102 protein-coding genes, 10 tRNA genes and 3 pseudogenes (2 of these 115 only partly in view) are annotated in these 112,545 nt (G+C 59.1%); 85 read left to right on the forward strand and 30 right to left on the reverse strand.

The window, feature by feature from the left end; genetic code table 11:
- The 10 genes from AB4O01_RS00610 to AB4O01_RS00655 form a co-directional block, all read left to right on the forward strand.
- Positions 1-609 carry the 3' portion of a response regulator transcription factor gene (locus AB4O01_RS00610; protein WP_093431991.1) on the forward strand. 18 nt of this gene lie to the left of the window's left edge, so 609 of the gene's 627 nt are visible here — the last part of the coding sequence; its start codon lies off the left edge, out of view; the stop codon is at positions 607-609.
- Positions 610-4,245 carry a transporter substrate-binding domain-containing protein gene (locus tag AB4O01_RS00615; RefSeq protein WP_460090323.1) on the forward strand — a complete coding sequence of 1,212 codons (3,636 nt, stop codon included), beginning with the start codon at positions 610-612 and terminating at the stop codon, positions 4,243-4,245.
- A gap of 130 nt (positions 4,246-4,375) precedes the next feature.
- Positions 4,376-4,789 carry a DUF4398 domain-containing protein gene (locus AB4O01_RS00620; RefSeq protein ID WP_245398035.1) on the forward strand — a complete coding sequence of 138 codons (414 nt, stop codon included), beginning with the start codon at positions 4,376-4,378 and terminating at the stop codon, positions 4,787-4,789.
- A gap of 10 nt (positions 4,790-4,799) precedes the next feature.
- The gene (locus AB4O01_RS00625; protein WP_460090324.1) at positions 4,800-5,573 is read left to right on the forward strand and encodes an OmpA family protein; all 774 of its coding nucleotides are present in this window, start codon (positions 4,800-4,802) and stop codon (positions 5,571-5,573) included.
- Positions 5,574-5,803: 230 nt separating this feature from the next.
- Positions 5,804-7,978 (forward strand): autotransporter outer membrane beta-barrel domain-containing protein, encoded by a 2,175-nt coding sequence (locus AB4O01_RS00630; protein ID WP_186624673.1) that lies wholly within the window; start codon positions 5,804-5,806, stop codon positions 7,976-7,978.
- 167 nt (positions 7,979-8,145) lie between these two features.
- Positions 8,146-8,556, forward strand: coding sequence for a hypothetical protein (locus AB4O01_RS00635; protein WP_095047679.1), 411 nt, complete (start codon positions 8,146-8,148; stop codon positions 8,554-8,556).
- Complete coding sequence (locus tag AB4O01_RS00640) at positions 8,534-9,838, forward strand: EAL domain-containing response regulator (protein ID WP_460090325.1); 1,305 nt, start codon at positions 8,534-8,536, stop codon at positions 9,836-9,838. The genes AB4O01_RS00635 and AB4O01_RS00640 overlap by 23 nt, the downstream gene beginning before the upstream one ends.
- 89 nt (positions 9,839-9,927) lie before the next feature.
- Positions 9,928-10,371, forward strand: a complete 444-nt coding sequence (locus tag AB4O01_RS00645) for a chemotaxis protein CheY (RefSeq protein ID WP_093432006.1) — start codon at positions 9,928-9,930, stop codon at positions 10,369-10,371.
- Positions 10,372-10,506: 135 nt separating this feature from the next.
- Positions 10,507-11,133: a response regulator gene (locus AB4O01_RS00650; protein ID WP_460090326.1), complete on the forward strand. Its 627-nt coding sequence runs from the start codon at positions 10,507-10,509 to the stop codon at positions 11,131-11,133.
- A gap of 10 nt (positions 11,134-11,143) precedes the next feature.
- The gene (locus AB4O01_RS00655) at positions 11,144-14,362 is read left to right on the forward strand and encodes a transporter substrate-binding domain-containing protein (RefSeq protein WP_460090327.1); all 3,219 of its coding nucleotides are present in this window, start codon (positions 11,144-11,146) and stop codon (positions 14,360-14,362) included.
- Positions 14,363-14,373: 11 nt separating this feature from the next.
- On the opposite strand, the gene dkgB is transcribed toward AB4O01_RS00655, so the two are convergent.
- Together dkgB and AB4O01_RS00665 are read right to left on the reverse strand one after the other, a co-directional pair.
- Positions 14,374-15,177, reverse strand: a complete 804-nt coding sequence (gene dkgB, locus AB4O01_RS00660; RefSeq protein ID WP_460090328.1) for a 2,5-didehydrogluconate reductase DkgB — start codon at positions 15,175-15,177, stop codon at positions 14,374-14,376.
- Positions 15,178-15,405: 228 nt separating this feature from the next.
- Positions 15,406-16,314 carry a LysR substrate-binding domain-containing protein gene (locus tag AB4O01_RS00665; protein WP_116255277.1) on the reverse strand — a complete coding sequence of 303 codons (909 nt, stop codon included), beginning with the start codon at positions 16,312-16,314 and terminating at the stop codon, positions 15,406-15,408.
- 105 nt (positions 16,315-16,419) lie between these two features.
- Between AB4O01_RS00665 and AB4O01_RS00670 the strand changes: the two genes are divergently transcribed.
- From AB4O01_RS00670 to AB4O01_RS00680, 3 genes and pseudogenes are all read left to right on the forward strand, one after another.
- Entirely contained in the window at positions 16,420-17,286 is an 867-nt protein-coding gene (locus AB4O01_RS00670; RefSeq protein ID WP_460090330.1) for a pirin family protein, read from the forward strand.
- Positions 17,287-17,380: 94 nt separating this feature from the next.
- Positions 17,381-17,752, forward strand: a pseudogene (locus AB4O01_RS00675) (isochorismatase family protein); the annotation flags it as partial.
- A 221-nt stretch (positions 17,753-17,973) separates the two neighbouring features.
- Positions 17,974-19,416 (forward strand): mechanosensitive ion channel family protein, encoded by a 1,443-nt coding sequence (locus tag AB4O01_RS00680; protein WP_093432023.1) that lies wholly within the window; start codon positions 17,974-17,976, stop codon positions 19,414-19,416.
- 4 nt (positions 19,417-19,420) lie between these two features.
- On the opposite strand, the gene AB4O01_RS00685 is transcribed toward AB4O01_RS00680, so the two are convergent.
- Complete coding sequence (locus tag AB4O01_RS00685; protein WP_460090332.1) at positions 19,421-19,996, reverse strand: GNAT family N-acetyltransferase; 576 nt, start codon at positions 19,994-19,996, stop codon at positions 19,421-19,423.
- Between the two features lie 129 nt (positions 19,997-20,125).
- On the opposite strand from AB4O01_RS00685, the gene xth reads away from it, so the two are divergent.
- A complete protein-coding gene (xth, locus tag AB4O01_RS00690; RefSeq protein ID WP_095047670.1) occupies positions 20,126-20,920 on the forward strand; it encodes an exodeoxyribonuclease III in 795 nt (264 codons plus the stop codon).
- Positions 20,921-21,021: 101 nt separating this feature from the next.
- Positions 21,022-21,855 (forward strand): arylamine N-acetyltransferase family protein, encoded by an 834-nt coding sequence (locus AB4O01_RS00695; RefSeq protein WP_460090333.1) that lies wholly within the window; start codon positions 21,022-21,024, stop codon positions 21,853-21,855.
- On the opposite strand, the gene AB4O01_RS00700 is transcribed toward AB4O01_RS00695, so the two are convergent.
- Complete coding sequence (locus tag AB4O01_RS00700; protein WP_093432035.1) at positions 21,852-22,178, reverse strand: BrnA antitoxin family protein; 327 nt, start codon at positions 22,176-22,178, stop codon at positions 21,852-21,854. The two genes, AB4O01_RS00695 and AB4O01_RS00700, sit on opposite strands and share 4 nt — an antisense overlap.
- A 3-nt stretch (positions 22,179-22,181) precedes the next feature.
- Entirely contained in the window at positions 22,182-22,466 is a 285-nt protein-coding gene (locus tag AB4O01_RS00705; protein ID WP_460090334.1) for a BrnT family toxin, read from the reverse strand.
- A gap of 254 nt (positions 22,467-22,720) precedes the next feature.
- Between AB4O01_RS00705 and AB4O01_RS00710 the strand changes: the two are divergent.
- Positions 22,721-24,243 (forward strand): annotated as a pseudogene (locus AB4O01_RS00710) (nucleobase:cation symporter-2 family protein).
- A 131-nt stretch (positions 24,244-24,374) separates the two neighbouring features.
- On the opposite strand, the gene AB4O01_RS00715 reads toward AB4O01_RS00710, so the two are convergent.
- A tRNA-Asn gene (locus AB4O01_RS00715) sits at positions 24,375-24,450 on the reverse strand.
- 220 nt (positions 24,451-24,670) lie between these two features.
- On the opposite strand from AB4O01_RS00715, the gene AB4O01_RS00720 reads away from it, so the two are divergent.
- Positions 24,671-24,901 carry a hypothetical protein gene (locus tag AB4O01_RS00720; RefSeq protein ID WP_093432041.1) on the forward strand — a complete coding sequence of 77 codons (231 nt, stop codon included), beginning with the start codon at positions 24,671-24,673 and terminating at the stop codon, positions 24,899-24,901.
- Here AB4O01_RS00720 and AB4O01_RS00725 read toward each other — a convergent pair.
- Positions 24,898-25,099: pseudogene (locus tag AB4O01_RS00725) on the reverse strand (hypothetical protein). The gene AB4O01_RS00720 and the pseudogene AB4O01_RS00725 sit on opposite strands and share 4 nt — an antisense overlap.
- A 224-nt stretch (positions 25,100-25,323) precedes the next feature.
- Positions 25,324-26,520 carry an amino acid aminotransferase gene (locus AB4O01_RS00730; RefSeq protein WP_460090335.1) on the reverse strand — a complete coding sequence of 399 codons (1,197 nt, stop codon included), beginning with the start codon at positions 26,518-26,520 and terminating at the stop codon, positions 25,324-25,326.
- Between the two features lie 337 nt (positions 26,521-26,857).
- Here AB4O01_RS00730 and uvrB point away from each other — a divergent pair, with 337 nt between their 5' ends.
- Positions 26,858-28,873, forward strand: coding sequence for an excinuclease ABC subunit UvrB (gene uvrB, locus AB4O01_RS00735; protein ID WP_007913411.1), 2,016 nt, complete (start codon positions 26,858-26,860; stop codon positions 28,871-28,873).
- A 116-nt stretch (positions 28,874-28,989) separates the two neighbouring features.
- Here uvrB and AB4O01_RS00740 read toward each other — a convergent pair whose 3' ends face one another.
- Positions 28,990-30,540: an MDR family MFS transporter gene (locus tag AB4O01_RS00740; RefSeq protein ID WP_460090336.1), complete on the reverse strand. Its 1,551-nt coding sequence runs from the start codon at positions 30,538-30,540 to the stop codon at positions 28,990-28,992.
- The gene (locus AB4O01_RS00745; RefSeq protein ID WP_093432053.1) at positions 30,530-31,579 is read right to left on the reverse strand and encodes an HlyD family secretion protein; all 1,050 of its coding nucleotides are present in this window, start codon (positions 31,577-31,579) and stop codon (positions 30,530-30,532) included. Before AB4O01_RS00745 ends, AB4O01_RS00740 begins: the two co-directional genes overlap by 11 nt.
- Before the next feature lie 228 nt (positions 31,580-31,807).
- Here AB4O01_RS00745 and gltX point away from each other — a divergent pair, with 228 nt between their 5' ends.
- The 12 genes from gltX to AB4O01_RS00805 all read left to right on the forward strand — a co-directional run bounded on the left by gltX (position 31,808) and on the right by AB4O01_RS00805 (position 41,355).
- Positions 31,808-33,289, forward strand: coding sequence for a glutamate--tRNA ligase (gene gltX, locus AB4O01_RS00750; protein ID WP_007913414.1), 1,482 nt, complete (start codon positions 31,808-31,810; stop codon positions 33,287-33,289).
- 202 nt (positions 33,290-33,491) lie between these two features.
- A tRNA-Ala gene (locus AB4O01_RS00755) sits at positions 33,492-33,567 on the forward strand.
- Between the two features lie 79 nt (positions 33,568-33,646).
- Positions 33,647-33,722: transfer RNA gene (locus tag AB4O01_RS00760), tRNA-Glu, on the forward strand.
- Between the two features lie 53 nt (positions 33,723-33,775).
- A tRNA-Ala gene (locus tag AB4O01_RS00765) sits at positions 33,776-33,851 on the forward strand.
- Between the two features lie 78 nt (positions 33,852-33,929).
- Positions 33,930-34,005 (forward strand) — tRNA-Glu (locus AB4O01_RS00770).
- 182 nt (positions 34,006-34,187) lie between these two features.
- Entirely contained in the window at positions 34,188-34,727 is a 540-nt protein-coding gene (locus AB4O01_RS00775) for a TetR/AcrR family transcriptional regulator (protein ID WP_007913421.1), read from the forward strand.
- Between the two features lie 30 nt (positions 34,728-34,757).
- The gene (locus tag AB4O01_RS00780; protein WP_093432056.1) at positions 34,758-35,591 is read left to right on the forward strand and encodes an alpha/beta fold hydrolase; all 834 of its coding nucleotides are present in this window, start codon (positions 34,758-34,760) and stop codon (positions 35,589-35,591) included.
- A 46-nt stretch (positions 35,592-35,637) separates the two neighbouring features.
- Positions 35,638-36,087, forward strand: a complete 450-nt coding sequence (locus AB4O01_RS00785; RefSeq protein ID WP_460090337.1) for an acyl-CoA thioesterase — start codon at positions 35,638-35,640, stop codon at positions 36,085-36,087.
- Between the two features lie 158 nt (positions 36,088-36,245).
- Positions 36,246-37,205 carry a tRNA dihydrouridine synthase gene (locus AB4O01_RS00790; protein WP_414926893.1) on the forward strand — a complete coding sequence of 320 codons (960 nt, stop codon included), beginning with the start codon at positions 36,246-36,248 and terminating at the stop codon, positions 37,203-37,205.
- Between the two features lie 120 nt (positions 37,206-37,325).
- On the forward strand, positions 37,326-37,772 hold the full coding sequence (locus AB4O01_RS00795; protein WP_093432063.1) for an Hsp20 family protein: 447 nt from the start codon (positions 37,326-37,328) through the stop codon (positions 37,770-37,772).
- 188 nt (positions 37,773-37,960) lie between these two features.
- Positions 37,961-38,656 carry a DUF1266 domain-containing protein gene (locus AB4O01_RS00800; protein WP_116255289.1) on the forward strand — a complete coding sequence of 232 codons (696 nt, stop codon included), beginning with the start codon at positions 37,961-37,963 and terminating at the stop codon, positions 38,654-38,656.
- Positions 38,653-41,355 (forward strand): DUF805 domain-containing protein, encoded by a 2,703-nt coding sequence (locus tag AB4O01_RS00805; protein WP_460090338.1) that lies wholly within the window; start codon positions 38,653-38,655, stop codon positions 41,353-41,355. Before AB4O01_RS00800 ends, AB4O01_RS00805 begins: the two co-directional genes overlap by 4 nt.
- Here the strand turns inward: AB4O01_RS00805 and AB4O01_RS00810 are convergent.
- The 3 genes from AB4O01_RS00810 to AB4O01_RS00820 all read right to left on the reverse strand — a co-directional run bounded on the left by AB4O01_RS00810 (position 41,352) and on the right by AB4O01_RS00820 (position 47,367).
- Positions 41,352-43,043: an Hsp70 family protein gene (locus tag AB4O01_RS00810; RefSeq protein WP_460090339.1), complete on the reverse strand. Its 1,692-nt coding sequence runs from the start codon at positions 43,041-43,043 to the stop codon at positions 41,352-41,354. The two genes, AB4O01_RS00805 and AB4O01_RS00810, sit on opposite strands and share 4 nt — an antisense overlap.
- Positions 43,044-43,129: 86 nt before the next feature.
- Positions 43,130-46,408: a sensor domain-containing protein gene (locus AB4O01_RS00815; RefSeq protein WP_093432072.1), complete on the reverse strand. Its 3,279-nt coding sequence runs from the start codon at positions 46,406-46,408 to the stop codon at positions 43,130-43,132.
- A gap of 74 nt (positions 46,409-46,482) precedes the next feature.
- Entirely contained in the window at positions 46,483-47,367 is an 885-nt protein-coding gene (locus AB4O01_RS00820; RefSeq protein ID WP_093432075.1) for a LysR family transcriptional regulator, read from the reverse strand.
- 140 nt (positions 47,368-47,507) lie between these two features.
- Between AB4O01_RS00820 and leuC the strand changes: the two genes are divergently transcribed.
- The 23 genes from leuC to AB4O01_RS00935 all read left to right on the forward strand — a co-directional run bounded on the left by leuC (position 47,508) and on the right by AB4O01_RS00935 (position 72,611).
- Complete coding sequence (gene leuC, locus AB4O01_RS00825) at positions 47,508-48,926, forward strand: 3-isopropylmalate dehydratase large subunit (RefSeq protein ID WP_016984527.1); 1,419 nt, start codon at positions 47,508-47,510, stop codon at positions 48,924-48,926.
- An 11-nt stretch (positions 48,927-48,937) separates the two neighbouring features.
- Positions 48,938-49,582, forward strand: coding sequence for a 3-isopropylmalate dehydratase small subunit (leuD, locus tag AB4O01_RS00830; protein ID WP_007913445.1), 645 nt, complete (start codon positions 48,938-48,940; stop codon positions 49,580-49,582).
- Between the two features lie 147 nt (positions 49,583-49,729).
- Positions 49,730-50,497: a class I SAM-dependent methyltransferase gene (locus AB4O01_RS00835; protein WP_460090340.1), complete on the forward strand. Its 768-nt coding sequence runs from the start codon at positions 49,730-49,732 to the stop codon at positions 50,495-50,497.
- A 54-nt stretch (positions 50,498-50,551) separates the two neighbouring features.
- Positions 50,552-51,634, forward strand: a complete 1,083-nt coding sequence (gene leuB, locus AB4O01_RS00840; RefSeq protein WP_003226430.1) for a 3-isopropylmalate dehydrogenase — start codon at positions 50,552-50,554, stop codon at positions 51,632-51,634.
- A 66-nt stretch (positions 51,635-51,700) separates the two neighbouring features.
- Entirely contained in the window at positions 51,701-52,813 is a 1,113-nt protein-coding gene (gene asd, locus AB4O01_RS00845) for an aspartate-semialdehyde dehydrogenase (RefSeq protein ID WP_007913448.1), read from the forward strand.
- A gap of 243 nt (positions 52,814-53,056) precedes the next feature.
- Positions 53,057-54,067, forward strand: a complete 1,011-nt coding sequence (locus AB4O01_RS00850) for an aspartate-semialdehyde dehydrogenase (RefSeq protein ID WP_093432083.1) — start codon at positions 53,057-53,059, stop codon at positions 54,065-54,067.
- Positions 54,068-54,275: 208 nt separating this feature from the next.
- Positions 54,276-56,915 carry a FimV/HubP family polar landmark protein gene (locus tag AB4O01_RS00855; protein WP_460090342.1) on the forward strand — a complete coding sequence of 880 codons (2,640 nt, stop codon included), beginning with the start codon at positions 54,276-54,278 and terminating at the stop codon, positions 56,913-56,915.
- A 272-nt stretch (positions 56,916-57,187) separates the two neighbouring features.
- A complete protein-coding gene (truA, locus tag AB4O01_RS00860) occupies positions 57,188-58,012 on the forward strand; it encodes a tRNA pseudouridine(38-40) synthase TruA (RefSeq protein ID WP_034152768.1) in 825 nt (274 codons plus the stop codon).
- A gap of 65 nt (positions 58,013-58,077) precedes the next feature.
- Positions 58,078-58,704, forward strand: a complete 627-nt coding sequence (locus tag AB4O01_RS00865; protein WP_186624653.1) for a phosphoribosylanthranilate isomerase — start codon at positions 58,078-58,080, stop codon at positions 58,702-58,704.
- A gap of 203 nt (positions 58,705-58,907) precedes the next feature.
- Positions 58,908-59,828: an acetyl-CoA carboxylase, carboxyltransferase subunit beta gene (gene accD, locus AB4O01_RS00870; protein ID WP_007913458.1), complete on the forward strand. Its 921-nt coding sequence runs from the start codon at positions 58,908-58,910 to the stop codon at positions 59,826-59,828.
- Positions 59,825-61,132 carry a bifunctional tetrahydrofolate synthase/dihydrofolate synthase gene (gene folC / locus AB4O01_RS00875; protein WP_460090343.1) on the forward strand — a complete coding sequence of 436 codons (1,308 nt, stop codon included), beginning with the start codon at positions 59,825-59,827 and terminating at the stop codon, positions 61,130-61,132. The genes accD and folC overlap by 4 nt, the downstream gene beginning before the upstream one ends.
- The gene (locus AB4O01_RS00880) at positions 61,116-61,766 is read left to right on the forward strand and encodes an SPOR domain-containing protein (protein WP_093432096.1); all 651 of its coding nucleotides are present in this window, start codon (positions 61,116-61,118) and stop codon (positions 61,764-61,766) included. The genes folC and AB4O01_RS00880 overlap by 17 nt, the downstream gene beginning before the upstream one ends.
- A 98-nt stretch (positions 61,767-61,864) precedes the next feature.
- Entirely contained in the window at positions 61,865-62,425 is a 561-nt protein-coding gene (locus AB4O01_RS00885) for a CvpA family protein (RefSeq protein WP_007913461.1), read from the forward strand.
- A 41-nt stretch (positions 62,426-62,466) separates the two neighbouring features.
- Positions 62,467-63,972, forward strand: coding sequence for an amidophosphoribosyltransferase (purF, locus tag AB4O01_RS00890; RefSeq protein ID WP_016984539.1), 1,506 nt, complete (start codon positions 62,467-62,469; stop codon positions 63,970-63,972).
- Between the two features lie 73 nt (positions 63,973-64,045).
- On the forward strand, positions 64,046-65,257 hold the full coding sequence (locus tag AB4O01_RS00895; protein ID WP_320337338.1) for an O-succinylhomoserine sulfhydrylase: 1,212 nt from the start codon (positions 64,046-64,048) through the stop codon (positions 65,255-65,257).
- Positions 65,254-66,030, forward strand: coding sequence for an SDR family oxidoreductase (locus AB4O01_RS00900; RefSeq protein WP_093432102.1), 777 nt, complete (start codon positions 65,254-65,256; stop codon positions 66,028-66,030). Before AB4O01_RS00895 ends, AB4O01_RS00900 begins: the two co-directional genes overlap by 4 nt.
- 216 nt (positions 66,031-66,246) lie before the next feature.
- Positions 66,247-66,322, forward strand: a tRNA-Val gene (locus AB4O01_RS00905).
- Between the two features lie 56 nt (positions 66,323-66,378).
- Positions 66,379-66,455 (forward strand) — tRNA-Asp (locus AB4O01_RS00910).
- A 93-nt stretch (positions 66,456-66,548) separates the two neighbouring features.
- Positions 66,549-66,625, forward strand: a tRNA-Asp gene (locus AB4O01_RS00915).
- A 411-nt stretch (positions 66,626-67,036) separates the two neighbouring features.
- Positions 67,037-69,868, forward strand: coding sequence for a xanthine dehydrogenase family protein molybdopterin-binding subunit (locus AB4O01_RS00920; protein ID WP_460090344.1), 2,832 nt, complete (start codon positions 67,037-67,039; stop codon positions 69,866-69,868).
- Complete coding sequence (locus AB4O01_RS00925; RefSeq protein WP_038369461.1) at positions 69,861-70,400, forward strand: (2Fe-2S)-binding protein; 540 nt, start codon at positions 69,861-69,863, stop codon at positions 70,398-70,400. Before AB4O01_RS00920 ends, AB4O01_RS00925 begins: the two co-directional genes overlap by 8 nt.
- Positions 70,401-70,402: 2 nt before the next feature.
- A complete protein-coding gene (locus AB4O01_RS00930; RefSeq protein ID WP_460090346.1) occupies positions 70,403-71,638 on the forward strand; it encodes a c-type cytochrome in 1,236 nt (411 codons plus the stop codon).
- A gap of 1 nt (position 71,639) precedes the next feature.
- On the forward strand, positions 71,640-72,611 hold the full coding sequence (locus AB4O01_RS00935) for an XdhC family protein (protein WP_460090347.1): 972 nt from the start codon (positions 71,640-71,642) through the stop codon (positions 72,609-72,611).
- 47 nt (positions 72,612-72,658) lie between these two features.
- On the opposite strand, the gene AB4O01_RS00940 is transcribed toward AB4O01_RS00935, so the two are convergent.
- Positions 72,659-73,942, reverse strand: coding sequence for an NAD(P)/FAD-dependent oxidoreductase (locus tag AB4O01_RS00940; RefSeq protein ID WP_093432114.1), 1,284 nt, complete (start codon positions 73,940-73,942; stop codon positions 72,659-72,661).
- Between the two features lie 183 nt (positions 73,943-74,125).
- Between AB4O01_RS00940 and AB4O01_RS00945 the strand changes: the two genes are divergently transcribed.
- Positions 74,126-74,202 (forward strand) — tRNA-Val (locus tag AB4O01_RS00945).
- A 415-nt stretch (positions 74,203-74,617) separates the two neighbouring features.
- On the opposite strand, the gene AB4O01_RS00950 is transcribed toward AB4O01_RS00945, so the two are convergent.
- Positions 74,618-74,830, reverse strand: coding sequence for a hypothetical protein (locus tag AB4O01_RS00950; RefSeq protein ID WP_139213399.1), 213 nt, complete (start codon positions 74,828-74,830; stop codon positions 74,618-74,620).
- Here AB4O01_RS00950 and AB4O01_RS00955 point away from each other — a divergent pair.
- Positions 74,819-75,274: a DUF2214 family protein gene (locus AB4O01_RS00955; RefSeq protein WP_460090348.1), complete on the forward strand. Its 456-nt coding sequence runs from the start codon at positions 74,819-74,821 to the stop codon at positions 75,272-75,274. The genes AB4O01_RS00950 and AB4O01_RS00955 overlap by 12 nt on opposite strands.
- A gap of 225 nt (positions 75,275-75,499) precedes the next feature.
- Here AB4O01_RS00955 and csrA read toward each other — a convergent pair whose 3' ends face one another.
- Positions 75,500-75,694: a carbon storage regulator CsrA gene (gene csrA, locus AB4O01_RS00960; protein WP_003179932.1), complete on the reverse strand. Its 195-nt coding sequence runs from the start codon at positions 75,692-75,694 to the stop codon at positions 75,500-75,502.
- A gap of 249 nt (positions 75,695-75,943) precedes the next feature.
- Here csrA and AB4O01_RS00965 point away from each other — a divergent pair, with 249 nt between their 5' ends.
- Both AB4O01_RS00965 and AB4O01_RS00970 read left to right on the forward strand, forming a co-directional pair.
- A complete protein-coding gene (locus AB4O01_RS00965) occupies positions 75,944-76,312 on the forward strand; it encodes a penicillin-binding protein activator LpoB (protein WP_093432120.1) in 369 nt (122 codons plus the stop codon).
- An 11-nt stretch (positions 76,313-76,323) separates the two neighbouring features.
- Positions 76,324-76,515: a hypothetical protein gene (locus tag AB4O01_RS00970; RefSeq protein ID WP_460090350.1), complete on the forward strand. Its 192-nt coding sequence runs from the start codon at positions 76,324-76,326 to the stop codon at positions 76,513-76,515.
- A gap of 106 nt (positions 76,516-76,621) precedes the next feature.
- On the opposite strand, the gene AB4O01_RS00975 is transcribed toward AB4O01_RS00970, so the two are convergent.
- From AB4O01_RS00975 to AB4O01_RS00985, 3 genes are all read right to left on the reverse strand, one after another.
- The gene (locus AB4O01_RS00975) at positions 76,622-77,311 is read right to left on the reverse strand and encodes an endonuclease (RefSeq protein WP_093432123.1); all 690 of its coding nucleotides are present in this window, start codon (positions 77,309-77,311) and stop codon (positions 76,622-76,624) included.
- A 4-nt stretch (positions 77,312-77,315) separates the two neighbouring features.
- Positions 77,316-77,585 (reverse strand): DUF1654 domain-containing protein, encoded by a 270-nt coding sequence (locus tag AB4O01_RS00980; protein WP_371748305.1) that lies wholly within the window; start codon positions 77,583-77,585, stop codon positions 77,316-77,318.
- Positions 77,586-77,781: 196 nt separating this feature from the next.
- Entirely contained in the window at positions 77,782-78,870 is a 1,089-nt protein-coding gene (locus AB4O01_RS00985) for an asparaginase (RefSeq protein ID WP_034152752.1), read from the reverse strand.
- Between the two features lie 350 nt (positions 78,871-79,220).
- On the opposite strand from AB4O01_RS00985, the gene AB4O01_RS00990 reads away from it, so the two are divergent.
- The 8 genes from AB4O01_RS00990 (at position 79,221) to AB4O01_RS01025 (ending at position 86,843) form a co-directional block, all read left to right on the forward strand.
- Positions 79,221-79,676, forward strand: coding sequence for a hypothetical protein (locus AB4O01_RS00990; protein ID WP_093432134.1), 456 nt, complete (start codon positions 79,221-79,223; stop codon positions 79,674-79,676).
- 200 nt (positions 79,677-79,876) lie between these two features.
- The gene (locus tag AB4O01_RS00995; RefSeq protein ID WP_016984936.1) at positions 79,877-80,833 is read left to right on the forward strand and encodes a sugar ABC transporter substrate-binding protein; all 957 of its coding nucleotides are present in this window, start codon (positions 79,877-79,879) and stop codon (positions 80,831-80,833) included.
- Positions 80,834-80,889: 56 nt separating this feature from the next.
- Positions 80,890-82,443, forward strand: coding sequence for a sugar ABC transporter ATP-binding protein (locus AB4O01_RS01000; RefSeq protein WP_093432137.1), 1,554 nt, complete (start codon positions 80,890-80,892; stop codon positions 82,441-82,443).
- On the forward strand, positions 82,440-83,417 hold the full coding sequence (locus AB4O01_RS01005; protein ID WP_007913478.1) for an ABC transporter permease: 978 nt from the start codon (positions 82,440-82,442) through the stop codon (positions 83,415-83,417). Before AB4O01_RS01000 ends, AB4O01_RS01005 begins: the two co-directional genes overlap by 4 nt.
- Before the next feature lie 3 nt (positions 83,418-83,420).
- Entirely contained in the window at positions 83,421-84,440 is a 1,020-nt protein-coding gene (locus AB4O01_RS01010) for a LacI family DNA-binding transcriptional regulator (protein ID WP_093432142.1), read from the forward strand.
- A 24-nt stretch (positions 84,441-84,464) separates the two neighbouring features.
- Positions 84,465-85,382 carry a ribokinase gene (gene rbsK, locus AB4O01_RS01015; protein WP_460090353.1) on the forward strand — a complete coding sequence of 306 codons (918 nt, stop codon included), beginning with the start codon at positions 84,465-84,467 and terminating at the stop codon, positions 85,380-85,382.
- Entirely contained in the window at positions 85,379-85,783 is a 405-nt protein-coding gene (rbsD, locus tag AB4O01_RS01020; RefSeq protein WP_414926907.1) for a D-ribose pyranase, read from the forward strand. The genes rbsK and rbsD overlap by 4 nt, the downstream gene beginning before the upstream one ends.
- Positions 85,784-85,814: 31 nt before the next feature.
- Positions 85,815-86,843, forward strand: a complete 1,029-nt coding sequence (locus AB4O01_RS01025) for a nucleoside hydrolase (protein WP_460090355.1) — start codon at positions 85,815-85,817, stop codon at positions 86,841-86,843.
- Positions 86,844-86,874: 31 nt separating this feature from the next.
- Here AB4O01_RS01025 and AB4O01_RS01030 read toward each other — a convergent pair whose 3' ends face one another.
- On the reverse strand, positions 86,875-87,087 hold the full coding sequence (locus tag AB4O01_RS01030) for a hypothetical protein (protein WP_093432151.1): 213 nt from the start codon (positions 87,085-87,087) through the stop codon (positions 86,875-86,877).
- 130 nt (positions 87,088-87,217) lie between these two features.
- On the opposite strand from AB4O01_RS01030, the gene AB4O01_RS01035 reads away from it, so the two are divergent.
- Both AB4O01_RS01035 and AB4O01_RS01040 read left to right on the forward strand, forming a co-directional pair.
- Complete coding sequence (locus AB4O01_RS01035) at positions 87,218-87,523, forward strand: hypothetical protein (protein ID WP_007913485.1); 306 nt, start codon at positions 87,218-87,220, stop codon at positions 87,521-87,523.
- A 175-nt stretch (positions 87,524-87,698) separates the two neighbouring features.
- The gene (locus AB4O01_RS01040; RefSeq protein ID WP_093432154.1) at positions 87,699-88,016 is read left to right on the forward strand and encodes an I78 family peptidase inhibitor; all 318 of its coding nucleotides are present in this window, start codon (positions 87,699-87,701) and stop codon (positions 88,014-88,016) included.
- Between the two features lie 72 nt (positions 88,017-88,088).
- Here AB4O01_RS01040 and AB4O01_RS01045 read toward each other — a convergent pair whose 3' ends face one another.
- Entirely contained in the window at positions 88,089-88,301 is a 213-nt protein-coding gene (locus tag AB4O01_RS01045) for a cold-shock protein (RefSeq protein WP_003179963.1), read from the reverse strand.
- Positions 88,302-88,589: 288 nt separating this feature from the next.
- Entirely contained in the window at positions 88,590-88,892 is a 303-nt protein-coding gene (locus AB4O01_RS01050; RefSeq protein ID WP_093432157.1) for a hypothetical protein, read from the reverse strand.
- Positions 88,893-89,264: 372 nt separating this feature from the next.
- On the opposite strand from AB4O01_RS01050, the gene thrS reads away from it, so the two are divergent.
- The 9 genes from thrS to AB4O01_RS01095 all read left to right on the forward strand — a co-directional run bounded on the left by thrS (position 89,265) and on the right by AB4O01_RS01095 (position 96,716).
- On the forward strand, positions 89,265-91,187 hold the full coding sequence (thrS, locus tag AB4O01_RS01055; RefSeq protein WP_007913488.1) for a threonine--tRNA ligase: 1,923 nt from the start codon (positions 89,265-89,267) through the stop codon (positions 91,185-91,187).
- Positions 91,187-91,738, forward strand: coding sequence for a translation initiation factor IF-3 (infC, locus tag AB4O01_RS01060; protein WP_171057393.1), 552 nt, complete (start codon positions 91,187-91,189; stop codon positions 91,736-91,738). Before thrS ends, infC begins: the two co-directional genes overlap by 1 nt.
- A 60-nt stretch (positions 91,739-91,798) precedes the next feature.
- The gene (gene rpmI, locus AB4O01_RS01065; protein ID WP_002553160.1) at positions 91,799-91,993 is read left to right on the forward strand and encodes a 50S ribosomal protein L35; all 195 of its coding nucleotides are present in this window, start codon (positions 91,799-91,801) and stop codon (positions 91,991-91,993) included.
- 27 nt (positions 91,994-92,020) lie between these two features.
- The gene (rplT, locus tag AB4O01_RS01070) at positions 92,021-92,377 is read left to right on the forward strand and encodes a 50S ribosomal protein L20 (RefSeq protein WP_007913489.1); all 357 of its coding nucleotides are present in this window, start codon (positions 92,021-92,023) and stop codon (positions 92,375-92,377) included.
- Between the two features lie 109 nt (positions 92,378-92,486).
- Entirely contained in the window at positions 92,487-93,503 is a 1,017-nt protein-coding gene (pheS, locus tag AB4O01_RS01075; protein ID WP_003226365.1) for a phenylalanine--tRNA ligase subunit alpha, read from the forward strand.
- 26 nt (positions 93,504-93,529) lie between these two features.
- Positions 93,530-95,908, forward strand: a complete 2,379-nt coding sequence (gene pheT, locus AB4O01_RS01080) for a phenylalanine--tRNA ligase subunit beta (protein WP_460090358.1) — start codon at positions 93,530-93,532, stop codon at positions 95,906-95,908.
- Between the two features lie 3 nt (positions 95,909-95,911).
- Positions 95,912-96,214, forward strand: a complete 303-nt coding sequence (gene ihfA / locus AB4O01_RS01085; protein ID WP_002553164.1) for an integration host factor subunit alpha — start codon at positions 95,912-95,914, stop codon at positions 96,212-96,214.
- On the forward strand, positions 96,195-96,551 hold the full coding sequence (locus AB4O01_RS01090) for a MerR family transcriptional regulator (protein ID WP_003179985.1): 357 nt from the start codon (positions 96,195-96,197) through the stop codon (positions 96,549-96,551). Before ihfA ends, AB4O01_RS01090 begins: the two co-directional genes overlap by 20 nt.
- A gap of 88 nt (positions 96,552-96,639) precedes the next feature.
- Positions 96,640-96,716, forward strand: a tRNA-Pro gene (locus tag AB4O01_RS01095).
- Between the two features lie 86 nt (positions 96,717-96,802).
- Here AB4O01_RS01095 and AB4O01_RS01100 read toward each other — a convergent pair.
- The 3 genes from AB4O01_RS01100 to rtcR all read right to left on the reverse strand — a co-directional run bounded on the left by AB4O01_RS01100 (position 96,803) and on the right by rtcR (position 99,236).
- A complete protein-coding gene (locus AB4O01_RS01100) occupies positions 96,803-97,162 on the reverse strand; it encodes a hypothetical protein (protein WP_093439384.1) in 360 nt (119 codons plus the stop codon).
- A gap of 84 nt (positions 97,163-97,246) precedes the next feature.
- Entirely contained in the window at positions 97,247-97,516 is a 270-nt protein-coding gene (locus AB4O01_RS01105) for a hypothetical protein (protein WP_095047771.1), read from the reverse strand.
- Positions 97,517-97,637: 121 nt separating this feature from the next.
- Positions 97,638-99,236: an RNA repair transcriptional activator RtcR gene (gene rtcR / locus AB4O01_RS01110; protein WP_460090360.1), complete on the reverse strand. Its 1,599-nt coding sequence runs from the start codon at positions 99,234-99,236 to the stop codon at positions 97,638-97,640.
- Positions 99,237-99,482: 246 nt separating this feature from the next.
- Here rtcR and AB4O01_RS01115 point away from each other — a divergent pair, with 246 nt between their 5' ends.
- The 4 genes from AB4O01_RS01115 to AB4O01_RS01130 all read left to right on the forward strand — a co-directional run bounded on the left by AB4O01_RS01115 (position 99,483) and on the right by AB4O01_RS01130 (position 103,027).
- Positions 99,483-100,709 carry an RtcB family protein gene (locus tag AB4O01_RS01115; protein ID WP_093439375.1) on the forward strand — a complete coding sequence of 409 codons (1,227 nt, stop codon included), beginning with the start codon at positions 99,483-99,485 and terminating at the stop codon, positions 100,707-100,709.
- Positions 100,710-100,723: 14 nt separating this feature from the next.
- Positions 100,724-101,512 carry a nucleotidyltransferase domain-containing protein gene (locus tag AB4O01_RS01120; protein WP_186624919.1) on the forward strand — a complete coding sequence of 263 codons (789 nt, stop codon included), beginning with the start codon at positions 100,724-100,726 and terminating at the stop codon, positions 101,510-101,512.
- An 8-nt stretch (positions 101,513-101,520) separates the two neighbouring features.
- Positions 101,521-102,546 (forward strand): RNA 3'-terminal phosphate cyclase, encoded by a 1,026-nt coding sequence (rtcA, locus tag AB4O01_RS01125; RefSeq protein ID WP_460090362.1) that lies wholly within the window; start codon positions 101,521-101,523, stop codon positions 102,544-102,546.
- A gap of 151 nt (positions 102,547-102,697) precedes the next feature.
- Complete coding sequence (locus tag AB4O01_RS01130) at positions 102,698-103,027, forward strand: hypothetical protein (protein WP_093439361.1); 330 nt, start codon at positions 102,698-102,700, stop codon at positions 103,025-103,027.
- 57 nt (positions 103,028-103,084) lie between these two features.
- Here the strand turns inward: AB4O01_RS01130 and AB4O01_RS01135 are convergent, their stop codons facing one another.
- Complete coding sequence (locus tag AB4O01_RS01135) at positions 103,085-103,498, reverse strand: VOC family protein (protein WP_320337350.1); 414 nt, start codon at positions 103,496-103,498, stop codon at positions 103,085-103,087.
- Between the two features lie 221 nt (positions 103,499-103,719).
- On the opposite strand from AB4O01_RS01135, the gene AB4O01_RS01140 reads away from it, so the two are divergent.
- Positions 103,720-105,531, forward strand: a complete 1,812-nt coding sequence (locus tag AB4O01_RS01140) for an ABC transporter ATP-binding protein (RefSeq protein WP_099758564.1) — start codon at positions 103,720-103,722, stop codon at positions 105,529-105,531.
- On the opposite strand, the gene AB4O01_RS01145 is transcribed toward AB4O01_RS01140, so the two are convergent.
- The 3 genes from AB4O01_RS01145 to AB4O01_RS01155 all read right to left on the reverse strand — a co-directional run bounded on the left by AB4O01_RS01145 (position 105,528) and on the right by AB4O01_RS01155 (position 108,844).
- On the reverse strand, positions 105,528-106,472 hold the full coding sequence (locus tag AB4O01_RS01145; protein ID WP_093439350.1) for an alpha/beta hydrolase: 945 nt from the start codon (positions 106,470-106,472) through the stop codon (positions 105,528-105,530). The two genes, AB4O01_RS01140 and AB4O01_RS01145, sit on opposite strands and share 4 nt — an antisense overlap.
- 112 nt (positions 106,473-106,584) lie before the next feature.
- Complete coding sequence (locus AB4O01_RS01150) at positions 106,585-107,583, reverse strand: NAD(P)H-quinone oxidoreductase (RefSeq protein ID WP_460090365.1); 999 nt, start codon at positions 107,581-107,583, stop codon at positions 106,585-106,587.
- A 61-nt stretch (positions 107,584-107,644) separates the two neighbouring features.
- Positions 107,645-108,844 (reverse strand): YbfB/YjiJ family MFS transporter, encoded by a 1,200-nt coding sequence (locus AB4O01_RS01155; protein ID WP_460090366.1) that lies wholly within the window; start codon positions 108,842-108,844, stop codon positions 107,645-107,647.
- A 111-nt stretch (positions 108,845-108,955) separates the two neighbouring features.
- On the opposite strand from AB4O01_RS01155, the gene AB4O01_RS01160 reads away from it, so the two are divergent.
- Both AB4O01_RS01160 and AB4O01_RS01165 read left to right on the forward strand, forming a co-directional pair.
- A complete protein-coding gene (locus AB4O01_RS01160; protein ID WP_186624912.1) occupies positions 108,956-109,831 on the forward strand; it encodes a LysR family transcriptional regulator in 876 nt (291 codons plus the stop codon).
- A 249-nt stretch (positions 109,832-110,080) separates the two neighbouring features.
- On the forward strand, positions 110,081-110,476 hold the full coding sequence (locus tag AB4O01_RS01165) for a hypothetical protein (protein ID WP_099759404.1): 396 nt from the start codon (positions 110,081-110,083) through the stop codon (positions 110,474-110,476).
- Between the two features lie 49 nt (positions 110,477-110,525).
- On the opposite strand, the gene AB4O01_RS01170 is transcribed toward AB4O01_RS01165, so the two are convergent.
- Positions 110,526-111,248, reverse strand: a complete 723-nt coding sequence (locus AB4O01_RS01170) for a pirin family protein (protein ID WP_093439338.1) — start codon at positions 111,246-111,248, stop codon at positions 110,526-110,528.
- A gap of 215 nt (positions 111,249-111,463) precedes the next feature.
- On the opposite strand from AB4O01_RS01170, the gene AB4O01_RS01175 reads away from it, so the two are divergent.
- Positions 111,464-112,414 (forward strand): GlxA family transcriptional regulator, encoded by a 951-nt coding sequence (locus AB4O01_RS01175; protein WP_093439335.1) that lies wholly within the window; start codon positions 111,464-111,466, stop codon positions 112,412-112,414.
- A gap of 90 nt (positions 112,415-112,504) precedes the next feature.
- Positions 112,505-112,545, forward strand: partial view of an ATP-binding protein gene (locus AB4O01_RS01180; RefSeq protein ID WP_099758568.1) — the 5' portion only. The gene runs 1,417 nt beyond the window's last position; 41 of the gene's 1,458 nt are visible here — the first part of the coding sequence; the start codon lies at positions 112,505-112,507; the stop codon falls past the right edge of the window.

Genomic DNA, 112,545 nt, shown 5'->3' on the forward strand with positions numbered 1-112,545 from the left:
GTGGACGATCACCCGTTCATTCGCTCTGCGGTCAAGATGCTGTTGAAACAGGAACATTTCGAAGTCGTCGCGGAAGCGGACAATGGCGCCGATGCTGTGCAGTTGGCCCGCGAACATACCCCCGACCTGATCATTCTGGACATCGCCATGCCCAAGCTCGACGGCCTGGAGGTGATCTCGCGTATCCGCGCGCTGAACCTGTCTTGCAAGGTCCTCGTGCTGACGTCGCAGTCGGCACAGTTCTATTCCATGCGCTGCATGAAGGCTGGCGCAGCCGGATACATGTCGAAAACCAACGACCTCGACGAGTTGGTCAAAGCCATCAAGGTGGTGATGGACGGCTATACCTTCTTCCCCAATCTGGCCAGCAGCTCGGTGCGCCGCAGCGATGCGCAGGCCACCGATCTGGAATTGATTCAGAGTCTGTCTGATCGCGAGTTGACGATCCTGCAGCAACTGGCCAAGGGTTTGAGCAACAAGGAAATCGGCGAAGCCATGCTGTTGAGCAACAAAACCGTCAGCACTTACAAGACGCGGCTGATTGAGAAACTCAACGTCAAGTCGGTGGTGTACCTCGCCGATTTTGCCAAGCGTAACAACCTGCTCTAGATGATTATTTTCGTCAGAAATTGCCTGGCCGGTCTGGCACTGTTCGGCTCAATGTCGTTGCTGCAGGCCATGGCCGCGACGCAGCCCGATACATTGCAATTGCTCGGTCGCTCGGATGTCGACGAGTATGCCGTGCCACTCGATGAGCCGGACTGGAGCTGGTTGCGCCGCAAGGGGCGTCTGTTGCTCGGCGACAGCAGCCCTGATTACGCGCCTTTTGCGATCACCGGCAACGGCAATGATTACGAAGGTCTGACGGCCGATTACGCACAACTGATCGAACAATTGCTGCACGTCACGGTCGAGGTCCGGCGCTACGCCTCGCGCGGCGATCTGCTGACGGCGCTGAAGCACGGCCAGATCGATATGATCGGCACCGCTAACGGTTTTGAGGCGGCGGACCCCGAACTGGCAATCTCTTCGCCTTACGCTGACGATAACCCGACCCTGGTGACGCGCATCGATGAGAGTCACAACCTGCCGGAAGACCTGGCGGGCAAACGAGTGGCGATGCTCTATCACTACCTGCCACCGGAAACGGTCAAGGCGTTTTACCCAAAAGCCGACGTGCAACTGTATCCCTCGACACTGACGGCGATCGGTGCCGTGGCGTTCGGTCAGGCTGACGTCTATCTGGGCGACCTGCTCAGCTCCAATTACCTGGTCAAGAAGAACTACCTCAACAACGTTCAGCTCAGCGATTTTTCGCGTATGGAAACCCAGCCCTTCAGTTTTGCCGTGACCCGGGACAACACTCGGTTGTTGCACATTCTCGATGCGGCGTTGAAGGTCATTCCTGCGGAAGAGCGTATGAGCATCCGGCGCCGCTGGAGTGTCGGCGGGGTGGCCATTCCCGGCCAGCATCGGCTGCATTTCAGCGTGAACGAACAGCGTTGGCTGGATCACCATCCGCGTATCAAAGTCGCGATCAACGAAAACTTTCTGCCGTTGACCTTTGTCGATGAAGCCGGAAAGTTTCGCGGCATCAGTGCTGATGTGCTGGCCAAGATCAGCCTGCGCACGGGCCTGCAATTCGATATACAGCGTGTTGAGTCGGTGGGCGACCTGATCGGTGAGGTGACCAGCGGCAAGGCCGACATGCTGGCGGCGTTCACGCCGAGCACCGAGCGCGAAGGTCAACTGCGCTTTACCCGGCCGTACCTGATCAACCCGTTCGTGCTGGTCACTCGCCGTGGCGGCGAACCGATGACGCTGGATCAGATGGCCGGCAAGCGCTTGGCGCTGATCAGCGGCAACATTCTGCGCGAGTACCTCATCGAGCAATTCCCCAAGGTGCAACTGGTGACGGCAGGCAACGCCGCCGAGGCCATGGAGATGGTCGCGTTGGGCAAGGCCGACGGCGCGATCAATTCGCTGGTCAGCGCGCGCTATTTGATCTCGCGCCAGTACCGCGACACATTGCAGGTCACCAGCACGGTCGGCACCCAACCTGCACGCATCGCACTGGCCACCAGTCGCGGTGCGCTGGAGCTGTACTCGATTCTCGACAAGGCCCTGTTGAGCATCAGCCCGGAGGAAATGGATGAGCTGACCAACCGCTGGCGCAGCGAAGTGGTGGTGAATGACAGTTATTGGCTGCGCAATCGCGGCATGATCATCCAGGGCTTCGTGATCGCCGGCGTGTTGCTGTTGGTGGCGCTGGGCTGGATCGCCTATTTGCGTCTGTTGATGCGCAAGCGCCGTCAGGCGGAAATCGCGCTGAACGATCAGATGGAGTTCATGCGCGTGCTGATCGACGGCACGCCGCATCCGATCTACGTGCGCGATCGCGAAGGTCGCCTGGTGATCTGCAACAGCGGTTATCTGCATGTGTTTGGTACCGAGCGCGAAGCGGTCATCGGCAAGTTGGTCACGGACGGCGTGCTCAGTGATATGCAGCAGGCACAGACGTTTCAGGATGATTATCTACGGGTGATGGAGGACGGCTTGCCGAGCATCCAGGACCGCAGTCTGAATCTGGCGGACGGCCGCGCGCTGACCATCTACCACTGGATGCTGCCGTATCGTGGCAGCGACGGTGCAGTCAACGGCATGATCGCTGGCTGGATCGATGTCAGCGAGCGTCAGCATCTGTTGCAGGAACTGCAAATCGCCAAAGATGTTGCCGATGACGCCAACCGCGCCAAAACCACGTTCCTGGCAACCATGAGCCATGAAATTCGGACGCCGATGAACGCCATCATCGGCATGCTCGAACTGGCGCTGAAAAAGGCCGATCAAGGTGTACTGGATCGCTTTGCCGTTGAAGTGGCCTCGGGCGCAGCGCGGGGCTTGCTGGACCTGATTGGCGACATTCTCGATATTGCACGGATCGAGTCCGGGCGCCTGTCGCTGGCGCCGGAGCGCGCCAATCTGCGTGAACTGATTGAATCGGTTGCGCGCATTTTTGAAGGCCTGGCGCGCCAGAAACAGTTGCGTCTGCAACTGGACCTGGATGCCCTGAGCAACGTCGACGTGTTGATCGATCCGCTGCGTTTCAAGCAAGTGTTGTCGAACCTGTTGAGCAATGCGATCAAGTTCACCGATGTGGGCAAGGTGGTATTGAGCGTGCAGGTCGAGACCGGCAGTGATGATCGACTGCGCCTTTGCTTGCGCGTAACCGACAGTGGTCGCGGCATCTCGCTTGTGGATCAGGCGCAATTGTTCACGCCGTTTTCCCAGGCTGCCAACCATGGTCAGTCGGCTCAGGGCGGCTCCGGGCTGGGGCTGATGATCAGTCGCACCTTGTGCGAAATGATGGGCGGCAGCCTCGCGCTGACCAGCGAATTGGGGCAGGGCACGCAGATCGAGGTGCGGTTGAATCTACCGACACTCGATCCTCTGGATGCCGCGCCGGTCGAGGAAAACGTGGCACTGCAGGCCAGCCACTGTCTGAATATTCTGGTGATCGACGACTACCCGGCCAACCGTCTGCTGCTGTCGCAGCAGTTGAGTTATCTGGGCCACCGGGTGACGGATGCCGAGGACGGCGCCCATGGCCTGCGTGCCTGGCGCAACCAGACGTTCGACGTGGTCATCACCGACTGCAACATGCCGATCATGAATGGTTACGAACTGGCCCGGGCGATCCGCGATGAAGAGGCGACGCGAGGATTGGCGCGCAGCCTGGTGTTGGGGTTTACCGCCAATGCGCTGGCCGAGGAGAAGGATCGTTGCGCCGAGGCCGGCATGGACGACTGCCTGTTCAAACCGATCAGCCTCAGGGATCTGAATCTGCGTCTGGCCGCAGTCGTTCCACGGCCTCGTTCACCGACTGAAGACGAGCCCGGCGATGTCGGCACCGGTGACATCGATCTGGGCAGCCTCGAACAATTGACCCGTGGCGACCGCGCGTCGATCAACAGTCTGTTGAGCGATCTGGCCACGAGCAATGCGCAGGACATGGCCAAACTGATGCGCCTGTTTACCCAGCACGACATGCCCGGGCTCGCCAATCTGGCCCACCGGGTCAAGGGTGGCGCACGCATTATCAAGGCGCACTCACTGATCCAGGCTTGTGAAGCGCTGGAGGTTGCCAGCGAAGGTCTCGACACGCAGGTTCTGACCGAAGCGGTGGATGCCTTGCAGCAATCGATGGAGCGTTTGGCGGAGCAACTGGACGAGCGCCTGGCGTAACAAACTATTTCCAGTTTCCCTGTGTTTCTTGCGAATTTTCCTACATTCGTCACTGGCTCTCTGTCGCTAACGTGCGGTGGTCTCGGCATACAGCCGAGCTCACTTCACTGGTTAACATTTGGAGCTGTTGATGACCCTTCCACGTATGTCTTCCCGTGCACGATTGGCCGTCTGTGGACTGGCCGTTGCTGCGGCGTTGAGTGCCTGCGCCAGCGCACCGCTGCCAGAGCAACAGATCAGCTTGTCCAAGGACGCGGTCAACCGTGCGGTGTCGGCCGAAGCAACCCAATACGCACCTTTGGAAATGAAGGCAGCGCAAGACAAGATGTTCCAGATGGAACGCGCCCTCGGTGAGAAAAACTACCCGCAAGCCAAGTTGTTGGCCGAACAGATCGAAGCCGATGCCAACCTCGCCGAACGTAAATCGCGCGCTGTGAAATGGCAGAAACAACTGGCTGACGCGCGCAATGGCATTGAGGTGCTCAAGCAGGAAATGCTGCAAGACCCGGTCACCGGTTTCAATCCGCCAGCCAGCGCTCAATAAGGACTTGTTCATGTCGAATTTCAAACTGTTGCCCATCGCTTCGCTGATCGCTCTGACACTGGCCGGTTGCGCCACACCGCCTGAAAACCCGCAACTGCTGCAAGCCCGCGAACAGTTCGCGGCGCTGCAAAACAAGCCGGAAGCCAACACCCTCGCAGCCATTGAAACCAAGTCTGCCTTTACGGCGTTGAACGCGGCCGACCAGGCGTCGCAGAAGAACCGCCAGGCACCGCAAGTCGATCAATTGGCCTATCTGGCCAGCCAGAAAATCGCCCTGGCCGAGCAGACCATTGCCGGTCGCCAAGCAGAGGCGGGTCTGAAGAAAATCGACGCCGAGCGTACCCAGGTGCAACTCGACGTGCGCACTCAGCAGCTCAAGGCGCTGCAAGCGATGAAAGCGCAGAAAACCCAGCGCGGGGAAGTCGTGACCTTCGGCGATGTGCTGTTCGACACCGGCAAGGCCGATCTCAAGTACGGCAGCCAGCGCAACTTCGAACAACTGGCGCAGTATCTGGCGGCCAACCCTGAACGCAAGGTGCGCATCGAAGGGTTTACCGACGATGTCGGCGGTGACGATTTCAATCAGCGTCTGTCGGAGCGTCGCGCAGACGCCGTGGCTTTCGCGCTCAAGCAAATGGGCATCGGCGCTGATCGGCTGATCACCAAAGGCTACGGCAAGCAATTTCCGATTGCCGATAACGGCAATGCTCGCTCCCGTCAGCTCAACCGTCGGGTGGAGGTCATCATCTCTTACGGTTCAAGCGTGGTCGGTGCACGCGGCTGATGAGCGATCAAGCGAGCCTGCAACGGGCTCGCTTTCTTGCATCTGAGCATGGGTCAAGACCGATCAATGCTCTTGGGAAATTTCCTACAAAGACAAGGAAAAATCCTACTCAGAAAGTCCCTTCGATTCTCTAAATTGCCGGTTCCCCGAGTGCGAACCGGTTCCCTCAAAGGTTCTGACTCAACTCTATTTACGCCGTTGCCCAAGAGGGCGCACGTGAGGTTCTGTTGATGAAAACCCGTTCCCCGTTGTTCCAGCGCAACCCTGTCGCCGTGGCCGTCGCCATTGCGTTTTTGCTGCCACTGCACGCCAGTGCCTACACCTCTTCAGTCAATGGCGGGGCAGTGATTTATGACGAAAGCGTTACCACCGGCGTGCAATCGATCGGAACCAACGGCACGGCCCATCGCACCACGGTCAGCGGTAGTGGGACGCAGAGCGTATTTCAGAACGGTGTGACCTACGACACCGTAGTAGATGGTGCGACACAAAACGTTCTCAGTGGCGTCAGCCATGGCACGGTGGTCAATAACGGCGGCTCACAGATGGTGGGCACCAGCGGTATTGCCAATGACACCGTGCTCAATGCCAGTCAGCAGACCGTCACTCGTTCCACGGCCAACCGCACGCTGATCAATGCGGGCAGCGTACAGACGCTGGATATCATGGCGATTGCCAACGATAGTCAGGTCGGTGCTGGCGGTACGCAAAACCTGATCAACATGGCGGTGGCTAACGGCAGCGTGATTAACGCAGGCGGTGAGCAAACCCTGCGCCGTGGCTTGGTCGGCGGGGCGGTGGCCAATGACACGCGCGTGCAGGGTGGTACCCAAAGCGTGTACGCCACTGGCACGGCCAATAACAGTACGGTCAGCAACGGTGGTCAGGTCAATCTCTACACGGGTGCCCAAGCCAATGGCCTTGTGGCAGACGCAGGTGGCACGGTGAATGTCATGGAGAACGGCGTGAACACGGTGGACTCGCTGACCCTCAATGGCGGGCGTCTGGCATTCGCGCCGGGCAGCGACGGTACGTTCAAGACGCTTACGGTCAATGCTCTTTCCGGTAGCGGCAGCATTTTGATGAATACCGATATCGCCAATCAGCGTGATGATTTGCTGATCGTGCAAGGCGCCGGCATGGCCAGTGGTGATCACACGCTGATCGTCGGCGATAGCGGTAATGAACCGACGACCTCCGATGGCCGCTTGCTGTTGGTCGATACGAACGGCGGCAGCGCGAAATTCGCCCTGTATGGCGGCCACGTCGATGCGGGTGCATTCCGCTATACCTTGCGCCAACAGGGTGATGACTGGGTACTGGCGAGCGGGGGAGCGATTCCGGTTGATCCGGTAACGCCGGTGGATCCAGAGACGCCAGTAGACCCCGGCAATCCGGTGGAGCCAGTGACGCCAGTTGATCCGGTCAATCCAGTGGATCCGGTGGGCCCTGTGACGCCACCGCCGCGCCCGATCGACCCGGCGCCGGAAAACCTGTCCAAAGGGGCCAACGCCGCCATCGCCGCGCACACCGCCGGCGCCAGCCTGTGGAACGCGCAGATGAACGCTCTGGTCAAGCGCCTCGGCGAGTTGCGCATGGGCGAGGATGACGGGGGGCTCTGGACCCGCGCCATCGGCAAGCGTTTCGATGTGAGCGAGCATTCCAGCCGCGCCTATTCCCAGGACGTCAGCGGTCTGGAAATCGGTGCCGACAAGGCTTTCGCAGTGGACAGCGGCAAGATTTATGTCGGTGGCATGGTCGGTACTGCGCGTTCCGATCTGGATTTCGGTGAAGGGGCGTCGGGCGATATCGACAGCCGCATGTTCGGCATTTACGCCACTTACCTCAATGACAATGGCGTCTACGTTGACAGCGTCTTGAAGTACAGCCGTTTCGATACGGACATCAAAACGCCGAACAATCTGGGGCAAGCGGTAAAAGGTTCCTACAGCACTAATGGTGTCGGTGCTGATATCGAGGTTGGCAAACGCATCAATCTGAAGGATGGCTGGTTCGTCGAGCCGCAACTGGAAATCACTGCGACCCGCACCCAAGGGGCCAGTTACACCGCCAGCAACGGCCTGCGCGTCAAGTCCGATGATCTGGATTCACTGCAAAGCCGTGTCGGTTCGCTGTTCGGTCGCAGCCTGGAGCTGAGCAATGGCATGAAGGCCCAACCGTATGTCAAAGCGTCGTACATCACCGAGCATGCCGGCAGCAGCAAGGTCAGCGTCAATGGCAACAAACTCGATGCCGAGCTGCCGGGCAACCGCGTCGAACTCGGCTTCGGCGGCGTATTGCAGGTCAGTGAGAAAAGCAAGATCTCGCTGGATGCCGAGTACGCCAAGGGCAATGGCATCGAACAGCCATTCGGAGTGAGCCTGGGGTATCGCTACCTTTGGTGAGGCGGGTTGCCACGTCGGATCCTTCCGACGTGGCGTTGTTCTTCAAAGGGCGTCGGAGATTTCTTGGTATTTTTTCAGACTCGTCCTACATGCTTTGACGACTGTTTTGCCTAGTGTGTCGCCTCTTACGCCGCGAGCGGCGACCTTTTCTACCTCTGTCGAAACCAATGTCCTACAAAAGCTGGCGAATTCTGATTGCCGACGAGGAGCCTGCGTTGCACGCCCGAATCGGCAAGACCTTTAAAGAACTGGGCTGTCGCGAACTGACGCGGGTGCACTCGTTTCGTGAGTTGTTGGGCGTGACCCATTACTCCAGCGAGCCCTTCCAGCACTTTGACCTGATGATCATCAACGCTGGGTTGATCGCCGCCACTGGCGTGGATTGGGTGCGGTTCTTTGCAAGCAATGCACAGATTCGCCACGGCGTGATTCATGACACTGTTCGCGGCCAGCCGCAGGCTCAGACGATTTACGCCAACCACCGACGACAGTTGATGCTGATCCGTACCCCGGACCGGCAAACCCTTGGCCCTTTGCTGGAGCACCTCGATGTTCATGAACAATCCCACAACCGTTGAGACCTCCGCTGGCGAGTCGAATACGCGATTGGCCACGACACACCATGCTCCCGGCATCGACGACTCAATCGCCGTGCCTGCTCTGCCGCTGCGTGTGTTGGTGTTGGAAGACCATGCGTTCCAGCGCTCGGTGGCGGTCAACATGCTGCGTACGCTGGGTTGTCGCGAAATCTTCGAGGCCAGTGACGGAGCTCAGGCGCTGGCGCTCTTGCAGGAAGTCGGTACGGTCGATGTCGCCCTGTGCGATTTGCAGATGGAGGGGATGGACGGGCTGGAGTTTCTGCAGCGGGTGGGGGCCTCGGGGCAGGTCAAGTCGGTGATCATCAGTAGTTCGCTGTCGGCAGACCTGCGTCGTGCGGTGCATCAGATGGTGGCGTTGCTTGGCCTGGAACTGCTTGGCGATGTAGGCAAGCCTTTGCATGTGCAAGTGCTGGCGAATCTGCTGAGCAAATCCCTCGACAGGCCGGCTCTGGCGCAACCCACGGCCGCTGCCGTGACGCTGGCCAGTGAGGCGTCGGTTCGTCAGGCGTTGGCGCAGCAGCAATTGCAGGCCTGGTATCAGCCCAAATTCAACCTGCAGACCGGTGAGGTCTGTGGTGTAGAGGTGCTATGCCGCTGGCTCCATCCAACCCACGGCATCCTTTCGCCCGCTTTGTTCATGCCTGTGCTGGAGCGTTGCGGATTACTCGACGAGCTATTGTTTGCGCAGATCGATCAGGCGCTGGGTGTGCAACGACGTGCCCGTGCGCAGGGAGTTTTCCTGAATGTTGCGTTCAATCTGCACGCTGTGCAGTTGGCCAATGCGCAGCTCACGACCACGTTGAAAAACCTTCTGGCGCACCACGGTGCTTGCGGTGCAGGCCTGACTTTCGAACTGACCGAAAGCGGTCTGCTAGAAGCGCCGGCCACCAGCCTGGAAAGCCTCGTCCGCCTGCGAATGATGGGCTGTCGTCTGTCGATCGATGACTTCGGCGCCGGCTTCTCATCTTTGCAGCGCTTGTGTCAGTTGCCGTTCAACGAGATCAAGCTCGACGCCGAATTCATCCGCAATCTTGAGCACGAACCGCGATGCCGGGCGGCGATCAGCAGCACACTGGCGTTGGGAGAAACCCTCGGCATGAGCGTGGTGATCGAAGGAATCGAGACCGATGCACAGCGTCGTGAACTGTTGGCATTGGGGTGTTCCCAAGGGCAGGGCTACTGGTATGCGCGGCCGATGTCGGGGGCTGATTTGTTGCTTTGGTTGCAGCAGCACGGTGATCGGCGTGACTCGGATGAGTGAACCTTCTTTTAGGAAAAGTCCTACAGAACCTGTCGTGTGGCTTGCGTAGTCTTGCCGCACCCAGAAACCGTGACACCGGGAGATTGAACATGATCAATAAAGCCCTGCGCATCCTGATTGCAGACTCGCAGCATTTCCACCGGATGAAAATCGAGCGTCTGTTCAACAGCCTCGATTACTACCGCGTGGCCCCGGTGCAAAGCCTCACTGAACTGTTGACGCTGGTGGACTACGGTTGTGAGCCGTTCGATGTGGTGGTCATCAATGCCGAGCTGGCGGCGCGTTCGCTGGATCTGCTGGGGTTTTTCCTTGATAACCCGCAGATTCGTCAGGCGTTGATCTACAACGAAGGCACGGCGCCGTTGCAACAGACTTCGGGGTTCGCTCAGGAGAATGTGCAGATCAGTCATTTGATGTTGCCTTCAAAGCAGTCGATCAGTCAGTTGATGGCGCTGGTCGATGTGCCCGCAAAGCCAGGTAAACCGGTCGCTCACAAGCCACACCCGCTGATGCAGTACGTTGCGCATGCATAAAAAGTCCCCGGCCGCAACTGTCAGACCTGACAGGTGCTTTGCTCCCCGTTCCATGCAACAGTCCCTGTGCAGCCACTGAGTCTGGATCAGCCCCCATCGGTGGTCTGACCGTCAGTCTTTGCACCGGGAGTGGCCATGAATTTAGCGCTGATCGTCGACGATCATCCGGTGGTGCGTGCCGCCATCCGGATCGTGTTGCAAGCCGAAGGATTCAAGCAGATATACGAGGCGTCCCAAGGCAACGAGGTGGTAACGCTTATTCGTGAACACAAGCCTCAATTGGTGATTCTCGACCTGAATCTGCCAGTGCTCGGCGGGCTGGAGGTGCTGGCCCGGATCAAGGCCAATGATCTCCATTGCCGAGTGCTGGTGTTCAGTACACACGAGCCGATGTTCTATCAGGAACGCTGTGTGCGCGCCGGGGCCATGGCTTACGTGACCAAAACCAATCAGTTGGAGCAGTTGCGCAATGCCATCCGGGCGGTGGTGTCGGGGCATACCTTTTTCTCTGCGCTCCCGGACCCGTTCAGTACGCTGAATGCCGTACAGATCACGGAAAAACAGATGATCGAGCAGCTCTCCGACCGTGAGTTGAGCATTTTTGCGCAACTGGGGCAGGGCAAGTCCAACAAGGCGATTGCTGAGGACATGCACCTGAGTCACAAAACCGTCAGCACCTATAAGACCCGTCTGATGAAAAAACTCGGGGTGAACTCAGCGGTACACTTGCGCGATTTCGCCAAGCGCAATCATGTGATCTGAGCGGACAGACATGAGGCAGGGGCGCCGGATTGTCTGGCTGTGGCTGACGCTGATGGCCACCTGTTGGGCAAGCGACACGCCGCAGGTGCTGCAAGTGCTGACCCGTACCGGACTGGAAAATGTCCAGCTGCGCCTGGATGAACAGGACCGGCAATGGCTGCGTCAGCACCCGGTGTTGCGCATGGGCATTTCCGGGCCGGATTACCCGCCGTTCGAGATCACCCGTAATCAACAGGAACTCGAAGGGCTGACCGCCGATTACGCCGACCTGCTGGGGCAGTTGCTCGGCGTGCGCATCGAAGTCCGCCGTTTCGCCAACCGCGATGCCGTGATGGCGGCACTCAAACGCGGCGATCTCGATCTGCTGGGAACCTCCAACAGTTTTGAAGCCGCCGACCCGGCCTTCATCCTGTCCCGTGCCTACGCCGAAGATCAGCCGATGCTGGTGACTCGACTCAATGAACAATTGCCCACCGATCTGGCCGGCAAGCGCCTGGCCATGGTCGAGGACTATCTGCCTCGGGCCAGCGTGCAGGCGTTTTATCCCCGGGCAAGTGTGCAGCGTTACCCGTCGGCGATGGATGCGCTCGGTGCGGTGGCCTTCGGCGCGGACGATGTTTATCTGGGCGACTTCATCAGTGCCAACTACCTGATCAACACCAATTATCGTAATGACCTGCAATTGGCCGGTCCGGCCGGGCTGGACGCCAATTCGTTCGGCTTCGCGCTGTTGCGCAGCGATGGGCGCCTCAAACGCATCGTCGACAAGGCATTGACGGCCATCCCCATGGAGCGGCGCCAGCGCATCGAGCTACGCTGGAGCGTCGGCCTCGCCGATATGGCTGAACAGTCGCGGGTGCAGCTCAGTGCGAATGAGCAGGAGTGGCTGGACCAGCATCCAGTTGTCCGGGTCGGAGCCATCGAAGATTTCGCGCCGCTGACATTTTTTGATGCCGATGGCCGTTTCAGCGGACTGTCGGCGCAACTGCTGAGTCTGATCAGCCAGCGCAGCGGGTTGAACTTCGAGATCGTGCGCGGGACGTCGCTGGATCGACAGATCGAACAGCTCAAGGCCGGTGAACTGGATGTATTGCCGGTGGTGACACCGAGCAGCGAGCGCGAAGCCGAACTGCGATTTACCCGCGCCTACCTGAATAATCCGTTTGTGCTGGTCAGCGCAATCACCGCGCAGGGACCGCTCAACCTCGATGATCTGGCCGATAAACGGCTGGCGATTTATCGCGGCCATCCGTTACGTGCTTACCTGTTGAGCCGCGTGCCGCGCATCCGTCTGGTCGAAGTCAAAAGCCCCGCTGAAGGCATGGCGTTGATTGCCAAGGGTCAGGTCGATGCCACGGTGAGTTCATTGCTGGTGGCGCGCTTTCTGATCGCACGTCACTACCGTGAGCGTCTGCGCATTACCGGCACCATCGGCGATCAACCGGCGCGCATTGCGTTGGCGACGGCACCGCAGATGACGGCATTGCATTCGATCCTGAACAAGGCGCTGTTGAGCATCGCCCCGCCACAGATGGACGAACTGGTGGAGCGCTGGAGCCACGATGTGGTGGTGGAAGACAGTTATTGGTTACGCCATCGTCGCGAGATTCTCCTCGGTTTTGCCGGTGCGGCGGTGTTGCTGGCGCTTGCGCTGGCCTGGATCGTTTTTCAGCGCCAACAGATTCGCCGGCGCCAGCAATGGCTGCAGCAATTGCAGGAAGCCAAGGACGCGGCAGACGATGCCAATCGCGCCAAGACCACGTTTCTGGCGACCATGAGCCATGAAATCCGCACGCCAATGAACGCCTTGATCGGCATGCTCGAACTGGCCTTGAAGCGCGCCGAGGAGGGCGTGACCGATCGCTTGGCGATCCAGGTGGCATCCAACGCCGGGCAACAGTTGCTGGCGTTGATCGGCGACATCCTCGACATCGCGCGGATCGAGACCGGGCATTTGTCCCTCGTGCCTGAGCGTGCCAACCTGCGTGAGCAGGTGGTGTCGGTGTGTCGAGTGTTTGAAGGGCTGGCGCGGCAGAAGCGTTTGTTGTGGCACATCGAACTTGATGCCCGCAGCAACATTGACGTGCTGATTGATCCGACGCGCTTCAAACAAGTGCTGTCGAATCTGTTGAGCAACGCGATCAAGTTCACCGAGGAGGGCGAGGTCAGTCTACGGCTGACGGTAACCACCGTGACGGCGGAACGCCTGACCGTGAAAGTGCTTATTGAAGACAGCGGGGTGGGGATCAACGCCGACGACCGACGAAGGCTGTTCAACCCTTTCGTGCAGGCGAGCCATGACTCGCAATCAGCCCGCAGTGGTTCCGGGCTGGGGCTGGTCATCAGTCGCAACCTCTGTGAAATGATGGGCGGTACGCTGCGGCTTGACAGTGCACCGGGTGAAGGCACACGCGTCGAAGTCAGTCTTGAACTGCCGTTGTTGGCTGCTCTGGCTCGCGCGCCAAGTGCTCCGCAAGCAGCGCTTGCGGTAACGTCGTCACTGAGTGTTCTGGTGGTGGACGATCATCCGGTGAACCGATTGCTGTTGTGCTGGCAGTTGAGTGAACTCGGCCATCGCACCGTCGACACCGAGAACGGTGATGAAGGCCTGAAGCAGTGGCGGGCGCAGGCGTTCGATGTGGTGATCACCGATTGCAACATGCCGCGGCGCAACGGTTACCAACTGGCGCGAGCCATCCGCGATGCCGAGTCGCATGCCGGCCGCAAGCCTTGTCTGATCCTCGGCTTTACCGCCAATGCGCAAGCCGAGGAAAGGACGCGCTGCCTGAATGCCGGCATGGACGAATGCCTGTTCAAACCGATCCGCTTGCACGACCTGGCGCAGGCGTTGACGGCTGCCAGTCATTGCGAGAAGACGGTGGACCCCGGCGAGGTGCCCGCGCTGACGGAAATCGACCTGAGCACGCTGGAGCAAATGGCCGGGGATGATCGTGCCTTGATCGAACAGTTGCGCAAGGAAGTGTTGAACAGCGTGCGCCTCGATCTGCAACGTCTGGAGATTTTGCAGCAGGAGCAGGATCGCGCAGGGCTGCGCGAGCTGGCGCATCACATCAAGGGTGGGGCGCAGATGGTCGGCGCGGCGCGGGTGGTGGCGGCATGTGTAGCGCTCGAGCAGGCGTGTCGCGAGACGCACGCGGCGCCGTTGGACGTGGCGAGCGAGACGTTACGCGAGGCCATGGCCGGACTCGCGCAACGCTTGCAAATCTGACGGGCGCCGGCTCAGTCCCAGTGCGGCGCGATGCCTTTCGGGCTGGTCAGGCGATGGCTGCGATCAAGCGTGGCAATCAGCGCCATATCGGCGTCGCTCAGTGTCAGCGCCGTAGCGGCAAGGTTGCTTTGCAGGTTGGCGCGTTTGGTCGACGACGGAATCACCGCGTAGCCAGACTGCATGGCCCAGGCCAGGGTGACTTGCGCCGGGGTGGCTTGCAGGCGCTGGGCGATCTGCCGGATCAGCGGATCTTGCAGCACTTCGCCGTAGGCGAGGGTCATGTACGAGGTGATGTGGATGCCTTGGCTCTGGGCGAACTCGACCACTTTGCGGTTTTGCAGGTACGGGTGCAGTTCAATCTGATTAGTAGCGATGTTGTCGGCACCGACCGCCGCGATCGCCTGTTGCATCAGCTCGATGGTGAAGTTGGAAACACCGATCTGTCGGGTCAGGCCCAGACGCTTGGCTTCGAGCAGGGCGCCCATGAACTCTTCGACCGGTACCTGGTTTTCCGGCGACGGCCAGTGAATCAGCGTCAGGTCGAGGTAGTCGGTCTGCAGTTTTTGCAGGCTTTCCTTGAGGCTGTCGATCAAGCGAGCCTGGGCGAAGTTGGCGACCCAGATCTTGCTGGTAATGAACAGCTCTTCGCGGGGGACACCGCTGGCCGCAATGGCATGGCCGACGTCGGCTTCGTTTTCGTAGATTTGCGCGGTGTCGATGGCCCGGTAGCCGAGTTCGAGAGCGGTGCTCACCGAATCAATGACGACCTGGCCTTGCAGGCGAAATGTACCCAGACCGAAAGCGGGAACAGACATGAAAAACTCCAGGGTTGCAGTGGGAATGGGCAGGAGTATCCGCATCCGGATGGTTGAGAAAAACCGTTGGTGGGACAAAGCACTGTTGATCAGAAGTCATGAATCATTTTCAGGATTTGTGTTGTCCGGGCTGGCCTCTTCGCGAGCAGGCTCGCTCCCACAGGAGATCTGTGGTGTCCACAAAATCCTTGTGGGAGCGAGTCTGCTCGCGAAGGGCGCACCACCGATTCAGGCAATGTCACTGTGGGCAAACTCCTCCCCGAGAAAATCAATCAACGTGCGCACCGACGGCAACAAGCCGCGCCGCGAAGGGAAAATCGCATGCACCAACCCGCACTTCGGCGCCCAACCGGGAATCAACTCCACCACACGGCCGGCCGCAATGTCCTCACGCACCACTACACTCGGCAAATGCGCCACGCCAACACCGGCAATCACCGCCTGACGCAAGGCAATCAAATCATCAGTGACCATGCGTGGCGTATGGCGAATCAGTGCCGTGTTGTCATTCGGCCCGAGCAGCTCCCATTGATATTCGCGCTGCGCCGCGCCCCAGTGCAGGCTGGGCAAGCCGTTGAGGTCGGCAGGTGAGGGCGGTGAAGACAGGCGTTCGACAAACTGCGGGCTGCCGACCACCGATTGCGTGCTGTTGCCCAGCACCTTCATGACCATGTCGGTGTTCTCCAACGGCGGAAAACGCACGCGTAAGGCAATGTCGAAGCCTTCGTGCAGCAGATCGACGCGGCGGTTGGTGCTCTCGATAAACAATTCCACCAGCGGGTATTTGAGCATGTAACGGGTGAGCATCGGCCCGACCCACGAGTTGAGCAGCGCTGTCGGGCAACTCAGGCGCACCAGCCCCTGCGGTTCGGAGCGGTTGCGTTCGATCAGCTCGGCCGCGCTTTCGGCTTCGACGCGCATGGCCAGGCAGCGCTGGTAATAGGCCTGACCGATTTCGGTCAACGAACAATGGCGGCTGGTGCGGTGCAGCAGGCGCACGCCGAGGCGTTCTTCCAGTTCGGAAATACGCCGGCTGAGTTTCGATTTGGGCATGTCCAGTGCGCGCCCGGCGGCGGCGAAACCATGATGTTCGACCACTTGGGTGAAGTAGTAGAGGGTGTTGAGGTCTTCCACCATCGTTCTCCATATAGAACGCTAAGGCTGATTTTTGCAGTCTAGTGCATTAATGGATACGGATTTAAGCTTGATCCATCGCGTCACTCACCCAAATTGGAGACAACCATGAAAAGCATCATCGGTATCTACACCAGCCCGCGCGGCCATTGGGTCGGCGATGGCTTCCCGGTTCGCACGCTGTTTTCCTACGACAACCTGGGCAAACACATCAGCCCGTTCCTGCTGCTCGATCACGCCGGCCCGGCCGATTTCACCCCGACCACCGAACGCCGTGGCGTTGGTCAGCATCCGCACCGTGGTTTCGAAACCGTGACTATCGTTTATGAAGGCGAAGTGCAGCATCGCGACTCGACCGGTAGTGGCGGCGTGATCGGCCCGGGCGATGTGCAATGGATGACCGCCGCTTCCGGGATCCTTCACGAGGAATTCCATTCGGAAAACTTCGCCAAAACCGGCGGCAAACTGGAAATGGTCCAGTTGTGGGTCAACCTGCCGGCCAAAGACAAAATGGCCGCGCCGGGCTACCAGACCATTCTCGACAGCGACATCCCGAGCATTGCGCTCAAGGACAACGCCGGTCGCCTGCGCCTGATCGCCGGCGAATTCGATGGCCACACCGGCCCGTCGCGGACTTTCACACCGATTGATGTGTGGGATCTGCGCCTGAACGCCGGCAAGTTGCTGACGCTGGATCTGCACGAAGGCCGCAATACCGCGCTGGTGGTGCTCAAAGGCTCGGTGCAGGTCAACGGTGTGGAATCGGTGCGTGAAGGGCAGTTGGCGCTGTTCGAACGTGACGGCCATCAACTGACACTCGAAGCCAGCCAGGACGCGGTGGTGTTGCTGCTCAGCGGTGAGCCGATCGACGAACCGATCATCGGCCACGGCCCGTTCGTGATGAACACCGAGCAGGAAATCCACCAGGCCTTCGCCGACTTCCAGTCCGGCCGCTTCGGCCAGATGCACGCTTAACGCACAACCACTGCGCTCTACACAGGACGCGTAGGCCGGTTCGCAGGCCAGGGATGGCTGTTGCCTATAGAAAAGAGGAAACGCCCATGAACACGCCCGTCCGGACCAGATCAACGCCTGGGACAACGAAGATGTCGTCAAGGCGATCAAGGCCACTGGCAAGAAGCAATTGATCATTGCCGGCGTGGTGACTGAAGTTTGCGTGGCGTTCCCGGCGCTGGAAGAGGGCTTCGATGTGTTCGTGGTGACGGACGCCTCCGGCACGTTCAACGAACTGACCCGTGAATCGGCGTGGAACCGCATGTCCCGTGCTGGCGCGCAATTGATGACCTGGTTCGGGCTGGCCTGCGAACTGCACCGCGACTGGCGCAACGATATTGAAGGGCTGGGCACGCTGTTCTCCAACCACATCCCGGACTACCGCAACCTGATGACCAGCTACAGCACCCTGACTAACGGTAAATAACCCAGGCCACACGCAGCCCCCCCGTGGGAGCGAGTCTGCTCGCGAAGGCGTCATGTCAGTCGATGCACCTTTGACTGATCGACCGCATTCGCGAGCAGGCTCGTTCCCACATTTGGTTTTGTGGTGTTTTTGCGGGCGGGTTCATCCTCTGAAATCAATTGCTCCTACACTTGCTCAATCTGTGCGATCTTCTCGCGATTGGCCCCCGTCGGAGTTGTTTGATGCTGTCTCTGCTCACCGAACATCCGTTGTTCTGCGCGTTGATCCTGATCCTCCTCGATCTGGGTTTATGGCGTCTGATCAGTTCCCATGGCAGCGAGTGGAAACTGCTGGTGCGGGTGCTGATTTTCAGCCTGTTCAGCGTGCTGCTGTTCAACGAAGGCCTCAATCCGATGGAGCCGGCGCCGTGGGCCGATAACGTGCCGCTGCACCTGGCGGCGACTGGCCTGCAGATTGGCTGGTGGCTGTTCGGTGCGCGCACCCTGACGGTGTTGATCGGCGCGGTGATGATGCAGCGGGTCGGCCACACCGGGCGGTTGTTGCAGGACTTGCTCGGCGCGGTGATTTTCCTCATCGCGATCATTGCGGCGCTGGCCTATGTGCTGGATCTGCCGGTCAAAGGCGTACTGGCGACCTCCGGGGCGTTGGCGATCATCGTCGGTCTGGCCTTGCAGAGCACGCTCAGCGATGTGTTTTCCGGAATCGTCCTCAACACCACCAAGCCTTATCAACTCGATGACTGGATTTCCATCGACGGCACTGAAGGCCGCGTCACCGATATCGACTGGCGCGCCACGCGCTTGCAAACCAGTCAGGGCAGCATGGCGGTGATCCCCAACTCGCTGGCGGCCAAGGCCAAGATCATCAACTTCAGTCGGCCGAGCAATATGTTCGGCGTCGCGGTCAGCGTGCAAGTCAGCCCGCATGCGCGGCCCAGTTCGGTGATCGATGCGCTGGAGCGGGCGATGCAGGGCTGTCGCCAGTTGCTCGACACACCTGCGCCGAGCGTCGCACTGAAAAGCTCCGGCAGCAGTGGCGCGGAATACGAGATCAGCGGTTTCGTCGCCTCGATGGGCGAGAAGCGCGTGGTGCGCAATCAGTTGTTCGATCTGGCCTATCGGCACTTGCAGGCCTCCGGGGTCAATCTGCTGTCGAGCGATGAAAGTGCTGCGCCGACCAACCTGTCGCGGCCCCGGGCGTTGCTCGACAGCTCGCCGATTTTCTCCACCCTGCGCCAGGAAGAGAAGGACACCTTCAGCCAGAACATGAGCCTGCAAACCTTCCGTGCCGGCGAAGTCATTCTGGCGGGAGGGGAGGTCAGCGATCATTTGTTCATTATCGAGTCCGGTGTGGTGTCGGTGACGTTGAAGCGCCACGGCACACCGTTCGAGTCCGGGCGCATGGGGCCGGGCGAGGTGATTGGCGAGGCAGGGATCTTGTCCGATTCCGCATTGCCGGCAGACTTTTCGGCGAAGACCTTTTGCGCGTTGTATCGCATCGAGAAGTCGTACCTCAAACCGTGCCTCGATGCGCGTCATGATATCCACGACGCGATGCAGACGCTGCTCGATTTCCGCCTGCACAAGGCGCAATCCCTGACCGAGGAAGCGCCGGCGGTTGTACCCAAAAGAGGCTTTTTGCAGTGGCTGCGTAATCGCGCCTGAAGGGTCAGGTAGCGAGTTTCTGTTCCAAGTGCAAGCGCACCTGTGGCCATTCGTCATCGATGATGCTGAAGCGCACCGAGTTGCGCTTGCGCCCGTCCGGCATGATCCGCTCATGCCGGACGATGCCTTCTTGCTGCGCACCAAGGCGCAAGATCGCATTACGTGATTTCTGGTTGTTCTCGTCGGTGGTGAACTGCACGCGCACGCAGTTGAGCACTTCGAAGGCGTGGCGCAGCATCAGGTATTTGGCTTCGGTGTTGACGAAGGATTTCTGCCAGCTCGCGGCGATCCAGCTGCTGCCGATTTCCAGCTTGCGATTGAGCGGGTCGATCTTCCAGAAACGCGTTGAGCCGAGCACTTCGCCAGTGTCTTTGAGCACAATGACAAACGGCATCACCGTGCCGGCATCACGGCCATCGAGGGCTTTTTTCAGATAACTGTCGACAGTGCTGGGCGAAGGCACCACGGTGACGGTGAGGTTCCACAATTCGCCGTCAGTGGCAGCGTGGAGCAGGGCGTCGGCATCTGAATACTGGAGCGGGCGCAAGAGAATGCGCTGACCTTGCAGCGTGGTTTGCATGGGATTCCGGTCTCGGCAGTGCGGGCGAATGGCGAGCGCCCATTACGCCGCACGAGACTGATCCGATGCAACCGGCACGATGATCACGGGGTCACAATTTTTACAGCCCTTGGGCAGGAGCCTCAGCCGATGAAAAACCTGCGAATCGCCACTTACAACGTCAACGGTTTACGCGCACGTTTGCCGAACCTGCTGGACTGGCTCAAGCGCGAGCAGCCGGATATCGCCTGCCTGCAAGAACTCAAATCCGTCGACACGGCGTTTCCCGCAGCAGAACTGGAAGCCGCCGGTTACGGCGCGATCTGGCAGGGCCAGGCCTCCTGGAACGGTGTAGCAATTCTCGCCCGCGATGCGCAGCCGCTGGAGAGCCGACGCGGTCTGCCGGGTGATCCCGATGACAAGCACAGTCGTTATCTGGAAGCGGCGGTGCATGGGGTGCTGGTCGGCTGCCTGTACCTGCCCAACGGCAACCCGCAGCCGGGGCCGAAATTCGATTACAAACTAGCGTGGTTCGAACGGCTGATCAGCTATGCAAAAGACCTGCAAAGCAGCGATCACCCGGTGGTGCTGGCCGGCGACTACAACGTCGTGCCAACCGACATGGACATCTACAACACCCGCTCGTGGCTCAAGGATGCGCTGCTGCAACCCGAGAGCCGCGAGTGTTATCAGCGCTTGCTCGATCAGGGCTGGACCGATTCGCTGCGGCATCTGTATCCCGAGGATCGGCTCTATACGTTTTGGGATTACTTTCGGCAGCATTGGCAAACCAACTCTGGTCTGCGCATCGATCATCTATTGCTCAACCCGGCGCTGAGTCCGTATCTACATGAGGCCGGGGTCGACGCCTGGGTGCGCAACGAACCGCACGCCAGTGACCATGCGCCGACGTGGATTCGCATCGGTTCCCGCAAGAAACGCTAGCGGGCGATTGGCGAAATCAATTGTCGAAAACAGTGCCTGATCCCGTATACATGGCGACCATCAACGCAGTGACCTGCGGCCCCATGCATAAGGATCGAGCAATGAGTGAGCCACGCCTGACGAATCTGAAGCTGTACCTGCAACGTCTGGGTTTTGAAACACCACCGGAACCGACACTGGCGACCCTGCGCCTGCTGCAACTGCGCCATACCGGCGTGTTCCCTTTCGAGAATCTGGCGACGATTACCGGCGCGCCGGTGTTGATCGATCTGCCATCCATTGAAGAGAAAGTCCTGCTCGGTGGACGCGGTGGTTACTGCTACGAGCTCAATAACCTGTTCTTTGCCCTGTTGCTGGAACTGGGCTTCGACGCTCGGGCCATCAGCGGGCGCGTGGTAATGAATCAGCCCGAAGGCAGCTGGACAGCGCGCACACACCGTTTGAGTCTGGTGACTATCGACGACGTGCGCTACATCACAGATGTCGGCTTCGGCGGCATGGTGCCGACCGCGCCGCTGCTGCTCGATACCGAGACCGAGCAAGCGACCCCTCACGAACTTTATCGCATTGAAAAACAGGCCGACGGCTACATGCTACGTGCCAATGTGGCGGGTGAATGGCGGCCGATGTACCTGTTCGATCTGCAACGCCAGGAAGACATCGATTACACCATTGGCAACTGGTATGTCTCGACTCACCCTGAGTCACCGTTCACCCAGCGTCTGATGGTCGCGCGCACGGGTAATGGCTGGCGCAAGACCCTGAACAACGGCAGTTTCGCTGTTCATCGCATGGGCGCCAGCAGTGAGCGACGCGAGGTGACGCAGGTCGATGAGCTGATTGAATTGCTGGCGCGCGAGTTTGCTCTGCACCTGCCGGATCTGCCCCACATACGGCAGGCTCTGGCGCGGATGATCGTACCGGTTTCCGTTTAGGGCTTGGCGTCGGGCTCGAGCACTCGGCGAATTTCTCCGACCGCTGCCGACAGTTTTTTCTCGAGACTCTTGAGGTCTGCGGCGGTGATGCCTTTCTTGAATTGCCCGCTCGATTCGGCTTGTTCCGGTTTGGCAACGGCATCGAGCAGGGCATGACGCAGGGTGTTATTGATCACCGTCTGATAACCGAACCCTTCGTTTTCCGCGACCGTTCGCGCCGCTTCGATGACGGCGTCATCCAGCATGATGGTGATGCGGGTTTTGCCCTTGTTTGAAGCCAACGCACCGCGTTTGCCCTGAGAAAAGTCATATTCGTCTTGCATCGATCAAGCCTCCAGAAAATAAGCGCTACGTTCGCTGGGTGTGGCGACACGCGCAGAAATGATTCGAACGACATTTGCATCCCGGTAACTGTAAGCAACGACCAACAAGCGCCCTTTGCTGTTGGCGCCAATAGTGATCCAGCGCTGTTCGTCATGGTCGTTGTCCTCGATCGTCAGTGCTCGTTCGTCGTGAAAGACCGGTTCGGTCTCGGCGAGGCTGACGCCCTTGTGCTTGAGTTTGTTGGCTGCGTTCTTGCTTTTGTCGTACTGAATTTCAATTGACTTCATTATGCATACTTTATATGTATAAAAAAGAGCGCGACCGCACCGTCGGTCGCCGTGAACACTTCAGCGTAGTGGCGGCAGGCGAGGGCGCTGGAGAGGAAGTGTTGCCGGATTTGTGGGGGATGAGAGCAGCGGGCTAGAAGCTTGGGTGGCTACCTATCCATTATGTGACTGATAAGTTGTATACAACTCTATGGACATTTGTCACGAGTATTGAATACAGTGTGCGCATAACAAAAACCAGGGAACCCCCCACCATGAAAACGCCCCATGTTTCACACCAACGGCCCGAGGACGAAAATCTCGGGGTCGGCGCGAATATGGCTTACGGCCTGCAACATGTTCTGACCATGTACGGCGGTATTGTTGCGGTGCCACTGATCATCGGCCAGGCGGCCGGCCTGTCGCCGGCGGACATTGGTTTGCTGATTGCTGCTTCATTGTTTGCGGGGGGCTGGCGACGCTGCTGCAAACCCTGGGTCTACCGTTTTTTGGTTGTCAGTTGCCGCTGGTGCAGGGCGTATCGTTCTCCGGTGTGGCGACCATGGTCGCGATCGTCAGCAGTGGCGGGGAGGGCGGCTTCCAGTCCGTGCTTGGCGCAGTGATTGCGGCTTCCTTGATAGGCTTGTTGATCACACCGGTGTTCTCGCGCATCACCAAGTTCTTCCCGCCGCTGGTCACCGGCATCGTGATCACCACCATCGGCTTGACGCTGATGCCGGTGGCCGCACGCTGGGCCATGGGCGGCAACAGCCATGCGCCGGACTTCGGCAGCATGCAGAACATCGGTCTGGCGGCAGTCACGCTGGTGCTGGTGTTGTTGCTGAGCAAGGTCGGCAGCTCGACTATCTCGCGTCTGTCGATCCTGTTGGCCATGGTGATCGGCACGGTGCTGGCGGTGTTCCTCGGCATGGCGGATTTCTCCAGCGTCACCACGGGGCCGATGTTTGGCTTCCCGACGCCGTTCCATTTCGGCATGCCGACCTTCCACTTCGCCGCAATTCTGTCGATGTGCATCGTGGTCATGGTGACCTTGGTGGAAACTTCGGCGGACATCCTTGCGGTCGGTGAAATCATCGGCACCAAGGTCGATTCCAAACGCCTGGGCAATGGCCTGCGGGCAGACATGCTGTCGAGCATGTTTGCGCCGATCTTCGGTTCGTTCACCCAGAGCGCCTTCGCCCAGAACGTCGGGCTGGTGGCGGTTACCGGGATCAAGAGCCGTTACGTGGTCGCTACTGGCGGTATCTTCCTGGTGATCCTTGGTCTGCTGCCGTTCATGGGCCGGGTTATCGCAGCAGTGCCGACGTCAGTACTCGGCGGCGCCGGTATCGTGCTGTTCGGCACGGTGGCGGCGAGCGGTATCCGTACGCTGTCGAAGGTTGATTACCGCAACAACGTCAACCTGATCATCGTCGCCACTTCGATCGGTTTCGGCATGATCCCGATTGCCGCACCGAACTTCTACGATCACTTCCCAAGCTGGTTCGCGACCATTTTTCACTCGGGCATCAGCTCGTCGGCGATCATGGCGATCCTGCTCAACCTGGCCTTCAACCACTTCACCGCCGGTAACTCGGATCAGCAGTCGGTGTTTGCAGCGGCGGAAGAGCGGACCCTGCGCTATCGCGACCTGGCGGCGCTGCGTGAAGGCGACTACTTCAGCGACGGCAAGCTGCATGACTGCGATGGCAAGGAAGTGCCGGTCATTGAGCCTGATGATCACGATCATGGGCAGGGTGCACCGAAGGTGCAGGTGAAAAGCAGCGAGCATGTCTGACCGCTGTAACTGAATAAAAAAGGGCCGATCTGGTAAGCACAGATCGGCCCTTTTTCATTTCAAGATCTTTTGACCTTTTCGAGCGCCCACAAAAAAGCCCCTGAATCTTTCGATTCAGGGGCTTTGCTATTTGGCTCCACAACCTGGACTCGAACCAGGGACCCAATGATTAACAGTCATTTGCTCTACCAACTGAGCTATTGCGGAATTGGTGCGTATGTTACTGATTCAAAAAGAGAAGTCAAGCGCCGGTTGTAAAATTAGCTGAATCCTCGGGACGAACGGTGACTTGTCAGCGATTGGCGGTTACCAGAACTGCAGCAGAGGTCTACCATGGGCGCCCGGAAGTGGTCACACGCGCTGCCGGCCATTCGCCGAAAAAGGTCTGCGTCATGAACCATTTATCCCGCAACAGCGAGGTGTTCGCATGAGCATCGCGCAAATCAGCCTGCCCAAGGGCGTTGGCCCTCACGCCGAAAAACTCTTCGATGCAATCACCCAGGCCAGTACCGCTGAGGAATTGAACCGCGCCGGTGGCAAGGCCGAAGGCTTCGTCCTGGGTCTTGAAAGCACCAAGGCGATCAAGAGTCAGATCGCCGAATCGCTGTACGTCGTTTATGACGACGCCGCGAGTCAGCGTGCGATCGAACTGGCTTAACTGCCGAAGGTGATGGTGCCCATCATCAGTTTGGCGTAAGCCGCGGTGGCGGCCAGTTGCACCAGCCACAGGACCAGGCCACCCAGGAACACCCCGGCGGCGACTTGCAGCACCAGGCTTTTTCTCGCGTTTGGCCGAGGCACGAGGGATGAAATCATCCAGGTCGTCACGGTCGGCGCGCAGGTTGTCGTTTTTCATATCTGATCTCACAAAATTCTGGAATGTACTCATCACCTGTGGGAGCGAGCTTGCTCGCGAAGGCGTCATGTCAGTCGACAACGATGTTGAATGACAGATCGCTTTCGCGAGCAAGCTCGCTCCCACATTTGGACATGTGTGCAGTTTAGAGGGGATAGGGATTGTTTCGTGACAATAAAAAACGGGAAGCCCCAAGGCTTCCCGTTTTTCATCACAGTGCGAAATCAGATGACCTGAACAATCGCATCCGTTACCGCCTTGATGTTGTTCTGGTTCAGCGCAGCCACGCAGATGCGGCCGGTGTCCAGGGCGTAGATGCCGAACTCGTTACGCAGGCGATGCACTTGTTCAGTGGTCAGGCCCGAGTAGGAGAACATGCCGCGCTGACGACCGACGAAGCTGAAGTCGCGGCCCGGGGCTTTCTCTGCCAGCAGGGCAACCATCTGCTCGCGCATGCCGCGAATGCGCAGACGCATTTCCGCCAGCTCGGCTTCCCATTGTGCACGCAGTTCCGGGCTGTTCAATACAGCTGCAACGATGCTTGCACCGTGGGTCGGCGGGTTGGAGTAGTTGGTGCGGATCACGCGCTTGACCTGCGACAGCACGCGCGCGCTTTCTTCTTTCGATTCGCTGATGATCGATAGCGCACCAACGCGCTCGCCGTACAGCGAGAACGACTTGGAGAACGAGCTCGAAACGAAGAAGGTCAGGCCGGATTCAGCGAACAGGCGCACAGCTGCGGCGTCTTCGTCGATGCCGTCGCCAAAACCTTGATAGGCCATGTCGAGGAACGGCACGTGACCTTTGGCTTTAACCACTTCCAGCACGTTGTTCCAGTCCGCCGGGGTCAGGTCGACGCCAGTCGGGTTGTGGCAGCAGGCGTGCAGGACAACGATCGAGCCGTTCGGCAGGGCGTTGAGGTCGTCGAGCATGCCAGCACGATTCACATCGTGGCTGGCTGCGTCGTAGTAACGGTAGTTCTGCACCGGGAAACCGGCGGTTTCGAAAAGGGCACGGTGGTTTTCCCAGCTTGGGTCACTGATCGCCACAACGGCGTTCGGCAGCAGTTGCTTGAGGAAGTCGGCACCGATCTTCAGTGCGCCGGTCCCGCCGACGGCCTGAGTGGTGATGACGCGACCGGCGCTGATCAGCGGCGAGTCGTTGCCGAACAGCAGCTTTTGCACGGCCTGGTCGTAGGCGGCGATACCATCGATCGGCAGGTAGCCGCGCGAAGCGTGTTGAGCGGCGCGAACGGTTTCGGCTTCGATCACGGCGCGCAGAAGTGGAATTCGCCCCTCTTCGTTGCAGTAAACACCCACGCCCAGGTTGACCTTGGTGGTCCGGGTATCGGCGTTGAATGCTTCGTTGAGGCCCAGGATTGGATCGCGGGGTGCCATTTCGACAGCGGAGAACAGGCTCATTATTGCGGCGGCTCTGAATGGAGAATGGAGGGACGTGTCGCGCTCCAGCCGGATGCACTAGAGCGGTGCACAAACGGGGAGCTAGTATAGAGGCCATTACGGAACAATGGCGACAGGCGATTCGGCTTTTAGGGTAAGTTTTTCCGATTATTTCTTGACCGTTAGTCGACTGCACGTGTCAGAGTCTTTACCGGATGTAGGACGTTTGCCTTGAAAGGTGAGGCAATCGCCACCACATTGAGCACAATCCAGGTTTTTTCTTGCGCGACACCGGTCGTTTGCGGTCGTCCCCGTGGTGTTCCGCTTTGCTCGGAATGCCGCGATCCCAGAGGTGTATATGTCCGAATTCCAGCTCGTCACCCGCTTTGAGCCTGCCGGCGATCAGCCGGAAGCCATTCGCCAACTGGTCGAGGGCATCGAAGCCGGGCTGGCGCACCAGACGCTGCTCGGTGTGACCGGCTCGGGCAAGACCTTCAGCATCGCCAATGTCATTTCGCAGATTCAGCGTCCGACCCTGGTGCTGGCGCCGAACAAGACCCTTGCAGCGCAGCTGTACGGTGAGTTCAAGGCGTTCTTCCCGAACAACGCCGTCGAATACTTCGTTTCCTACTACGACTACTATCAGCCGGAAGCCTATGTGCCGTCGTCCGACACCTTCATCGAGAAGGATGCGTCGATCAACGACCACATCGAGCAGATGCGCCTGTCCGCAACCAAAGCGTTGCTGGAGCGTAAAGACGCGATCATCGTCACCACGGTGTCGTGCATCTACGGTCTGGGTAGCCCGGAAACCTATTTGAAGATGGTGCTGCACGTCGATCGCGGCGACAAACTCGATCAGCGCGCACTGCTGCGGCGCTTGGCCGACCTGCAATACACCCGCAACGATATGGACTTTGCCCGCGCGACTTTCCGTGTGCGCGGCGATGTGATCGACATCTACCCGGCGGAATCCGATCTGGAAGCGATCCGCATCGAGCTGTTCGATGACGAGGTCGAAAGCATTTCCGCGTTCGACCCGCTGACCGGCGAAGTCATCCGCAAGATGCCGCGCTTCACCTTCTACCCGAAGAGCCACTATGTAACGCCACGGGAAACCCTGCTCGACGCCATCGAACACATCAAGGTCGAATTGCAGGAACGCCTCGAATACCTGCGCAGCAACAACAAACTGGTCGAAGCCCAGCGTCTTGAACAGCGCACCCGTTTTGACCTGGAGATGATCCTCGAGTTGGGTTATTGCAACGGCATCGAAAACTACTCGCGCTACCTGTCCGGTCGCCCGGCCGGTGCCGCGCCGCCAACGCTCTACGATTACCTGCCGGCCGATGCCTTGCTGGTGATCGACGAGTCCCACGTCAGCGTGCCGCAGGTCGGTGCGATGTATAAGGGCGACCGTTCGCGTAAGGAAACCCTCGTTGAATACGGCTTCCGTTTGCCGTCGGCGCTGGATAACCGACCGATGCGTTTTGACGAGTGGGAAGGGGTCAGCCCGCAGACCATTTTCGTCTCGGCGACGCCGGGCAACTACGAGGCCGAACACGCCGGAAGGGTGGTCGAGCAAGTGGTGCGGCCGACTGGCCTGGTCGACCCGCAGGTTGAAGTGCGTCCGGCGCTGACTCAGGTCGATGATCTGCTCTCGGAAATCAGCAAGCGTGTGGCGGTCGAGGAGCGGGTGCTGGTCACCACGCTAACCAAACGCATGGCCGAAGACCTTACCGATTACCTCGCCGATCACGGCGTGCGCGTGCGTTATCTGCACTCTGATATCGACACCGTTGAGCGCGTGGAAATCATTCGCGACCTGCGCCTCGGGACCTTTGATGTGCTGGTCGGGATCAACTTGCTGCGTGAAGGCCTGGACATGCCGGAAGTGTCGCTGGTGGCGATTCTTGACGCGGACAAGGAAGGCTTCCTGCGTTCCGAGCGTTCGCTGATTCAGACCATTGGTCGCGCCGCACGTAACCTCAATGGTCGGGCGATTCTCTATGCCGATCGCATGACCGGTTCGATGGAGCGGGCGATTGGCGAGACCGAGCGGCGTCGCGACAAGCAGATAGCGTTCAACCTGGAAAACGGCATCACCCCGCGCGGGGTGATCAAGGACGTCGCCGACATCATGGAAGGCGCCACCGTGCCGGGCTCGCGCAGCAAGAAGCGCAAAGGCATGGCCAAGGCTGCCGAAGAGAACGCCAAGTACGAAGCCGAACTGCGCTCGCCGAGCGAAATCACCAAGCGCATTCGTGCGCTGGAAGAGAAGATGTATCAGTTGGCGCGGGATCTGGAATTTGAAGCGGCGGCGCAGATGCGCGACGAGATTGCCAAACTGCGTGAGCGGCTTTTGGCGGTCTGAAAATTTGCAGTGTTTAGTCGGGCCTCTTCGCGAGCAAGCTCGCTCCCACATTGGAGTTGTGTCGTTCACAAATCCCCTGTGGGAGCGAGCTTGCTCGCGAATGGGGCGACGCGGTCTTAATGAGACTCCCCAGCCTTCAGCCCCTCTGGCAATTTCTTGGTCAGCAAAATCGCCAACATGCTGATTCCCAGCGCAATCCCGACAAAGTGAAACGCATCGTTGTACGCCATGATCGCCGCCTGCTGATGGACGATCTCGCTCAGCTTGCTCAACGCCGCCGTGTCACTGCCAAACCGATCAGTCATCGACGCCAAACGCTCGGCCACCTGCGGATTGGTCGGCACCACCGCCTCGCGCAAATAATCGAAGTAGGTCTTGGTGCGCGCATCCAGCAGTGTCGCGAGCAGGGCAATACCAATCGCGCCGCCCAGATTTCGCAGGATATTGAACAGACTCGACGCCGACCCCGCGTCCTGCGGCAGGATGTACGCCGTGGCGATCAGCGAAATGGTCACCATGATCAACGGCTGCCCCAGCGCACGAATAATCTGGATCTGGTTGAACTGCGGCCCGGCGAAATCCGGGTTGAGCACCCCCGAAGAAAAACTCGCTAGCCCGAACAATCCAAAACCGATCGTGCACAGCCATTTCGGCGAAACAAACTTCATCAGCTTCGGCACCAGCGGAATCAGGAACAGCTGTGGCACGCCCATCCACATGATCACTTCGCCGATCTGCAGGGCGTTGTAGTTCTGGATCTGCGCCAGATACAGCGGCAACAGATAGATCGAACCGTACAACCCGACACCCATGCCCAGACTGGAAATACTCGACAGACCGAAATTGCGATTACGCAGGATGCCCAGATTGATCAGCGGATTCGGTTTGGAGATCTGCACGATCACAAAGGTGATCAGACTCACCAGCGCAATGCTGCCCAGCGTCACTATCAGGCTTGATTCGAGCCAATCCTTGCGATGGCCTTCCTCTAGAAAAACCTGCAAGCAGCCGAGACCAATCCCCAGCGTGAGGATTCCGGTGTAGTCGGTGCTTTTCAGTAATTCCCAGTGCGCTTCTTTCTTTTCCAGCCCGTACATCAGGCCGGCGATCATGATCAGGCCCGGCGGGATGTTGATGTAGAAGATGTATTCCCAACCCCAGTTTTCCGTGAGCCAGCCGCCCAGCGTCGGGCCGATGGACGGGGCGAACGTGGCGGTCATGGCGAACATCGCCATGCCTTTGGCGCGGTGGTGTTCGGGGAGTTTGATCAGGGTCAGGGTGAACGCCAGCGGGATCAGCGCGCCGCCGGTGAAACCCTGCATGGCGCGAAAGACGATCATGCTCTCCAGGCTCCACGCCATCGAGCACAGCAGCGAGGAAACCAGAAAACCCAGCGACACCCACACCGCCAGTCGCCGCGCCGACAGCAACTGCACCAGCCACGCGGTCAACGGAATCATGATGATTTCCGCGACCAGATACGACGTGGAAATCCACGAGCCTTCTTCCAGCGTCGCCGATAAGGCGCCCTGAATATCTTTCAGAGAAGAGTTGGTGATCTGAATGTCGAGCACGGCCATAAACGCGCCGAGCATCACGCTCATCACCGCAATCCAATCGCGCCGGGTCGGTTCGCCGACCGGGCGGATCAGCGCATCACCGGCCATTGTCCGGGGCGTCTTTGATGTTCACGGTGGCGGTCACCGACATGCCCGGACGGATCTTGCCGTGCAACGGGTTGTCGGCCTTGAAGGTCAGTTTTACCGGAATCCGCTGCACGACTTTGGTGAAGTTGCCGGTGGCGTTGTCCGGCGGCAGCAGGCTGAATTGCGCGCCGGAGGCGGCGAACAGGCTGTCGACCCGCGCTTCGATCGGCGTGTCGCTGTAGGCATCGAAGGTCAGCTCGGCTTTTTGCCCGGGCTGCATGTGGCCGATCTGGGTTTCCTTGAAGTTGGCCTGCACCCAGATGTCTTCGTCCGGGACGATCGACAGCAGGTAAGCGCCAGCCTGCACCACTTGGCCGTTACGCGCGGCGCGCTGGCCGACCAGGCCGCTGATTGGCGCGTGGATTTCGCTGCGGGTCAGGTTAAGTTCGGCTTGCGCGAGATCGGCGCGGGCGTTGGCGATTTGTGCGTCGAGGCGTTTGATTTCTGCGTTCAGGGCGTTGACCTGCTGACGCTGGCCTTGCGCATCGGCCTGCGCCTTGGCCACCTGCGAACGGGCGATATGAGCGTCAGCGGAGAGGGTGGTCACGCGTTCTTCGGAAACGTAACCGGGCTTGCGCAGGGTTTCGGCACGCGACAAATCCATTTGCGAGCGGCCCAACGTTGCTTGGGTGGTTGCCACTTGTGCGTCGCTGGAAGCAATCAAACTGGCTTGCTGAGTCAATTTGCTTTGCGCTTGCAGGCGCTCGGCTTCGCGGGTGGCAAGGGCGGCATTGGCGCGATCGATGGCCAGACGGAAATCATTCGGTTCGAGGCGCACCAGCAACTGGCCTTTTTCCACGTGTTGATTGTCCTGCACCAGCACTTCATCGATGCGCGCGCTCAACTGGCTCGACACACGGGTGATTTCGCCCTGGACATAGGCGTTGTCGGTGCTTTCATAAAAACGCCCCTTGAAAAACCAATGGGCGAAAAAGCCCCCGGCAATCAGCAGGACGAGCAGCAGGAAAATCAACAGGCGACGCTTGAGTTGGGCAGGCATGGGCAAACTGTAGTCGATGAATTGTAAGGAAAGTTATCAGCAGGCGAATCTGGCATACAGCCGATAAACGGTAAATGCCATCCGCTGATATTTGCCCATTCACCACGGCTTACGGGCGTTCCAGACGCAAACTTGGCTTAAATGCCCTGCCCGCTGGAGCGGGGCGGGTGTCGCCTGTTACCATTCGCCGCTTGATTGTTTTGCTTTTCATTCTTTTCGAGACATGCCATGACCACCGTCCGCACTCGCATCGCGCCATCGCCTACCGGGGACCCCCACGTAGGTACCGCTTACATCGCATTGTTCAACTACTGCTTTGCCAAGCAGCATGGCGGTGAGTTCATCCTGCGCATCGAAGACACTGACCAGTTGCGTTCGACCCGCGAGTCCGAACAGCAGATCTTCGACGCCCTGCGCTGGTTGGGTATCGACTGGAGCGAAGGCCCGGACGTCGGCGGCCCGCACGGCCCGTATCGCCAGAGTGAGCGCGGCGACATCTATCAAAAGTACTGCCAGCAACTGGTCGACATGGGCCACGCGTTTCCGTGCTTCTGCACCGCTGAAGAGCTGGATCAGATGCGCGCCGAGCAAATGGCTCGCGGCGAAACACCACGTTATGACGGCCGCGCGCTGCTGCTGTCGAAAGAAGAAGTCGCCGCCCGTCTGGCCGCTGGCGAACCCCACGTGATCCGCATGAAAGTGCCGAGCGAAGGCGTTTGCGTGGTGCCGGACATGCTCCGTGGCGACGTCGAGATCCCGTGGGATCGCATGGACATGCAAGTGCTGATGAAGACCGACGGCCTGCCGACGTACTTCCTCGCCAATGTCGTCGACGACCACCTGATGGGCATCACCCACGTGCTGCGCGGCGAAGAGTGGCTGCCATCGGCACCGAAACTGATTCTGCTTTACGAGTACTTCGGCTGGGAACAGCCAGAGCTGTGCTACATGCCGCTGCTGCGTAACCCGGACAAGAGCAAGCTGTCCAAGCGCAAGAACCCTACCTCGGTGACATTCTACGAGCGCATGGGCTTCATGCCGGAAGCGATGCTCAACTACCTCGGCCGTATGGGCTGGTCGATGCCGGACGAGCGCGAGAAGTTCTCGCTGCAGGAAATGGTCGACAACTTCGACCTCAAGCGTGTCTCGCTGGGCGGGCCGATCTTCGACATCGAGAAGCTGTCGTGGCTCAACGGCCAGTGGCTGCGTGATCTGCCGGTGGAAGAGTTCGCTGCACGCGTGCAGAAGTGGGCGTTCAATTCCGAATACATGATGAAGATCGCGCCGCACGTTCAGGGCCGCGTTGAAACCTTCAGCCAGGTTGCCCCGTTGGGCGGTTTCTTCTTCGCCGGCGGCGTCAATCCGGATGCCAAGCTGTTCGAATCGAAAAAGCTTTCGGGTGATCAGGTTCGCCAGTTGATGCAGTTGATCCTGTGGAAGCTGGAAAGCCTGCGTCAGTGGGAGAAGGACAACATCACCGCGACGATTCAGGCTGTGGTCGAATCGCTGGAGTTGAAACTGCGCGATGCGATGCCGCTGATGTTTGCTGCGATCACCGGTCAGGCGAGTTCGGTCTCGGTGCTCGATGCCATGGAAATCCTTGGCCCGGATCTGACCCGTTATCGTCTGCGGCAGGCGATTGACCTGCTGGGTGGCGTGTCGAAGAAAGAAAACAAAGAGTGGGAAAAGCTGCTCGGCGCTATCGCCTAAGCGCTTGCGGCTTTGTGCAGGAGCTGCCGAAGGCTGCGATCTTTTGATCGTGCCTTCGGCGCTTCTCCCGAATTTACGGGGGGAGGGCGGTAAGTGATTGTTATGCCGACGAAAAATTTTGAAATTTTTCAAAAATAAGTTTGACAGGCTTTCGATACGCCCTTAAGATTCGCCCCGTCCTCAGCGATGACATCAACGATGAGGGGCTATAGCTCAGCTGGGAGAGCGCTTGCATGGCATGCAAGAGGTCGACGGTTCGATCCCGTCTAGCTCCACCAATTTACACTTCGAAGCCTGGCCACACCGGCTCCGAAGCGATCAACACTCAGTGTTGATCAGTTGTATAGAAGGGTTTGCGTCCCCTTCGTCTAGTGGCCTAGGACACCGCCCTTTCACGGCGGTAACAGGGGTTCGAGTCCCCTAGGGGACGCCAGTTTTACAGAAGTGATGTTGCAAGATGTCACTCCGCCGCGAGGCGAAAAATCCGGGGCTATAGCTCAGCTGGGAGAGCGCCTGCATGGCATGCAGGAGGTCAGCGGTTCGATCCCGCTTAGCTCCACCAATTTACAGTTCAAGGTCTGGCCACACCGGCCTTGAATCGATCAGTTCTCAGCGCTGATCAGTTGTATAGAAGGTTTGTGTCCCCTTCGTCTAGTGGCCTAGGACACCGCCCTTTCACGGCGGTAACAGGGGTTCGAGTCCCCTAGGGGACGCCACGATTACCCGCTCTGCGGGATTTTATAAGGGTCATTCAATTATTGAATGGCCCTTTTGTTTGTCTGGCGTTTGGCCAATTCTCCTTTTTCCTTACACTGTGCATCAGACCAGCGGTCATATCCTTGACTTGCAGAATATTATTATGCGAATAATATTCTAGTCGTAATATTCGGAGGCAACGATGAACGATAAAAAAGCTCAAACCCGCGAACGCATCCTCAAGGCTGCCAGCGCCGCACTGATTCAGCGTGGCCCGGCCGACCCTAGCGTGGGCGAAGTGATGGGCGCAGCCGGCCTGACCGTCGGCGGTTTCTATGCGCACTTCGAAAGCAAGGACGCGATGATGCTGGAAGCGTTCAAGCAGCTTCTCGGCCGCCGCCGCGACCTGATTGCCGACATGGATGCCGAGTTGACCGGTGAAGAGCGTCGTGCCTTGGTCGCCGCGTTTTACCTGTCGCGCAAGCATCGTGATTCCAGCGACGCGGCATGCCCGATTCCAGCGTCGATCGGCGAGCTGGGCCGCTTGCCGGAATCGTTCCGCATCGCGCTGAACGAGCACCTGGAATTGATGATTGCGCAGTTGGCGTCCAGCCCTGAGGACACCGACAAAGCCTTGGCTGACGTGGCTTTGATGGTGGGTGGTCTGGCACTCGCAAGAGCGCTCGGCCCGGGAGACTTATCCGATCGATTGCTGCGCGCTGCCAAGTCGGCGGTGCGTTGACCTGAAGGCAACTCGCCTGAGGAGAGAGCGATGAACACGTTGAAGTGGGTTCGTGGCGTTAATGGCACCTTGGGCTGGATTGCACCGAAACGCGTGGCGAGCAAAATGCGTGTGGCATTCATGACGCCACGTTCGCTGCCTCTTCGTGATTGGGAATTGCCGCTGCTGGCCAGCTCCGAACGCATCACTTTGCGTTTTGGTCTCTCGGCGCTGCGCTGGGGTCAGGGCCCGACCGTGCTGCTGATGCACGGCTGGGAAGGGCGGCCAACCCAGTTTGCCGCGCTGATCACTGCGCTGGTCGATGCCGGGTATACCGTCGTCGCGTTGGATGGTCCGGCTCACGGTCGCTCGCCGGGGCGTGAAGCCAATGTGGTGTTGTTCGCCCGGGCGATGCTCGAAGCGGCTGCCGAGTTGCCACCATTGCAAGCGGTCATCGGTCATTCCATGGGCGGCGCCAGCGCCATGCTCGCCGTGCAATTGGGCTTGCGCACCGAAACCCTAGTCAGCATTGCCGCGCCTGCGCGCATTCTTGGTGTACTGCGCGGTTTCGCCCGCTACGTTGGTATGCCGCCGCGAGCGCGCTCCGCCTTCATCCGCCAAGTCGAGCAAGACGTTGGTATGCGCGCCGCCACCCTTGATGTCGCTCACTATCAACTGGATATGCCCGGCCTGATCGTGCATGCCGAAGACGACAATTTCGTTTCGGTCAAGGAATCGCAGCTGATCCACGAATCCTGGTTCGACAGTCGCCTGTTGCGCCTTGAAGGCGGCGGGCACCAGCGTGTGCTAGCCGACCCTCGGGTGATTGATGGCGTGTTATCACTGCTGGCCGGCCGCAGCCTTCAGGCGCGCCAATCGGCCTGAGCTCCGTTACACTGCTCCGGTTGAATACTTTGACCGGGAGTGGGGCATGGGTTGGGATCGGGCAACGCCGTTTACCATTGATCTGCAAGTAGGCGCCGAGGACATCGACGGGTTGGGCCACGCGAATAACGCCGTGTACGTGACCTGGCTCGAGCGCTGCGCCTGGCGCCACTCGCAACGTCTGGGTCTGGATCTGGTCGAGTATCGGCGACTGGATCGGGCGATGGCCGTGGTCCGTCACGAGATCGATTATCTGGCAGCGGCCTATGAAGGCGACGAACTGCAATTGGCGACCTGGATCGTTGATTGGGATCAGCGCCTGAAAATGACCCGGCATTTCCAGCTCAAGCGCCCGAGCGACAATGCCACGCTGTTGCGCGCGCAGACCACGTTTGTCTGTATTGAACTGTCGACCGGTAAGCCGAAGCGCATGCCGGCTGAGTTTATCGAGGGCTATGGCCCGGCGATCCAGCTTCCCGAGTCGGTAAATATCTAAACTGTAGGAGTGAGCCTGCTCGCGATAGCGGTGTGTCAGCCAACATATGCCTCACTGACACACCGCTATCGCGAGCAGGCTCACTCCTACAAGGGATCTGCGGATTTGCGCGATATCCAGTAAACTGCCGCACGTTTTTCTTCAAGTAGTGTTTTCCCATGCAAATTGCTCTGGCGCCCATGGAGGGGTTGGTCGACGACATCCTCCGCGACGTGCTGACCCGCGTTGGCGGCATCGACTGGTGTGTGACCGAGTTCATTCGGGTCAACGACCAGCTGCTCACGCCGGCCTATTTCCACAAGTTCGGCCCGGAGTTGCTCAACGGTGCCCGCACCGCCTCCGGTGTGCCATTGCGCGTGCAATTGCTCGGTTCCGACCCGGTGTGTCTGGCGGAAAACGCTGCACTGGCCTGCGAACTCGGCTCTGAAGTGATTGACCTCAACTTCGGCTGCCCGGCCAAGACCGTGAACAAGTCCCGTGGCGGCGCGGTGCTGCTCAAAGAACCGGAACTGCTCAACCAGATCGTCGAACACGTGCGCCGCGCTGTACCCGCGCACATTCCCGTCACCGCAAAAATGCGCCTGGGCTTCGACAGTCCCGACGGTTCGCTGGTCTGCGCCACTGCGTTGGCTGAAGGCGGTGCCGAGCACATTGTGGTGCATGCCCGAACCAAAATGGACGGCTACAAGCCGCCGGCGCATTGGGAGTGGATTCCGCGCGTGCAAGAGGTGGTCAAAGTCCCGGTGTTCGCCAATGGCGATATCTGGAGCGTCGAAGACTGGCGCCGCTGCCGCGAAATCAGCGGCGTCGAAGACATCATGCTCGGTCGCGGTCTGGTCTCGCGCCCGGATCTGGCCAGGCAGATTGCTGCCGCTCGCGCTGGCGAAGAAGTGGTCGAGATGACCTGGGCCGAGCTGATGCCGCTGATTCAGGACTTCTGGCTGCAAGCCAAAGCGCAGATGACCGCACGCCAATCGCCGGGCCGTTTGAAGCAATGGTTGGCCATGCTGACGCGCAATTATCCCGAGGCCACCGAGCTGTTTACGGTGCTGCGCCGTGAGACCGAACCGGATCATGTCTCGCGTCTGCTCGGTCTGCCAGTGGCTGAAGCGGCTTGAAAAAATCTGCAAATAATCTCTTGAAATCATTTCAGCGGTCCCTATCTAAGGGTTACGCGATGCCGAATTCGGGTCGCGGAGTCAAAAAACCTTGCTGATTGTTTTCAGGAGATTTGAACCATGAGTACTGCATTTTCCCTCGCGCCACTGTTCCGTTCCTCGGTAGGTTTCGACCGTTTTAACGACCTGTTCGAAACCGCCCTGCGCAACGAGCCAGGCAGCAGCTACCCACCTTACAACGTCGAAAAGCACGGTGATGACCAATACCGCATCGTCGTAGCGGCCGCCGGTTTCCAGGAAGAAGACCTGGAACTGCAAGTCGAAAAAGGTGTGCTGACCATCAGTGGCGGCAAGCGTGATGCCAACGAAGGCGTGACCTTCCTGCATCAGGGCATCGCCCAACGTGCTTTCAAGCTGTCCTTCCGCCTGGCCGATCACATCGAGATCAAGGCGGCGGATCTGAAAAACGGTCTGCTGAGCATCGACTTGTTGCGGGTGATCCCGGAAGAGGCGAAAGCCAAACGCATCCCGATCAACGGGGTGGAGAAGCCGGCGTTGCAGCACTGAGTCATGTGCCGCAACACAATCGTCTGAACGGATGATGAGCCGCTGAATGAAGGCCCCGATACGTCGGGGCCTTTTTTGTGCGCGCAAGAAAACCGTTGTTCGACTTTGCCACTGGCGGTGGTTTCTCTACAATCCGCGGCAGTTTTGCCGACCCCCATTCCTCACCGGTCGGCCTGGAGCCTTTTTTCATGGACGAGATTCAACAGCGCTGGCTGTGCGCTTTGTCTGCGCCAATGGCGGCGATCAATACCGGCGCCAGCTACGACGACCCCGCGTTCTGCGACGATCGCTACATCGACTTGAAAGACAGCTGGGGTATCGACGACCGTGGGCAATTGTTCGACATGCTCGAACGGATGACCGACGACGGCCACGCTAAGCACCTCAGTGCAGCTTATCTGGCGTGGCAGCGTTGTCTGCCGAGTGAATGGCAGGCCTTGCTGGACGATCTCTCTCCCCGTGAACGCATCCTGCACGAGTTTGCCAGCCGCACCTTCGGCAGTTGTGGGCCGGGCGGGATTCTGTCCTGGGACTATGGCCGCATGGGTTTTCTCTTGCGCTGTGCGGTGCGCAATCAGTGGGTCGACCTGGACGAAAGCAACTGGCTGCACAGTCGTTTGGCCCTCAGAGCGCAATTTCACTACGGTAGCTGGATGGCTTACTTCGATGGCTTTGTCGTGGGCCGGACCTTCTGGTCCTGCCTGAGCGCCAGCGACGATGAGCTTGCGCGCGAACTCGATCGACAAGGCGCCAACGCCCTTAACGTGCGGATTGCCCGCGGCCTTGCCGAGAACATTCCTCAGTTCCTTGCTGATTTGCCGTGGCACATGGAAATCGATTTGCCGCCACGTCCGGCATCGCTCAAGGAGTTCGACTGGTCATGAGTTGCTGGATCCGCTTGGGCATCGAGCCTACCACCGACGAAAACCTGATTCGCAACGCCTATCGCGCACGTTTGCCGGCGCATCACCCGGAGACCGATCCACAGGGATTTCAGGCGTTGCGCATGGCCTACGAAAACGCCCTGCGTCTGGCTCGTGAAGATGAGGAAGAGGAGCCTGAGCACGAGTACGAGTCCCAAGCCTCAGAACAGACTGTCGTTGAGGTCCCTCCAATGTTCGGGGATTTTTGCGCGTTGCTGGATGATCCCGCGCGCCGGTTCAATTTCGCCGCGTGGCAGGCCTTTATTCGAGGGCTGGATGAGCTGTCGCTGGACGTGCTCGATGAACTCAGCTGGCCGCTGTACCACCGGATGGCCGACGCCGGTCCGTTGTCGTACCGCTGCGCGAATCTTTTGGCCAAGCGTATGGCCTGGGATCAACAGTTGCTGGATCTGGGCTTCGACGACGCGCATCAGGTGGGCTTCTTTCTCCAGCGAATCGAAACGCCGGACCCGTTCGATACGGATCTGATGTGCACATGGTCAGAGGCCGCCCAGACTGAATCGCTGTGGTACGCCCGTAGTCTCGACTTCATCTTCAACCAGCGTCCACTGCCTGAGTTCGCCGACTTCGCCAGTCAGCACACCTGCCTGCCGTTGCCGAATGATGCCGTGTTCCTCAAGCGTCTGTTGGTGCAGTTCACTCAGGCAGGTATTGGCGGGCCGACGTTTTTGCAGTGCTGTATCGAGGAGCAGCTTGCTGCACCGGACGATGTCGACTGGCTTTACCTGTTGGCGTGTCAGAGCAGTCTGCTGGGGCGCGACGATCAGGCATTGCCGTGCTGGATCCGGCTGTGGAACGAGCATCGCCATCCGATGGCGGAAAGTCGTCTGCTGGAGGTGTGTGCCAAGCGCCAGCCGACTTTTCTGCCCTTGCTGATTCAGGCATTCGATCGTCTGCAGGGCATTTCTGCCTGGCCAGAGGATCTTGCCGATGACGCCCAGGTGTATGGCTCTCCGTCACAACATCCCGAGACGCTGAACCGTTGGCTGGGTGTCGGGCGGTTAAAGCTTGAGAGCCTTGCGCAAAGCTTTGTCGATTGGCGCGTGACCGGTGATGAACTGCCATTGCTCGCGCAATTGCTGGGCGAAAATGCCGACAGCCGATTGCTGCATCTATACCGGTACGCCTGGGCGCTGCATCGGGGTGATGCGGCGTTGTTGCAGCAGATTGTGGATGCTCCGCTGCCGATCGATGCCCTCGAAAGCCTGGTGATGAGCGGATTCAAATATCAGGCTGCGCAACACCTGCGCTGGTTGGGCGAGGCACCGATTGCGCTGGCCATGAGCGCTTTCTGCGATGCGCATCCAAGTCCTCAGCCATTGCCGCAGGTGCTGACAAAAGGTGAGTCGCACAAAGTTTGTCGTCTGTGGTTGCGTCGCTTGCGGCCCTATAACGACACTGCGCTGGAACGCATGACCGAGGCGTTCAAGCTGGGTGCGGTCAAAGACGACTGTGACTTGTCCGAACTCGACTTGATGCTCCAGTTGAGCCGTCGCGGGATTCAGTTGCCGCCGGTCGGGCTGGGTGAGGCCGCTTGGGAGTGGCACGCGCAGACCCTGTTTTTGCTGGCATTGCTGGAACAACCCGAACGCTGGCTGCAAATGATTGACGCGCAGTGCGTGGAGCGCCTGCCTTTCAATCCGGCCCATCCGTTGAGTCGCCTGCAACCGTTGTTACGGCGCTTGCAGCGTGAGCAAGGCCATTGCGCCGGTTTGCTCGGATGGTTGCAAGGCAATGACCCGGTGCACGGCTTGTTGGTGCAGCAATTGTTCAGCGTTCAGCAGGCGCTCGACAGCGCGCGATTGCCGGCCAATAGCCTGCTTTACACCTGCCTCGAAAGCGATCGTGCTGCCTGCGGCGATGATTTGCTGGGGTTGATGATGTTCTGGGGCGTGCTCTATCACGATCCGAGCCTGAGTGCTGAGCAGCATCGCGCATTGTTGCAGTCGATTGCGGCGATCAGTTGTGAGGACGATTGGTTCGAAGGCTTCCGCGACGGTTTGATCAAAGGCGAGCCGGTGTGGCCGCCGCGCAAAGTGCTGACCGATTTTGGCGTCGACAAACTGTTGGCGTATGAAGCGCTGGATGCGCTCAAGGGCCTGATTCGCTATGGCGCTGCTGGCGTGCCGAAAACGCGCGTCCTGCGCCAACTGCAACAGGGCAAGGACGATGTGCAGAACAGCATCGGGCTGCGCCTGGCTCTGTGCGCGATATTGTCCTGGTCGGAACGATTACTGCTGGCGAAAAGCGATGCTCAGCCGGTACCGGCGACAGCGATCTGGCGTCTGGGATCGCGGTTGGGGCGTAAGGCTTTTATCGCTCAGGTCTTGGCCTGCGTGGTGATTGCACCGGTGGCAGGGCTGATCAGTGGCACCACGGGCGCTGGCATTCTTATCCTGATACTCGGAGTTCTGCTGGTATTTGGCGCGATTTTGCGTCGCTTGCACGACATGGGCCGGGGCATCCCGACCTTGTTGATCTTCATGGCGCTGACACCGATGTTGCCATTCCTGCCGCTGCTGCTGTTCGGCTTTCCCGGTGACAAGTTGCCCAACCGCTATGGTGTGCCGCCGGACAGCGGCGATAGCGAGATGCTGTCCGGCGGCCTGCAGGCTGCCTTGCGGCGCCTCAACGGCTAGAGGCGCAGTTGATCCAGTGCCTTGTTCAGCTCTGTGCGATGGCTGGCGATCTCCGCTGATTGCTGGCCGCCGAGCACTGTGGTGAAGCTGTGCAGCCACTCGGCTATGTGCTCGCGTTGTGTGCCGAGGCTCTGCATCCATGCCCGCTCCAGACGGGCCAGCAATGTGCGGTTGGGCAGTGCGTCACGTGGATGGACTTTCAGCGTCGACAGCCGGTTATGGCTGTCTCGGCGTGCTTGCTCATCCAGCCCCGTGGGGCTGCGGTCGATGCTGTGACTGTGACGCTCGCCGGTTTCGAGCAGGGTGATGTCGACTTCGAGCAAACCGTTGATGTCATAGCTGAAGCGCACGTCCAGTTCCTGGATGTGTTGAGTAGGCGTCAACGTGACTTCGAAAGCATCAATCAGAATGTTGTCGCACACCCACGGCCGTTCACCCTGATAGACGGCGATGCGCAGCACTGTTTGCTTGGGCTGGGTGGTGTAATAGCGCTCCACCCTTGACGTCGGAATGATGGTGTTACGTTCGATGATGGGCGAGAAGGCACCTTTGATGTCTTCTCCACGCATGGTCGCAATCCCCAGCGTATACGGGCAGACATCCGTCAGAATCAACTCTTCAACCGCCCCGTCACGCGCCTTGCACGCCGCTTGCGTCGCCGCCCCGAGCGCAACAATGGTATCCGGATCAAGATGCCGGTAAGGCAGGCGCCCGAACAACGTCGCAACCATCTGCTGCACCGCCGGCATGCGCGTGGCGCCGCCGACCAGCACCAGGCTGTCGAGGTCGCGCGGCTTGAGGCGAGCATCGCGCAGCGCCTGTTCGATCGGTGCGCGCAAACGGGCCAGTAGCGGCTCCCAGATTTTCACCGCAGCAGCTTCGTCCAGCGACCACTCGAACGTTTTGTCGCCATGGCGCCAGCTCAGCGGCTGAACACCTTCAGCGAGTTTACATTTCAGTTGCTCCAGGGCATCACCGAGGCTGGCCATGCTTTGCGCATCGACCATGGCCGCGGTCAGTTGCCAGTGTTTCAGGCAGGCCTGCAACAGCGCAGCGGTGAAGTCTTCGCCGCCGAGAAAGTTGTCGCCAGTGGAGGCGTGCACTTCGATCAGGGGCAAAGCGTATTCCAGCACCGTGACATCAAAGGTGCCGCCGCCCAGATCGAAGATCAGCGTGCGTTCGAATTTCTGTTCATGCAGCCCGTAAGCCATCGCGGCGGCGGTTGGCTCGTTGATCAGGCGTGTCACCGAGAGCCCGGCCAGTTCGGCGGCAAACAGCGTGCGTTTGCGTTGTTCGTCACTGAAATAGGCCGGGACGGAAATCACCGCTTCCGATACCGCGTGGCCGAGAAAGGCTTCGGCGTCCTGCTTGAGTGAGCCGAGTACCAGCGCCGACAGCTCTTCCGGACTGAACAGGCGTGTACCGAGCTGGACTTGCTTATCGCTGCCCATGAAGCGCTTGAATGCTGCGGCGGTGCGATCCGGGTGCGTGGTCAGGCGCGCGCGGGCGGCTTTGCCGACCAGAATCGTGTCGTCTTCATCGAGGCTGACCACCGAGGGCGTCAGCACATCACCCAGGGCATTGGGAATCAGTCTGGCCTGACCGTCCTGCCAGACGGCGATCAGGCTGTTGGTGGTGCCAAGGTCGATGCCCAGCAGGGCTGGGCGGGGGAGGGTTGCATCCTGCATGACAGATCTCGAAACGGCGCAAAAAACGCGACCCTACAGGTTGCTGCAAATCGTGGCAATTGCGCGTCTGTTGCAACGTGCACCGGTTACGGCAAGAGCTTTTTCAGATCCTCGAGCGCAACCGGTCGGCTATGCAGATAGCCTTGATACAAATGGCAGCCCAAACCCTGCAGGAACGCCAGTTGTTCCGGGGTTTCGACCCCCTCGGCAATCACCTCCAGCTCCAGGCTGCGCGCCATGGCGACAATCGCGCGGATGATCTCGGCATCGTTCGGGTCGGTCGTGGCATCGCGGATAAACGACTGATCGATTTTCAGCGTGTCCACCGGCAGGCGCTTGAGGTAAGTCAGCGACGAATAGCCAGTGCCGAAATCATCCATCGCAAAGCTCACGCCGAGTTTTTTCAGCCGGCGCATTTTGCTGATGGTGTCTTCCAGATTCTGGATGACGATGCCTTCGGTGATCTCCAGTTTCAGTAGCGAGCAGGGCAGACCATGGCTGCTCATGCTGTGTTCGATGCGTTCGACAAAATCGTTCTGGCGGAACTGCCGTGGACTGATGTTCACGCACAGGCTGAAATTCAGCGGGTCGACCAGTTTCAGGGCGATCAGTTGTTTGAACGCGTTGCAGGCTTCGTCGAGGATCCAGGTGCCGACTTCGAGAATCAGGCCGCTGTCCTCCAGTACCTTGATGAACTCGGTGGGCGACTGCGCACCCAGTTCCGGGTGATTCCAGCGCACCAAGGCTTCGGCGCCGATGATGCGGTTGTCGCGGGCGTCGACCTGCGGCTGAAAGTGCACGTTGAATTCACCGCGCGACAGCGCCAGGCGCAAGTCGGTTTCCATGCGCAGCCGTTCGCTGGCGGCCTTCTGCATGGTGTTGTGATACATCTGCGTGGTGTTGCGCCCGGAATCCTTGGCCCGGTACAGCGCGATGTCGGCGCGTTTGAGCAGGTCGGTTGGCGTCGAGCCGTGATCGGGAATCAGCGCCACGCCGATGCTCGGCGTCACTTGCAGGCGCTGGCCGTCGAGGAACATCGGTTCCGAGAGCAATTCGCGCAGGGTGTCGGCCAGATTGCGCACTTGCGCGCTGACCTCATTGCGCGAGCCTTCGAGGCCGCTGAGCAGCACGACAAACTCGTCGCCACCGAGGCGCGCGACGGTATCTTCCATGCGCACACTGGCTTCGAGCCGCGCCGTGATGATTTTCAGCACGGTGTCGCCGACCGGGTGGCCGAGAGAGTCGTTGATGTGCTTGAAGTGATCGAGGTCGAGAAACAGCAAGGCGCCGCGCAGATTGTGGCGCTTGAGCAGGGCGATCTGCTGGCTCAGGCGATCCATCAGCAGGGCGCGATTGGGCAGGTTGGTCAGCGGGTCGTGATAGGCCAGATGCCGGATCTGTGCTTCGGCGTTTTTCAGCAGGCTGACGTCTCGGGCGGTCAGCAGCAGGCACGCGGTTTCATTGAGGGTGATCGGCTCGACCGAGACTTCCACGGTCAGTATTTCCCCGCGTTTGTTGCGCCCGAGCATTTCCTGATGGTGCACGCGGCCCTTGATCTGCAACTCGGCGAGTAACGCCGAACGCTGTTTCTCTTCAGCCCAAATACCCACCTGATAAACCGTTTTGCCCACGACCTCTTCGGCACGATAGCCAGTGAGACGGCAAAAACCGTCGTTGACCTCCAGATAACGCCCGGTGTCGCGCTCGGTAATGGTGATTGCGTCGGGGCTGGAGTGGAACGCCTTGGCGAATTTCTCCTCACTGGCTTTCAGCGCTGCTTCCGAGCGCTGCTGCTGGGTGATGTCGCGCAGGGTGGTGACGATACAAGCCTGATCGCCGACGCTGATCTGCCGGCTGGAAATCACACAGGTCAGCGACTGGCCGTCCTTGTGCTGGACGATGATCGCGACATTGCTCAGGCCCTGTTCGCGAATCACCCGTTCAATCCGTTGCAGGCTTTTCGCCGAGGCATCCCACAGGCCGATTTCTTCGGCGGTATGGCCGATGACGTCGGCGGCGCTCCAGCCGAAGGTCTGGGTAAAACTGTTATTGATTTCGATGAACTCGCCACTGTCTTGGCGGGTGACGCAGATCGGGTCCGGGCTGACCTGGAACAGCGTGGCGAATTTTTCTTCCGAGGCCACCAGCCGTTGCTCGCGCTCGACCTGATCGGTGATGTCCAGCAGTGTGCCGGCCATGCGCAGCGGTGCGCCGTTGTCGTCGCGGTAGAGGCGGGCGCGGCTTTCCAGATAGCGCGAACTGCCGTCCGGCAATTGCACGCGATAAGTCAGTTGATAATTGCCCGCCGGGCCTTCGCGCAGGCTGCGGTAGGCGTCACGCATGCTGTCGCGTTCCTCACCGGGGACGCCTTCGAAAAACTCTTCGAACGACTCATGAAACGGTTTCGGCTCCAGCCCGTGCAACTGCGCGGCGCGCGCCGAGCCGTAGAGCATACCGCTGGGAATGTGCCAGTCCCAGGTGCCGAGCTGTGCCGAGTCCAGCGCCAGATCGAGACGTTCCTGGCTGTCCTTCAAGGCGTGTTCGGCGGCTTTGCGTTCGGTGGTGTCGAGAAACGTACTGAGCAGATACGGCTGGCCTTCGAGTTCGACTTTCTGCGCACTGAGAATGCCGTCGTGGATTTGCCCGTTGCTAGCGCGAAACTGCACTTCCATGGCGATCAGCTCGCCTTTGGCTTTGGTTTTTTTCACCAGTTCTGCGCGTTGCTCCGGGTGCACCCACAAACCCAGCTCCAGCGTGGTGCGGCCGATGGCGCTCTGCACTGGCCAGCCAAACAGGCTTTCAAAATACTGATTGGCCTCGCTGATCAAACCGTCTTCCTGACGGGTCAGCAGGACCATGTTCGGGCACAGGTGAAAAAGTGTCGCGAAACGTTTTTCCGAACTGCTCAGCGCCTGCTCGCGCTGGCGCTGGTGGGTGATTTCGCGAATCACCCCGATCATTCGGGGGCGGCCGTTTTTATCCGGCAGCAGGCTGCCGCTGATTTCCAGCCAGTGCAGGCTGCCGTCAGGCCAGCGGATGCGGTGGTGCATCGCTTGTTCCAGCGGCGCCCCGGCAATCACCGCGTGGAAGGCGCGAACCGTTTTCGCGCGGTCTTCCGGGGGCAGCAGATCAAGGTATTCAAGGTCTGCCGGCAGCGGCTGGCGCGGGTCGAAACCGAACAAGGCCTGGGTGCCACGCGACCAACTGATCTGCCCGCGCTCGATGTCCCAGTACCAGGCGCCGAGCCGCGCGCCGTTGAGCGCCGCCAGCAATTGCGGCGCGCTCTCCCAGCTCTGCTCGGAATGTCGCGGGTCAATCGCCTGAATACGCGGCATCGGCGGAATTCGGTCAACAGATTTCGGCATCGTGGACAAGCCTTGAGCTGAGGGTGACGTTAGGCACAGGGGCAGCGGCTCTTTAGGAGTAGCACAAGATGGCCTCAAGTCCCTGGCAGATCGATTTGTGCATCCAGTAAGGCCATAAAGGCCCGCGCCGCATTCGAGAGCGTCCGTTCAGTGTGCAGGATATAGCCTAGCTGGCGACTGAGCTGTATGCCCGGCAATACGATGCTTGCCACCTGCTCGTCGAGCATGGTGCGCGGCAAAACGCTCCAGGCCAGGCCGATCGAGACCATCATCTTGATGGTTTCCAGGTAGTTGGTACTCATGGCGATGTTCGGCGTCAGGCTCTGGGCCTCGAATAACCGTTGGACAATGTGGTGCGTGAAGGTGTTGCCACCGGGGAAAACCGCCGGATGACCGGCAATGTCCGCCAGAGTGACGGGGCCATTGCTGATCAGCGAATGCTCCGGGGCAACCACGAAGTCCAGCGGGTCATCCCAGACCGGCGTGGCTTTGACCAGGGCGTGAGGCTCCGGCGCCAGGGTGATGACCGCCAATTCGGCGCGGCCATGAAGAATTTCTTCGTAGGCCACTTCCGAATCGAGGAACTGAATATCCAGCGCCACCTCTGGGTAGCGGCGGGTGAATTCGCGCAAAAGCGGTGGCAAGCGGTGCAAGCCGATGTGGTGACTGGTGGCCAGGGTCAAACGCCCGCTGACTTCGCCGGTCAGATTGGTCAGGGCGCGGCGGGTGTCATCCAGCACGTTGAGAATCTGATAAGCCCGTGGCAACAGGGCGCGGCCGGCCTCGGTCAGGCCGACTTCACGACCCAGCCGATCGAACAGGCGCACCTTCAATTGCTGCTCCAGCCCGGCGATGCGTTTGCTGATCGCCGGCTGTGTCAGGTGCAGCCGTTCGCCGGCGCCGGAGAAGCTGCCGGTCTCGGCAATCGCGATAAAAGCATTGAGGTTGGCCAGATCCATGTTTGTATTCCAGTTGGTTATCCAAAGCATAAAAAATATGAATTTGAGTTATTTAATCTAACCCCATAGGATCGGCCTCACAAGCCAAAGGGTTATTGATAAGCCCAGGGCATAGAAACAAGCTGATGAGGAACCGTCTGATGGCCGGCAAAACGCTCTACGACAAGCTCTGGGATTCGCATTTGGTCAAGCAGCGCGACGATGGCTCGGCGTTGATCTATATCGATCGTCACATCATCCACGAAGTGACTTCGCCGCAAGCCTTTGAAGGCCTGCGTCTGGCCGGGCGCAAGCCTTGGCGCATCGATGCCAACATCGCGACCCCGGACCACAACGTACCAACGACCCCGGAGCGCAAGGGCGGCATCGAAGCCATTGCCGATCAGGTCTCGCGTTTGCAGGTTCAGACCCTCGATGACAACTGCGATGAATACGGCATCGTCGAGTTCAAGATGAATGACGTCCGCCAAGGCATCGTCCACGTGATCAGCCCGGAGCAGGGCGCGACCTTGCCGGGCATGACCGTGGTCTGCGGCGACTCGCACACCTCGACCCACGGCGCCTTCGGCGCTCTGGCGCACGGTATCGGCACTTCCGAGGTCGAGCACGTGCTCGCCACCCAGTGCCTGGTCGCGAAGAAAATGAAGAACATGCTGGTGCGCGTCGAAGGGCAATTGCCGTTCGGCGTGACCGCCAAGGACATCGTCCTCGCGGTGATCGGCAAGATCGGCACCGCCGGCGGTAACGGCCATGCCATCGAGTTCGCCGGCAGCGCGATTCGCGACTTGTCCGTTGAAGGCCGCATGACCATCTGCAACATGTCCATCGAAGCCGGCGCCCGCGTTGGCTTGGTGGCAGCGGACCAGAAGACCGTTGATTACGTGAAGGGCCGTCCTTTTGCACCGAAAGGCGCCGAATGGGACATGGCCGTCGAGGCCTGGAAAGACCTGGTTTCCGACGCTGACGCCAAGTTTGACACCGTGGTTGAACTCGACGCCGCACAGATCAAGCCGCAAGTCAGCTGGGGCACTTCGCCTGAGATGGTTTTGGCCGTTGATCAGAACGTGCCGGACCCGGCCAAAGAGATGGATCTGGTCAAGCGCGACTCGATCGTCCGCGCTTTGAAATACATGGGTTTGACCGCCAATCAGGCGATCACCGACATTCAACTGGATCGCGTGTTTATCGGTTCCTGCACCAACTCGCGGATCGAAGATTTGCGCGCTGCGGCGGTGATCGCCAAGGGCCGCAAAGTCGCTTCGACCATCAAGCAAGCGATCGTGGTACCGGGTTCGGGTCTGGTCAAGGCGCAGGCTGAGGCCGAAGGTCTGGACAAGATTTTCCTCGAAGCCGGTTTTGAATGGCGTGAGCCGGGCTGCTCGATGTGCCTGGCGATGAACCCGGATCGTTTGGAGTCCGGCGAGCATTGCGCCTCGACCTCCAACCGTAACTTCGAAGGCCGTCAGGGTGCCGGTGGCCGTACCCACCTCGTCAGCCCGGCCATGGCGGCTGCGGCAGCGGTGAACGGTCGTTTCATCGACGTTCGTGAATTGATCTGAAGGAGCGCAGCATGAAAGCTTTTACCCAGCACACTGGTCTTGTCGCGCCTCTGGATCGTGCCAACGTCGACACCGACCAGATCATTCCGAAGCAGTTCTTGAAGTCGATCAAGCGCACCGGTTTCGGCCCGAACCTGTTTGACGAGTGGCGTTACCTCGATGTCGGGCAACCGTATCAGGACAACTCCAAGCGCCCGTTGAACAAGGACTTCGTGCTCAACGCCGAGCGTTATCAAGGCGCCAGCGTGTTGCTGGCCCGTGAGAACTTCGGTTGCGGCTCCAGCCGTGAACACGCGCCATGGGCGCTGGAAGAATACGGTTTCCGCAGCATCATCGCGCCGAGCTACGCCGACATTTTCTTCAACAACAGCTTCAAGAACGGCTTGCTGCCGATCATCTTGAGCGACGCTGAAGTCGATGAGTTGTTCAAGCAGGTCGAGGCTGAGCCGGGCTATCAATTGCAGGTCGATCTGCAAGCGCAGACCGTGACCCGTCCGGATGGCAAGGTGTACAGCTTCGAGATCGATGCGTTCCGCAAGCATTGCCTGTTGAATGGTCTGGACGATATCGGTTTGACCTTGCAGGACGGTGATGCGATTGCGACGTTTGAGGCCAAGCATCGGGTTAGCCAGCCGTGGTTGTTCCGCGACGCATAAGCAACTTTTGAATTGATGCAGTTCAGGCTGGCCTCTTCGCGAGCAAGCTCGCTCCCACAGGGGAATGCATTTCAAGTGTGGGAGCGAGCTTGCTCGCGAAGGCGTTAGTCCAGGCAATAAAAGGCTAAAACCCAGAAGGATGTGACCATGACCAGCACCGCCCAACACACCCAGGTCGTACAAAAGCAATTCGGTGAACAGGCCGCCGCCTACCTGAGCAGCGCCGTTCACGCTCAAGGCACCGAGTTCGCCCTGCTACAGGCTGAGCTGATAGGGCAGGGCAGCGCCCGGGTGCTGGATCTGGGCTGCGGCGCCGGTCACGTCAGTTTTCACGTCGCACCGCTGGTCAGGGAAGTGGTCGCCTACGACCTGTCGCAGCAAATGCTCGACGTGGTCGCCGCTGCGGCCGTTGATCGCGGTTTCACCAACATTGCCACGGTCAACGGTGCCGCCGAGCGTCTGCCGTTTGCCGATGGCGAGTTCGACTTCGTGTTCAGCCGGTATTCGGCGCATCACTGGAGCGATCTCGGTGTGGCTCTGCGCGAAGTGCGTCGGGTGTTGAAGCCGGGCGGTGTGGCGGCGTTCGTTGATGTGTTGTCACCGGGCAGTCCGTTGTTCGACACTTACCTGCAAAGCGTCGAGGTGCTGCGTGACACCAGCCATGTGCGCGATTATTCCGCCGCCGAATGGCTGCGTCAGGTCAGCGAGGCCGGTTTGCATGTACGCAGTACCACCCGTCAGCGCCTGCGTCTGGAGTACACCAGCTGGGTTGAGCGCATGCGCACGCCTGAAGTGCTGCGCGCCGCGATCCGCCAGTTGCAGCAGTCGATGGGCAATGAAGTGCGCGAATATTTTGAGATTGATACCGACGGCTCGTTCAGTACAGATGTAATCGTATTGATGGCCGAGCGATAAGAATTTTTCCGGGCGCGCCGGTAGAGGCGCACCGACTGAAGACACGAGGAAAGCATGAGCAAGCAGATTCTGATTCTCCCAGGTGACGGTATTGGTCCGGAAATCATGGCCGAAGCGGTCAAGGTGCTGGAATTGGCCAACGACAAATACAGCTTGGGCTTCGAGCTGAGCCATGACGTGATCGGTGGCGCCGCCATCGACAAGCACGGCGTGCCGCTGGCCGATGAAACCCTCGACCGTGCCCGCGCTGCTGACGCCGTGTTGCTGGGCGCCGTCGGCGGCCCGAAATGGGACACCATCGAGCGTGACATCCGCCCTGAGCGTGGCCTGCTGAAAATCCGTGCGCAACTGGGCCTGTTCGGCAACCTGCGTCCGGCGATTCTGTACCCGCAACTGGCCGATGCTTCGAGCCTGAAGCCGGAAATCGTTGCTGGCCTGGACATCCTCATCGTCCGTGAACTGACCGGCGGCATCTACTTCGGCGCGCCACGCGGCACCCGTACCCTGGAAAACGGCGAGCGTCAGTCCTACGACACGCTGCCATACAGCGAAAGCGAAATCCGCCGCATCGCCCGTGTCGGTTTCGACATGGCCATGGTCCGTGGCAAAAAGCTCTGCTCGGTGGACAAGGCCAACGTGCTGGCGTCCAGCCAACTGTGGCGTGAAGTGGTCGAGCAAGTGGCCAAGGATTACCCGGAAGTCGAACTGAGCCACATGTACGTCGACAACGCCGCCATGCAACTGGTGCGCGCGCCGAAGCAGTTCGACGTGATCGTCACCGACAACATGTTCGGCGACATCCTCTCCGACGAAGCGTCGATGCTCACCGGCTCCATCGGCATGCTGCCGTCGGCCTCGCTGGACTCCAACAACAAGGGCATGTACGAGCCGTGCCACGGTTCGGCGCCGGACATCGCTGGCAAAGGCATCGCCAACCCGTTGGCAACCATTCTGTCGGTGTCGATGATGCTGCGTTACAGCTTCAATCTGCACGACGCGGCTGATGCTATCGAAAAAGCTGTCAGCGTTGTCCTTGATCAAGGGCTGCGTACTGGCGACATCTATTCGGCCGGTTGCACCAAAGTCGGTACGCAGGAAATGGGCGACGCAGTAGTCGCCGCGCTGCGGAATCTGTAATCTCTCGGGCCCGCTGCGAAATTCAATACAAAGCAGCGGCCCACTTTTCAAGAAGGTGTAGTTGCGATGAAACGTGTAGGTCTGATCGGTTGGCGCGGGATGGTCGGTTCCGTGCTCATGCAGCGGATGCTGGAAGAGCAGGATTTCGATCTAATCGAGCCGGTGTTTTTCACCACGTCCAACGTCGGTGGCCAAGGCCCGTCCGTGGGCAAGGACATTGCTCCGCTCAAGGATGCTTACAGCATTGACGAGCTGAAGACCCTCGACGTGATCCTGACCTGCCAGGGCGGCGACTACACCAGCGAAGTGTTCCCGAAGCTGCGCGAAGCCGGCTGGCAGGGTTACTGGATCGACGCGGCCTCGAGCCTGCGCATGAACGATGACGCGGTGATCATTCTCGATCCGGTCAACCGCAAGGTCATCGACCAGCAGCTCGACGCGGGCACCAAGAACTACATCGGCGGCAACTGCACCGTCAGCCTGATGCTGATGGGCCTGGGCGGTCTGTTCGAAGCCGGTCTGGTCGAGTGGATGAGCGCCATGACCTATCAGGCGGCCTCCGGTGCCGGCGCGCAGAACATGCGTGAACTGATCAAGCAAATGGGCGCGACCCACGCCGCTGTCGCCGATCAACTGGCTGATCCGGCCAGCGCGATCCTCGACATCGACCGTCGCGTGGCCGATGCCATGCGCAGCGAAGCGTACCCGACCGAAAACTTCGGCGTACCGCTGGCCGGTAGCCTGATCCCGTGGATCGACAAGGAACTGCCGAACGGCCAGAGCCGCGAAGAGTGGAAGGCCCAGGCCGAGACCAACAAGATCCTCGGCCGCTTCAAAAGCCCGATCCCGGTCGACGGCATCTGCGTGCGCATCGGCGCTATGCGTTGCCACAGCCAGGCGCTGACCATCAAGCTGAACAAAGACGTGCCGATCGCCGATATCGAAGGGCTGATCAGCCAGCACAACCCTTGGGTCAAACTGGTGCCAAACCAGCGCGAGATCAGCATGCAGGAGCTGAGCCCGACCAAGGTTACCGGCACCCTGAATGTGCCGGTGGGTCGTCTGCGCAAGCTGAACATGGGTTCGCAGTTCGTCGGTGCCTTCACCGTTGGCGACCAACTACTGTGGGGCGCGGCCGAACCGCTGCGTCGCATGCTGCGGATTTTGCTTGAGCGTTGATTGCTTGAAGTAATGAAAGAACCCGTGCCTTGAAAGAGGTGCGGGTTTTTTATGCCGATCGTTCCCACGCTCTGCGTGGGAATGCATCCCGGGACGCTCCGCGTCCCTTTACAAGCCGAACGCAGAGCGTCCGATGCGGCATTCCCACGCAGAGCGTGGGAATGATCTGGGTGGGCAGAAATTGCCTGTGCGCCAGTCACCCGGTAAAGTGCCGCTCCCCCCGTTTCGCCAGAGGCTCGCACCATGACCCAGACCCTAGATATTGCCGTGATCGGCGCCACCGGTACTGTCGGCGAAACCCTCGTACAGATTCTCGAAGAACGCGACTTCCCAGTCGGCACCCTGCACCTGCTGGCGAGCAGCGAATCCGCCGGCAGCTCGGTGCTGTACCGCAACAAGAACGTGCGCGTTCGCGAAGTCGACGAGTTCGATTTCAGCAAGGTCAAACTGGTGTTTTTCGCCGCAGGCCCGGCGATTACCCTGAGCTACGCCGCCCGTGCCCACGCCGCCGGTTGCTCGCTGATCGACTTGTCCGGCGCGCTGCCGGCCGATCAGGCGCCGCAAGTAGTACCCGAAGCCAACGCCGAAGTGCTCGCTGGTTTGAAAGCGCCGTTTCAGATCAGCAGCCCAAGCCCGTCGGCCACTTCGCTGGCCGTGGTGCTGGCGCCGCTGCTTGATCTGCTTGACCTGCAATATGTCAACGTCACCGCCAATCTGGCCGTTTCCGCTCAGGGACGCGAAGCCGTGACCGAGCTGGCGCGGCAGACCGCCGAGCTGCTGAACATGCGTCCATTGGAGCCGACGTTCTTTGATCGGCAGATGGCCTTCAACCTGCTGGCTCAGGTCGGCACGCCCGACGCGCAGGGCCATACGCTGCTGGAAAAACGTCTGGTGCGCGAGTTGCGTCAAGTGCTGGCCAAGCCTTTATTAAAGATTTCCGCAACTTGCGTTCAAGCCCCGGTGTTTTTTGGCGATAGCCTTAGCGTGACCTTGCAGTCAACGTCGGCTGTCGACCTGGCAAAAGTCAACGCTGCACTCGAAGATGCGCCGGGTATCGAGCTGGTCGAGGCCGGTGATTACCCGACTGCAGTCGGTGACGCGGTAGGGCAGGATGTTGTCTATGTCGGTCGCGTGCGCAGCGGTGTCGACGATCCGGCGGAACTAAATCTGTGGCTGACGTCAGATAACGTACGCAAAGGCGCGGCCCTTAACGCTGTGCAGGTGGCTGAATTGTTGATAAAAGACCTGCTGTAAAAGATACTTGGCAACAATTTGTCGACTGATTCTAGGTGAGCGCTATGCTTGCCCAGATTGCTTGATAACGTGTCACCCTCCGGGACTTTCCGGGGCATCAAAGAAATGATCGCGCGCGACATCTGTCGTCGTCGCGCGCAATGCCTTACGGCAGCGGTATTCAACATCTTCTCGCTGGCCGAGGAACGTTCAAACAAAGGATGAGGCTATGGTTCAAGTTCGCAAACTGGTGTTAGCAATAGCGGCCGCCTCGGCGCTGTCCTCCGGTATGGCGCATGCCCTCGGGCTCGGGGAGCTGACCCTGAAGTCGACCCTGAACCAGCCGCTGGTGGCTGAAATCGAGCTGCTCGACGTCAAGGATCTCACTGCTGCCGAAGTGGTGCCGAGCCTGGCTTCACCCGAAGATTTTGCCAAGGCCGGCGTCGACCGTCAGGCCTTCCTCAACGATCTGACCTTTACCCCGGTGCTCAACGCCAGCGGCAAAAGCGTGCTGCGCGTAACGTCGAGCAAGCCGCTGTCGGAGCCGATGGTCAAATTCCTCGTGCAGGTGATGTGGCCGAACGGCCGTTTGCTGCGCGATTACAGTGTGCTGCTGGATCCGTCGAAGTTCTCGCCACAGACCGCTGACGCCGCCGCACAACCAACGCCGTCGCAGACCATCGCCGCGCCGACCACTGGCGCCACGCACCCGACGCAATACACCACCACGCCGCGCGATACCCTCTGGGAAATCGCTGCGAAGGCGCGTACCGGCGGCTCGGTGCAACAGACCATGCTCGCCATTCAAGCGCTGAACCCGGATGCGTTCATCGGCGGCAATATCAACCGTCTGAAAACCGGCCAGGTGTTGCGTCTGCCGGATGCGGTGCAAAGCACGGCGCTGCCGCAATCGAAAGCGATTGCCGAAGTGGCAGCGCAAAACGAAGCCTGGCGTCAGGGTCGTCGTTATGTGGCCAAACCGGGCACTGGTCAGCAGCAGCTCGATGCGACCAACCGTGGTCGCGGTAACACCGGTGCAGCACAGAACGCCCAGGACAATCTGAGCCTGGTCTCCGCTGAAAGCGCCAAGGCGCGCGGCAAAGGCCCGGCAGGTGATGCCAAGGCACTGAGCAACAAGCTCGCGGTCACTCAGGAAAGCCTCGACACGACCCGTCGTGACAACGAGGAACTGAAAAGCCGCATGTCCGATCTGCAGAGTCAGCTGGACAAGCTGCAAAAGCTGATCGAGCTGAAGAACAATCAGTTGGCAAAACTGCAAGCTGAAGGCGCGGGCACTGCGCCGGCCACCAATCCTGCCGCACCGGCGGTGCCTGCAATCACGGCTGAGCTCGCCGCCACCCCGCCAGCTACTCCGGCAGACGCAGCGCCGACGCCAGAGTCCGCCATTGCACCACCGGCTGAAACGCCAGTCGTCGAGCCAGTGGTCGCGCCGAAACCGGTGGTCGAAGACGAGAAAACCTTTAACGAACTGCTGACCAACCCGATCCTGCTGGGTCTGGTGGGTGGCGGTGCTGTGGTTCTGCTGCTCCTGTTGTTGCTGCTGGCGCGTCGCCGCAAAGCGCAGCAAGAGGCCGAGAAACACATGCGCATGGCCCGCGCGCTGTCGGAAGAGCAAGAGTTCTCCGCCGAGCAGGATCTGCCGGAAAGCAGCTTCGAAGGTCTGGAAACCCCTGCGGCGAGCGTCAAGCTCAACACTCCGGCACCTGCACCCGTAGTGGCTCCGGTAGTCGCCCCGATCGTGATGGCTGAGCCGATTGCCGCGCCGCTGGTAGCTCCCGCCGCCGAGCGATCCGATGACGTGCTCGACAAGGCGCAGTCGCATATCAACGCCGGTCGCCTGAATCAGGCTGCCGCGCTGCTCGAAGAGGGCGTCAGCCTGGAGCCGCAGCGCAGTGATCTGCGTCTGAAGCTGATGGAAGTCTACGGTCAGCAGGGCGACCGCGACGCGTTCGTCGGTCAGGAGCGTCAACTGGTGGCCAACGGCGACAACTTCGCCAAGGTCGAAGAACTGAAAAGCCGCTTCCCGGCCATGGCCGTCGTCGCTGCCAGTGGTCTGGCCGCTGCCGCCGTGGCTGCCGAGCTGGACGCGCAATACGTCAAGGATCTGCTGCTCGATGAGCCTGAAGCACCGGCGCCAGCGCCAGTGGAAGACGACCTCGACAGCGCGTTTGATCTGAGCCTGGACGATCTCGACAACATCACGCCGGTAGAGCCTGCGCCGGTGGTTGAGCCTGAAGCGCCGGTCGAGCTGGACGAATTCCCGGCGGACGACGACCTGAGCTTCGAATCGGTGCTGCAACAGCAGACCGACATCAAAGAGAATCTGGATGATCTGTCGGACTTCGACCTCGATCTGGACCTCGGTGCCGAGCCGGCAGCTCCAGCGGTTGATCTGGCGGACGATGACTTCCTGCTGGACCTGGACGAAGGCGTGAAGGATCTGCCGCCGGTCGAGGCGCCAGTGGTGGCTGACGTGCCACAAGATGATCTGGAGCTGCCGGCCGATTTCGATCTGTCGCTGGCCGACGAAATGGACAGCAATCCAGCGGCCGAACCGGATGCGTTCGCGGCTGAGCTGGATGACGTCAACGCCGAGCTGGATCGCCTGTCACAAAGCATCGCCGAACCGACCTTCACCGAAGCCGATGCAATGAAGGGTGATGATCTGGGCGAAGATGATTTCGACTTCCTCGCCGGCACCGACGAAGCGGCGACCAAGCTCGATCTGGCTCAGGCCTACATCGACATGGGCGACAGCGATGGTGCGCGCGACATCCTCAACGAAGTGTTGACCGAGGGTGACGAGAAACAACGTGGCGAGGCCAAGGACATGCTCTCGAGCTTGTAGTAAGGCCAGCGGTAAACGAAAGCGGCAGCCCATTGAGGCTGCCGTTTTTGTTTGGTCGGGATCCAGTGGTGTCTGATCCACCGCTTTCGCGAGCAAGCTCGCTCCCACATTTGGAATGCATTTCCTCTGTGGGAGCGAGCTTGCTCGCGAAAGCGGTGTTACAGGCGACAGAGAACTCTCTGGCATCCCTGAACCACAGCCTTATAATGCCCGCCTTTGCACAAACAGCAGGCTGTCCCACCTTGGCAAACATAGATAACCCGGTCGCCGAAATGGCCCCCGACGGCTTTTACCGCGTCGCGCTGGGCGTTGAGTACAAAGGCTCGCGCTACAGCGGCTGGCAGCGTCAGTTGACGGGTGTGGCGACGGTGCAGGAAGAACTCGAAAAAGCGCTGTCGAAAGTCGCCAATTCACCGGTTTCGCTGCAGTGCGCCGGACGTACCGACGCCGGCGTGCATGCCTGCGGGCAAGTGGTGCACTTTGATACGACCGTCGATCGTTCGCTGAAAGCTTGGGTTATGGGCGCCAATATCAATCTGCCTCACGACATCAGTGTCAGTTGGGCGCGGGTGATGCCGGCGCATTTTCATGCGCGCTTCAAAGCCATCGCCCGGCGTTATCGCTATGTGATCTACAACGATCAGATCCGCCCGGCGCATCTCAACGAAGAAATCACCTGGAACCACCGCCCGCTCGACGTCGAGCGCATGGCTGAGGCTGCGCAGTACCTGATCGGCACCCACGATTTCAGTGCGTTCCGCGCTGGCCAGTGCCAGGCCAAGTCGCCGATCAAGAAGATGCATCACCTGCGCGTGACCCGTCACGGCAAGATGATCGTGCTCGATATACGCGCCAACGCGTTCCTGCATCACATGGTGCGCAACATCGCCGGTGTGCTGATGACCATTGGTGCCGGCGAGCGCCCGGTCGAGTGGATGAAGGAAGTACTGGAAAGTCGCGAGCGCCGTTCCGGTGGCGTTACGGCGCATCCGTACGGCTTGTATCTGGTGCAGGTCGAGTACCACGACGAATTCCCGTTGCCCGAGCGTTTTATCGGGCCACATTTCCTTACGGGTTTCTCCGAACTTGACGGCTGACGCCCTCGAACGCTTTTGTTACCATCCGTGACTTTCCCGGATTTTACCTCGGAGTTTTTCTCGATATGCCAGCCGTTCGCAGCAAGATCTGCGGGATTACCCGCATAGAAGATGCGCTGGCCGCCGTTGAGGCCGGGGCGGATGCGATCGGGTTCGTGTTCTATGCCAAGAGTCCGCGTGCGGTCACGGTGCAGCAGGCGCGAGCGATTATTCAGGCATTGCCGCCGTTTGTGACCACCGTGGGCCTGTTCGTCAACGCCAGCCGCTGCGAGTTGGGGGAAATCCTCGATGCCGTGCCGCTGGATCTGTTGCAGTTCCATGGTGATGAAGTCGCGGAAGATTGCGAAGGCTGGCATCGCCCGTACATCAAGGCGTTGCGGGTCAAGGCGGGTGATGATATTGCCGCAGCGGTGGATGCCTATCCGAGCGCCAGCGGTGTACTGCTCGACGCTTATGTCGAAGGCGTACCGGGCGGAACCGGCGAGGCCTTCGACTGGTCATTGATTCCGCAAGGTTTGAGCAAACCGTTGATTCTCGCGGGTGGTTTGACCCCAGAGAACGTCACAGACGCCGTGGCTCGGGTAAAGCCGTACGCGGTAGATGTCAGCGGTGGGGTAGAGGTGAGCAAAGGCATCAAGGATCACGCAAAGATTCGCGCGTTCATCAACGCGGTACGCAAAGCGCCATATTGATGTGACGGCTGGCAGTCTGCCGCCGTCCATCAATGCACTTGCACAAAGCAGGCGCGGCTGAGGGTTTCTGGATCGCACGCAGGTCATGTTTCGCGCTGACCGTGGCTTTCCACCACCATCGCCACACACATGAATTTAGCTGAAGGGCATACGCGGGGCTGCGAACCAGAGCGTTCGGGCCGCCGGTACTGGAGAAAGAAAGCATGAGCAACTGGTTAGTAGACAAACTGATCCCTTCGATCATGCGTTCCGAGGTCAAGAAGAGCTCGGTCCCTGAAGGTCTGTGGCACAAATGCCCGTCTTGCGAGGCGGTGTTGTATCGTCCAGAGCTGGAAAAGACCCTGGACGTTTGCCCTAAATGCAACCACCACATGCGCATCGGCGCACGTGCGCGCATCGACATTTTCCTCGATGCCGAAGGTCGCAACGAACTGGGCGCCGATCTGGAGCCGGTTGACCGTCTGAAATTCCGCGACGGCAAGAAGTACAAGGATCGCCTGACCGCTGCCCAGAAGCAGACTGGCGAAAAAGACGCGCTGATTTCCGTCAGCGGTACTTTGCTGGGCATGCCAGTGGTGGTTTCGGCCTTTGAATTCGCCTTCATGGGCGGTTCCATGGGCGCTATCGTCGGTGAGCGCTTCGTTCGCGCCGCCAACTACGCGCTGGAAAACCGCTGCCCGATGATCTGCTTTGCCGCCTCCGGTGGTGCGCGCATGCAGGAAGCGCTGATCTCGCTGATGCAGATGGCCAAGACTTCGGCAGTGCTGGCGCGTCTGCGTGAAGAAGGCATTCCGTTCATCTCCGTGCTGACCGACCCGGTCTACGGCGGTGTTTCGGCGAGCCTGGCGATGCTTGGCGACGTGATCGTCGGTGAGCCGAAAGCCCTGATCGGCTTCGCTGGTCCGCGCGTTATCGAACAAACCGTGCGTGAGAAACTGCCGGAAGGCTTCCAGCGCAGCGAGTTCCTGCTGGAACACGGCGCGATCGACATGATCATCCACCGTCAGGAACTGCGCCCGCGTCTGGGTAACCTGCTGGCACAAATGACTGGCAAGCCGACGCCGAAATTCGTCGCCGCGCCAATCGAGCCGATCGTGGTTCCACCGGTCCCTGCTGGCCTATGACCGAGCGCACCCTTGGCGAATGGCTCGCCTACCTTGAGCAGTTGCATCCGTCGGCCATCGACATGGGCCTGGAGCGTTCACAACAGGTAGCGTCCCGCATGGGGCTGGGCCAGCCGGCGCCTCGGGTGATCACGGTCACCGGCACTAACGGCAAGGGTTCGACCTGCGCATTCGTGGCTTCATTGCTGCGGGCGCAGGGTCTGAGCGTTGGTGTCTACAATTCTCCGCACCTGCTGCGTTACAACGAGCGGGTGCAGCTCAATGGCGTCGAAGCCACTGACGCGCAGCTGTGCGAAGCCTTTGCAGCAGTCGAGGCCGGCCGCGGCGACACTTCCCTGACTTACTTCGAAATGGGCACCCTCGCGGCGTTCTGGCTGTTTCAGCAGGCCGGGCTGGATGCGGTGGTGCTGGAAGTCGGGCTGGGCGGGCGGCTGGACACGGTCAACGTGGTCGATGCCGATATCGCGCTGGTTACCAGTATTGGCGTGGATCACGCCGATTATCTGGGCGACACCCGCGAGTCCGTGGCCTTCGAGAAGGCCGGAATTTTCCGTCAGGGCAAACCTGCCCTGTGCGGCGATCTGAATCCTCCGCAACCGTTGCTCGATAAAGTGCGTGAGCTGGCCTGTCCGTTCTTCCTTCGTGGTCGTGATTTCGACCTCGGGATCACTGATCAGCACTGGCAGTGGCGCGGCACTGACGCGCGGGGTCTGGTTGTCGAATTGCGTGACTTGCCGCTGCTTGATCTGCCGATGGAGAACGCCGCGCTGGCGTTGCAGGCGTATCTGCTGCTCGACTTGCCGTGGAATGCGTCGCAGATTGTCGCGGCCTTGCAGGCCACTCGCGTGGTCGGTCGACTGGATCGCCGCTCGTTCGATTGGAACGGCAAGCGTCTGAACCTGTTGCTGGATGTCGGGCATAACCCGCATGCCGCCGAGTATCTGGCTCGTCGTCTGGCCTCGCGACCACCGGTCGGCAAGCGCCTGGCGGTGTTTGGTCTGTTGGCCGACAAGGATCTGGATGGTGTTGTCAGCGAATTGAATGCTAGTGTCGAGCATTGGGCGGTGGCGCCGCTGGATTCTCCGCGTGCCCGTCCGGTGGCTGAATTAAACGCTGCATTGCAGAACCTTGGTGCGTCGGTCACGTCTTACGACAGTGTCGCCGCTGCGCTGGAAGGGCAGTGCGCAGTAGCCACCAGTGACGACGAGATTCTGTTGTTCGGATCATTTTATTGTGTCGCCGAGGCCCTTGAATGGCTGGCCCGGCGCTCCACGGAGGAAGCGGCAAATGGCTTTGCTGGATAAAGCGTACAAGCAGCGCATGGTTGGCGCTTTGGTGCTGGTCGCGCTGGCAGTGATTTTCCTGCCGATGCTGTTTTCCCGTCAGGACGAGCAACGTCAGGTGACCGTCGAAGCACCCGCCGCGCCGCAAGCGCCTGTCGTGCCGCAAGTGCAGATGGAGACGGTGGCTGTTCCCGAGCCGCAAGCCTTGCCGCAAGAGCCGGTGCCGACTGATGAAGAAGTCGCCGAAGACACAGCGCCTGCTGCGCCCGTCGCCGCGACGCCGACGGCTCCCATCATGATCACCAAGCCTGTTGCGCCGCCGGCGGTGGCCAAGCCGATTCCGGCGCCTGCTCAGCCGATCACTGCGTCCTCGACCAAGCCGGACACCACGCAAAGCCGCGTCGATGCCAATGGCCTGTCGGTGAGCTGGTCGGTGCAGTTGGCCAGTCTGTCGAGTCGCGCCAGTGCAGAGAGTTTGCAGAAAACCCTGCGCAGCCAAGGCTACAACGCCTATATCCGTTCGGCCGATGGCAAGAATCGGGTGTTTGTCGGTCCGCTGATCGAGCGTGCCGAAGCCGATCGTCTGCGTGATCTGTTGGGTCGTCAGCAGAACCTCAAGGGCTTTGTCGTGCGCTTCCAGCCCGAGCGTGGTTAAAAACTATCGCCTCGATTGAAATGCACTGACAATCGCAGCTTACCGAGAGGCATGCGCTCTGCTAAAATGCGCCGCCTTATCCGTCTGTAGGCTGCACTGTGCCATTTACCTGGGTTGACTGGGCGATCGTTGCAATCATCGCCATCTCCGCTTTGATCAGTTTGAGCCGCGGCTTCGTCAAGGAAGCATTATCGCTGGTGACCTGGATCATCGCAGGAGTCGTCGCCTGGATGTTCGGTGGCTCATTGTCCGAGTACCTCGCCGGATACATCGAAACCCCATCGGCTCGCGTGATCGCGGGCTGTGCCATCATGTTTGTCGCCACACTGATCGTGGGCGCAATGATCAATTATCTTATCGGCGAGTTGGTTCGCGTCACCGGGTTGTCCGGGACCGATCGATTCCTCGGCATGGCCTTCGGCGCAGCGCGTGGCGTGTTGCTGGTGGTCGTGGCGGTCGGGCTGTTGAGCCTGGGGCCGGTACAGCAGGACGGGTGGTGGAAAGAATCACAGCTCGTACCAAAATTTCTATTGGTCGCTGATTGGTCCAAAAACCTGATTCTCGGGTGGAGCAGTCAGTGGCTTGCCAGCGGAATCAGCGTACCCGCTGATATTCCGTTCAAGGAGCAACTCTTGCCGTCGGCGAAAACGCCTCAGTGAGTGTTGTTCAGTTCAGATCCATTAAGTAGGGGTTGCGTCGCATGTGTGGCATCGTCGGTATCGTCGGTAAGTCGAACGTCAATCAGGCGCTGTATGACGCGCTAACCGTGCTCCAGCACCGCGGCCAGGACGCTGCCGGTATCGTGACCAGCCATGATGGCCGGTTGTTCCTGCGCAAGGACAATGGCCTGGTGCGTGACGTGTTTCAACAGCGTCACATGCAGCGTCTGGTCGGCCACATGGGGATCGGCCACGTCCGTTACCCGACCGCGGGTAGCTCGACTTCGGCCGAAGCCCAACCGTTTTACGTCAACTCGCCTTACGGCATCACTCTGGCGCACAACGGTAACCTGACCAACGTTGAGCAGTTGGCCAAAGAGATCTACGAATCCGATCTGCGTCACGTCAACACCAGTTCCGACTCGGAAGTGCTGCTCAACGTGTTCGCTCACGAGCTGGCCCAGCGCGGCAAGCTGCAACCGACCGAAGAAGACGTGTTTGCCGCCGTGACCGACGTGCACAACCGTTGTGTTGGCGGTTACGCCGTTGTGGCGATGGTCACCGGTTATGGCATCGTCGGTTTCCGTGACCCGCACGGCATTCGTCCGATCGTGTTCGGTCAGCGTCACACTGACGAAGGCGTTGAATACATGATCGCCTCCGAAAGCGTTTCGCTGGACGTGCTCGGTTTCACCCTGATTCGCGACCTGGCGCCGGGCGAAGCGGTCTACATCACTGAGGACGGCAAGCTGCACACCCGTCAGTGCGCGACCAATCCGTCCCTGACCCCGTGCATTTTCGAACACGTCTACCTGGCGCGTCCGGACTCGATCATCGACGGCGTGTCGGTCTACAAGGCTCGCCTGCGCATGGGTGAGAAACTCGCCGAGAAGATCCTGCGCGAGCGTCCAGAGCATGACATCGATGTGGTTATCCCGATTCCGGACACCAGCCGTACCGCGGCGCTGGAGCTGGCCAACCACCTGGGCGTGAAGTTCCGCGAAGGTTTCGTCAAGAACCGTTACATCGGTCGTACCTTCATCATGCCGGGCCAGGCGGCTCGCAAGAAGTCGGTTCGCCAGAAGCTCAACGCCATCGAGCTGGAATTCCGCGGCAAGAACGTGATGCTGGTCGACGACTCGATCGTGCGCGGCACCACGTGCAAGCAGATCATCCAGATGGCCCGCGAAGCCGGCGCGAAAAACGTCTACTTCTGCTCGGCAGCGCCAGCGGTACGCTTCCCGAACGTCTACGGCATCGACATGCCAAGCGCGCACGAACTGATCGCACACAACCGTTCGACTCAGGACGTGGCGGATCTGATCGGCGCTGACTGGCTGATCTATCAGGACCTGCCTGACTTGATCGAAGCGGTTGGCGGCGGCAAGATCAAGATCGAGAATTTCGATTGCGCGGTGTTCGACGGCAAGTATGTTACCGGTGACGTCGACGAGGCTTACCTGGACAAGATCGAGCAGGCACGCAACGATGCCTCGAAGGTCAAGACCCAGGCGGTCAGTGCGATCATCGATCTGTACAACAACTGAGTTATCACCGGCCCTGAGGGGCCGGTTTTGTATCTGACTTTCAATTTTCGAGAATACGGCAAGGAGTGACAGCATGAGTCAGGAATGGGATGCCGGTCGGCTGGACAGCGACCTCGAAGGCGTAGCGTTCGATACCCTGGCCGTACGTGCCGGTCAGCACCGTACGCCGGAAGGTGAGCACGGTGATCCGATGTTCTTCACCTCCAGCTATGTGTTCCGCACCGCTGCCGACGCGGCCGCACGGTTCGCCGGGGAAGTGCCGGGTAACGTTTACTCGCGTTATACCAACCCGACCGTGCGCGCGTTCGAGGAGCGCATTGCTGCGCTGGAGGGTGCCGAGCAAGCCGTTGCGACCGCAACCGGCATGGCCGCTATCATGGCGGTGGTGATGAGCCTGTGCAGTGCCGGCGACCATGTGTTGGTTTCGCGCAGCGTGTTCGGTTCGACCATCAGCCTGTTCGAGAAGTACTTCAAGCGTTTCGGTGTGGAAGTGGATTACGTGCCTTTGGCCGACCTGTCGGGTTGGGATGCGGCAATCAAATCCAGCACCAAACTGCTCTTTGTCGAGTCACCGTCGAATCCGTTGGCCGAGTTGGTCGACATCACTGCACTGGCTGAAATTGCTCACGCCAAAGGCGCGATGCTGGTCGTCGATAACTGCTTCTGCACGCCAGCGTTGCAGCAGCCGCTGAAAATGGGTGCAGATATTGTCGTGCACTCGGCGACCAAGTTCATCGATGGCCAGGGCCGTTGCATGGGCGGTGTGGTGGCCGGTCGCAGTGAGCAGATGAAAGAAGTCGTCGGCTTCCTGCGCACTGCCGGGCCGACCCTGAGCCCGTTCAACGCGTGGATCTTTCTCAAAGGTCTGGAAACCCTGAACCTGCGGATGAAGGCGCACTGCGCGAATGCTCAGGCGCTAGCCGAATGGCTGGAGCAGCAGGACGGCATTGAGAAGGTGCATTACGCCGGTCTCAAGAGCCATCCGCAGCACGAACTGGCCCAGCGTCAGCAGAAGGGTTTCGGTGCGGTTGTAAGCTTTGAGGTCAAGGGCGGCAAAGAGGGCGCTTGGCGCTTCATCGATGCGACCCGACTGATTTCGATTACCGCCAACCTCGGCGACAGCAAGACCACGATCACGCACCCGAGCACCACCTCTCACGGCCGTCTGGCGCCGCAAGAGCGTGAAGCGGCGGGCATCCGTGACAGCCTGATTCGCATCGCGGTCGGTCTGGAAGACGTCGCCGACCTGCAAGCCGACCTGGCGCGCGGTCTGGCCGCGTTGTGATCGAGTTGTCTACGCCGACAGCAGGTACCCATGGCCGCGTCGCACTGGTCACGGGGGCCGCGCGCGGTATCGGTCTGGGCATCGCTGCCTGGCTGATCAGCGAGGGCTGGCAAGTCGTGTTGACCGATCTGGATCGGGCGCGCGGTTCGAAAGTGGCGAAGGTGTTGGGCGAAAATGCCTGGTTCATTGCCATGGACGTTGCCGAGGAAAGTCAGGTGGCGCTCGGTGTGGCTGAGGTGCTGGGTCAGTTTGGTCGTCTCGATGCGCTGGTGTGCAACGCGGCGGTCGCTGATCCGCACAACATCACACTGGAAAGCCTCGATCTGGCTTACTGGAATCGGGTGCTGGCGGTGAATCTCAGTGGGCCGATGCTGTTGGCCAAGCACTGTGCGCCGTATCTGCGTGCGCACAACGGTTCGATCGTCAATCTGGCCTCTACTCGTGCGCGGCAGTCGGAAGCGGACTCCGAGGCTTATGCGGCGAGCAAGGGCGGCTTGCTGGCGCTTACGCATGCGCTGGCGATCAGTCTGGGGCCGGAGATTCGCGTCAACGCGGTCAGTCCGGGCTGGATTGATGCGCGTGATCCTTCTGCGCGTCGCGCTGAGCCGTTGGCCGATGCCGACCATGCTCAGCATCCTGCGGGCAGGGTAGGGACGGTCGAGGATGTGGCGGCGATGGTTGCCTGGTTGCTGTCAAGGAATGCCGGGTTTGTTACCGGACAGGAATTCGTCGTTGATGGCGGCATGACGAAAAAGATGATCTACAGCGAGTAGGTCGCCTTTTTCGCCTGAATTTGCGTTGAATGAACTGACGCCTTCGCGAGCAAGCTCGCTCCCGCATTTGGAATGCAATCCCCTGTGGAAGCGAGCTTGCTCGCGAAGGCGGTCTTGCAGGATCGAAACAATTTCGTCTTTTTCAGAAAAACTTCAATCCTGCTATTGACTTAGGTTCGCTACCTGCGTAAATTTCGCGGCCTCGGAGATGCAAACGGGTGATTAGCTCAGCTGGGAGAGCGTCTGCCTTACAAGCAGAATGTCGGCGGTTCGATCCCGTCATCACCCACCACTCCCCGAGAGACTTGCGTAAGCAAGAGCGTAGGCTGAAAGTGCCTGCACCGACGCGCAGCGGTAGTTCAGTCGGTTAGAATACCGGCCTGTCACGCCGGGGGTCGCGGGTTCGAGTCCCGTCCGCTGCGCCATATTTTACGAATCAGACCTGTCTGGTTCGCGATTGCAAAGCACCGAAGCTTGCAGTCAAAACGAGTTACTTGAGCGCAAGCTCAAAGCGATACGCAGCGGTAGTTCAGTCGGTTAGAATACCGGCCTGTCACGCCGGGGGTCGCGGGTTCGAGTCCCGTCCGCTGCGCCATATCTGCTCCAAGGACCACTGAACGCCTTGAAGCACCGAAAACAGCCGTTGGCTGATTCGGAATCGATAGCAAAGACCCTGGTCGAAAGACCGGGGTTTTTTGTGTCTGAAATTTGGCTTTTCCCTCTGCTCCTTCCCCCTGATTCTGAATTCGACACAAATCCCCATGTGGGAGCGTTGGTATGTTCAACGAGCTCCTGCGGTGCCACGTCGCATTGATTTTCTGATCCTTTAGTCAAATTTTTGTAACTGGTTGTTTGCTGCGAGCGCAGAAACCTTTAAAGTTAACCTTTCGGTCAGCTTTGCACTGTCATCACGCCTTTTGTTTAGCCAAGAAAGGCTTCTGCAAGACTCGAGATTCCCCAGTAGATAACCAGAAGGGCGGACACATAACCGCCCAGAGGATGATCCATGTCCAACCGTGAAATATCCCGGCGCTCGTTCCTCCAGGGCGGGCTGGTGGCGGGTGTGAGCGTCACGCTCACGCCGCTCAGCAGTCAGGCGCTGGCAGCCTTGATGGAAAACACCGTCACCGTGCCGTCCGAGAAATGGCTCGGCAACAACGGCAAGGCGCGTCAGCGCAACGATGCACTGTCCAAGGTCTGCGGCAGCAAAGTCTTTGCTCGCGACATCCGTTCCAAGGACATGCCGGGCTGGCCTGAACAGCAAGGCCACGCCATGCTGCTGAAAACCATCAAGGCTGACCGCATCTACGACGGCTACGACCTGTCGTGGCTTGGCGCTGACTTGCAGCCTGACCGCATTGTCACCGCCGCTGATCTGGACAAGGACGGCATCGTCTTCCCCGAAGAGCACGCGCCGGATCCACTGTTGCCAGAAGGCAAAGTGCCGATGTTCATCGGTCACCCGGTGGCAATCCTGATCTGGAACGACTTCGAGCGTTTCCGCCAGGCCAAGAACAAACTCAAATTCAATGACAAAGCAATCCGCTATGGCAATGTAGCGCCGTTCTACGAAGGCGACCCCTACGGCAGCTTCCGCTACGTGCGCGTCGGCGGCGCGACCTCGGCCGACGAAGACGAATTCGCCAGCCTCAAGGATTCGATCCTGTTCCCGATGCTGAAGAACCGTCGTCCGGTGTGGAATTCCCAGCCGAACCTGCACGGCAACCTGACCGAGCGCGGCCTGTTCTACGCTGACCGCATGAAGCAAGAGATCGATACGCCACCAGACAACTGGCTGGTGTTCGACGAGCGCTACAAGACCCCGTCGATCGAGCCGGCCGCCATGGAGCCGGACAACGGCAACGGCTGGTACGACCCGAAAACCAAAACCCTGCATTTCGTCGTGGCCACCCAGTGCCCGCTGGAGGCAGCGACCGAAACCGCGAAGATGATCGCGCCGTCGCGTTTCGGCCTCGACAACCTGAACATGCACCCGGGTTACACCGTCGGTTACGGTTCCAAAGACCACAACATCTTCGTCTACTACGCAGCCCTCGCGGCGCTGTATGGCGCAGGTGTGCCGGTGCGTCTGGCCAACGACCGCTACGAGCAGTTCCAGAGTGGCATCAAGCGCCACCCGTTCGACATCCGCTACCAGTTGGCCGTGGACAAGAATGACTACACCTTCAAGATTTTCCGTGCCGAAATGAGCGTCGACGGTGGCGGCCGGATCAATTACAGCCCATCCGTAGCCGCAGTGGGAGCAACAGCCGCGCAGTCGATCTACTACATGCCGCAGAACGACCTGCAGGTCACCGCCTATCACTCGCGTGGTGTTGAGGCGGGTTCGATGCGCGGTTACGGCACCCTGCAAAGCATGGCGGCGACCGAGATGATGGTCGACGAAATCGCCAATCGCCTTGGTGTCGATGCGATCGATCTGCGTCGCAAGAACGCCCTGCGTTCCGGCATGAAAAACACCCAGGGCGCGATTCCGGCCGGTGCTCTGCGCCTGCATGAAATTCTCGACAAAGCCTCGGTGCACGAAGTCTGGAAAAACCGCGACGCGATCAAGAAACAACGCGAAGCGGCAGACCCGGACAACTGGTACGGCGTCGGTTTTGCCATTTGCCAGAAAGACTTCGGCACCGGTTCTGAAGCGCCGATGGCCAGCATCGAATTCACGGCTGACGGTCGTATCACTCTGCGCCACATCGGCATTGAAATCGGCACCGGCATGTCCACCTCGCAAGCCCTAGTGGTTGCCGATTTCCTCGGCAGCCCGGCGCACGAAGTGAAGACTGGCGAAACCGAGTGGAAGGAAATGCAGCTGATCACCAGCGGCAACCCTTACATCATGAGTCAGGCCGAGCAGGACAGCCTGCTGCGCAACCCGCGCTGGGTCGGCAAACTGGCTTCGGCCTCGTCGGCGACCAACTCGGCGTACTACTTCAGTCACGCCACCCGTGAAGCGGCACGCGTGCTGTTCAACAACGGCTTGTGGCCGGCGGCCATGGAAATCTGGCGTCAGGGTCCTTATGGCGGTCAAGCCAACCCTTACGTGGTGCGTCGCGAAGATGCGCATTGGGTCGACGGCAAACTCACGGCCAACGGCATGCAACCGTTGAGCTTCGAAGAACTGGCCAAACACGCTCATGAGCGTGGTCTGGTGACCGGCGCCACCGTTCACGCATTCAACCGCTGGAGCTGGGCTGAAGCCGAATACAGCATCGACGGCGTGCGCGAGCGGCTGCCGCTCGACGGTCTGGCGGTGAAATATGGCGATGGCGCGCCGAAGGCGAAGAAGGCGCTGATGAACACCGCTGGTTTCCACCTGTTGGATCGCCAGAACATCAATTACCCGGTTGTCCAGTTGAACAACGCTGCCGTGACTTACTACAGCCCGGTCGCGACACTGGTCGAACTGAAGGTCAACAAAGGCTCGGCGGAAGTCGAAGTGCTCAACCACCATTCGTGGGTCGAGTGCGGTCGGGTGCTGGTCGAAGAACTGGTCAAGGGCCAGCTCGAAGGTGGTATCGCCATGGGCATCGGCCACGCCTTGATGGAGGAAATGCCGCTGTATGAAGGCGGCCCGGGGGAGGGTGACTGGAACTTCAACCGTTACCGTTTGCCGATGGCGCGTCACGTTGCCGTGTGGAAACAGACGTCGGAGATTCTGCCGGCACTGTCGCCAAGTGATCCGTCCAAAGGCATCGCCGAAGTGGTGATGATCCCGATCGTCGGTGCCATCGGCAACGCCGTGGCCCACGCCATCGGTAAACGTGTTCGCGACCTGCCAATCACTGCTGCGCGCATCAAGGAGGCCCTCAATGGCTAACCGTCCGCTTCAACTGACCCTCAATGGTCAATCCGTCGGCCCGGTGGACATCCCTGATGACCTGCCGATGATCGACTACCTGCATGAATACAAGAACCTCACCGGTTCGCGCCTGGGCTGCGGTCAGGGCATCTGCCACGCCTGCGTGGTGATCGTCGATAACCCGGACGGCACCAGCGAAGAAGTGCGCACTTGCATCACCGGCGCGCACTATTTCGAAGGCAAGAAAGTCCGCACCATCGAGTCTCACGCCAAGCGTGACGAGAGCGGTCAGGTCACCGAGCTGAATCCGATCCAGCAACGCTTCGTCGACGAGTTCGCCTTCCAGTGCAGCTACTGCGCGCCGGGCTTCGTTAACGCCGCGACCGTGCTGGTCGAGAAGCTGCAGCGCCAGCCGACCGTGCAAAGCAAGCTCGAACAAGTCATCGAGGACAGCCTCGGCCATCACGTCTGCCGTTGCACCGGGTACGTGCGTTACTACAACGCTACCCGCAACGTGCTGACCGATCTCGGCCTGGTCAAGGAGGGTTAAGCATGAAGCTTTTTCTGACTCGCCTGACCCTGGCGGTCGGCCTCGCTGCGCCGCTGTTGTTTGCCCACGCCGATGATCAGGTCAAGCGCGGCGAATACCTCGCCCGCGCCGCTGACTGCATGGCTTGCCACACTGCACCGGGCGGCGCGCCGTTTGCCGGCGGCCTGCCGATCGTCTCGCCGTTCGGCACGATCTACGGCACCAACATTACCCCGAGCAAAGAGCACGGCATCGGTTTGTACAACGATGATGAGTTCTTCGCGGCGCTGACTGAAGGCAAGCGTCGCGATGGCGCGAATTTGTATCCGGCGATGCCGTATACCTCGTATCACCTGATGCCGCGTGAAGACTCGGATGCGATCCATACGTATCTGAAAACCATCGAGCCGATCGAGCGTGCAGCCCCGGTCACCAGCCTGAGCTTCCCGTTTAACGTGCGTCCGGGCCTGATCGGCTGGAACATGATGTACGGCAAAGCCCTGAAACTGGAGCCGGCCGAAGGCAAAAGCGAAGCCTGGAAGCGCGGCCAGTACATGGTCGAAGTGCTCGGTCATTGCGGCGAATGCCACACGCCGCGTGGCCTCCCGGGCGCAATGCAGCTGGACAAGCGTCTGACTGGCGGCATCCTCAATGGTTATCTGGCGCCGAGCCTGCTGGCCACCGATCTGGCCGCTCGCGGCTGGAACGAGCAGGACCTCGGCACGTTCCTCAAGCACGGCATGAGTGCGCAAGGGACGATGTTCAACGAGATGTTCCCGGTGTTCCACAACAGCACTCAAGGCCTGAGCGATGCCGATCTGGCGGCGATGGCGACGTTCCTGCTCGGCGACAAACCGCCGGCAGCCAAAGCCCTCGTTGAAGTGCCAGTCGAGAAACTCAGCGCCAGCGCCCAGCGCGGCCAGCAGGAATACCTGAACGTCTGCGCCGGTTGCCATGCGGTCGGTGGCGAAGGCAAGCCGCATATCGCGGTGGCCATGCGCGGTAATACCACGTTGCGTCTGGAAGACCCACGCAACCTGTTGCGCGTGATCGAGGATGGTATCGGCGAGCAGAAGTTTTCCGGGTTCGAGCACATGCAACCGATGCCGGGCTTCGCTGGCAAGCTCAGTCCTGAGCAACTGACTGATCTGCTCAACTACCTGCGTCAAGGTTGGGGTGGTCAATCCGCTGAGTTGGCGGTGAGTGAAGTGCAGAAGCTGCAAGCCGACGCACCGTCCATCGAGCACAAGGCGCACTGACATGCAGCATCTCGATCTACAAGTGGTGCGCCGCGCGCTGGAGTGGTCGGTGGCGGGGCAGCGCATCTGGCTCTGCACCGTGCTGACGACTTATGGTTCGGCACCGCGTGCGCCGGGTTCGCTGCTGGCGGTGAACGATGGCGGACAGTGGATCGGTTCGCTGTCCGGCGGCTGCGTCGAGGAGGATTTTCTCGAGCGCGTCGCCGAAGGTGCGTTTCTCGATGCGGTCAACGTCGTGCGTTACGGCGAGGGTGATGATCCGCGCTCGCGGGTCAGCCTGCCTTGTGGCGGAATTCTCGATGTGCTGGTAGAGAAATTTGACGCCGACTGCGAGGTACAGGCGCATCTGCGTGAATTGGAGTCGGCGCTGCTCGGTCAGCGCCGCTTGATTCGCGAGGTCGATCTGGCCAGCGGTGCACGCAGTCTGTTCGCTGATCGCGAGCAGGGCGCGCGGATCGAGCGTGAGATTGATCGGGTGCGCGCTCGTGTCGGCGCGGCGCAGCGTTTGTTGCTCGCCGGGTATTCCAGTGTGGCGCAGGCGTGTGCCGAGTTTGCCGTTGGATTGGGTTTTGAGGTGATTCTCTGCGATCCGCGCGACGAGGTGCTTGAAGGCGTGGTGCTGGATGGCGTGGAGATTCGTCGGCAGTTGCCGTCGGTGTTCATTGCTGACGGTGGCTGTCATCGTGATACCGCAGTCGTAGCGCTCACTCACGATCCGCGTATCGATGACCTGGCGATGATGGAAGCGGTGCGCACCGAAGCGTTCTACATTGGCGTGATGGGCTCGCTGCAGACGTCACAGAAGCGCTTCGAGCGTTTGCGTCGAATTGGCGGCTGGGGCGAGGCGGAGTTGGCGCGGATTCATGCGCCGATCGGTCTTAACCTCGGCAGCAAGACGCCAGCGGAAATTGCCTTGGCGGTGCTGGCGGATATCTTGCGAATCCGTAACGGGATTGCCCGAGACCAACTCTGAAACCGTTCTGTGTTGAATAAGAAGGGCCGCTGTTCAGCGGCCCTTTTTTACATCCCGAATTTGTCGCGCAAGCCGTAATACCAAGCGCCCAACGCCGCAAATGGCGTACGCAGCAACTGCCCGCCGGGGAACGGGTAATGTGGCAAATCGGCAAACGCATCAAAGCGCTCGGCCTGACCGCGTAGCGCTTCGGCCAGCACTTTGCCTGCAAGATGCGTGTAGGTCACGCCATGGCCGCTGCAACCCTGCGAATAATAGATGTTGTCGCCCAGGCGCCCGACCTGTGGCAAGCGCGACAGGGTCAGCAGGAAATTTCCGGTCCAGGCGTAGTCAATCTTCACATCCTTGAGCTGCGGGAAGGCCTTGAGCATTTTCGGGCGGATGATCGCTTCGATGTTCGCCGGGTCGCGCGCGCCATACACCACACCGCCGCCGAAGATCAGGCGCTTGTCGCCCGTGAGGCGGTAGTAGTCGAGCAGGTAATTGCAGTCTTCAACGCAGTAGTCCTGCGGCAGCAGCGCTTTCGCCAGCTCGTCACCCAGTGGCTCGGTGGTGATGACTTGCGTGCCGCACGGCATTGATTTGGCCGCAAGCTCCGGCACCAGATTACCGAGGTAGGCATTGCCCGCGACGATGATGAACTTGGCCCTGACCTTGCCCTGCGGCGTGTGCACCACCGGGTTGGCGCCGCGCTCGATGCGCACGGCGGGTGACTGTTCATGGATCGTGCCGCCGAGAGACTCGACCGCCGCCGCTTCGCCCAGCGCAAGGTTCAGCGGGTGGATGTGCCCACCGCTCATGTCGAGCATGCCGCCGACGTACTGATCGCACGCAACCACTTCGCGAATGCGGCGCTGATCGAGCAGTTCCAGTTGCGTATGACCGAAGCGCTCCCAGAGGCGCTTCTGCGATTCCAGGTGGCCCATCTGCTTGGCCGTCAGCGCCGCGAACACGCCGCCGTCCTTCAGGTCGCACTGGATGTTGTACTTGGCCACGCGCTCGCGAATGATCCGGCCGCCTTCGAATGCCATCTGCCCGAGAAGTTGCGCCTGCTTCGGTCCGACGCTGCGTTCGATCACATCAATGTCACGGCTATAACTGTTAACGATCTGCCCGCCATTACGCCCGGAGGCGCCGAACCCGACCTTGGCCGCCTCCAGCACGGTGACGCGAAAACCGTTCTCCAACAGGAACAGCGCTGAGGACAATCCGGTATACCCGGCGCCGATCACACAGACGTCCGTCTCCACATCATCCTGCAAGGCAGGGCGGGGCGGTACGGCATTGGCCGACGCAGCGTAATAAGACTCTGGGTAAGGGGTGTTCGCCATCCTGCAGCCTCTGTTTAATATATTTTACGAGTGCGTCGATCCTACCCGAGTTGAAAAACCTCCGCCAGCCACCGGAAAATCTGCGTCGGCGAGCCGAAATTAAATATTTTGCATATTCATAGGGTTAGGTGAAAAAAAGGTGTTGACACCCCTCCGGAATTCCGTAGAATGCCGCCTCACAGCAGGCACGTAGCTCAGTTGGTTAGAGCACCACCTTGACATGGTGGGGGTCGTTGGTTCGAGTCCAATCGCGCCTACCAAACAAAATCCGCTCTGCTGGGCGGTCTAGAAGGGCTCACCGAAAGGTGGGCCATTTTTTGTTGTCTGCGATTTGCAAAACTTTTGCAAAACCCTCCTCAGGGCGCCAGCTGGACTTCGCGTTTAGTCGATCTCAGGGCATTCGAAATTCCATGCGAGGCCTGTTGATCCACTGCGCGTCGTGCTTCACCGTTTAGCGGTCCTTGCTGAATGGCGTGCGCAAGTCCTCGTCGTGCCTCCCGCCTCTGATCGAATTTCTGCGTCGTCGGGTCAGGCAGTTGGTTGACGATTCACCGTTCGTCGCCAGCGCCCTTTGAAAAAGTGTGGATATTGAACAGGTTACGAGTGTTACTAACCAGCCAGTTATCAAAAAAATGTTGTTACTGTTCGTGGGATTAAGTAACATTCGTCCCGCGTTCACCACCACGGTTTATGCATTTTTAAATCCCAAGCTTCCATCAGCTGCTTGGGATTTTTTTTGCCTGCGATTTGCCTCAACTGGCTGAAATTTTTCCTTTCGATCTCTCCTGAAGGCCTGGCGACACCCCGCAGGCACATCCTGGTTTTTTCAACTACTACTGACTGGCCGATTTTCAACTCTGCGATGAGGGGGTATCGATGCTGGTTCATTGGTTTCTTGCAGCTGTTCATCTGCTGGCATTTGCCTTGGGTTTCTGGGCGGTACTGACGCGTGGCACGGCGTTTAGTCGCCTTGCTGCCGGTTCAGGCGAGCCCCGGCGCGTTTTGCTGGCCGATAACCTATGGGGCATCTCTGCATTGATTCTGCTGGTGACAGGGGGAGTGCGGGTTTTTGGAGGCTTTGAAAAGGGCACTGACTATTATCTTCATCAGCCACTGTTTCATCTGAAGATGATGCTGTTTGTGCTGATCCTGATTGTAGAACTCGCCCCGATGATCACGTTGGTCAAGTGGCGGATCGCTTCCGCACGCGGCGCAGCAATCGATGCCGGGCGCGCGAAGCTGTACGCGCGAATCAGTCATGTCGAGGCGTTGTTGCTGGTGCTCATGGTGATTGCGGCCACAGGCATGGCGCGTGGTGTGACATTCGGTTAGAGGGCGAATTCTCTGCGCTCTATCGGAAATGTCCGACAGCCAGCCTCGGGGATGGCAGGTAGTATCGGGCAGCAAGAGCATGCGGGGAGAGGTTGGAAGGGGAGTCGGGTTTTGCGTGTCAGGCGCCGTGCCCAACAGAGTGGGGAGCGGATGGCAATACGGCGCGTGAATCTCTAGCCAGTCATTCCACAAGGTAAACGGACTGGCTACTGACTGCGATCTGGCTCAGGGAGTTTGTGGCTTGTCCGGGGCGGTCAGGCCAGCCTGAATGCGCTGGTAAATCTCTTCACGGTGCACGGCAACGTTTTTCGGAGCATTGATACCAATGCGGACCTGTTGGCCGCTTACGCCCAGAATGGTGATCGTAATGTCATCACCAATGTTTATGCTTTCACCGACTTTGCGGGTGAGTATCAGCATGGTCTTCTCCTTGATTGCTTTGTAGGGCACCTGATTCAGACAGTGCAGAGGTCGGTGTACGTATAGATTAGTGCGAAGTCTCACGGTTTGGGTGCCTCTTTCTGACGCGCAGAAGCGGCATTAATTCCCAGGGCGTAACTATACAGAGGCTGCAAGCATCAATCTCGTTGTTTTGTGCCCATTTTGCGGGGCTCGCGAAGTATTTATGAATGATAAGATCGCGGCTTTGAGAATTTCGAGGAAAGCGTTGTGCGCAAATTGGTTTGGGTAGTCGCGGCACTGGTATTGGCAGGGTGTGGTGAAGGCAAGAATGCAGACGCAGCAAAACCACAGTCGGCAGCAGTGACGGCGCCGGCGGCGGCCGCTGCACCACAATGGGATCTCGAAGTGCGCGGTGAAACGCCACAGGCTGTCAGCGACCTGAGTGGCTGGCTCATCGAGCACGCCTTCGTGCCTACGGTGATCAAGGACAGCAGCGGCAAAACGCGAATTCTGATTGGTCCGTTCAACTCTCAGGCTGAAGCTGAAGCACGTAAGGTGCAAGTGGATGCAGCGTTGGTGAAGGCCAAGAAACAGAACGTTGAGTCGGTGCTGGTCGAGCATCCGCTCACGCCGTAAACGAACGGGCGGTGACTCTGCCAGTTGATATGGCAGCAGCGGGACAAGCGATTGAGTTGGCTGACGTCGACATGGAAAAGAACATTCTCCAGGAAATCGCCGACACCGCCACTGACGGCTTTTACGGCTGGATTGCCGAAGAGTCGACAGCCGTCATGAATATTGCGCAGATACCTGATCAAAGAGCGTGGCATACCTCGTGAGTCACTGAGTTTGATGGGCTGCTGGCGACACAACAAAGCCGCTAATCAGGTGCAAATGAAAAGGCCTCGAACATCACGTTCGAGGCCTTTTTTGTCTGCGCTGCAATCAGCCGCAGGCTTTCATGTTCACTGGGCCGACAAACTCATTACCGCGTCCCATCACGCATGCCACGCTCTGATTACGCTGACGCTCCCAGTCCTGCACCGGGTAAGTCTTGTCCCACGCTTCATACAATTGGCGATCCTGCTTCGACAGGCGCAAGCCGTATTGCTTGCTCATGTAGAAGTACGTGCGGGCGATCATGCCGCGAATCGACGGGCGGGGCATGACCTTCTTCGCCTTGAAGTCGACCTGGGTCAGGCACGAACCGTATTGCCCGGACTGCACGGGCAACCAGCCGTAGCTGAAGTTGCTGCGATCGCCATTGACCTCGCCAATGCTTGGCACCAGGTTATGCAAATCGGCTTCGGCCTTTTGATAGGTCGGGTCGTAACGGGTGCAGTTCTTGCGTCCGCCTTCCTGCCAGCATTGGCGCTGATGGCCGAACTGCCAGGCCGGCACAATGTGTTCCCACTCGATGCGTGATGCGCGCTTGGCATTCTTGCGCGGTACGTAACCGCAAGCCTTCAGATCAACTTTATTGCCAGTGTACTTGCACCCGCAATAAAACTCTGTGGACTGCGGCGCATACAGTTTCCAGGCGACCTTCTTGGCTTCGGTGAATGTGCGGGGTGCGCCAGCCTGGGCACCCATGGCGAAAAACAACAACAGCAAAGCAAAACAGCGGACACTCATTGAATCAATCTTCCTTCGGCACAACCCAAAAAATCTGCACGCCACCGTCGTCGCGATAAGCGAGGGTGACGTTGTCGTTCTCGTCGATTTCCTCAAGCAGGCGCTCCCACTCGTCCATCGGCTCGTCCGGAAGACGAAAGATCAGTGCGGCTTTGGCTTTTTGTGCGGTGGGGGAATTGATGATTTTCTGAACGCGCATGCCTATGCGTTCGTAAGCGTCAGGAGCATCAGGGGAGGTGGCCACGAGGTTATCCTTATTAAGCTGTACGTGCATACAGTATTTAACTGTAAGCATTTTCGCAACTGCTTAAAATACAAGAAAATCCTCTGACAGCGGTTTTCGGATTTTGGTGTAGGTCGTGTCGAGTTTTTTGTAGGAAAAGTGCGAGAGCTTTGTGAGCGTTGCACCACCCGCCCGTCAGGCGAGTGGTGCAGGGTGCCCAATCAAGAATTGACCGGGCGAAAGTCCATCAGTATTCCCAGAACATCCGTTGCAGCTCTTTGCTGTCATTGGTTTTGGTCAGGGCGACCATTGCCAGGATGCGGGCTTTCTGCGGGTTCAGGTCGTGAGCGACAACCCAGTCGTATTTGTCGTCTGGTTGTTCGGCGTTACGCAGAACGAAGCCGCCAGCGTTTACGTGGGACGAGCGAATGATTTGCACGCCATCCTTGCGCAGCGCTTGCAGGGCTGGAACCACGCGGGAGGAGACCGAGCCGTTACCGGTGCCGGCATGGATGATCGCCTTGGCACCGGATTGTGCGAGAGCCTTGTAGGCAGTATCGCTGACGTTGCCGTAGGAATAAGCGATTTCTACGTCAGGCAGGCTCTTGATATTTTTGATATCGAATTCCGAATCCATGGTGTGACGCTTGGCTGGCAAGCGGAACCAGTAGGATTTGCCTTCAACCACCATGCCCAATGGGCCCCAGGCACTTTTGAACGCTTCGGTCTTGATGTTGATCATCTTGCTGACGTCACGACCGGACTGGATTTCATCGTTCATGGTCACCAGTACGCCTTTGCCGTGCGCTTCTTTGCTGCTGGCCACGGCCACGGCGTTGTACAGGTTGAGCATGCCATCGGCGGACATCGCGGTACCCGGACGCATTGAGCCGACGACGATGATTGGCTTGTCGGTTTTTTCTACCAGGTTGAGGAAGTAAGCGGTTTCTTCCAGGGTGTCGGTGCCGTGGGTGATGACGATGCCATCGACGTCTTTGCTATCGGCCAGTTCGGCCACGCGACGACCCAGTTGCAGCAGGTTTTCGTTGGTGATGCTTTCCGAAGCAATCTGCATGACTTGTTCGCCACGCACGTTTGCCAGTTTGCTCAGCTCGGGAATGCCGGCGATCAATTGTTCGACGCCAACCTTCGCCGCTTGATAGGTGGCGCTGTTGGCGGCGCTCGCGCCGGCGCCGGCGATGGTGCCGCCGGTGGCAAGGACTACGACGTTAGCGAGCTTGGTCTGGGTTTCGACTTCTTTCGCCTGAAGGGCGGTGGGCAGGAGCAGGAGAAGGGCCAAAGCGCCCGGAACCAAAGTGTTGAAAGCAGATTTCATTATTTTTCTCTCTAGTAGTGAGACGGTGCTGATGCAGGTTCATCTAGATGCGCCCCAAGCCGATCTGAATGCTCGGGGTGCAGGCTAGGGAGCAGGATCTGTACCAGCCCTACTTTGCTTTAGAGAAATGTTTAACTTGATGATTTACATCAAGATTTTATGGATTTGCAAATGGTGGGGCGAAGCGTTTATCCGGGTTTCCGAACAATGGAGGCTTTCGCGTTCGGTTCACCGAAAGGGACTACGGCTTCTTTTCGAATGAAACCGGTTGCCGGCTCGGGATTCTTTACTAAAGAAACCGGCCTTGAGGCCGATGGTTGTTCTGGGAAACGCTTTTTTAGGGAGTTCACATGTCACTGACGATCGGTTTTTCAAACCCGGGTACAGTCACCATCGGCGGTAAAACCGCAGCGACGATCAATGCAATGAACCAGGCAGAAGCGGACGCTTCCGACGAGGCGCTGGGCGTTGAAAAAGAGCCGAGCAACCAGGTCAGGACCGGCGGCCCTGCGCAAGAAGCCAGTCAGGCCGATAGCGCGGACAGCGGCGACAGTCTGAATGTCACCGTGAAAATGCTGCTCAAGCGGATGAAAGAGTTGCAGAAGCAACTGCAGGAGCAGCAACAGCAACTGGCGGCGGCTCAGGCTGCGAGCTATCCGACGCCTGAGGCCAAGTCGCAGGCGGTGATGTCCATTCAGGGTCAGATCGCGCAGACCAGCGGCGCACTCATGGAGGTCGCGGCGGCGTTGCTCAAGGAAATGTCCCAGGGCTCCACCAGCGGCAACGTGGTCAACACCACAGCCTGAGCATCAAGGGACGAAGCAACGGATTCGTCCTTTAATCAATACCGATTTCTGATTGTTGACAAATGTCGGCGGGATTCGCATAGTTCGGTCTACGCAAACGTTTGCGCGGCGCTCTCGGGGCACTATGGCCCTGCAGATAGCCAAGTAGCTTACGCCAGCGCAAGCGTTGCTCACAATAATCATAAGATCGGAGTGAACCCATGAAGCTGCCATTCGCTGGACGTCTTCTTGCTGTCGCTATGCTGGCTGCCACAGCCGCCGCACTACCTGTCTCCTCGGCATTCGCCGAATCCGCCGAAAAACCCAAAGTTGCGCTGGTCATGAAGTCTCTGGCCAACGAATTCTTCCTGACCATGGAAGATGGCGCCAAGGCGTACCAGAAAGAACACTCCGCCGATTTCGACCTGATCTCTAATGGCATCAAGGATGAAACCGATACTGCTGGCCAGACCCGCATCGTCGAGCAAATGATCCTGGCCAAGGTCAATGCACTGGTGATCGCGCCTTCCGATTCCAAGGCCATGGTGCCGGTGATCAAGAAAGCCGTCGATGCTGGTATCACCGTGATCAACATCGACAACCAACTCGATCCGGCCATCGTCAAAAGCAAAAACATCAGCGTGCCCTTCGTAGGTCCGGACAATCGCAAAGGCGCGCGTCTGGTCGGTGAGTACCTGGCCAAGCAGCTCAAGGCCGGTGACGAAGTCGGCATCATTGAAGGCGTGTCCACCACGACCAACGCTCAGCAACGTACCGCTGGCTTCAAGGATGCGATGGACGCCGCACAGATCAAGATCGTTTCGTTGCAATCAGGTGACTGGGAAATCGACAAGGGCAACAAGGTTGCCGCTTCGATCCTCAGCGAATACCCGGACGTCAAAGCACTGCTGGCCGGTAACGACAGCATGGCCGTCGGCGCCGTTTCCGCAGTACGTGCCGCTGGCAAGGCCGGTCAGGTTCAGGTGGTCGGTTACGACAACATCAACGCCATCAAGCCAATGTTGAAGGATGGCCGCGTGTTGGCCACGGCTGACCAGTTCGCTGCCAAGCAGGCAGTGTTCGGCATCGAAACCGCGCTGAAAATCATCAAGGGCGAGAAAGTCGACAGCGGCGCCAACGGCGTGATCGAAACACCGGTCGAGCTGGTCACCAAGTAAGTCTTCTGGCGACACAACGGCGCTCGTCCGTCCGGGCGAGCGCATGGAGAGTTTTTATGTCAGTTTCCGCCCCGAACGCTGTCCTCTCGGTCAGCGGTATCGGTAAGACCTATGCGCAACCGGTGCTCACCGGCATCGATCTGACGCTGATGCGCGGTGAAGTGCTGGCGCTGACCGGCGAGAATGGTGCCGGCAAAAGTACCCTGTCGAAAATCATTGGCGGACTGGTCACGCCGACCACCGGCCAGATGCAATTCCAGGGCAAGGACTATCGTCCGGGCAGCCGCACCCAGGCTGAAGAGCTCGGCGTGCGTATGGTCATGCAAGAGCTCAATCTGTTGCCGACACTGTCGGTCGCGGAAAACCTGTTTCTCGACAATCTGCCAAGCAACGGCGGCTGGATCAGCCGAAAACAACTGCGCAAAGCAGCGATCGAAGCCATGGCGCAAGTCGGTCTCGACGCGATTGATCCGGATACGCTGGTCGGCGAGTTGGGGATCGGGCATCAGCAGATGGTTGAAATTGCCCGTAACCTGATTGGCGATTGCCATGTGCTGATTCTCGATGAGCCGACCGCGATGCTGACCGCACGTGAAGTCGAAATGCTGTTCGAGCAGATCACCCGGTTGCAGGCGCGCGGCGTTTCGATCATTTACATTTCCCACCGTCTCGAAGAGCTGGCCCGTGTCGCACAGCGCATTGCCGTGCTGCGCGACGGCAATCTGGTCTGTGTCGAGCCGATGGCCAATTACAACAGCGAGCAATTGGTTACGCTGATGGTCGGTCGTGAACTGGGCGAACACATCGACATGGGCCCGCGCAATATCGGCGCCCCGGCGCTGACTGTCACGGGTTTGAATCGCTCTGACAAAGTGCGCGATGTTTCATTCGAAGTCCGTGCCGGCGAGATCTTCGGGATTTCCGGATTGATCGGGGCAGGGCGCACAGAACTGCTGCGACTGATTTTTGGTGCGGACGTTGCCGACAGCGGCACCATCGCGCTCGGCTCCCCGGCCAAAGTGGTCAGTGTGCGCTCGCCGGTCGATGCGGTGCGCAACGGTATCGCGTTGATTACCGAAGACCGCAAGGGTGAAGGCCTGCTGCTGAGTCAATCGATCAGCGCCAACATCGCACTGGGCAACATGCCGGAAATCTCCAGTGGCGGTGTCGTCAACAATGGCGACGAGATCGCTTTGGCGCAGCGTCAGATCGATGCCATGCGCATCCGCAGTTCGAGTCCGACACAACTGGTTTCAGAGTTGTCCGGTGGCAACCAGCAGAAGGTCGTGATCGGCCGATGGCTGGAGCGCGACTGTTCGGTGCTGCTGTTCGACGAGCCGACCCGTGGCATCGACGTCGGCGCCAAGTTCGACATTTATGCCTTGCTCGGCGAATTGACTCGCCAGGGCAAAGCGCTGGTGGTGGTGTCCAGTGATCTGCGTGAGTTGATGCTGATCTGTGACCGCATCGGCGTGTTGTCGGCCGGCCGGTTGATCGACACCTTCGAGCGCGACAGCTGGACCCAGGATGACTTGCTTGCCGCCGCGTTCGCCGGCTACCAAAAACGTGATGCGTTGCTCAATGAAGCGGCGCCTAGGGATCTCCCATGAAAACTGCATCTCCTGCCGGCAAACGTAGTGGCAACTTCTACGGTCTGGGCACTTATCTGGGCCTGGCCGGCGCCTTGCTGGCGATGATTGCGCTGTTCTCGGTCTTGAGCAGCCACTTTCTGTCCTATAACACCTTCAGTACGCTGGCCAACCAGATCCCTGATCTGATGGTGCTGGCGGTCGGCATGACCTTCGTGTTGATCATCGGCGGCATCGACCTTTCGGTGGGTTCGGTATTGGCGCTTGCCGCTTCGACGGTCAGCGTCGCCATTCTCGGTTGGGGCTGGGGCGTGTTGCCGTCAGCGTTGCTCGGCATGGCAGTGGCGGCACTGGCTGGCACCGTGACCGGTTCAATCACGGTGGCGTGGCGGATTCCATCGTTCATCGTCTCCCTGGGCGTGCTGGAAATGGCTCGGGGTCTGGCTTATCAGATGACGGGATCGCGCACCGCGTACATCGGTGATTCGTTTGCCTGGCTGTCGAACCCGATCGCGTTCGGCATCTCGCCATCGTTTATCATTGCTTTGCTGGTGATTATCATCGCTCAGGCCGTGTTGACCCGTACCGTATTCGGTCGCTACCTGATCGGCATTGGCACCAACGAAGAGGCGGTGCGCCTCGCGGGGATCAATCCGAAACCCTACAAGATTCTGGTCTTCAGCCTGATGGGGCTGCTGGCCGGTATCGCTGCGCTGTTTCAGATTTCCCGTCTGGAAGCCGCTGACCCGAATGCCGGTTCCGGTCTGGAGTTGCAGGTAATCGCAGCTGTGGTTATCGGTGGTACCAGCCTGATGGGCGGGCGTGGTTCGGTGATCAGCACGTTCTTTGGCGTGTTGATCATTTCGGTCCTGGCGGCAGGTCTGGCGCAGATCGGTGCGACTGAGCCGACCAAACGAATCATCACCGGCGCCGTCATCGTGATCGCGGTGGTGCTCGACACTTATCGCAGTCAGCGCGCCAGTCGCCGGGGCTAAGAGATGGCAACGATCAAGGATGTGGCAGCCCTCGCGGGGATTTCCTACACGACGGTGTCGCATGTGGTGAACAACACCCGTCCGGTGAGTCAGGAAGTGCGGTTGAAAGTCGAGGCGGCGATCAAGAGCCTCGACTATGTGCCGAGTGCGGTGGCGCGCTCGCTCAAAGCCAAGACCACTGCAACCATCGGCCTGCTGGTGCCCAACAGTCTCAACCCGTATTTCGCCGAGTTGGCGCGGGGCATCGAGGATTATTGCGAGCGTAACGGCTATTGCGTGATCCTCTGCAACTCCGACGACAATCCCGACAAGCAGCGCAGCTATTTGCGCGTGTTGCTGGAGAAACGCATCGACGGTTTGATCGTTGCTTCCGCTGGCGGTGACAGCGGTCTGGCGCAGGGGTTGGCCGGGGTGAAAACGCCGATGGTCATCGTCGACCGAGGTCTGGATGGCGTCGATGCCGATCTGGTGCGTATCGACCACGAATACGGCGCTTACCTCGCGACCCGGCACTTGCTTGAGTTGGGGCACCGCGACATCGCCACCATCGGCGGCCCGGCCAGCACCAGTGTTGCGCAGATGCGTCTGGCCGGTTATTGCCGAGCGCTGAAAGAGGCGGGCGTTGACGTCCGTCAGGAGCGCATGCTGGAAAGCGATTTCACCAGTACTGGCGGGTACAACGCAGCGGCGATTCTGCTCGAGCGCAATCCGCCGAGCGCAATCTTTGCCGGTAACGACATGATCGGCATTGGTGTGCTGCGAGCGGCGGCGGAGCGCAATGTGCGCGTGCCGAGCGAGCTGTCGGTGATTGGTTTCGATGATATCCAGATGAGTCGTTACGTCTACCCGGCACTCACCACGGTGGGGCAATCAATCCTGCAACTGGGCGAGATGGCGGCCGAAGTGTTGCTGCGCAGGATTGCCACGCCGAGCCTGGGCACTGATCAACGGATCGTGACCCCGAGTATTGTCTTGCGCGAATCCACTGCACCGTTGTCCGGCGTGTTCACCGAATACCGCTGAAACCGAATTGACGAGTAATGATGTATGCCAGCAAATGTAGTGGTAATAGGCAGCCTGAACATGGATCTGGTGACCCGGGCGCCACGGCTGCCGGTCGGCGGCGAAACGTTGATCGGTCATTCGTTTGCCACGGTTTCCGGTGGCAAGGGCGCCAATCAGGCGGTGGCCGCAGCGCGTTTGGGCGCGCAGGTGGCGATGGTTGGCTGTGTTGGCAGCGACGATTATGGCGTGCAACTACGCAACGCCTTGTTGGCCGAACAGATCGATTGCCAGGCAGTGAGCATCGTCGATGACTCCAGTGGCGTGGCGTTGATCGTGGTCGATGACAACAGTCAGAACGCCATTGTCATCGTCGCCGGCGCCAATGGCGCCATGACGCCCGCAGTGATCGACCGGTTTGATGCGGTGCTGCAAGCCGCAGACGTGATCATCTGCCAGCTCGAAATTCCGGATGCCACGGTGGGGCATGCGCTCAAGCGCGCGCGCGCGCTGGGTAAAATTGTCATCCTCAATCCGGCACCGGCCAGTCGTCCACTGCCGGCGGACTGGTTTGCGGCGATCGACTACCTGATCCCCAATGAGAGCGAAGCGACCGTGTTGAGCGGCTTGCCGGTGGACTCGCAGGAAACGGCAGAAAGTGCAGCCAGTCAGTTGATCGCCATGGGTGCGGGCAAAGTCATTATTACCCTTGGTGCGCAAGGCTCGCTGTTCGCCAATGGCCAAAGCTTTGAGCATTTCCCGGCACCCAAAGTGAAGGCTGTCGACACCACGGCCGCAGGCGACACATTCGTGGGTGGTTTCGCCGCTGCGCTGGCCAATGGCAAGTCCGAGGCCGAGTCGATTCGTTTCGGGCAGATCGCCGCCGCGTTATCGGTAACCCGCGCCGGCGCACAGCCGTCCATTCCAACCCTATCCGACGTACAGGCCTTTAAACCCGCATGAAAAAGACTCCTCTGCTCAACGTCGCATTGTCGCGGCTGATCGCGTCCCTGGGCCATGGCGACATGGTGGTCATTGGTGATGCCGGGCTGCCAGTGCCGCCGGGTGTCGAGCTGATTGATCTGGCGCTGACCCACGGTGTCCCGGATTTTGTCAGTACCCTGAAAGTCGTGCTCAGCGAGATGCAGGTGGAAAGCCATGCATTGGCCAAAGAAATCTTCGACAAGCAACCGACCGCGCTGAATACCCTGGAGCAGTTGAGTGAAGAGGGCGCTCTGGGCCGTCGTGATCTGCTCAGTCACGAGCAATTCAAGGTTCTCAGCCGACAGGCTCGGGCGATTGTTCGTACAGGGGAATGCCAGCCGTACTGCAACATCGTGCTGGTCGCTGGAGTCACCTTTTAACTTTTGATTTCACAAGCACAAGGAATGCGCCATGCAACGCTATGCTCAGAAACTGCATCAATTCATCCGGAGCCTGCTGCTTTTGTCCGTAATAACTGCCACCGGCGCCCAGGCGGCGGAAAAAATCGACCTGATCATCGACACCGACCCGGGTGCCGACGATGTGGTCGCCTTGCTGTTCGCCCTGGCCTCGCCGGACGAACTTAACATTCGCGCGCTGACCACCGTGGCCGGCAACGTGCGCCTCGACAAGACTTCGCGTAACGCACGACTGGCGCGCGAGTGGGCAGGGCGCGCGGACGTACCGGTTTATGCTGGCGCGCCGAAGCCGCTGATGCGCACACCGATCTACGCCGAGAACATCCATGGCAAGGAAGGCCTGTCGGGTGTCACCGTGCACGAACCGAAAAAGGGGCTGGCTGAAGGCAATGCGGTCAATTACCTGATCGATACCCTGAAAAAAGCCAAGCCGCACAGCATCACGATCGCCATGCTCGGTCCACAGACCAACCTGGCGCTGGCGCTGATCCAGGAGCCTGAAATTGTTCAGGGCATCAAGGAAGTGGTGATCATGGGCGGGGCGCACTTCAACGGTGGCAACATCACCCCGGTGGCGGAATTCAACCTGTTTGCTGACCCGCAAGCGGCTGAAGTGGTCCTGAAAAGCGGCGTGAAACTGACCTACCTGCCGCTGGACGTGACCCACAAGATTCTCACCAGTGATGCGCGCCTGAAACAGATCGCTGCGCTGAACAACAACGCGAGCAAGATTGTCGGCGACATTCTCAACGAGTACATCAAAGGCGATATGGAGCACTACGGTATTCCGGGTGGTCCGGTGCATGACGCTACCGTTGTGGCCTATCTGCTCAAGCCGGAACTGTTCACCGGTCGCTCGGTGAATGTCGTAGTGGATAGTCGTGAAGGGCCGACTTTCGGTCAGACCATCGTCGATTGGTACGACGGCCTGAAGGCGCCGAAAAACGCCTTCTGGGTGGAAAATGGCGACGCGCAAGGCTTCTTTGACTTGCTCACCGAACGCCTGAAACGTCTGAAGTAAGCCACTCGCCCGCAGGTGCCAGCCTGCGGGTTTACCCTTTCTCTGCGTGTTCGTGTTCGACCTGTTCGGTCGGGTAGCGCTCGAAAATCTGCTTGATGAATTGCTTGGCCGCTTCTGTGCCCAACTCTTTGACCAATAAATCGATACCAATCAGCGCAAGCTCCTCGGTGGTTCCCGGGCTGTAAGAGCTGTGTCCGTCTGCCCATTTGGCATTAATGGCGGCGTCGATGCTGATCGTGGTCATGAGAGCGCTCGAATAGTCGGAAGATCTTGGGTTTGAGTTAACCATTTTGTCGGGCATTTGGCACTGCGACTTAGGCATGAGCGGAGCGCTATGCGACACTTGGTCTTTTGAGGCTTCCAAGGATTGTGCTGTGCAGATCGATTTGAACACCCCTGACGGCCTGACGCTCGACGCGGTGCGCCAGTTGCTCGCATCGGCCAGTGATGACGAACACACGCAGCTGCGCGTGACCAAGGGCGGTATCGCTTACATTTCCTCCGGCGTTACCGGTGGGCAGGATATCGACGGCTTGCTGTTTCGCCTGGAAACCTGGGCCAAGGGCTCGGGCTACGTGGGCAATGTCGCGGCCAGTGACGAGGTATGGGTCATGCAGATTTTCAATGCGTTGAAGGACAACTGGCCGAATCCGCCGTATGACTACATCGACGTCTATTGAGCGCCGTTAATATTCAGTCACGATTGATTGATGAAGTGACGCATGCCCCTCAGGCACACTCGGCGTTTTTCCGATCGTGGGGCAGAGTGATGGTGATGGCCTTGGCTGTGAAACCAATCGCTTGAATGGCGGTCGCACGATCTCAGCTTAACCATTTTGAAAACAAGGAGGCTTCATGCCTTTGAAGTTCGCGACACTGGGTGCACTTATGGCCGCTGCCATGCTGGCCGGTTGCAGCACGACCTCCAGCGAGTCGGCAAAGGAATCTGCGGCAACCGAAGCTGGTCACAGCCGCTGTGAAGCATCGGCGGCGGAATTCGCCATTGGCAAGAAAGCTTCGCCAGAGCTTCTGGAGCAGGCGCGCAGCAAAGCCGGGGCGCAAAATGCCCGCTTCCTCAAGCCGAACGACATGATCACGCTTGAGTACCGCTCCGATCGCTTGAACCTGAACACCGACAACAATCTGGTGATCACTCGCGTCAACTGCGGCTGATCACGCGCCACTTTTGTTGCAGGCATAAAAAACCCCGTCACATGGACGGGGTTTTTTTAGTGCGCGCAGAAATTACTCTGGGCGAACCTGTGCAGCTTGCATACCCTTTTGGCCTTTCTCAGCCACGAAAGAGACGGTCTGGCCTTCTTTCAGGCTTTTGAAACCGTCGGATTCGATAGCTTTGAAGTGTACGAACAGGTCGTCACCGCCACCTTGAGGAGTGATGAAGCCGAAGCCTTTTTCATCGTTGAACCACTTAACGGTGCCGGTTTGGCGATTAGACATGGTGTATCTCCAAGAAACATATATTTTTCAGTACTGTGCTGCTCAGGCCAACTGGGCACACCCGGGTATCATAGTCGAAATGTTCGCTTTGGTAGCCCCCCGGACGTGCTGTTTGCCAATCAGTCGTGTTTTCTTTACTGCCTTTATCGGCTGAAGGCCCCGGTTTACAAGGCTTTTAGCGGAACGTAAAGACGATAAAAAAACCTGTAAAACCTGCATAAAACGTCTGAAAAGACGCAAATTCAGCCCTTTTCAAGGGCGCTGGGCCGAGTCAGGACGCTTTTTTTCTTACTTTTTCGCCGGAGTATTCGCCTTGCATTTGGCGATTTGGCCCAGCGCTTTCTGCTGCAGTTCAGGGGTGGCCTTGTTGTCCATCAGCGCCTGAATATCGGCGGCAGGATAGGACTTGATGGCATCAGCGCCACAAGCGCAGTGCGATTTGGCCGCGGCGGCACCAATTTGCGGAGTAGCCGCCTGGGTGCACTGCGCCATGTACTTCTCGCGCTCGCCCTTCGGCCAGTCGGCGTGGGCGCTCAGTGGCAGCAGCATAACGATAGGGGCGACTACGGCGAACAGGGTATTCAGACGCATGCGAGGATGCTCCTTGTGGGTCAATGTCTTGTTATCTGAGGGCTGAAAGGCCTATCAAGTTCAGCACTCTGGCATAAAAACAGACGATTTGCCTTCTGATCAAACAGAGGCATAAGTGACCGCTCATCTGTGCTAGCATGCCGGGCTCAAGCGTTCTCTGGCGCCGGATGACCTTCAGTCCCGGCAGCGGTCAACGTGCGAATATTTTCGATTTGAATCCCAGTCACTCTGGTTCGGTTTTCCGGTTGGCCGCAAGGCTCCTGCCGCTGTAAGGCAGGCGTTCGTCATTGAATGGCCTGGATCGGATCTTGTACTGGCTCATCCCAACCCACGTGACCTTTGGTAGGGGTCACCACTAGGAGAGGAGGCGCCATGCCAACTATTACTCTTCCCGACGGCAGTCAACGTTCATTCGATCACCCGGTTTCCGTAGCCGAGGTCGCCGCATCCATTGGTGCCGGTCTGGCCAAAGCCACACTGGCCGGCAAGGTCAATGGCCAACTGGTCGACGCCAGCGACATCATCAGCAGCGACGCGACCCTGCAAATCATTACGCCTAAGGATGAAGAGGGGCTGGAGATCATTCGCCACTCTTGCGCGCACCTGGTTGGCCACGCGGTCAAGCAGCTGTACCCGACTGCGAAAATGGTCATCGGGCCGGTCATCGACGAAGGCTTCTATTACGACATCGCCTTCGAGCGTCCTTTCACTCCGGACGACATGGCCGCTATCGAACAGCGCATGCAACAGCTGATCGAAAAAGATTACGACGTCATCAAGAAAGTCACTCCGCGCGCCGAAGTGATCGAAGTGTTCAAGGCTCGTGGCGAAGACTACAAGTTGCGCCTGGTCGAGGACATGCCGAACGAACAGGCCATGGGTCTGTACTATCACGAAGAATACGTCGACATGTGCCGCGGTCCGCACGTGCCGAACACGCGTTTCCTGAAATCCTTCAAGCTGACGAAGCTGTCCGGTGCCTACTGGCGCGGCGACGCCAAGAACGAGCAATTGCAGCGCGTTTACGGCACCGCTTGGGCAGACAAGAAGCAGCTGGCGGCTTACATCCAACGCATCGAAGAAGCTGAGAAGCGCGATCACCGCAAGATCGGCAAGCGTCTGGGCCTGTTCCACACCCAGGAAGAATCCCCGGGCATGGTGTTCTGGCACCCGAACGGCTGGACTCTGTACCAGGTGCTTGAGCAGTACATGCGCAAGATCCAGCGCGACAACGGCTACCTTGAGATCAAGACGCCGCAAGTCGTTGACCGCAGCCTGTGGGAGAAATCCGGTCACTGGGCCAACTACGCCGACAACATGTTCACCACTCAATCGGAAAACCGCGACTACGCGATCAAGCCGATGAACTGCCCGTGCCACGTGCAGGTGTTCAATCAGGGCCTGAAGAGCTACCGCGAGCTGCCGATGCGTCTGGCCGAGTTCGGTGCCTGCCACCGTAACGAGCCATCGGGTGCGCTGCACGGCATCATGCGTGTGCGTGCGTTCACTCAGGATGACGCCCACATCTTCTGCACTGAAGAGCAGATGCAGGCTGAATCCGCCGCATTCATCAAGCTGACCATGGACGTTTATCGTGACTTCGGCTTTACCGATGTCGAGATGAAACTGTCCACTCGTCCGGAAAAACGCGTCGGTTCCGACGAATTGTGGGATCGCGCTGAAGCTGCATTGGCTGCAGCTCTTGATTCTGCGGGCCTGCCGTACGATCTGCAGCCGGGTGAAGGTGCGTTCTACGGTCCGAAGATCGAGTTCTCGCTGAAAGACTGCCTTGGTCGGGTCTGGCAATGTGGTACTCTGCAGCTCGATTTTAACCTGCCTGTCCGTTTGGGCGCTGAATACGTCTCTGAAGACAACAGCCGCAAACACCCAGTGATGTTGCACCGTGCGATCCTCGGTTCCTTCGAGCGTTTCGTCGGGATTCTGATCGAGCACTACGAAGGTGCGTTCCCTGCGTGGCTCGCGCCAACCCAGGCGGTGATCATGAATATCACTGATAAACAGGCAGATTTTGTTGCAGAAGTTGAAAAAACTCTCAACGAAAGCGGATTTCGTGCCAAGTCCGACTTGAGAAATGAAAAGATCGGCTTTAAAATCCGCGAGCATACTTTGCTCAAGGTTCCCTATCTTTTGGTTATCGGAGATAAGGAAGTCGAGATGCAGACTGTCGCTGTGCGTACTCGTGAAGGTGCTGACCTGGGCTCGATGCCCGTCGCCCAGTTCGCTGAGTTTCTCGCGCAAGCGGTTTCCCGGCGTGGTCGCCCAGATTCGGAGTAATTATTATTAAGCGTGAAATGAGACAAGATAAACGAGCTGCACCGAAAGCCCCGATCAACGAGAATATCTCGGCACGCGAGGTTCGGTTAATTGGCGCTGATGGCGAGCAGATTGGCATCGTCTCGATTGATGAAGCGCTTCGTATTGCTGAAGAAGCAAAGCTTGATCTGGTGGAAATCTCCGCAGACGCAATCCCACCGGTTTGCCGTGTGATGGATTACGGCAAATCGATCTTCGAAAAGAAGAAGCAGGTTGCCGCGGCGAAGAAGAACCAGAAGCAGATTCAGGTAAAAGAAATCAAGTTTCGTCCAGGGACGGAGGAAGGGGATTACCAGGTAAAACTGCGCAACCTGGTACGTTTCCTGAGTGATGGGGACAGGGCCAAGGTATCCTTGCGATTCCGCGGCCGTGAGATGGCCCACCAGGAGCTGGGGATGGAACTCCTCAAGCGGGTTGAAGCTGACCTGCTCGAGTACGGTTCGGTCGAACAGCATCCTAAGATGGAAGGACGCCAGCTGATCATGGTCATCGCCCCGAAAAAGAAGAAGTAATCAACAGGGCACGGCAGGCCTTCTGATTATGTTTATCAACTGAATGCGGAGTATCCGAACATGCCAAAAATGAAAACCAAAAGTGGTGCTGCTAAGCGGTTTCTGAAAACTGCTAACGGTATCAAGCACAAGCACGCTTTCAAGAGCCACATCCTGACTAAAATGTCGACCAAGCGTAAGCGTCAACTGCGCGGTAGCAGCTTGCTGCATCCGTCTGACGTGGCAAAAGTCGAGCGCATGCTGCGCCTTCGTTAATTTAGTCAAGAATAGAGGAAGTAACTCATGGCTCGTGTAAAGCGTGGCGTCATTGCCCGTAAGCGTCACAAAAAAATTCTGAAACTTGCTAAAGGCTACTACGGCGCACGCTCCCGCGTATTCCGTGTTGCCAAGCAAGCGGTAATCAAGGCAGGCCAATACGCCTACCGTGACCGTCGTCAGAAAAAACGTCAGTTCCGCGCTCTGTGGATCGCTCGTATCAACGCTGGTGCTCGTGTTAACGGTCTGTCCTACAGCCGTTTCATCGCTGGCCTGAAAAAAGCGTCCATCGAGATCGACCGTAAGGTTCTGGCTGATCTGGCAGTGAACGAAAAAGCGGTGTTTGCTGCGATTGTCGAGAAAGCTAAAGCCACCTTGGCTTAAGTACCCCCGACAATCACCCGGCCTCACTTCCGTGGGGCCAGGTGGTAAACGTCTTAAATAGGGGAAGAGCCTTCAAGCTCTTCCCCTATTTTGTATCTGGAGTCTGTACATGGAAAACCTGGATGCGCTGGTCTCTCAAGCACTAGAGGCTGTGCAAAGCGCTGAAGATATCAATGCCCTGGAGCAAATCCGGGTTCAATACCTTGGCAAAAAGGGCGAATTGACTCAGGTGATGAAGACCCTGGGGAATTTGCCGGCAGAAGAGCGTCCGCAAGTCGGCGCCCTGATCAACGTTGCCAAGGAACGTGTCACAGGCGTACTCAATGCGCGCATGGCTCTGTTTGAAGAAGCCGAACTGGCTGCCAAACTGTCCGCCGAATCCATTGACGTGACGTTGCCGGGCCGTGGCCAGACCTCTGGTGGTCTGCATCCGGTGACCCGGACTCTGGAACGTGTTGAACAGTTCTTCACCCGCATCGGCTACGGCATCGCCGAAGGCCCTGAGGTCGAAGACGACTATCACAACTTTGAAGCGCTCAACATCCCAGGCCATCACCCGGCCCGGTCGATGCATGACACCTTCTATTTCAACGCCAACATGCTGCTGCGCACCCATACCTCGCCGGTACAGGTCCGCACCATGGAATCGAAACAGCCGCCGATCCGCATCGTCTGCCCGGGCCGCGTGTATCGCAGCGACTCCGATATCACCCACTCGCCGATGTTCCACCAGGTCGAAGGCCTGCTGGTTGATCGCGACATCAATTTTGCCGATCTCAAAGGCACCATCGAAGAATTCCTGCGGGTGTTCTTCGAAAAAGAGCTGGCCGTGCGTTTCCGTCCTTCGTACTTCCCGTTCACCGAGCCGTCCGCTGAAGTCGATATGGAATGCGTGATGTGCAGCGGTAAAGGCTGCCGTGTCTGCAAGCAGACTGGCTGGCTGGAAGTGATGGGCTGCGGCATGGTTCACCCGAACGTGTTGCGCATGTCCGGCATTGATCCGGAAGAGTTCTCAGGTTTTGCTTTCGGCATGGGTGTCGAGCGTCTGGCCATGCTCCGTTACGGCGTGAACGACTTGCGTCTGTTCTTCGACAACGACTTGCGGTTCCTCGCGCAATTTCGCTAGTCGTAACGAATTCTTAGGAGAGCAGGATGAAATTCAGTGAACAATGGCTGCGTGGCTGGGTTAGCCCGCAGGTAAATCGCGACGAGCTGGTTGCTCGTCTGTCGATGGCGGGCCTTGAGGTCGATAGCGTGACCCCGGCCGCCGGTGTTTTCAGTGGTGTGGTGGTGGGTGAGGTGCTGAGCACCGAGCAACACCCTGATGCCGACAAGCTGCGTGTGTGCCAGGTCAGCAACGGCGCGGAAACTTTCCAGGTCGTGTGCGGTGCGCCAAACGTGCGTCCGGGCCTGAAGATTCCGTTCGCCATGATCGGCGCTGAGCTGCCGGGCGACTTCAAGATCAAGAAGGCCAAGCTGCGCGGCGTCGAGTCGAACGGCATGCTGTGCTCGCAAGCCGAGCTGCAGATCGGTGAAGGCAACGACGGTCTGATGGAGCTGCCGGTCGATGCACCGGTGGGCGAAGACTTCCGTGTGTACCTGGATCTGGAAGACGCCAGCATCGAGGTCGATCTGACCCCGAACCGCGGCGACTGCCTGTCCCTGGCCGGTCTGGCCCGTGAAGTCGGCGCACTGTATGCCGCGCCGGTCACCCGTCCGGTGGTCATGGCCATTCCTGCCGCGCACGACGAAGTGCGTTCGGTAGAAGTGCTGGCCCCAGCCGCGTGCCCGCGTTACCTGGGCCGCGTTATCCGTAACGTTGACCTGTCCAAGCCAACGCCGCTGTGGATGGTGGAACGTCTGCGTCGCGCCGACGTGCGCAGCATCGACGCTGCCGTCGACATCACCAACTACGTGATGCTCGAGCTGGGTCAGCCGCTGCACGCCTTCGATCTCGCCGAAATCAACGGCGGCATCCGTGTGCGCATGGCGGAAGAGGGCGAGAAGCTCGTTCTGCTCGACGGTCAGGAAGTCAGTCTGCGTAGCGATACGCTGGTCATCGCCGACCACACCCGCGCGCTGGCGATTGCCGGTGTGATGGGCGGCGAACGCAGCGGCGTCTTTGCGACGACTCGCGACGTATTCCTGGAGAGTGCGTTCTTCGACCAGATCGCTGTTGCTGGCAAGGCTCGCTCCTACGGCCTGCACACCGATGCTTCGCACCGCTATGAGCGTGGCGTTGACTGGCAACTGGCCCGTGAAGCCATGGAGCGCGCCACTGGCCTGCTGCTGGACATCACTGGCGGCGAAGCCGGCCCGATCATCGAGACCGTCAGCGAGCAACATCTGCCGTCGATCGCACCGATCACTCTGCGCTCCCAGCGCATCACCCAGATGCTGGGTATGGAAATGGATTGCGCCCAGGTTGAGCGTTTGCTCGGCGGCCTGGGTCTAGGTATTACTGCCGATGGCGAAGGCCAGTGGCGCGTAGAAGTGCCAAGCCATCGCTTCGACATCAGTCTGGAAGTCGATCTGATCGAAGAACTGGCGCGTCTGTACGGCTACAACCGTCTGCCGGTTCGTTACCCGCAAGCGCGTCTGGCGCCGCAAGCCAAAGCCGAAGCGCGTAGCGATCTGCCGGAACTGCGCCGCCTGCTGGTAGCGCGTGGTTATCAGGAAGCGATCACTTACAGCTTCATCGATCCGCGTCAGTTCGAACTGTTCAGTCCGGGCGTCGAGCCGCTGTTGCTGGCCAATCCGATCTCTAATGACATGGCAGCCATGCGCTCGTCGCTGTGGCCGGGTCTGGTCAAGGCGCTGCAGCACAACCTCAACCGTCAGCAAGATCGCGTGCGTCTGTTCGAAAGCGGTCTGCGTTTCGTTGGTCAGCTCGAAGGCCTGAAGCAAGAGCCGATGCTGTCCGGCGTGGTTTGCGGTAGCCGCCTGCCGGAAGGTTGGGCGCAAGGTCGCGACACGGTTGATTTCTTCGACGTCAAGGCTGATGTGGAAGCGGTGCTCGGCTTCGCCGGTGCACTGGATTCGTTCACCTTCGCTCCGGGCAAACACCCTGCGTTGCACCCGGGTCAAACCGCGCGCATCGAGCGCGAAGGGCGTGAAGTCGGTTTCATCGGCGCCATTCACCCGGAATTGTCGAAAGCCTTGGGTCTGGACCGTCCGGTCTTCGTTTTCGAGCTGGTTCTGGCTGAAGTGGCACTCGGTAAAATGCCGAAATTCCACGAGTTGTCGCGCTTTCCTGAAGTGCGTCGTGACCTTGCACTGATTGCGCACAAAGACGTCGCGTCCGCGGCCGTACTGGACGTAATCCGTGAAAATGCAGGCGAATGGCTCACGGATCTCAGGCTGTTTGACGTGTATCAGGGTAAAGGCATTGATCCTGATAGAAAAAGCCTTGCAGTTGGCTTGACCTGGCAGCATCCATCGCGCACTCTTAATGACGATGAGGTGAATTCGACGACGCAAAATATCCTCACCTCGCTCGAACAAAGGTTGAACGCCACGTTAAGGAAGTGACGTATGGGGGCTTTGACGAAAGCTGAGATGGCGGAACGTCTGTATGAAGAGCTGGGCCTGAACAAGCGGGAAGCCAAGGAATTGGTAGAACTGTTTTTCGAGGAAATCAGGCACGCTCTTGAAGACAACGAGCAGGTCAAATTGTCCGGTTTCGGCAATTTCGACCTTCGGGACAAACGCCAGCGGCCTGGCCGCAACCCGAAAACGGGGGAAGAAATCCCGATCACGGCTCGCCGTGTGGTCACCTTTCGTCCAGGGCAGAAGTTGAAGGCCCGAGTTGAGGCTTATGCTGGAACCAAGTCATAACGACGAACTACCCGTCATCCCGGGCAAACGCTACTTCACCATCGGTGAAGTCAGCGAGCTGTGTGCCGTAAAGCCACACGTGCTGCGCTATTGGGAGCAGGAGTTTCCTCAACTCAACCCCGTCAAACGCCGCGGAAACCGCCGGTATTATCAGCGCCAGGACGTGCTGATGATCCGGCAGATCCGCGCGCTCCTTTACGATCAGGGTTTCACCATCGGCGGCGCACGCTTGCGCCTGTCCGGCGATGAAGCCAAAGACGACACGACCCAATACAAGCAGATGATTCGGCAGATGATTGCCGAATTGGAAGATGTGCTGGTGGTTCTCAAGAAATAAAAAGCAGCGTTTGAATACTTCCAGTTTTCAAACGCTTGCGCTATATTCTTGAGCGTTCTTCGAGGTGAAGAACAGTTGCAAAACCAGTCGGGGCGTAGCGCAGTCCGGTAGCGCACTAGCATGGGGTGCTAGGGGTCGAGTGTTCGAATCACTCCGTCCCGACCATATAATTCAATGACTTAGCCCAATCTGAAAAGATTGGGCTTTTTCATGCGCAGTGATTTTTGCTCTCTATAGAAGAGCATTTCCCGTCAGCTTCTTTCACTCGCCGTTTTCTGCGCCGAATCGATGCAAAGCGAATAAAAAGTTTGCTGAAAGTCAGCCACCACCTTCTCCTGCTTCCTCGCGTCCGACTCCCTAGGCATGTCGTAGGCCTGCCCGATCAAGGCTTTGTACAAACTACCCACATACTCGCTCTCCTTTCCTGCGTTGTCGGCCAGTTCCAGGACGGAGGAGAGGGGCACGCCTCCTTGCCTGGCTTTCATGATGGCTTTGGCCGAATTTTCGACTCGCTGGCACTCTTCCAGATATTCGCTGGGCAAGGGTGCGCTGTGTGCTGCAAAGCTGAAAGTGAGCAGTATTGCCGTTGTCGCCAGAAACCGATTGAACATGGCACGCCATCCCTGAATGTTGGCCGGGAACGTTAGCATTCATGGCTCGGCGCTACCATCTGTTCATCGGCCAAAAGCAGAGGTTCACTGGCTGGGTTTTTTAACATCTGCGGAATCGCTCGAGGTGTTGGCATCCTTCTGTGTTTCGTGTGCTTCGGCACCGGAATTTGATCCTGATGCTTCCTCGCCTTTCTTGTCGGCTTTGTCTTCTTTTGACTCGGATCCGCCTTGGTTTACGCCGGGAATCGCAGTGGCTGGAACTGAGGAGCCGCCTGTTTTTTCAGCCGCAAGGGAAAACAGTGGGCACAGTGAAAGCAGGCTTGCCAATCCGATAGCAATCATTCGCTTGTTCATGAGGTTGTCTTCCAGGTCGGGGATGTACTGCATTGGAAGAACTCACAGGGCGAAGGTGCGGTACATCAGACCAGCGGCATCAGGTCAAGTAAGGTGGCCAGGCGTTATACGTCTAAGAGATCTACGGCGCCAACTGGCTCCATTCAATCCCGAACCGGGCCAGGTACTTGCGCAAGCGGTCCGCATCATTAGGCTGCGCCTTGGCCAGGCGCGAGATGCCAAACAAGCGGCGACCGGCATCTGACAGGCTGTCTGCTTGCCGGCAGACCTCAAGCACTGCCCGCAACTGCAAGCGGTCAAACAGATCCATGCTCTCTTCATTCCCTGGCAAATCTTCTGAGTTGCTTCCCGCTTGGGTCAGGCCCCAGGCATAACGCAACCGCTCAATCTCTTCCTGCACCTGCGCCTCATCAATTCTCCCGCTATCCGCCAATGTCGCCATGCGCGTGATCGACGCAGACAGTTCGCGGAAATTGCCCAGCCACGCCGCTTCACTAGAGCTGGCGAAGGCCAGATAGCGGCGGCGTGCTTCAAGGTTGAAGCGCACCAATTGCCCATGCTCACGGGCATGGCGCTGCAACTCGAAATCAATATTCGGCTCGATATCCTCGCGGCGACCGGCGAGGCCGGGAAGGTCGAACGTCCAGAGGTTGATGCGTGCGTACAAGTCTTCGCGAAACAGGCCTTCAGCGACCCGGCTGCGCAGGTCGCGATGGGTGCCGGCGATGATCAGGAAGTCGCTCTCCACCTCCTTGTCAGAACCCAGTGGAAAGAAGCGTTTTTCTTCAATCGCTTTGAGTAGCATCGCCTGCTCGTCGGCGCCCAGTTCGCCGATTTCATCGAGGAACAGCATGCCGCCATCGGCCGCACGCAGCAGACCGTCGCGGGCGTTCTGTGCGCCGGTGAAGGCGCCTTTGCTGTGGCCGAACAAGGTCGACATCGCACCGTCGCCACGCAGGGTGGCGCAGTTGACTTCAACAAAGCGCCCCTGCATCTGATGGCGGTTGCGTTTGAGTTCGTAGATGCGTCGAGCCAGAAAGGATTTGCCGGCACCGGTCGGGCCGATCAGCAGCATGGGGGCTTTCGAGCGTACCGCAACGCGTTCGATCTGCTCGATGGAGCGGTTGAACGCGGCATTGCGTGTGGCGATGCCGGACTTCAGAAATGCCAGACCTTCCAGGCGTTTATTGGCGAAGCGTGAGGCGATGCGATCGTATCGCGACAGGTCGAGGTCGATCAGGGCGTGGGTGCCGCAGGCGTGCTCGTCTTCGCTCTTGCGCTTGGCGGGGGAGGTCTGGATCAGGCGAGCGGGCAAGTAGCGCGCCTCGGTCAACAGAAACCAGCAGATCTGCGCGACGTGGGTGCCGGTGGTGATGTGGACGAGGTAGTCCTCGTGTTCGGTGTCGAACGCGTAGGCAGTGGTGAAATCGTGCAGCGCGCCGTAGACCTCTTCAAAATCCCACGGATTGCGCAACGCCATCGAGTGCAGGCGCACTTCGGTTTCCGGTGAAACCTGCTGGATGTCGGCGCGCACTCGCTCGGCGAGACTGACGTCGCGGGCGTCGATGCCGTGAATCAGCTCAAGCCGATTGATCAGCACATCCGCCTGCTGGCAGAGGCCCACGCTCGGGCGCCAATGGCTCCAGCGATTAGCGCCTTTACCGACGCGATCAAGGGTGGCTCCGATAAAACCGATAGCGACGGTACGTCTATTTTGCATGCTTATCTCAAAAGATAAAAAACGATATCTAATGATAATTTTTCTACGCAGGGTTTGTCGTTAATTCAAACACTCAAAAAGTCGATAGATAATAAAGGTCATTTAAAACAGAGAGTTATGAAGTTTTTTTGGGGGAATTGAAAACCTGGCACGGGCGCTGCTATGTCTATCGCAACGAACAGCAAAACCCCGCGAGACGTCAAGATGGCCAACTCAAATTTCTTTAATACGCAGTCGAATAAAGACATGAAAGATCACACTTACCAATTGCTCGAAGTCGCCAACGGCAAACCGATCAAACTCTGGACCGAAGGCGTTCCGGTGGAAAACGAGGCCCGCGAGCAGTTGATGAACACCGCAAAAATGCCGTTCATCTTCAAACATCTGGCGGTCATGCCGGATGTGCACTTGGGCAAGGGCTCGACCATCGGCAGCGTGATCCCGACAGTCGGCGCGATCATTCCGGCAGCGGTCGGCGTCGACATCGGCTGCGGCATGATTGCCGCGCGTACGTCGCTGACCGCCGCTGATTTGCCGGACAACCTGCTCGGTCTGCGCAGCGCTATCGAGCAAGCGGTGCCACATGGCCGCAGTTCGACCCGTTCGCGGCGCGACAAGGGCGCCTGGGATGAGATCCCGCAGCAAGCCGATCAGGCCTGGGCGGGGCTGCAGCCACGGTTCAAATTGATCACTGACAAGTACCCGAAACTGGCCAACACCAACAACCGCGGGCACCTCGGTACGCTCGGCAGCGGCAACCACTTCATCGAAGTGTGCCTGGATGAAGCCAACCGGGTCTGGTTCATGTTGCACAGCGGCTCGCGTGGCGTCGGCAATGCCATCGGCAACCTGTTCATCCAGATGGCTCAGGCGGATATGCGTCAGCACATCGCCAACCTGCCGGATCGTGACCTGGCCTACTTCGAAGAAGGCAGCCAGCACTTTGATGATTACGTGGAGGCGGTGGGTTGGGCGCAGGACTTCGCCAAACAGAACCGCGAACTAATGATGCGTGCGGTGATTCAGGCGACGCGACAGATTATTCGCAAACCGTTCGAAGTGGCGCTGGAAGCGGTCAACTGCCACCACAACTATGTGCAGAAAGAGCGGCATTTTGGTGAAGAGGTGCTGGTCACCCGCAAAGGCGCGGTATCGGCGAAGAAGGGCGAGCTGGGGATTATTCCAGGCTCGATGGGCGCCAAGAGTTTCATTGTCCGGGGCCTGGGTAACGAAGAATCCTTCAGTTCCTGCAGCCACGGCGCCGGCCGCACCATGAGTCGGACCAAGGCCAAGAATACGTTCACTGTCGAGGATCAGATTCGCGCCACGGCCCATGTGGAGTGCCGCAAGGACGAGGCGGTGATCGACGAGATTCCGATGGCCTACAAGGACATCGACAAAGTCATGCACGCCCAGCGTGAGCTGGTGGAAGTGCTGCACACCTTGCGTCAGGTGGTGTGCGTCAAAGGATAAAAGGAAAGCAAGTCATGGAACTGGAAGAACGTCACCCGCTGTGCACCACCATGCGCGCGCGGGTTCTGGAAGAGCTGGCGCGGATAGAACGCGAGCGCAATGTCACGGTGCTGTACGCCTGTGAATCCGGCAGTCGGGCCTGGGGTTTTGCCTCGACCGACAGCGATTACGACGTGCGGTTTGTCTACGTGGAGAAGCCCGAGTGGTTCGTTCAGGTCGATGCGCCGCGTGATGTGATCGAGCGTCCGCTGGACGATGAACTCGACGTCAGTGGTTGGGAGCTGCGCAAGACCCTCGGGTTATTGCGCAAATCCAATCCGACCTTGCTGGAGTGGCTCGACTCGCCGCTGGTTTATCGCAGTGAAACCGCGCAGGTGGCACAGCTGCGCGAACTCGCCGAAGCGTTCTACAGCCCGCCAGCAGCGCGCAATCACTATCTGTCGATGGCAAAGAAGAACTTTCGCGGTTACCTGCAAGGTGAAACCGTGCGTTTCAAGAAGTACTTCTACGTGCTGCGACCATTATTGGCCGTGCGCTGGATCGATCAGGGACGAGGCCGGCCACCGATGACGTTTGCCGACCTCCTGACCACCGTCGACGACCGCGCGTTGCTCGATGAAGTCGACGAATTGCTCGCCCTTAAACGCAATGCCGATGAGAGCGCCTATGGGCCGCGTCGACCGGCGTTGCACGGGTTCATCGCGGCCGAACTCGAGCGCGAAGTGCCCACATTACTCAGAACTCAGGAAGACTCGCGACGGCTGGATCAGTACCTCCGGGATACCGTCGGGCTGTACGCGTAAGGAATGCCATGAAACAGGAAGTGATAGAACTGGACGGTGCCATCGGTGGCGGCCAGGTGTTGCGCAGCGCCTTGAGCCTGTCAATGGTGACGGGCAGGGCGTTTCGCATTAAACAGATTCGTGCCAGGCGCAGCCGTCCGGGACTGCTGCGCCAACACTTGACGGCGGTGATGGCGGCGGCCGAGGTGTGTGGTGCTACGGTTGGCGGTGCACATTTGGGTTCGCAAGCCTTGAGCTTTGAACCCGGCGCGATTCGCGCTGGCGACTTTCAATTCGCCATCGGCACGGCCGGCAGTTGCACACTGGTGTTACAGACTTTGTTGCCAGCACTGTTACGGGCACCGCAGGCGAGTCGGCTGCGGATTTCCGGTGGCACGCATAACCCGCTGGCGCCGCCGGCCGATTTTCTCACGCGCAGTTGGCTGCCGCTGCTGCGCCGCATGGGTGCCAACGTTGAGCTGGACTTGTTGCGCCATGGTTTTGCCCCGGCCGGCGGTGGCGAGATTGAGGTGAATGTGCAACCGGCGAACCTGACGCGACTCGATCTGTGTGACCGTGGCGAAGCGATTTCACCAAGCGCGTGGGCTCTGACCGCCGGGCTTGGACCTACGGTCGCCCAACGTGAGCTGAGCCGAGTGGCCAAGCGCTTGAATCTTCCGGCTACGGCGCTGCACTCTGTGACACTTGATCCAGCCCGCGGGCCAGGTAACGTGTTGCTGCTGGAGTACGCTTTCGAACACGTCACCGAGGTGTTCAGCGCGTTCGGCCAAGTGTCATTGCGCGCAGAGAAGGTTGCCGATGCTGCGATCAGTCAGGCTGCCGACTGGTTGCGCAGTGGCGCTGCGGTCGCTGAGCACCTCGCCGATCAGTTGCTGTTGCCAATGGCGCTGGCCGGTGGTGGCTCGTTCACCACGCCGCGAATGACCGAGCATTTGCACAGCAATATCGCGGTGATCGAGCTGTTCTTGCCGGTTCGTATTGATTGTCGCGAGGAGGGTGCCGATCGACTGCGTGTTGAGGTCATTGGCAGTTGATTGGTCATGAACAGGGCGACAGGATTTCATCGGGAATCCTGTCGCCCTTTTTTTGGCCCGCAAAAAACTCTGAAAAGGCGGCAAATTGCTGGCCCCCGGGCGTTCGCTTCCCCGGCAAAATCGCCTTTTTTCAAAAGGTTAGGTGGGCTCTATGCGGACGATTGTTATCACCGTTGCAACGCTTTCCCTGGCTGTCTTCGCCACAGGCGTGCAGGCGAAAGAGTTAAGCAAAAGCCATCGCTTTGCCTGCACCTGGGGTTCGGATATCGCTGCCGGTGCTCAGCAATCGAAGCTGTCAGGCGTCTCGCTGTATGGCGCGCGCAAACAATTGCAGGTGCGACGATTCCAGCAACCGTGGATGCGTATGACCGCGATGGGAATCACCGAGCAAACCTACAACAGCACGTCGAAACTCAAGCCTGCAGCTGTCAAGCAGACCTATTACGAACAATGTGTACGCCACGAATTGGCCCAGCGCTGAAGCAAAAAGCCCAACCTGAACCGGTTGGGCTTTTTCATGCCCGACGAAATGTCAGGGTTACTTTTCGCTCTCGCAGTTGACCATCCACGACACGCCAAAACGATCGACCAGCATGCCGAAACGCGCCGCCCAGAACGTCGCTTCCAGCGGCATGTCGATGCGGCCGTCGCTGGCCAGTGCGTTGAACACGCGCTCGGCTTCGGCGATGCTGTCGACGTTCAGCGAAATCGAACAGCCACTCATGCCCTGAGTCGGGCGATCGGGTGTGGTGTCCGAGGCCATGATCATCTGCTCACCCACCTTCAGACAGGTGTGAATGATCAGGTCGTGGTGTTCTTTGGGCACTTGTTCGGCGGCGGGTGTTTCGCCGAACGTCATCATCGCCTCAAGCTTTCCTTGCAAGGCTTGCTCGTAAAAGGTGAAGGCCGCGCGGCAATCTCCGTTGAAGATCAGGTAGGGATTGATTCTCATGTCTCTGCTCCCGGCAGTCAGGCGCGGAGCGGGCGGGTGTCGCCGGGTTCCGCGTAGGGCGGTTAAACCATAGCAGAGCGTTGGACGCCGGAAAGGGCTGAGTCTTCCAGATTTTTTTGTTCTGAAAAGCACGTCGACGATAACGTGGTCGTCGTTTGAAATTCAGTCGTAGCGCTGGAGTACCATGACGCACAATCATCACCTGCAGAGTCCAATGCCCAATGCCTGATCTATCGCGTTTCACGTCCTTGTTCGATCAGGCGCAGCGAGCCTTGCGCCTGGTCTGGGGGACATCGCGTGGCTTGTTTCTGGGGCTGGTGCTGGCAACGTTGGTTGCCGGTTTGCTGCCGGCGCTGGCGGCATGGTTGGGCCAGCGGATTGTCGATGCGGTGGTGGCAGCGATGCAGTTGCACGCGCAGCACGGCAGTGCGCCGCTGTGGCCCGTGTTGCGTTACGTGTTGTTGGAGGCCGGTGTATTGGCGCTGTTGTCCGGCACGCAACGGGCACTGTCGGTGCAGCAATCGCTGTTGCGGGTGCAACTGGGGCAGAAGGTCAATACGCTGATTTTGCAGAAAGCGCAGACCCTGTCACTGGTGCAGTTCGAAAACTCCGAGTTCTACGACAAATTGGTGCGTGTCCGTCGCGAGGCTTCGACCCGGCCACTGGCGCTGGTCATGAAGTCGTTGGGTTTGATTCAAAACCTGATCATGCTGATCAGCTTCGGGGTGCTGCTGGTGCATTTTTCCCCTTGGGCGCTGGCGTTGCTGGTGGTCGGTGCGTTACCGGTGTTTTTTGCCGAAGCGCATTTTTCCGGTGACGCCTTTCGTTTGTTTACTCGCCGTGCGCCGGAGAGTCGGCAGCAGAATTACATCGAAACCCTGCTGTCCCACGAAACCTATATTAAAGAGGTCAAGCTGTTCGGCTTCGCGCCGCTGTTACTGCAACGCTACCGCGACACGTTCGCCAGGCTGTATGCCGAAGACCGCCGTTTGACGTTGCGGCGCGATGGCTGGGGTTTCGGCCTCGGCCTGCTTGGTACCGCGGCCTTCTATGCGGCCTATGCCTGGGTGGTCATCGATGCCGTACATGGCCAGATCAGCCTTGGTCAGATGACCATGTATCTGGTGCTGTTCAAGCAAGGCCAAAGCGCTGTGAGCAGCAGTCTGAGTGCGATCAGTGGCCTGTACGAAGACGGCCTCTACCTGACCAGTCTGTATGAATACCTGGCCGAACCGGTTCAGGTCGATAGCGGTCACCTGACGGTCGGCGTCTGCCCGGGCGATGGTTTGCGTTTCGAGAACGTCGGTTTCCGTTATCCGGGTGCCAGTCGGCCAGCGCTGGAAAACATTGACCTGCAACTGGTGCCAGGCCAGAGCATGGCGCTGGTCGGCGAGAACGGTTCAGGCAAGACCACGCTGATCAAGTTGCTGACCCGGCTCTACCGCCCCGATCAAGGGCGCATTCTGCTCGACGGCAGCGATTTGCAGGATTGGCAGGAGACCGCGTTACGTCGGCGCATTGGGGTGATTTTTCAGGACTACATCCGCTACCAGTTCAGCGTCGGAGAAAACATTGGCGTCGGCGATACCCTGGCGTTCAACGACGCGCAACGCTGGCAGGAGGCCGCGGCCCAAGGCATGGCGGCCCCCTTCATCGAAGGGCTCGACAAGGGTTATGCCACGCAGTTGGGACGCTGGTTTGCCGGTGGCCAGGAATTGTCTGGCGGGCAGTGGCAGAAGATTGCCTTGTCCCGCGCTTACATGCGTCGTGATGCCGACATTCTGATCCTCGATGAGCCAACGTCCGCCCTTGACCCGGCGGCCGAGGCGGCGGTGTTCGAGCATTTCAGCCAACACAGCGAAGGTCGCATGACGTTGCTGATTTCCCATCGTTTTTCCAGCGTGCGCAATGCCGACCACATCATCGTGCTGCAACAAGGGCAAATTCTGGAGCAGGGCGGCCACGATCAACTGATCGCCGCCGCTGGGCATTACGCGCAACTGTTCGATTTGCAGGCTCGCGGCTACCGTTAAGTGTCCCGCCCGTTGCGCACGGTGGCAGGTCCGGCCACCCGGGGGGCCGGTTTGCTCTGCATCAGGCTGTCGAGTGCCTTGCGGTAATTCTGCCCGCCGAGCGCCATGCTGTTGTTATGCGTCGCGCCCGGCACCAACAGCAGGCGCTTGGGTTGTTGCGCGGCGTTGAACAGTTGCTCGCTGAAGCGCGGCGGCACGAAAGCGTCAGCCAAACCGTGGACCACCAGCAGCGGCATGTGGATATCAGCGATCTTGTCGATCGAGTCGAATTTCTGCGACAGCAGCCAGCGCACCGGCAGCGAAGTGTTGGCCACCGACGCGGCAACATCCGCCAGCGTGGTGAAGGTGGACTCGATCACCAGTCCGCGCACCGGTAATGCAGAGTGATCGCGAGCGGCGGCCTGGCCGAGTTCCGCGGCCAGATCGATGGCCACGGCGCCACCGAGGGAGTGGCCGTAGATCAGGCGTTTGGCCGGGTCCGGTTGCAGCAGTTTGAAGCGTTCCCACGCCACCCGCGCATCTTCGTAAACGCTGCTTTCCGACGGCAGATCACCATGGCTCTTGCCGAATCCTCGGTAGTCGATGGCCAGCACGGAATAGCCCGCAGCGCGCAGTTGCTCGATGCGGAACAACTGCCCGGTGAGGTTCCAGCGCACGCCATGCAGATAGAGAATGGCCGGCGCATTGGCTTTTTCCGCCGGCCACCACCAGGCATGAATGTTTTCCCCGGCCTTGAAGCTTTTCGGTTGCAGGTCGAGTTCCTGCACGCTGCCGGGCAAGCCGCGATACCAACCGGCGGTGCCCGGTTCGATGCGAAACAGCAGTTTGCGTTCGGTGTGTTCGAGCACGGCACAACTGGTCGGCACGCCGATAATCAGCGCGGCCATGCAGGCAAACGCCAAACGGCGGCGTCGCAGACGCGTCATGAAGGACAGGAACATTAAACGTTTCACCCAGGCGCAGACAAAGAAGGCTTTTTACCAGATGCCTCGGTCTGCGCGTGAGTTTTTCGACCACTGCCCCGGCGCAACAATTACCAAATGCTGCAAAGACTCACACGACCTGCAGAACGATCTTGCCGATATGGTCGCCAGCCTCCATGTGCGCGTGAGCCTGAGCGGCGTCGGCGAGCGGGTAGACCTTGTCGATCATCGGCAAGCAGCGCCCGGCAGCCAGCGCCGGCCATACGTGCTCGCGCAGTTGATCGGCAATCGCAGCTTTTTCGGCGGCAGTGCGGGCGCGCAACAGGGAACCGGTGATCACCGCACGTTTGGCCATCATTGCCAGCAAGTCAAAGTCATTGGCCCGTGCGCCGCCGAGGAAACCGAGCATGACCAGTCGGCCATCCATCGCCAGGGCGCTGACGTTATCGTTGAGGTACGAGCCGCCCATGATGTCGAGGATCACATCGACGCCTTGGCCTGCGGTTTTCTCGGCGATGACTGCCGCGAAATCCTCATCGCGATAATTGATCGCTGCGCCACCGAGATCGCGAATCGCTGCGCATTTGTCCGGGCTGCCGGCGGTGGCAAACGCTTCAATACCGAATTCGCGGCACAGCATCAGTGCGGTTGTGCCGATGCCGCTGGTGCCACCGTGAATCAGTGCGCGCTGACCACGACTGGCGCCACCGAGGCCGAACAGGTTGGCCCACACGGTAAAGAAGGTTTCCGGGATTGCGGCGGCGTACACCCAGTCCAGACCGTGTGGAATCGGCAGGGTCTGGCCGGCGGGGACGGCGCAGTATTCGGCATAACCGCCGCCGTTGGTCAGCGCGCAGACGTTGTCGCCCACGGCGAACTGACTGACACCGGCTCCGAGTGCCACGATTTCGCCGGCGACCTCAAGCCCGGGAATTGGGTTCATGCCGGGTTTCATCGGGTATTTGCCGGCACGCTGCAAGGCGTCCGGCCGGTTGATCCCGGCGGCGTGTACGCGGATCAGCACCTCGCCTTCTGCGACGGCTGGAAGCGCCACGCGTTTGGGTTGCAAGACGTCGGGGCCACCGGGTTCGCTGATTTCGATTCGGGTCATTTCGTTGGGCAGGGACATATCGATTCCTGTTGGCATAAGTTCTGTAGATGGGAGCGTGCTATGCAAGCAATGATTCCCTTCAATTTGCACAGCAGCGCGACTCAGTAGGGGCGGGCAGCCATTTCATGGCTTGCTCCAGCAGCAGCGCCACGACGATTGCGCCAGCGGCAATGATGAACAACAGCGCGTGATGACCGCCGCTGGCATTGAACAGCGCTGAATAGGCAAATCCGGCCAGCGCCTGAAAGGTGGCGAATGACACCGTGGCACGGCTCCAGGCGATCTGCTGGCGATGGTGTTCTGGCACCAGTTCATGCACCCGAGCCAGCGCCAGCGGCACAATGCCGGGCGGAAATGAACCGAGAATCACCGCCAGCAACGCCAGCGCCAGAAACGAGTGAGTCATTGCCAGCAACCCAAGGGCAATCGCCTGCACCACCAGCACCAGGCGAATGCCGGAACGTGCGCCAAGCTTATCGGCAAGAAAGCCATAACTCACCGGACCGACAATTGCGCCCAAACCGTACATCACCCAGATCAGCGCGCCGATATGTGCCCCGGCGCCGAGTCCACGTGCCACGTAATCCACCAGAAACACCATGGCCGGCACCAGGCCAGCGGCCATGAAGGCGTATTGGGCGAACAGCACATACACACCGCGCGGTGTCGGTTCTGCGGACACCGTTTCTTGCGCAACGACCGGGTGCAGGAAATCAGCCGGCCAGCCAAACCAGCTCAGCGCCGTCAGCACCAAGGCCAAAGCCCCCAGGCCCAGCCATGTCGCTTGCAAACCGAGGCTCAACAGCGGCGGCACCAGCGTCCCGGAACCGGCAATGCCAAGACCTATGCCGAGAAAGATCGCGCCACTGGCCAGCCCTTTACGCGCCGGCGGAACATGCGGCAGAACTGTCGCGGCTACCAGCACCATGATCGCACCGCCGGCAATCCCCGACAGCAGTCGCCAGCCGAAGAACCAGCTCACCGACAACGGAAACGCGCAGGCAAAAAATGCCGCCGTGACCACCAGCATCATCAATCGCAAGGCATTTTTATTGCCGAGCTGGCGCGCTGTCGGCCGGCCGAGCAGAGCGCCGATCAGGTAGCCCACCAGATTGGCCGCACCGAGGTAGACCACATCGTTGGCGCTGAACCACTGCGCCTCAATCAGCGAAGGGATCAATGGGGTGTAAGCGAAACGCGCCAGCCCGATGCTGACCAGGCTGGCGCAGAGGCCGGCGAAAATCGGCAGCCAGATACCGGTGGAGGTTGAAGTGCGCATGATAGCGATCTCGCGGAAGGTTTATGGCGTTCAGCATATCGGCTATTGTTGCTGCGTTAATGCAGCGATTTAGCGTTGCTACGATGCGAATTTGCATCACTGGGAGGCAGCATGAATTGGGATGACGCACGGGTATTTCTGGCCGTTTGCCGCGAGTCGACGCTACGTGGCGCTGCACGGGTTTTGGGGGTGGATCAGGCCACTGTCGGGCGACGGATCACGGCGCTGGAAAAGTCCCTGAGCGCTACGTTGTTCCTGCGCACCTCCGACGGCTACGCGTTGACCGCTGTCGGTGAGGCGGCGCTCAGGAGTGTGGAGAAAATGGAGCATTCGGCACTGGAGCTGGAGCGGCAGATTCAGGGCCTGGATGATCGCCTGACCGGCACGGTGCGCGTCAGTACCACGGATTCGCTGGCGATCGACTTTCTGATCCCGGCCATCGCCCGTTTGCACGAGCAGCACCCGGACGTACGAGTGCAACTGGACGCGTCCACGCAGATCCTCAGCCTGGCCAAGCGCGAGGCGGATATCGCGGTGCGCAACACCCGGCCGGACAATCCTGATCTGATCGCTCGGCGAATCGCCCGATGGCCGGTGGGCCTGTTCGCCTCTCAGGCCTATATAGACGCCAATGGCGTGCCGCAACCGGACACAGCGTTTGAGGGGCATGATCTGGTGGTCTATCAACCGTATCTGCAAAGCAAAAAGGACCTGACCCTGGTGTCGGAACCGCTAAGTCGCGGCCGCATCGTCGCCAGCCTCAGTTCCAGTTTGCTCGTCCGTCGGTCAATTGCCGCAGGGTTGGGTGTAGGAGAAATCCCGGTGTACATGGGTGAGCGCGATGGTCTGATCAGGCTCTGGCCGGAGCGCACTCGACCATTGCCGTACGAAGTGTGGTTAGTGACCCACGCGGATTTGCGGCATACCGCGCGGGTGAGGGCGGTGATTGAGCAGATTGTCGACGTGTTCGTGTCGGAGAATGACTAGGCAGATGTTCTTTTGGCAGGGCTACAAGCTCTGACGAAACGGCCTACATCAGAGGCAGAATCTCCCGGCTTGTGAGGCGGTTGGATGGGGCCTATTGTTTCGTCATGTCGGTGAGGGGCGCAGGGCTCGCACTGATGTTGATACCAGGGACGGTATCGGTAAACCCAGGAAGGTGTCGAATTGAGAACCACGGAATTCAGTCAAAACCCAATCAGTGACCTTGCGAGCAAAGGTCGGAATACTCAAGCCATGAACGCTATCAGTCGTGAAGAATTCAATGCCAGGATAGAAACCATTGAGACCAGAATGGACGCTCGGTTCGAGGGTGTGTCGGCAAAAATCGAAGCTTATCTTTTGACTCAGGCGGAGAGAGACAAACGATACGATCTGATGTGGGACGGCGTACAACAAATCGCCGAAGACTCAAAAGAAGCCATCAAACATGCCTCGACAGTGAAGGCGCATTACTGGGCGACGACCGCCGTCCATTTTCTCGGAATGATCACCGTCGTCGTAGGGGCGCACTTTGCCAATCAAGCAGCGGTATTAACCACCTTGCAGACGACACTCGCCGCAATCCAGATCGGCAAGGATATAAGTGCACCAAGACCTGCTTCGCAACAAGCACCCGAATCACCACAATAGAAAACGGCCTTCAAAGAAGGCCGTTTTTCGTGAGCATTGAAACACCGCATCATGGCATTTCTGGCAACTCCTGCGGCCGCAAGTCGAACACCAGCACCTCGGCATCGACACCATTGCTCAAGGTCAGCAACTGTTCTTCGCGAACCCGTACGCCGTCACCTTCCTGCAAGGGCTGGCCATTGAGTTCAACACTGCCACGCGCCACATGCACGTAGGCATAACGGTTGGCTGGCAGCTCCAGCGTGGCAGTTTCTTTACCGTCGAACAGCCCGGCAAAGACTCGTGCGTCCTGACGCACTTTCAGCGAACCGCCGTTGCCGTCCGGCGAGATGATCAATTGCAGGCGACCGCGTTTTTTCTGTGCGCTGAAATGTTCCTGTTGATAACGCGGTTTGGCACCGCTGACTTCCGGCACGATCCAGATCTGCAGGAAATGCACCGGTTTGGTCGCCGAATGGTTGAACTCGCTGTGCGCTACGCCGCTACCAGCACTCATCAGTTGCACATCGCCTGGGCGGATCACCGAACCGGTGCCCAAGGTGTCTTTGTGTTCCAGTGCACCTTCCAGCACGTAGGAAAAGATCTCCATGTCGCGATGCGGGTGTTGGCCGAAGCCTTTGCCGGCAGCGACGCGGTCATCGTTAATCACCAGCAGATCGGAAAAACCCTGCTCACGCGGGTCACGGTAGCTGGCAAAGGAAAAGGTGTGAAAGGACTTCAACCAGCCATGATTGGCGAGGCCACGATCGGAGGCTTTGCGAAGGGTCAGCATGATGAAATCTCCTTGCGGGACGTGAATTCGTCCGAGTGAGGAGAAGGTTACTGTTTACTGTACTGCGCAATAAGTAGATGAAAACTGAAAGACTGTCCCTGTCAGGTTGACAGTTTTGCGATAGCCTTCACACAAAACTTTTGCGCTCAAACGGCTACAGTTGGCCATAATGTCTGGTCCGTATCATGTCTCTCTGATTGAAGTGATGTCTTCCCATGAAAACCGTGGCAATGGTGCTGTTTCCCGACTTTCTTCTGCTCGACATGGCCGGGCCATTGGAGGTTTTTTCGGTTGCCAATCGCTACCTGAAACCCGATGCGCATTATCAATTGATCACCCTTGGCACCGAAGAGGGCCCGCTGCGGGCCTCCAATGGTGTGATGGTGCAGGCCGACCGGATCATTGGCGACGACACCGAGCGTTATGATTTGCTGCTGGTGCCGGGAGGCCCCGGTGCCTACAACCAGCAGTTCCCGTCGTTGTTTGCCTGGCTCAAAGACGCAGTCCGGCGCGTCGAGTACTTCGGATCTATCTGCACTGGTGCTTTTGTCCTGGGGCACGCCGGTTTGCTTGACGGTTACCGTGTAACCACGCACTGGAACTACACCGAGCGCCTGATCAAGGGGTTCCCGAAAGCCCATGTCACGACTGATCAGATCTATGTCGAGGATCGCAACCTGATCACCTCGGGAGGCGTTACGGCGGGGATCGATATGGCGCTGGCTGTGATCGCCCGCGATCACGGCAAGAAGCTCGCGCAGGATGTGGCCAAAGTCCTGCTGGTGGTGATGAAACGCCAGGGCGGGCAGGCGCAGTTCAGCCCGTTGATGGCTGCCGTGGCACCGCAGGAAACGCCGATTACCCGCGCGCAGAGTTACGTGCTGGAACACCTCGACGAAGCCTTCACGGTCGAGCGCATGGCGGCGATTGCCAATATGAGCGCGCGGCACTTCGCGCGGGTGTTCACCCGCGACATCAACATGACGCCGATGGAGTTTCTGCAAAGTGCGCGCATCGACTGCGCACGAAACTTGCTGGAAACCAGCGATCTGCCGCTTAAAACCGTGGCTTACAAAAGTGGTTTCGGCAGTGTGCGGCACATGCGTTCGCTGTTCGCTGAAAAGCTCGGCCTGACGCCCGCGCAATACCGCGAACAGTTCAGCTAGAGCGCTGTTGTCCGTCTGGCGCACCCGTATGTCCGAATTGAGTCTCGTGTAGCGGTTGTCGCCTCATCTGAGGCTGCCAAGATAGTTGGCATGGATAGCCTCATCGATTTGAACACGGCGTCGGTGCTGCA

The organism is Pseudomonas sp. S2_E02, from assembly GCF_054668355.1.

Excerpts from the sequence above, each read along its gene's own strand:
- AB4O01_RS00685 (WP_460090332.1), bottom strand. The coding sequence starts at position 19,996 with ATGCAAACCACGCTGCAAGGTCAGCGCATTCTCTTGCGCCCGCTCCAG.
- rbsK (WP_460090353.1), top strand. The coding sequence starts at position 84,465 with ATGCCAGCAAATGTAGTGGTAATAGGCAGCCTGAACATGGATCTGGTG.
- AB4O01_RS00810 (WP_460090339.1), bottom strand. The coding sequence starts at position 43,043 with ATGCAGGATGCAACCCTCCCCCGCCCAGCCCTGCTGGGCATCGACCTT.
- AB4O01_RS01005 (WP_007913478.1), top strand. The coding sequence starts at position 82,440 with ATGAAAACTGCATCTCCTGCCGGCAAACGTAGTGGCAACTTCTACGGT.
- AB4O01_RS00940 (WP_093432114.1), bottom strand. The coding sequence starts at position 73,942 with ATGGCGAACACCCCTTACCCAGAGTCTTATTACGCTGCGTCGGCCAAT.
- AB4O01_RS01030 (WP_093432151.1), bottom strand. The coding sequence starts at position 87,087 with ATGACCACGATCAGCATCGACGCCGCCATTAATGCCAAATGGGCAGAC.
- AB4O01_RS00815 (WP_093432072.1), bottom strand. The coding sequence starts at position 46,408 with ATGCCGAAATCTGTTGACCGAATTCCGCCGATGCCGCGTATTCAGGCG.
- AB4O01_RS01150 (WP_460090365.1), bottom strand. The coding sequence starts at position 107,583 with ATGTCCCTGCCCAACGAAATGACCCGAATCGAAATCAGCGAACCCGGT.
- AB4O01_RS00695 (WP_460090333.1), top strand. The coding sequence starts at position 21,022 with ATGAGTGAGCCACGCCTGACGAATCTGAAGCTGTACCTGCAACGTCTG.
- rtcR (WP_460090360.1), bottom strand. The coding sequence starts at position 99,236 with ATGCAAAATAGACGTACCGTCGCTATCGGTTTTATCGGAGCCACCCTT.
- AB4O01_RS00980 (WP_371748305.1), bottom strand. The coding sequence starts at position 77,585 with ATGCACGTACAGCTTAATAAGGATAACCTCGTGGCCACCTCCCCTGAT.
- folC (WP_460090343.1), top strand. The coding sequence starts at position 59,825 with ATGACCGAGCGCACCCTTGGCGAATGGCTCGCCTACCTTGAGCAGTTG.
- AB4O01_RS01105 (WP_095047771.1), bottom strand. The coding sequence starts at position 97,516 with ATGAACAAGCGAATGATTGCTATCGGATTGGCAAGCCTGCTTTCACTG.
- AB4O01_RS00775 (WP_007913421.1), top strand. The coding sequence starts at position 34,188 with ATGAACGATAAAAAAGCTCAAACCCGCGAACGCATCCTCAAGGCTGCC.
- truA (WP_034152768.1), top strand. The coding sequence starts at position 57,188 with ATGGCCCCCGACGGCTTTTACCGCGTCGCGCTGGGCGTTGAGTACAAA.
- AB4O01_RS01130 (WP_093439361.1), top strand. The coding sequence starts at position 102,698 with ATGCGGACGATTGTTATCACCGTTGCAACGCTTTCCCTGGCTGTCTTC.
- AB4O01_RS01050 (WP_093432157.1), bottom strand. The coding sequence starts at position 88,892 with ATGCGTCTGAATACCCTGTTCGCCGTAGTCGCCCCTATCGTTATGCTG.
- asd (WP_007913448.1), top strand. The coding sequence starts at position 51,701 with ATGAAACGTGTAGGTCTGATCGGTTGGCGCGGGATGGTCGGTTCCGTG.
- AB4O01_RS00740 (WP_460090336.1), bottom strand. The coding sequence starts at position 30,540 with ATGGCCGGTGATGCGCTGATCCGCCCGGTCGGCGAACCGACCCGGCGC.
- leuC (WP_016984527.1), top strand. The coding sequence starts at position 47,508 with ATGGCCGGCAAAACGCTCTACGACAAGCTCTGGGATTCGCATTTGGTC.
- AB4O01_RS00835 (WP_460090340.1), top strand. The coding sequence starts at position 49,730 with ATGACCAGCACCGCCCAACACACCCAGGTCGTACAAAAGCAATTCGGT.
- AB4O01_RS00930 (WP_460090346.1), top strand. The coding sequence starts at position 70,403 with ATGAAGCTTTTTCTGACTCGCCTGACCCTGGCGGTCGGCCTCGCTGCG.
- rplT (WP_007913489.1), top strand. The coding sequence starts at position 92,021 with ATGGCTCGTGTAAAGCGTGGCGTCATTGCCCGTAAGCGTCACAAAAAA.
- AB4O01_RS00780 (WP_093432056.1), top strand. The coding sequence starts at position 34,758 with ATGAACACGTTGAAGTGGGTTCGTGGCGTTAATGGCACCTTGGGCTGG.
- AB4O01_RS01040 (WP_093432154.1), top strand. The coding sequence starts at position 87,699 with ATGCCTTTGAAGTTCGCGACACTGGGTGCACTTATGGCCGCTGCCATG.
- AB4O01_RS00785 (WP_460090337.1), top strand. The coding sequence starts at position 35,638 with ATGGGTTGGGATCGGGCAACGCCGTTTACCATTGATCTGCAAGTAGGC.
- AB4O01_RS00820 (WP_093432075.1), bottom strand. The coding sequence starts at position 47,367 with ATGGATCTGGCCAACCTCAATGCTTTTATCGCGATTGCCGAGACCGGC.
- rbsD (WP_414926907.1), top strand. The coding sequence starts at position 85,379 with ATGAAAAAGACTCCTCTGCTCAACGTCGCATTGTCGCGGCTGATCGCG.
- AB4O01_RS00670 (WP_460090330.1), top strand. The coding sequence starts at position 16,420 with ATGAAAAGCATCATCGGTATCTACACCAGCCCGCGCGGCCATTGGGTC.
- AB4O01_RS00800 (WP_116255289.1), top strand. The coding sequence starts at position 37,961 with ATGGACGAGATTCAACAGCGCTGGCTGTGCGCTTTGTCTGCGCCAATG.
- AB4O01_RS00995 (WP_016984936.1), top strand. The coding sequence starts at position 79,877 with ATGAAGCTGCCATTCGCTGGACGTCTTCTTGCTGTCGCTATGCTGGCT.
- rtcA (WP_460090362.1), top strand. The coding sequence starts at position 101,521 with ATGAAACAGGAAGTGATAGAACTGGACGGTGCCATCGGTGGCGGCCAG.
- AB4O01_RS00855 (WP_460090342.1), top strand. The coding sequence starts at position 54,276 with ATGGTTCAAGTTCGCAAACTGGTGTTAGCAATAGCGGCCGCCTCGGCG.
- AB4O01_RS01010 (WP_093432142.1), top strand. The coding sequence starts at position 83,421 with ATGGCAACGATCAAGGATGTGGCAGCCCTCGCGGGGATTTCCTACACG.
- AB4O01_RS01165 (WP_099759404.1), top strand. The coding sequence starts at position 110,081 with ATGAACGCTATCAGTCGTGAAGAATTCAATGCCAGGATAGAAACCATT.
- AB4O01_RS01000 (WP_093432137.1), top strand. The coding sequence starts at position 80,890 with ATGTCAGTTTCCGCCCCGAACGCTGTCCTCTCGGTCAGCGGTATCGGT.
- AB4O01_RS01175 (WP_093439335.1), top strand. The coding sequence starts at position 111,464 with ATGAAAACCGTGGCAATGGTGCTGTTTCCCGACTTTCTTCTGCTCGAC.
- AB4O01_RS00795 (WP_093432063.1), top strand. The coding sequence starts at position 37,326 with ATGAGTACTGCATTTTCCCTCGCGCCACTGTTCCGTTCCTCGGTAGGT.
- AB4O01_RS01170 (WP_093439338.1), bottom strand. The coding sequence starts at position 111,248 with ATGCTGACCCTTCGCAAAGCCTCCGATCGTGGCCTCGCCAATCATGGC.
- AB4O01_RS00730 (WP_460090335.1), bottom strand. The coding sequence starts at position 26,520 with ATGAGCCTGTTCTCCGCTGTCGAAATGGCACCCCGCGATCCAATCCTG.
- AB4O01_RS00950 (WP_139213399.1), bottom strand. The coding sequence starts at position 74,830 with ATGAACCAGCATCGATACCCCCTCATCGCAGAGTTGAAAATCGGCCAG.
- AB4O01_RS00880 (WP_093432096.1), top strand. The coding sequence starts at position 61,116 with ATGGCTTTGCTGGATAAAGCGTACAAGCAGCGCATGGTTGGCGCTTTG.
- AB4O01_RS00700 (WP_093432035.1), bottom strand. The coding sequence starts at position 22,178 with ATGCAAGACGAATATGACTTTTCTCAGGGCAAACGCGGTGCGTTGGCT.
- AB4O01_RS00665 (WP_116255277.1), bottom strand. The coding sequence starts at position 16,314 with ATGGTGGAAGACCTCAACACCCTCTACTACTTCACCCAAGTGGTCGAA.
- AB4O01_RS00615 (WP_460090323.1), top strand. The coding sequence starts at position 610 with ATGATTATTTTCGTCAGAAATTGCCTGGCCGGTCTGGCACTGTTCGGC.
- AB4O01_RS00655 (WP_460090327.1), top strand. The coding sequence starts at position 11,144 with ATGAGGCAGGGGCGCCGGATTGTCTGGCTGTGGCTGACGCTGATGGCC.
- AB4O01_RS00630 (WP_186624673.1), top strand. The coding sequence starts at position 5,804 with ATGAAAACCCGTTCCCCGTTGTTCCAGCGCAACCCTGTCGCCGTGGCC.
- AB4O01_RS00805 (WP_460090338.1), top strand. The coding sequence starts at position 38,653 with ATGAGTTGCTGGATCCGCTTGGGCATCGAGCCTACCACCGACGAAAAC.
- AB4O01_RS00975 (WP_093432123.1), bottom strand. The coding sequence starts at position 77,311 with ATGAGTGTCCGCTGTTTTGCTTTGCTGTTGTTGTTTTTCGCCATGGGT.
- AB4O01_RS00865 (WP_186624653.1), top strand. The coding sequence starts at position 58,078 with ATGCCAGCCGTTCGCAGCAAGATCTGCGGGATTACCCGCATAGAAGAT.
- AB4O01_RS00790 (WP_414926893.1), top strand. The coding sequence starts at position 36,246 with ATGCAAATTGCTCTGGCGCCCATGGAGGGGTTGGTCGACGACATCCTC.
- pheT (WP_460090358.1), top strand. The coding sequence starts at position 93,530 with ATGAAATTCAGTGAACAATGGCTGCGTGGCTGGGTTAGCCCGCAGGTA.
- AB4O01_RS01135 (WP_320337350.1), bottom strand. The coding sequence starts at position 103,498 with ATGAGAATCAATCCCTACCTGATCTTCAACGGAGATTGCCGCGCGGCC.
- leuD (WP_007913445.1), top strand. The coding sequence starts at position 48,938 with ATGAAAGCTTTTACCCAGCACACTGGTCTTGTCGCGCCTCTGGATCGT.
- AB4O01_RS00640 (WP_460090325.1), top strand. The coding sequence starts at position 8,534 with ATGAACAATCCCACAACCGTTGAGACCTCCGCTGGCGAGTCGAATACG.
- AB4O01_RS01140 (WP_099758564.1), top strand. The coding sequence starts at position 103,720 with ATGCCTGATCTATCGCGTTTCACGTCCTTGTTCGATCAGGCGCAGCGA.
- AB4O01_RS00955 (WP_460090348.1), top strand. The coding sequence starts at position 74,819 with ATGCTGGTTCATTGGTTTCTTGCAGCTGTTCATCTGCTGGCATTTGCC.
- AB4O01_RS00625 (WP_460090324.1), top strand. The coding sequence starts at position 4,800 with ATGTCGAATTTCAAACTGTTGCCCATCGCTTCGCTGATCGCTCTGACA.
- AB4O01_RS01155 (WP_460090366.1), bottom strand. The coding sequence starts at position 108,844 with ATGCGCACTTCAACCTCCACCGGTATCTGGCTGCCGATTTTCGCCGGC.
- dkgB (WP_460090328.1), bottom strand. The coding sequence starts at position 15,177 with ATGTCTGTTCCCGCTTTCGGTCTGGGTACATTTCGCCTGCAAGGCCAG.
- AB4O01_RS01100 (WP_093439384.1), bottom strand. The coding sequence starts at position 97,162 with ATGTTCAATCGGTTTCTGGCGACAACGGCAATACTGCTCACTTTCAGC.
- AB4O01_RS00850 (WP_093432083.1), top strand. The coding sequence starts at position 53,057 with ATGACCCAGACCCTAGATATTGCCGTGATCGGCGCCACCGGTACTGTC.
- AB4O01_RS00705 (WP_460090334.1), bottom strand. The coding sequence starts at position 22,466 with ATGAAGTCAATTGAAATTCAGTACGACAAAAGCAAGAACGCAGCCAAC.
- AB4O01_RS00645 (WP_093432006.1), top strand. The coding sequence starts at position 9,928 with ATGATCAATAAAGCCCTGCGCATCCTGATTGCAGACTCGCAGCATTTC.
- gltX (WP_007913414.1), top strand. The coding sequence starts at position 31,808 with ATGACCACCGTCCGCACTCGCATCGCGCCATCGCCTACCGGGGACCCC.
- AB4O01_RS01045 (WP_003179963.1), bottom strand. The coding sequence starts at position 88,301 with ATGTCTAATCGCCAAACCGGCACCGTTAAGTGGTTCAACGATGAAAAA.
- ihfA (WP_002553164.1), top strand. The coding sequence starts at position 95,912 with ATGGGGGCTTTGACGAAAGCTGAGATGGCGGAACGTCTGTATGAAGAG.
- accD (WP_007913458.1), top strand. The coding sequence starts at position 58,908 with ATGAGCAACTGGTTAGTAGACAAACTGATCCCTTCGATCATGCGTTCC.
- xth (WP_095047670.1), top strand. The coding sequence starts at position 20,126 with ATGAAAAACCTGCGAATCGCCACTTACAACGTCAACGGTTTACGCGCA.
- AB4O01_RS01025 (WP_460090355.1), top strand. The coding sequence starts at position 85,815 with ATGCAACGCTATGCTCAGAAACTGCATCAATTCATCCGGAGCCTGCTG.
- AB4O01_RS00620 (WP_245398035.1), top strand. The coding sequence starts at position 4,376 with ATGACCCTTCCACGTATGTCTTCCCGTGCACGATTGGCCGTCTGTGGA.
- AB4O01_RS00920 (WP_460090344.1), top strand. The coding sequence starts at position 67,037 with ATGTCCAACCGTGAAATATCCCGGCGCTCGTTCCTCCAGGGCGGGCTG.
- pheS (WP_003226365.1), top strand. The coding sequence starts at position 92,487 with ATGGAAAACCTGGATGCGCTGGTCTCTCAAGCACTAGAGGCTGTGCAA.
- AB4O01_RS01160 (WP_186624912.1), top strand. The coding sequence starts at position 108,956 with ATGAATTGGGATGACGCACGGGTATTTCTGGCCGTTTGCCGCGAGTCG.
- purF (WP_016984539.1), top strand. The coding sequence starts at position 62,467 with ATGTGTGGCATCGTCGGTATCGTCGGTAAGTCGAACGTCAATCAGGCG.
- AB4O01_RS00720 (WP_093432041.1), top strand. The coding sequence starts at position 24,671 with ATGAGCATCGCGCAAATCAGCCTGCCCAAGGGCGTTGGCCCTCACGCC.
- AB4O01_RS01090 (WP_003179985.1), top strand. The coding sequence starts at position 96,195 with ATGCTGGAACCAAGTCATAACGACGAACTACCCGTCATCCCGGGCAAA.
- AB4O01_RS00745 (WP_093432053.1), bottom strand. The coding sequence starts at position 31,579 with ATGCCTGCCCAACTCAAGCGTCGCCTGTTGATTTTCCTGCTGCTCGTC.
- uvrB (WP_007913411.1), top strand. The coding sequence starts at position 26,858 with ATGTCCGAATTCCAGCTCGTCACCCGCTTTGAGCCTGCCGGCGATCAG.
- AB4O01_RS00935 (WP_460090347.1), top strand. The coding sequence starts at position 71,640 with ATGCAGCATCTCGATCTACAAGTGGTGCGCCGCGCGCTGGAGTGGTCG.
- AB4O01_RS00990 (WP_093432134.1), top strand. The coding sequence starts at position 79,221 with ATGTCACTGACGATCGGTTTTTCAAACCCGGGTACAGTCACCATCGGC.
- leuB (WP_003226430.1), top strand. The coding sequence starts at position 50,552 with ATGAGCAAGCAGATTCTGATTCTCCCAGGTGACGGTATTGGTCCGGAA.
- AB4O01_RS01120 (WP_186624919.1), top strand. The coding sequence starts at position 100,724 with ATGGAACTGGAAGAACGTCACCCGCTGTGCACCACCATGCGCGCGCGG.
- csrA (WP_003179932.1), bottom strand. The coding sequence starts at position 75,694 with ATGCTGATACTCACCCGCAAAGTCGGTGAAAGCATAAACATTGGTGAT.
- thrS (WP_007913488.1), top strand. The coding sequence starts at position 89,265 with ATGCCAACTATTACTCTTCCCGACGGCAGTCAACGTTCATTCGATCAC.
- AB4O01_RS00650 (WP_460090326.1), top strand. The coding sequence starts at position 10,507 with ATGAATTTAGCGCTGATCGTCGACGATCATCCGGTGGTGCGTGCCGCC.
- AB4O01_RS00985 (WP_034152752.1), bottom strand. The coding sequence starts at position 78,870 with ATGAAATCTGCTTTCAACACTTTGGTTCCGGGCGCTTTGGCCCTTCTC.
- AB4O01_RS01145 (WP_093439350.1), bottom strand. The coding sequence starts at position 106,472 with ATGTTCCTGTCCTTCATGACGCGTCTGCGACGCCGCCGTTTGGCGTTT.
- AB4O01_RS00925 (WP_038369461.1), top strand. The coding sequence starts at position 69,861 with ATGGCTAACCGTCCGCTTCAACTGACCCTCAATGGTCAATCCGTCGGC.
- rpmI (WP_002553160.1), top strand. The coding sequence starts at position 91,799 with ATGCCAAAAATGAAAACCAAAAGTGGTGCTGCTAAGCGGTTTCTGAAA.
- AB4O01_RS00895 (WP_320337338.1), top strand. The coding sequence starts at position 64,046 with ATGAGTCAGGAATGGGATGCCGGTCGGCTGGACAGCGACCTCGAAGGC.
- AB4O01_RS01115 (WP_093439375.1), top strand. The coding sequence starts at position 99,483 with ATGAAAGATCACACTTACCAATTGCTCGAAGTCGCCAACGGCAAACCG.
- AB4O01_RS00635 (WP_095047679.1), top strand. The coding sequence starts at position 8,146 with ATGTCCTACAAAAGCTGGCGAATTCTGATTGCCGACGAGGAGCCTGCG.
- AB4O01_RS00680 (WP_093432023.1), top strand. The coding sequence starts at position 17,974 with ATGCTGTCTCTGCTCACCGAACATCCGTTGTTCTGCGCGTTGATCCTG.